Source organism: Flavobacterium galactosi (assembly GCF_048158585.1).
Lineage (GTDB): Bacteria > Bacteroidota > Bacteroidia > Flavobacteriales > Flavobacteriaceae > Flavobacterium > Flavobacterium galactosi.
In genome coordinates this window covers 1-115343 of record NZ_JBLNKV010000003.1, presented here as the reverse complement: position 1 = coordinate 115343, position 115343 = coordinate 1, and the positions used below count along the sequence as shown (strand labels likewise).

Sequence of the window (115343 nt, the reverse complement as noted above, 5' to 3'; positions counted from 1 at the left end):
AACTAATTGCCTCGAATAAACAGTTGTAATCCAAACTGGTTTTTTTTCATCTTTTTCTAAAGGTGCAATAAAACCATCCTGACTTTCGGCCCATTTCAAAATGATGTACGGCCTTTTCTTTTCGTGAAAAGTAAAAAAGCGTTTGTTCAGTTCATGACATTCCGCTTCCAGAATGCCAACGGTAACCTGTATTCCAGCTTCAATAAGTTTTTTGATTCCGTTTCCTGCGACTTTTATATTTGGATCAATAGTACCGATAACCACATTTGGTATTTTATTTTTGATAATCAAATCGCAACATGGCGGCGTTTTTCCAAAATGACTGCACGGTTCTAAACTGACATAAATAGTCGCTTTTTTTAATAACGATTTATCTTTTACTGAATTCACGGCATGTACTTCGGCATGCGGTTCTCCAGCTTTTTTATGCCAGCCTTCGCCAATGATTGTATCGTTATAAACAATTACACTGCCTACCAAAGGATTCGGATACGTTGTTCCTAAACCATTTTTGGCTAACTCGATGCATCGTTTTATATATTTTTCATGTATTTTCACATTACAAAAGTAGTAATTTTTGAGTTTAGCCCTAAACTTCAGGATTAGTTTTGAAACTTTAGAAAATAACAATAAACAATTTCTACTTTTGTAGGTGAAATTAGTTTATGAAATAAAATGGAAGAGTACCGGATTAGAAAAATAAAGAAAGAAGACAATCAGGCAGTTGCACAACTAATACGTGCGGTTTTTGACGAATTGAACATTCCAAAAGTAGGAACGGCCTATGAAGATCCTTATTTGGATTTAATGTTTGAAGCGTATAATAAGCCTAAATCAGTTTATTATGTTGTTGAAAAAGAGGGGAAGATTATCGGTTCTGCTGGAGTAGCGCCACTTGAAAATGAAGTGGAAACTATTTGTGAATTGCAGAAAATGTATTTTCTACCAGAAACTCGAGGTTTGGGAATTGGCAGCAAAATGATGGGAATGTGTTTGCAAAGCGCAAAAGATTTTGGTTTTGAAAAATGTTATCTGGAAACGATGCCCTTTATGCATGATGCCCAGAAATTATATAAAAAGGTAGGTTTCGAATACATTTGTTCCCCAATGGGAAGCACGGGGCATACTAGTTGTCCAGTTTGGATGTTGAAGGATTTATAAAAACTTCAAAATTCGTTGTTCAATCTTTAATTTTTTTTAAAGTTGAATATTCAATTTTGAATAGCGGATAAAAAAATAATGAAAATAAAAGAATATAGAACTCAATTTATTAATGAGCTTACTCCAATTTACGATGCAGGTGAAGCCGAGAGTTTTTTCTATTTGATATTAGAAGAAAAAAAGCAATTGAAAAGAATTGACTTGGCGTTGCATCCTGATTTGGTTTTTTCGGAAGAGGAAATTGCGGTTTGGAATTCTATTTTGGAACCATTAAAAAAAGAAATCCCAATACAGTACTTATTAGGTAAAACCAGTTTTTACGGTTTGGAATTTGAAGTCAATGAAAACGTTTTGATTCCAAGACCAGAAACCGAAGAACTAGTGGATTGGATTAGTAAAAGTAATTCAAAGATTGAAAGATTAAAAAATTTAAAGATTTTAGATATTGGAACAGGAAGTGGCTGCATTGCTATTTCATTGGCAAAAAATATTCCTAATGCCCAAGTTTTTGCCATTGATGTTTCCGAAAAAGCTTTGGCTACTGCCAAAAAAAATGCTAATATTAATACCGTAAATATTACTTTTATAAATCAAAACATTCTTGAAGTTGCCTCCCTGAGCGCAGTTGAAGGGTTAAATCAACAATTTGACATTATTGTTTCGAATCCTCCCTATGTTCGCAATTTAGAAAAAGAGGAAATCAAGAAAAATGTTTTGGAGAATGAACCTCATTTGGCTCTTTTTGTTGAAGATAATGATGCGTTGATTTTTTATAGAAAAATAGCTGAATTGGCTCAAAAAAATTTATCGCCAAACGGACAATTATATTTTGAAATCAATCAATATTTAGGCAAAGAAATGATTGGTTTACTCGAAAAAATGAATTTCAAAAACATCGAATTGCGCAAGGATATTTACGGAAATGACAGGATGATTCGATCTGAGGTTTGATTTTAGATTGAAGATTAGCGATTTTAGATTTTGTTGGAAAGCAAAAAAATAGTTTTTTTTAATTCTGCAACCTGCAAGCTACTCGTATCGCAATGCCTCAATTGGATCCAGTTTTGCAGCTTTTACGGCAGGATATAAACCAGAAACGATTGCTACAATAAAACTGGTTATAAACGCTGCCATAATTGCGCCCCACGGAATGACAAACACAAAACTCATTGCAGTAGCGATTCCAAAACCAATCAGGATTCCAAAAATAATTCCTACCAATCCGCCTAATTGTCCAATAAGTAAAGTTTCTATAAAAAACTGAAAAGCAATAGTAGTTTTTTTGGCTCCCAATGCTTTTCTAACGCCTATTTCTCTTGTACGTTCCGTTACCGAAACAATCATGATATTCATCAAAGCGATGGAGGAACCAAGAACGGTTATTATTCCGATAAGCCATGAGGCAAGGCCAAGATATTTAGTGATGCCAAGGATTCTATTGATGAGATCATCACTACGAACGACACCAAAATTATTGTCTTTTATCGGGCTTAATTTACGGACCCTACGCATCGTGCTGGTAGCATTATCAATGGCTTGGTCCAATAATTCTTTCTTAGAAACCATGATGCTCATAGTGTAATTGATATTTGGTGCGGTAAAAAGAGAACGGGCTACTTGAATTGGGATTAAAATTCGTAAATCTTGGCTGTTTCCAAAGGTGGAACCCTTTTCTTTTAATACTCCTATGACTCTAAATCGGGCGCCACGAATCGAAATTACTTTATCAATAGGATTGACATCTTTCAGTAATCCTTTTTCAAAATCAGAGCCTACAATGCAGACATAAGCATTGTTGTCGATGTCAAAACCGGTAAAATTTCGTCCTGCGCTAGTTTCTAAGCCGGAATTAGTCATAAAATGTTCATCAACACCCACAATAGAATTTTCGGGATCGGTTTTAATGGCTCCGAATTTCACTTCCGCTACTGACGTGGCTTTAAAAGAGAGGGAAGTTTCAGTAAAAGGATAGTTGTATTTGTTTTTGAAAGCGACGGCTTCCGGATAGGAAATAATCGGATTTATAATTTTACGTTCTTGTCCGCCGTTATTTCGGACTTCATTTTCATACTGATTAATATTGAAAGTATTGGCTCCCATCGAAGCAAAATCAGATGAAATTGTGTTTTCTAAAGCCGAAACAACGGTTAATATACTTACCAAAGCCGTAATCCCAATGGCGATAATCAGCACCGTAAGTATGGTTCGTAACAATTGGGTCCTGATAGAACCAAATGCAATCCGAATATTTTCTTTGAATAATTTTAGCATCATACGAGTTTGACACGAAAATACAATTTTTGTTACAAATTTTCTTTTCAAAAATCCTAATTTATTTTTAGAAGCTATTTCCAGCTTTCCGCTACAACCGGTCCGTAAAAATAATTTGTTTTCAATTGCCTGAAAGGAGCTTCCTTTGGTCGCTCTTTCAGGCAAGAAAACAATATTATTTTTCACTTCCCTATTTTCGCTGTAATCTGGGCTAGAGATCGGGCAATAAAATGCGAAAATTTGTAAACAGATTTATTTTAAAAATAAGATATTTGCAAAAGAATTAAAAATCAAAAATTACAAATTAGGTTTGTATAAATTTTTAATTCGTAATTTTTAATTCATAAAAATGGCATCAAAACCAAGCATTCCAAAAGGGACTAGAGATTTCTCACCAACCGAGGTGGCAAAACGGCACTATATCATTCAGATTATAAAAAGTAATTTCGAAAAATTTGGTTTCCAACCTATAGAAACACCTTCATTCGAAAACTCCGAAACCTTAATGGGAAAATACGGAGAAGAAGGCGATCGCTTAATTTTTAAAATATTAAATTCAGGAGATTATTTGGCCAAAGCCAATGCAACTCATTTAGAAAATAAAGACAGTACTAAATTAACGGCAAGTATTTCAGAGAAAGCCTTGCGTTATGATTTAACGGTTCCGTTTGCCCGTTATGTAGTACAACATCAAAACGAAATTGAATTTCCATTCAAAAGATACCAAATTCAACCTGTTTGGCGTGCTGACCGTCCGCAAAAAGGGCGTTTTAGAGAGTTTTTTCAATGTGACGCTGATGTTGTGGGTTCTAAATCGTTATGGCAGGAAGTGGAGTTGGTTCAACTATATGATACTGTTTTTTCTGCTTTGGGGTTAGAAGGGATAACTATCAAAATCAACAACAGAAAAATTTTATCGGGAATTGCAGAAGTAATTGGCGCATCAGATAAATTAATAGATTTCACAGTTGCGTTAGATAAACTCGATAAAATAGGGGAGGACGGCGTGAAAAAAGAAATGATGGAGAAAGGCATTTCGGAAGAAGCTATTGAAAAAGTACAGCCGTTATTTAATTTCATTGGAACCATCTCGGAAAAAATAAACCAACTTTCGGTTTTACTTGCAGAATCCAATGAAGGAATAAAAGGAGTGGAGGAATTGCGTTTTATTTGTGACAATGTGATAAAACTTGGATTGTCAACTGCAATTTTAGATTTAGATGTAACACTGGCAAGAGGCTTGAATTATTATACAGGCGCAATTTTTGAAGTGGCTCCGCCAAAATCAGTTGCCATGGGATCCATCGGCGGCGGTGGACGGTACGATGATTTGACCGGTATTTTCGGACTTAAAAACATGAGTGGAGTTGGGATTTCTTTTGGATTGGACCGAATCTATTTGGTTATCGAAGAGTTGAATTTATTTCCTGAAACCGTAACGGCAACTTCCAAAGCGTTGTTTATTAATTATGGTGATACAGAAGCATTTTATGGATTACAAGCCATACAAAAATTAAGAGCTACTGGAATAAAAGTAGAATTGTATCCTGATAATGCAAAGGTGGCCAAACAGTTTCAACATGCGGATAAACGAGGAATTCCTTTTGCTGTAATTATTGGGGAGGAAGAAATGGAATCTAATTCATTTTCGCTTAAAAATTTAGTGACAGGAGAGCAGGTTTTGCTGGATTTTGAAGGTCTGAAAAAGTCACTGTCGTAAGTGATCTTTAAATATAAAAAAAGCTTCGTTTTGTAAAACGAAGCTTTTTTTAATATAGGGTAATATGAATTAATAATTTTTTGTGGGCAACCTTTTTGTGTTTTCTTCAAAAAAACATTAACAAATTTATGTAATCTTTATCGATATAGTCTTAAAATTATATTAAAATTTCAGTGTGACGGATTAAAATTATTTCACTGAAATTAATTCAAAACAAAAGAGTGTTTCCATATTAATGTGACAATTTGACATTTTATAAGATTTGGCAGTACTTTTGCAATCCAAAGAAAAGAATAAAAAATGAAGTTTAAGAATTTTTTTAAAAACACAAGTAATATGACTACTGAAAATACAGAAATCGATCAAGAAATAGATGACCTAACATTAGAACAAAATGCGAATGGTGAGCAGCTTATTGTTGAGGAATTAGGTGTTGAAGAACAATTAACTCAAGACTTAGCCAAAGAGAAAGATAAGTATTTACGATTATTTGCTGAATTTGAAAATTACAAACGAAGAACTACTAAAGAGCGTATCGAGTTGTTTAAAACAGCAAATCAAGAAGTTTTACTTGCTATGTTGCCTGTTTTAGATGATTTTGACAGAGCGATTGTTGAAATAAGCAAATCTGAAGATGAAATTTTATTGAAAGGGGTGGAGCTTATTCATGAAAAATTAAAAAACACTTTAGTTTCTAAAGGATTAGAACAAGTTGAGGTTAAGGCTGGAGATGCTTTTGATGCAGATTTTGCTGAAGCAATAACTCAAATTCCTGCACCATCAGACAAAATGAAAGGTAAAATTGTCGATGTTCTTGAAAAAGGATATAAATTGGGAGATAAGATCATCCGTTTTCCAAAAGTTGTTATAGGGCAGTAGTAGAGACGCGATAAATCGCATCTGTACGACATAAAAAATCAAAAATGAAAAAAGACTTTTACGAAATATTAGGCATTTCCAAAAATGCTGATGCAGCCGAAATTAAAAAAGGTTACAGAAAACAAGCAATAGCACATCATCCTGACAAGAATCCTGGAGACAAATCGGCAGAAGAAAAATTTAAATTAGCGGCCGAGGCATACGAAATACTAAGTGATCCTCAGAAAAAAGCAAAATACGATCAATACGGGCATCAAGCTTTTGATGGTTCAGGTGGTTTTGGCGGAGGTGGTCACGGTGGAATGAATATGGACGACATTTTCAGTCAGTTTGGCGATATTTTCGGAGGCGGTTTTGGTGGTTTCGGAGGTGGTGGAGGCGGCGGAGTTCGTCGTGCTAAAGGAAGCAACCTTCGTATCAAAGTAAAATTGACATTGGAAGAAGTTGCCAATGGTGTGGAGAAAAAAGTAAAAGTAAAGCGCAAGGTTCAAGCCCCTGGAGTTAGTTATAAAACATGTTCTACCTGTAATGGTCAAGGACAGGTAATGCGAGTTACCAATACAATTTTGGGTAGAATGCAGTCTGCTTCTACGTGTCCTACATGTGGAGGTTCGGGGCAAATTTTAGACAAAAAGCCTGCAGAGGCTGATTCACAAGGAATGATTCTTGAAGACGAAACAGTCTCGATAAAAATACCTGCAGGTGTAGTAGACGGAATGCAATTGAAAGTTTCCAATAAGGGGAATGATGCTCCAGGAAACAGTATTCCGGGAGATTTAATTGTTGCCATTGAAGAATTGGAACACGAGTTTTTGAAGCGTGAAGGCGAAAACTTACATTATGACTTATACATCAGTTTCGCTGAAGCAGTATTGGGAATTTCGAAAGATATTGAAGCCATAAACGGAAAAGTTAGAATTAAACTGGAGGAAGGAATTCAATCGGGTAAAATTTTGAGATTAAAAGGAAAAGGAATTCCGAGTATAAATGGATATGGTAACGGAGATTTACTGGTACATGTAAATGTTTGGACGCCAAAAACGCTTAACAAGGACCAAAAACAATTTTTTGAAAAAAATCTTACAGATGAAAATTTTATTCCAAATCCGGAAAAATCAGACAAATCATTTTTCGAGAAAGTAAAAGATATGTTTTCGTAATAATAAAACGTGTAGAGACGCGATTTATCGCGTCTAATTAAAAAAATACATTCCCCATCCTTGTTAAAATAAGGATGGGTTTTTTATGAAACAATTCTAAGTATTTCGGTACTAATTATTTACTTTTACCACAATTAAAAATTCAGCATGAGTAATATACTTGAAGTTAATAAAGTCGTCAAGCAATATGGTGATTATGTGGCGCTTAACGAAATTTCATTAACTGTTCCAAAAGGAAGTATCTACGGACTTTTAGGTCCAAACGGAGCAGGAAAAACATCTCTTATCCGAATAATAAACCAAATTACATTACCTGATAGCGGCGAAATTATTTTGGATGGTGAAAAACTGCAGCCCAAACACGTTCAATATATAGGCTATTTACCTGAAGAAAGAGGATTGTACAACACGATGAAAGTGGGGGAGCAATGCTTGTATTTGGCTCAAATGAAAGGACTTTCTAAGGCTGAGGCCAAGAAACAACTTGAATATTGGTTTGACAGATTAGAAATTCAAGGGTGGTGGAACAAGAAAATCCAAGAACTTTCTAAGGGAATGGCACAGAAAATTCAGTTTGTAGTTTGTGTGTTACACAAGCCAAAACTGTTGATTTTTGACGAACCTTTTTCTGGTTTTGATCCCGTAAATGCCAATATTATAAAAGATGAAATTCTGGCATTGCGAGAAGAGGGAGCTACTATAATTTTCTCGACACACCGCATGGAAAGTGTAGAAGAATTATGTGACCATATTGCGCTGATTCATAAATCGAATAAACTGATCGAGGGAAAACTGGACGATGTCAAGAGACAATTTAAAACCAATAGTTTTGAAGTGGGCATTGTATCGGATAATGTAGAAGGCTTGATGTATGCTATTACACAAAAATTTACTGTTGGACCGGCTAATTTTAAGTCACTCAACAACGAGTTAAAACTGGAAATTCAAATAGGAAGCGCCACGCCAAATGAATTGTTGAATATCCTTACACAACGGGGACAAGTAACGCACTTTGTAGAAAAAATACCAAGTGTAAATGATATTTTTATACAAACAGTAACTAAATAAATAGTTAGGATTACCTATTCTTGATTTCAAAAAATCGGTAGTCAAAAATCACAAATCTAAATGAGCATCATTTCATTAATCATAAAAAGAGAATTTATTGCCAAAGTGCGTAATAAATCCTTTATTGTTATGACTTTTCTAAGTCCGTTACTATTTGTGGGAATAGCTGCGTTTGTGGGTTATTTAAGTTCCATGAAAGCCGATACCAAACGAATCGCCATTCACGATGAATCAGGTTTGTTTGCTAAGGAATTCACTTCTCAAAACGTTAAGAAAGGGGAATACAAATACCTTGATTTGTCCCTGATAGATTTGAAATTCCTGAAAGACAGCATCACAAACGAAAACTACGAAGGGTTGTTATACATTCCAAATGAAAGCAATTCGAAAGATTTCGAAAATAAAATTCAATTTATTTCGAACGAGAGTCCAAGTATTTCGTTCATTGAAAGTGTCCAGGATGTTATTGCAAAGAAGTTAACCAAAACCAATTTGGAAAAAGCGCATCTCGATACCTTAGCGATAAAAAATGCAGAATCTAAAGTCAATATCAGCTTAACAAAAGCCTCAGGCGAAGAAAGTGTAAAAGGACTTAACGAAATAAAAATCGGTATAGGTGGTGCCTTTGGATACCTTATTATGATGTTCATTATTATCTATGGTAACATGGTAATGCGAAGCGTTATCGAGGAAAAAACGAACAGAATTGTAGAAATCATAATTTCCTCCGTAAAACCATTTCAATTGATGATGGGGAAAATTGTAGGAACGGCATTAGCGGGATTGCTGCAATTCATTATTTGGGCCGCTATCGGACTATCTTTAATGTTTGCTGCTTCTCTGTTTTTTGGCGTAAATCTTGGACCAACCGCTAGAATTTCACCCGAATTGATGCATACTGCCCAACAAGAATTTGCCGGAACCGCCCAAATGTATATCAAGGAATTATGGAATTTACCCATTGCCAGTATTTTGATTGGATTTGTAATTTATTTCATTGGAGGGTATTTTCTGTACAGTTCATTTTACGCAGCAATTGGGGCGGCAGTCGACAATCAAACCGACTCACAACAATTTCTTTTGCCTATCATCATGCCATTAATGTTGAGTGTTTACATCGGTTTTTTTACCGTTATAAATGATCCGCATGGGACAATTGCCGTAGTTTTTTCAATGATTCCGCTTACTTCTCCCATCGTTATGCTCATGCGAATCCCGTTTGGCGTACCTTGGTGGCAAATCGCAATATCAATAACAGTATTATTCGGTACCTTCTTTTCAGTGGTTTGGTTTGCTGCCAAAATATACCGAGTAGGAATACTCATGTACGGCAAAAAACCAACATGGAACGAATTATACCGATGGTTGAAATATTAATAACTTGGTTTGTTTTCGCTTCCGTTAAAATTTAATTAATTTATGGAGCTATTTCCCGCTTTCCGTTGCAATCTTTTTATTTTTAAAGAAAAAATAAAAAGGATTTCCACTTTAATCGGGGCTAAAAAAATAAAAATATGTCAAAAATACTAATCATAGAAGACGAGGCCGCTATTCGAAGAGTGCTTACAAAAATACTCTCCGAAGAAAACGACACCTATCAGGTGGAAGAAGCGGAAGATGGTGCTGCAGGTTTTGAAAAAATAAAAAACAACGATTACGATTTGGTTTTGTGCGATATCAAAATGCCAAAAATGGACGGTGTCGAAGTATTGGAAGCCGTCAAAAAAATCAAGCCCGAAATCCCGATGGTGATGATTTCCGGTCATGGCGATATGGAAACCGCCATCAATACGATGCGTTTGGGAGCATTTGATTACATCTCGAAACCACCAGATTTAAATCGATTATTGAATACGGTTCGCAACGCTTTAGACAAAAAACAACTCGTAGTAGAAAATAAAATTCTGAAGAAAAAAGTCAGTAAAAACTACGAAATGATTGGCGAAAGTGAAGCCATCAATCACATCAAAGTAATGATTGATAAGGTTGCCCAAACCGAAGCGCGAGTTTTAATCACAGGACCAAACGGAACCGGAAAAGAATTGGTTGCACATCAATTACATGAAAAAAGTGAAAGGGCTAATTTCCCTTTAATCGAAGTGAACTGCGCCGCTATACCATCAGAATTAATTGAAAGTGAATTATTCGGTCACGTAAAAGGGGCCTTTACATCGGCGGTGAAAGACCGTGCAGGAAAATTTGAAGCGGCTGATAAAGGAACAATTTTTCTGGATGAAATTGGTGATATGAGCCTTTCGGCGCAAGCCAAAGTATTACGTGCTTTGCAAGAAAGCATGATTACCAGAGTGGGAGCAGATAAAGATATTAAAGTCAACGTTCGGGTGGTTGCGGCGACCAATAAAGACTTGAAAAAAGAAATTGCCGAAGGGCGTTTCCGGGAGGATTTATACCATCGTTTGGCTGTAATCCTGATAAAAGTACCATCGTTGAACGACAGACGCGAGGATATCCCGATGTTGATTTCGCATTTTGCCGATAAAATTGCTTCTGAACAGGGAAATGCCATAAAAAAGTTTTCTGCAGCAGCGATTCATTTATTGCAGGAATACGATTGGACAGGGAACATCCGTGAATTGAGAAATGTGGTGGAGCGATTGATTATCCTTGGCGGAAGCGAAATTTCCGAGAATGATGTGAAGTTATTCGCAAGTAAATAAAATTAATTTAATGATTTAAAGATTTGACATCAGTTTTAATCTTTCAATCTTCAATCATAAGAAATGAAACTAAAAAAAATAAACGAAGAGTTACAGCAAGCCTTAATTGAAAATGGTTTGACCGAGGCCAATGCCATGCAAAAAGAAACATTTTCGACGATGAAGAGTGGTTCGGATTGTATTATTATTGCACCAAAAGGAAGCGGGAAATCGACTACAATTGTGCTGAATGTAATTCAGCGATTGGCAGGCGCAACTGAGGAATCACCAAGGGCTTTGATTATTGTTGAAGATAAAGCCAAAGTATTGGAAATGGAATCGCTTTTTGAAAAATACGGAAAGAATTCTAATTTAGAAGTCTATGGTGTTCATGATAAAGGGGATATTGAATACGATAAAAATTATATTTCAAGCGGAATTGATGTGTTGATTGGGACTCCAAACAAGTTGAGTGAAATGTTCACAACAGCAGGTTTCAATGTAAACCGATTGAAAATGTTTATCCTTGATGATGCCGACCCAATTTTGAAATTGCGTCATGAGACTAAAATCATGCGTATATCGAATAGCATTGTCAGAACCCAACGTATAATTTTTTCGGAGCAATTCACAGAACGAATAGAAGTCCTTGCTGAAAAAATGCTAGTGGAGCCTTTTGAATTCGATTTTGATGGAGATGAAGACGAAGAAGACGATTTTGAGGAGGAAGAGGATTTCGAGCCTGAAGTTGGAGATGACTTCGAGGAGCAAGAAGGTGATGAAGAAAATGGTAATAAATAATTAAATAAAGAATAAGATGGGATTAATGAAAGTGTTTTCGGGAAGTGAGATTTTAGCTTTAGCGTTACAACAGAGAATTGAAGCAATTGGAGTAGATACCGTTTTAAAAAATAACATACAATCAGCTCGATTAGGAGGTTTTGGAAATTCAGATTTAGCAGTGGAATTGTTCGTTCAGGAAACCGAGTTTTCAAAAGTGAATCCCGTTATTGAAGAATTTAGAATGAGTATTTAACCGCATTCATAATAAAAAACAGAATGAAATATAAAATGTTAGTTTTGGACATGGATGACACTTTGTTAACCGATGACCATACCATTTCAAACGAGAATGCAGCAATGTTGGCTAAGGCACAGGAACTCGGCGTTTATGTTATTTTGGCATCTGGCAGGCCAACTCCAGCGATGATTGCTTACGCCAAAGAATTGCAATTGGATAATTCCTATATGATATCGTATAATGGTGCTGTCATTACTGATTTAAAAGAAGATAAAGTCATTTTTGAGCAAACTTTGACTCAGCAACAAATTCATGAATTGTATGATTATAGTTTGAAAAATAAGACCCATATTATTACGTATCTTGATGGGAAAATTGTGAGTGAGACGGATTCTGAATATATTGAAATCGAAAAAAACATCACCGGTTTAGAACACAATAAGGTCCTTAGTTTCAAAGATGAAGTTAAATCGGCAGCCATAAAATGTATTTTATTGGAAGAGCCAGCCTATCTCAAAGAAGTAGAAAAAGACCTGAGACTTGCCATGCCGCATCTTAGCGTATGCATGTCAAAACCATTCTTTTTGGAAGTAGCACAAAACGGGATTGATAAAGGTGCCAGCATCAAATTTTTGGCCGAAAAACTGAACATTCTTCAAAGTGAAATCATAGCCGTTGGAAACGCAGGAAATGATTTAACAATGATCCAATATGCCGGATTAGGGGTTTGGGTAGATAATGTAGATCCTGAATTGAGAGATAAAGGAGATGTTATTGTAGCCTCAAATAATAATCATGGCGTGGCTGAAGTAGTGAGACGATTTATTTTGAATTAGATTTCAAATAAAAAAAATAATAATTTATTATCCGATGCTTGTTCTCTAAAAAGAGTCTGAGTGTCGGATTTAGTTTTTAATAAAATGGTTATTGTCTAAAAATTAATAGATTTTTGTTCGTAAATTTGCGCACTCAATTTTTTGACAACGATTTCATTAATTGAGTTATTTTATGGAAAACAGAAAAAAAGTTGCTTTTTATACGCTGGGTTGCAAATTGAATTTTTCGGAAACATCAACGATTGCCCGTAATCTTCAAGATGAGGGTTTTGATCGTGTAGATTTTGAGGAAGTGGCTGATATGTATGTGATTAATACCTGTTCCGTTACGGAAAATGCAGATAAGCAGTTCAAGCAAGTCGTGCGGAAAGCAATGAAATTGAATGATAAAGCATTTGTCGCGGCGGTGGGTTGTTATGCGCAATTGAAACCGGAGGAATTAGCAGCTGTTGATGGCGTAGATTTAGTTCTTGGTGCAACTGAAAAATTTAAATTGGCCGATTATATCAATGATTTGTCCAAAAATGATTTTGGAGAAGTACATTCTTGTGAAATTGCAGAAGCTGATTTCTATGTGGGAAGTTACTCCATTGGAGATAGAACCCGCGCTTTCTTAAAAGTACAAGATGGTTGCGATTATAAATGTACCTATTGCACGATTCCATTAGCAAGAGGAATTTCGAGAAGTGATGAACTGGAAAATGTATTGAAAAATGCGTCTGAGATTTCGAAACAAAATATCAAGGAAATTGTTCTTACCGGAGTAAATATTGGAGATTACGGAAAAGGAGAATTTGGAAATAAAAAACACGAACATACATTCTTGGAATTAGTTCAGGAATTAGATAAAGTGGAAGGAATCGAAAGATTACGAATTTCATCCATTGAGCCGAATTTATTAAAAAATGAAACGATAGAATTTGTGTCGAAAAGCAGGACTTTTGTACCGCATTTTCATATTCCGTTACAATCCGGTAGCAATGACATTTTGAAATTAATGAAACGTCGTTACCAACGCGAAGTATATACCGAAAGAGTAAATAAGATTCGTGAAGTTATGCCACAGGCTTGTATTGGCGTAGATGTGATTGTTGGTTTTCCTGGTGAAACAGATGAGCACTTCTTAGAAACGTATCATTTCCTAAATGATATGGATATTTCGTATTTGCATGTTTTTACATACTCGGAACGGGATAATACAGAAGCGGCAGAAATGGCAGGTGTTGTTCCTGGAAATGTTCGTGCAAAACGCAGCAAAATGATGCGTGGATTATCGGTAAAAAAACGCCGTGCTTTTTATGAAAGCCAATTGGGAACAAACAGAACTGTTTTGTTTGAAAGCGAAAATAAAGAAGGTTATATTCACGGTTTTACCGAAAATTACGTGAAAGTAAAAACACCTTGGAATCCAGAATTAGTAAATACATTACATGAAATCAATTTAACTAAAATCGATGAAGACGGAAGTGTTCGAATGGACTTTATATTGGCTTTGGTTTAATTATTAAACATATAAGGCATTTAAGTTTTACACTAACCAAGACTTTAATAAACAAAGAGATTAAGAGATTAAGAGTGATTTAAATAAATAACTCGAAAGTTTTTAAACCATTAAGAGATTAAGAAAATTAAGCGCAAAACCTAATGAAACTTAATCTCTTAATGGTTTTTTATTAGATATTGGTCATTCGACTTTAAGACTTTTGACTTTCGACTACTTTTAAGGATTCGTAGACCAAATACTGCTATTTTTTATAAAAACACGTCGGTTTAATTTGAGTTGTGCGATGATTAATTCGGCCATATCTTCCGCTTGCATGACTTTATCAGGATTCCCGTCTGTCAAGTTTAATTCTTTGGCCATATCTGTAGCAACAGTGCTTGGTGTTAATGCCGTCACACGAATATTATGTTTGCGAACTTCTTGCATCAACGATTCAGTCAATCCTAAAACAGCAAATTTTGAAGCACTGTAGGCACTTGTCAAAGCATTTCCGCTTAATCCTGCCGTTGAAGAAATGTTGATGATGTCACCCGTTTGTCTTTCAATCATATTTGGCAAAACGGCGCGTGTCACATAATAGGTTCCCATTAAGTTTACCTGGATAATGCGTTCCCAAGCGGCTGGTTCCAATTCGAGAAATTTACCAAAAGCAGCTATTCCGGCATTGTTGATTAAAATATCAATGGTTCCAAATTCGGCTAATGCCTTTTCAACGGCAGCGTTTACCGAATTGATATCAGCAACATCAGCGGTTATTGCCAGTGCTTTTACTCTTAAAGAACGCACTTTTGCCGCTACACTGTCTATTTCTTCTTGTGTTCTTGCTACCAAAATTATATTTACGCCTTCTTTGGCTAAGGCCAAAGCGATAGCTTTTCCAATTCCTTTTCCAGCTCCTGTGATTAGAGCGTTTTTATTTTTTAAGTCTGTCATTTTATGAATTGTTTTAGGCCAATAAAAGGCTTAGTTTAATGTAAAAGTACCTCGTTTTAAATTTGAAATCTATTTTGGTTTTCTATTTAATCTAAATTTAACGTTATATTATTTTGGCTGAAACGAATACTTTTTTATCTGATTGACTTTTATTTTAAATCTAAAGTCAATTTATAAATATCGGTTTCCAAAGCTTCGGTGTCCTTATCTTCACAGAGCAGGAATTCTATTTTTTCTTTTGAATGCGTATATAAAGTTAATCCTTCGAATTTGTGGGTTTCGGAAATTTTTTGGGTAAATGCAACTTCGAAAGTATCTAATGCCAATGCGCCTATGAAACTTCCAAATACTTCTCCATCCTCATATGTTGAGGTCGTATTTTCTACTGCTGCCAAGAAATAGATTTTATCGTCCACGAGAATGGCATCGGTGAAGGTAGCTTCGATGTTTTGGATTTTTGGCAATGGGATTGGGAAAAAGCGAATGTAATTTCCTTCTTTGTTTAAAATAAAAATACCGTTTTTGGATTGTGCTCCATTTCCTCGTTGAAATAAATGCCATTTTTCGTTATGAAATAGCGCCCCTTCTATGTTCAAATCTGCATCCGAAATAGAAGCAGTTTCTTTTAGTTTTCCATAAATTGCCGATAAATCTTTGTCTTCTATTGCTGTAGAAGTAAAATCGTAACTGATGCGTTTGTTTCTATTAGAAGTGGAACCAGAACCAAAAATATAGAATTTATTCCCTTTTTTGGTTATGGATTCAAAATCGAATTTGTCTTTTTTAGGAATGTTTTCCTGACTGTTTTCGAAGAGCTTTATTTTATGGAGTTCTTTTTCTTTGATGTTGTATTTGTAAAGAAAGGAGCTGTTGTCAGAGATTATAAATAAGGAATTGTCTTGGTGAATGAGACCTGAGGAGGAACCGATTCCGTTGATTTGAAATAGTAATTCGAGTTGAAATTGTAGCATATAGTTTATTTTGGAAATAAGTGCCCTAGCCCTGATGGAAGAGGTATCCTTTCTAGTCCTGAACTTGTTTCAGGATCCTGAAACAAGTTCAGGACTAGAAAGATACAAGTGTATAGCAGGAAATAGTTCCTAAAATTCATCAGGATTAATCCTTAATATTTCTTATATTTGAGAGGCAAAGATAAAATATTTCCTATGAAGTCTATAAATCCCGATGATTTTAAAGTGATTGACAATATTGAATTGTCTAAAATCCCTACGAACTTGTTTAGCAAAGCCGATGACGACGATAAAGAAGAGAAACTGGAGAAGGTGCAAGTGAAATTGAGTGAGCTACAGGATGTGATGTATGCACACAATCGCTATGGCGTTTTGGTGTGTCTGCAAGGCATGGATACATCGGGAAAGGACAGTATGATTCGGGAAGTTTTTAAGGAATTTAACTCGCGCGGTGTGGTGGTGCATAGTTTTAAAACGCCGAATTCAAACGAGTTGGAGCATGATTATTTGTGGAGACATTATTTGGTTTTACCTGAAAAAGGCAAGTTTACGGTTTTTAACAGATCGCATTATGAAAATGTTTTGGTTACCAGAGTGCATCCGGAATATATTATGAATGAAAATTTACCGGGAATCGATAAAGTAGCTGATATTACTCCGCCATTTTGGGAAAATAGAATGGAGCAAATCAATAATTTTGAGAAGCACATTACTCAAAATGGAACGATTATGCTGAAATTCTTTTTGCATATGAGTAAAGAAGAACAAAGACAACGCTTGTTGCGCCGACTGGAAGAACAAAAACACAACTGGAAATTCTCAACAGGTGATTTGAAAGAAAGAGAACGTTGGGATGATTATATGAATTATTACGAAGAGGCAATCAATAAAACATCTACTGATTATGCGCCTTGGTACGTTATTCCAGCCGATGATAAAGAAATGGCCCGTTATATCGTTGCCAAAATTATTTGGGAAGAAATGCAAAAACACACTGATATTAAAGAACCTGAAATGGATGAAAAAATCAGGAAAAATATTGAAATGTATAAAGAAATGCTGAAGAAAGAGAAATAGTTTGAATGATTTTCTCGTGGAAGTTATTTCAAGTTTATCATTGTATTACTTTACCGTTAATATGTAAATTTATTGTTTTTTAGAGTTGGAAAGCCGAGTTAACTCTTGGCTTTTTGTTAATATTCAGTTCATTTGAAGTTAAAATTCAGTGCATTTCTTTGTCTTGAATTTAAAACTAACGACCAAGATGAAAAGAATTATTTTACCAATGTTATTTTTAGCCTCATTAATCTCTTGTGAGAATGATGCTAAATCTTCGAAAGAAACTACTGATGTAGTTTTAGCAAATCAATCTGTAACTCCAGTTTTATTAAAAAAGCAAGCAGGTTTTGAAAGCTTGGAACTTTTTTCACTCATCACTTCAGATGATGTTTTGACAGGTAGTCCAAATTATGTTTTTGGTGGTTCAGCTGATGGATCAGGATTGTTGAAAAATGCTGATGGGACTTTTACCTTTTTAGTTAATCAAGAAGATAATTTTGCGGTTTCCAGAATTACATTAGACAAAACATTCAAACCTACAAAAGGTGAATATTTGTTGAATTCTAATGGAGGAACTTGGAGATTGTGCGGTGCTACTATGGCAACTGTTGCTGAACATGGCTTTGGACCACTTTATTTAACTTCTGGTGAATCAGGTGAAGAATCTCGTACCCATGCTTTAAACCCTTATGGAGATGTTGGGTCAGCAGCTGTTTCTAAAGAATTATCCGGTTTAGGAAGATTAAGCGCAGAGAATGCTTTGCCTTTGAGAAAGACTGCTTTTACAGGAAAAACTGTTGTTGTAATAGGTGATGATGATTCTGGAACTTATGGAGGTCAGGTATTTATGTATGTTTCAAACACTGTTGGTGATTTAGCAAATGGTTCTTTATATATGATGAAAAGAACAGATGACAATCAAAGAGAAAAAGATATGGCTGTAGGTCAAACGTATGCTGTTTCGTTTGTAAAAATCGAGAATCATGCTACAATGACCGGGGCTCAAATTAACGCATCAGTAAATACGTTAAAAGCGATTAAATTTGGTAGAGTAGAAGATCTAGATTACAAAAAAGGAGGGGATGCTGCAGACCGTGAAATCTACTTTAATGTTACAGGACAAGCTACTACAGGAAATAATGCGGATGCTTCTAGAACGAAATATGGTAGAGTTTACAAATTGAATTTAGACGCTGCAAATCCTTTAACGGGAACTTTACAAGTAATCCTTGATGGTGATGATCGTAGTGGAATTGCCGGAAAATTTCAAAATCCAGATAATATTTGCGTGACAAAAAACTATGTATATGTGCAAGAAGACGCTAATGGATATGGAGACGAAACCCATGACGGTTACATTTATCAATATAATATTGCTACCAAGGCATTAAAAGTTGTCGTAGAGTTAGATCAACGTCGTGATGCGACTGATGCTGCAAAATATAATGTAGGAGGAACAAGTAAATTTGGAGATTGGGAATATGGAGCATTAATTGACGTATCGGAACAAGTAGGAATTGACGATACCTTTTTATTAAGTGTTCAACCGCATACTTGGAGAGGAACAAAATATAAAGGAGTTGATGGTGGAACAAATCGTCCAAATGAAGATCAAGCCAGTCAAATTGTAATTATCAAAGGACTTGCCAGATAATTTATCTCTAAATTAAATAGTTGCATAAATCCACGGTTTCTTATTAGGAATCGTGGTTTTTGCTTTTCTCCTCATTTTTAAAATTTCTTATGAAAAATTTCTTTTTTCTTTTACCATTGATGCTCCTTTTCTCTTGTGAAAACCAACCCAAAAGCGAAAAAATAAATGATTTATTTCAATCAGATATTCAGGTCCTGATTCAAGATGTTTCTCGATTGGAACTCTTGGTGAAATCAGATTCGATTTCGGCGCAAATTCAAAAGCAATTTTTGGAAGCGCATAAAAGCTATAAAACAGTAGAAATGATTAGTGAATATTATTTTCCTGTTGTTTCTAAAGCGATTAATGGACCCGCATTAGATGAATTTGAAGAAGATGAAGGAAAAACTCTTCCTCCCGAAGGATTTCAAGTAATTGAAGAATTGCTTTTTCCAAGGTATGACTATCGATTAAAAGAGGAACTGCTAAAAGAAATAGGAATCCTTTCTGCTAATTTAAAACGATTGGATAAAGTTTCGCAAACGAATGAATTAACGGATTCTCATGTTTTTGATGCGATGCGTTTAGAAGTTTTTAGGATAATTACTTTGGGAATTACCGGATTTGATTCTCCAATTGCTCAAAACTCCATTCCAGAAGCAGTATCATCATTAGAATGTATCGAAAAATATTATCAAATTTATGTTGACAATTTAGATGAATCTACTTCTACTTTAGTTTTAAAAACGATTGAAGAAGGGAAAGAATATTTGAAAAAGAATACCAAGTTTAATGAATTTGACCGAGCCGTTTTTATTCGAAATTTTTTAAACCCGTTAAGTAAAGGTTTGTATAAGACTCAAATGGATTTGAAAATTCCTTTGATTAAAGAAACGAGAGGATTAAAAACAACTGCCCAGACACTTTTTGATAAAAATGTTTTTGATGCCGAAGCGTTTTCCGCATTTCCAGATTATGAAACTACTCCGGAAAAAATTGAGTTAGGGAAATTATTGTTCAACGATCCCATTTTGTCCGGAAATAATTCGCGTTCTTGTGCTTCCTGTCATCATGCTGAGAAAGCTTTTACCGATGGATTAGAAAAAGCAGTTTCATTAGATGGACAATCGTTGGTTAAAAGAAATACGCCAACACTGTCTAATATCGCTTTTCAACGTGTTTTCTTTTCAGATTCCAGAGTTACTTATCTGGAAGACCAAGCTGTAGCTGTAATTACGAATGAAAATGAAATGCACGGCTCTTTGAAAAAGTCAGTTTTGGCTTTAAAAAAAGAGGCGAGTTATGTTACTAAATTCAAAAAAGCATTTCCAAAAACCGCAATTGATGAATTTGCGATTAAAAATGCATTAGCCTCTTATATCCGTTCTTTGAGTGATTATGATTCAAAATTTGATGAATACATGCGGGGAAATGAAACGTTTGATTTGGATGAAATTGCAGGATTCAATCTCTTTGCAGGAAAAGCAAAATGTGCCACCTGTCATTTTATTCCATTAACTAACGGAACAGTACCTCCTAGTTTTGTAAAATCCGAAAGTGAAGTATTGGGTGTTCCTGATGAAACTAAAAAAATGGATGCTGATTTAGGAAAATTCGAATTGACGAAAGCTGAAATTAACAGGAATTCTTTCAAGACACCTACTTTGAGGAATGTTGCCTTAACAGCTCCTTATATGCACAATGGTGTTTTTAAAACTTTGGAAGAAGTAATTGATTTTTACAATGAAGGTGGTGGAAATGGATTGGGGTTTAATTTGCCAAATCAAACTTTGCCTGAGGATAAACTGAATTTAACAGACTTGGAAAAACAGCAACTTATTGTCTTTATGAAGACTTTAACGGATAAAAAGTTTTATAAACAAAAAATGCCCTGAAATTTCAGGGCATTTTTTTAAAGAATATATGTTTTATAGCTCAAAACCATAAGCTAAACGAACTCCTACCTGTCCAACACCTTTTCCTATGGAACCGTTGTTGTTTACTTTTGCAAAGTCAGAATAGTGCTCATAATGCAATGATACATCAATGTATTTTGAAGCATAACCAATACTAGGTGATAATAATAGAGACGTTTTGTTGTTACCATTGCTTACTGCAAAAGCTGCCCCTGCTTCTCCCATTACATAAAATTGGTCATTCCATACGAAAGCTTTAAAACCTGCTTTAGCTGGGATAAATCCTAAATCATTACCGTCTGCTTTACTTACAAATAAGTTCGTATAACCAGTTGTCAAAGTTAAAGAGTATCTTTTTGACAAATCGTATTGAACTCTTGCATCAGCTCCTAATGCCAATTTGTATGGATCACTAACGGAGTATCCTGCATTTACACCAAATCCTAAACGGAATCCTTGGTCATAATTTGTCGCTTCTTTAGTTTCTTGTGCTTGTACATTGCTAGCAAACATCATTGCTATTGCGAATACAAATAACATTTTGATTTTTCCTGTGCTTTTCATAATTGTAATTTTTTTATTAATAATTTTCTTTGGTGCTGTCTTGATTTTTATTTGATTCAAAACAACGTTACAAATGTAAAGCGCGTAATTGCTCGGAATGTTATAGAATTAATCGGTTTTGTTATAGAATTCCTTGTTATGTTTAAAAAACAACTAATCAAGAGGCTTTAATTTGCAATAGTATCAATACAATTGAAACCTTCTAATTATCTTTGCCAACAAAAAAACAGAAAGTGAATTTATCTCAATATACCAAAGAGTTTTCTTATAATATAAAATTAGCATATCCTGTAATTTTGGGAATGCTCGGTCATACATTAATAGGAATTGTAGATAATTTCATGGTGGGTAATCTTGGTTCTACTGAGTTAGCTGCTGTTTCCCTTGGTAACAGTTTTATCTTCATTGCATTATCTTTAGGAATAGGTTTTTCTACAGCTATAACCCCATTGACAGCCGAGGCTGATGCCGAAAAAGACGATAAAAAAATCCGAACTACTTTTCACCATGGATTATTGCTGTGTACGGTTTTAGGCGTAGCGTTATTCATTTTGACGGTATTGTCTAAACAAATAATGTACTTGATGCACCAGCCCAAAGTAGTGGCTGATATGGCTGCTCCTTATATTGATTGGGTGGCTTTTTCTTTAATTCCGGTTATAATGTATCAAGGATACAAACAATTTGCCGATGGTTTAGCGAAAACAAAATATTCGATGTATGCTATTTTTATGGCAAATGTGGTGCATGTGTTTTTTAATTATGTGCTGATTTATGGATTTTGGATTTTTCCTAAACTAGGAATTCTAGGTGCAGCCTTAGGAACGGTAATTTCAAGAATTATGATGGTGGTTTTTATGCATTATCTTATGAAGAGAAATGAGGCATTGAAACGTTATTTCAAGAATTTTAGTTTCAAAGAAATACGAAAATCAGTTTTGAAAAAGATCATCAATCTGGGTTTGCCTTCAGCGATGCAAATGCTGTTTGAAGTCACTTTATTTACTGCGGCAATATGGCTTTCAGGTTCTTTGGGAAAAAATAGTCAGGCTGCCAATCAAATAGCACTGACTCTTGCTTCATCAACATTTATGGTAGCCATGGGTTTAAGTGTTACTGCGATGATTAGAGTGAGTCATACCAAAGGAATGAATGATTATAAAAATTTGATAATTGTTGCCCGCTCTATTTTTTTATTAGCAATTATGCTGGAAACACTTTTCGGGATTGTTTTTGTTGTTTTCCATAATTTTTTGCCACACTTATTTTTGAATATGACGGATTCGGCACAGGTATTAGATAATAATGAAATAATTATAATAACAGCTAAACTACTTTTGGTAGCAGCAGTTTTTCAAATTTCAGATGGTATTCAAGTGGTAGTTTTAGGTGCTTTAAGAGGTTTGCAAGATGTAAAAATCCCTATGTATATTACTTTTGTTGCGTATTGGGTTATCGGTTTTCCTATTTCTTATTATCTAGGAAAATATACTTCTTTGCAAGCAGTAGGAATCTGGATTGGACTTTTGGCGGGATTAACAGCTGCCGCTTTATTTTTGTATATTCGCTTTGCGAGATTAACAAGAAAATTAGTTTTAAAGAATCATAAATAATAATGGGCTTACAATGTAACTTCTACTTTCGTTCCTCGTATAACAAGCATACAAACAAAATCTAACCAACCAAATAAAAAAAATGATACTATTTATTATTCTTGGAATAATTTTATTGATTACAAGTTTTTCATTAAAAAATAATGTAAATCCGTTTTCAAAATTCGCAAATGTTCTAAAAATTATTGGCGTTTTAGTAATTGCTTTAGGGCTTTTTTCTTCGATGTTCAAACAAATTGATGCGGGAAAAGTGGGCGTTCAATCGCTGTACGGAAGTGTGCAACCTGATGTTTTGGAAAGTGGTCTCCATTTAATAAATCCATTATTGGATGTAACCGAGTTTGATATTCAGACCCAAAATTACACGATGTCAGCAGTACATGGTGAAGGGGCTCAGGAAGGGGATGATGCGATTCGTGTTTTATCAAATGACGGACTGGAAGTAGTTATTGATTTAACGGTTTTATTCCGTGTTTCACCAGAATCAGCACCCAAAATTTTTAAACAGATTGGCGTCAATTATTCGGATAAAATTGTTCGCCCCGTAACACGAACCCGTATTCGGGATAACGCGGTTTATTATGATGCAGTTGCTTTATATTCTACCAAAAGAAATGAGTTTCAACAACGAATTTTCAAAACTATCGAAGCTGATTTTAAAAGTAGAGGATTAGTTTTAGAACAATTGTTGATTAGAAATATTAATCTTCCCACATCAGTAAAAGCATCTATTGAAAGTAAAATAAATGCCGAACAAGATGCTCAAAAGATGACTTTTGTACTCCAAAAAGAAAAACAGGAAGCCGAGAGAAAAAGGGTGGAAGCACAAGGTATTGCTGATTATCAAAGAATAATTTCAACTGGTTTATCAGATAAACAATTGCAATACGAACAAATAAAAGCACAAAAAGAACTAGCAGCTTCTCCTAATACTAAAATCATCTTTATGAATGGTAGAGGGAATGCTCCAGTGATTCTTTCTGATAAATAGATTTTAAAAAAGTTTATCCGGTTATTTATTTAATCGAATAACCAAAATAACGATTAACCGATTAAACATAAAAAAATGGAATTACCAAAATTTTTACTAGGCGACAACACTGATTTTCCCGAAGATATTTTCATCATACATCTAGATTATCCAAGATTTATCATTAATCTGAAAGATGATGAGGTAGAATTCATGGAAGAAGCCGAAGATCTTGATGAAGGGGAATTAAATGCCGAAATGGAAGGTTTGATTGTTCTTGCAAATGAATTTTATGACAGAGAAATGGAACGTTACGAAAAAGAGTAAGTTTATTTTTTAAAATAAGTTTCCAATAATAGCTGAGCGGCTGCAAAGGGTGAAATCTCATCATTTTGCACCGCTTTTTTGGTTGAATCCAATAATTGTTGAATTTCAGGATGATTGTAAAAATTCAATGTCAACTGCTCGTTGATTGTTTCTAACATCCAATATTGGTTTTGTTCTTTTCGCTTTTCAAAGAAATAATTGTTCTCTTTTGTCAGTTTCAGAAATTGCTCAATAGTTTTCCATACATCATTAATTCCATGCTGTGTTAGCGCACTACAAGTTGAAGTGATAGGAATCCAACCTGATTTTTTAGTGGGAAAAAGATGCAGTGCCCTATTGAATTCTATTTTAGCTAAGTTGGCTTTTCTAATGTTATCGCCATCGGCTTTGTTGATTACAATAGCATCTGCCATTTCCATAATGCCGCGTTTGATGCCTTGCAATTCATCACCGGCACCAGAAATCTTCAGCAGTAAAAAGAAATCCACCATACTGTGAACCGCAGTCTCGCTTTGACCAACTCCCACAGTCTCAATAATAATAGTGTCAAACCCAGAAGCTTCACAAAGCGTAATCGTTTCCCTGGTTTTTCGGGCAACACCACCCAATGTTTCTCCTGATGCAGAAGGACGAATAAAAGCATTTTCATCTTTAACTAATTCTTCCATTCGGGTTTTGTCGCCCAAAATGCTTCCATGCGAAATGGTGCTACTGGGATCAACGGTGAGAACAGCCACTTTTTTCCCTAAACCCGTTAAGTATTTTCCGAAAGCTTCAATAAAGGTGCTTTTACCTACGCCGGGAACTCCAGTTATTCCTATTCTTACGGATTTACCAGCATGAGGTAAACAAGCATTGATTACTTCGTTGGCTTTCGCCAAATGATCGCTATTCGTACTTTCAACTAACGTAATTCCCCGACTCAGCGCCGTTATATTTCCTGCTAAAATCCCTTCGACCAATTCTTTTGGAGAAGGTTGAATTTTTCTAAATTTTTTAATGTGCGCAACAGCGATTGGACTGATAATTTCTGGGGCAGAAATTCCAGGTTTTTCGTGTAAGGCGCTAGGATGCTGTTTTTTATTCGACAAAACGATTTATTTGAAAAGTAAAAGTAGTGAAAACAAAAACAGTTTCAAAAAGCGATTGCCATATGAAACTGTTTTGTTTAAAATTATTGGTACTAATTAATACGCTGCTGTAAAACGTACTTGATGGTGTTTTGGATTTTCCGCTTCATCAGCAATAACAACTGCTAAATAAGCAAGTTTTTTATTTTTTTAACATAATGAGAAACTCATAATGATGATTTCCTTTTTTTCTAAATAAATTTAAATGGTATTTTTGCATTCAATTCTACACTATGAATAACATTCTCTTAATTTTCGTTTGTTTATTTCTTGGAATCGCATTGCAAAAGGTGAAACGTTTCCCAGGCAATACGTACAAGATATTAAATAATGTAGTCATTTACATTTGTCTTCCTGCTTTGGCCCTGTATTATATTCCGAAAATAGAATGGGATAATAAGCTGTTGTTTCCTATTGGGGTAACCTGGATTGGTTTTACAGTTTCATATTTGTTTTTTAGCTTTTTAGGAAATAGATTCGGATGGTCAAAAAAACTTACAGGTTGTTTGATTATAACTGCCGGTTTGGGAAATACTTCTTTTTTAGGTTTTCCAATTATCCAAGCTTTATATGGTGAAGAAGGATTAAAAACCGCGATTCTGGTAGATCAGCCAGGTACCTTCGTCGTGCTTTCAACATTAGGGATTCTTGTGGCTACATTATTCTCCAGTGGAAGTCCCAGCGGATTTCATATCGCAAAAAAAATACTGTTCTTCCCGCCATTTATCACTTTTCTGTTGGCTTGTTTGATGAATGTATTCGATTTTGATTTTCACGAATATATTCAGTTTGGTTTACAAAAAGTGGGAAGTGTAATGACTCCCTTAGCCATGCTTTCTGTAGGATTGCAATTGCGATTTGATAGAAAAAGTAAACATTGGAAATTCCTAGGATTAGGACTTTTGTACAAATTAATAGTGACGCCGGCTTTAATCTATTTATTGTATGTTGTGATTTTGAATCAAAATTCCAAAACGATTCAAGTCTCTATTATGGAAGCTGCGATGGCTCCAATGATTACAGCGAGTATTTTGGCTACAACCCACGGTTTAAAACCCAGATTGAGCAGTATGATGATTGGTTTTGGAATACCATTGTCATTCGTAACTTTAGTATTTTGGTATTTCGTGGCACAGTTTATTTAATTTTCACACCCTTTATTATTAGAATATGAATATTTCTTCAGCAACAGCATCACAGACTCTCAGCACGCCAATTGTTCAAAAAACAGTTTATTCGGTATTATTTTCAATTGCTTTTGCTCATTTGTTAAATGATTTAATGCAATCCGTTATTCCGGCAACTTATCCAATATTAAAAGAAAATTTCAACCTTACTTTTACTCAAATTGGCTTGATAACCTTCGTTTTCCAACTTACAGCTTCTATCCTGCAGCCTTTCATCGGTTTTTATACCGATAAATATCCCAAACCGTATTCTTTAGTAATTGCGATGTTATTTACCATCACCGGACTAGGATTTTTATCGATTTCAACTTCTTTTTGGATGTTGTTGGTCTCCGTTGCATTTGTCGGAATCGGGTCTTCTATCTTTCATCCGGAAGCATCTCGTGTGGCTTATTTAGGCTCGGGAGGAAAGAGAGGTTTGGCACAATCTATTTTCCAATTGGGAGGAAATTCAGGAAGTGCGATAGGACCTTTATTAGTTGCGTTGGTTGTGGCTCCTTTTGGCCAGTCAAATATAATATGGTTCGTGATTGTGGGTATTTTAGGAATCATTATTTTATCTCGAATTGCACTTTGGTATCAAAATCATTTGAATCTTCGCGCTGCAAAAAAAATAGCTCCGGAAGATACTGTTGTATCGCTGTCCAAAAGAAAAATTAATACCGCATTGGCAGTTTTATTGTTGTTGATATTTTCCAAGTTTTTCTACATGGCGAGTATGTCCAGTTATTATACTTTTTATCTAATGGATAAATTTGCATTGACCATACAGGAATCGCAGTTTTATTTATTTATGTTTTTAGCTTCGGTAGCAGCAGGGACTTTGATTGGTGGGCCTTTGGGAGACCGTTTTGGCAGAAAGTATATTATTTGGATTTCGATACTTGGAGCAGCGCCATTCACTTTGTTATTGCCTTATGCTGATCTATTTTGGACAGGAGTATTAGCGGTTATTATCGGAATTGTTATCGCTTCGGCGTTTTCAGCGATTTTAGTTTTTGCACAAGAATTAATGCCGGGGAAAGTTGGAATGATTTCGGGACTGTTTTTCGGTTTTGCCTTTGGAATGGGAGGTTTAGGCTCGGCGATTCTGGGTTATGTCGCAGATCAAACCAGTATTGAATATGTCTATAAAATAAGCTCTTTTCTGCCGCTGATTGGCGTTTTTACTTATTTCTTACCCAATATGAAAAAGAATAATCCTTCTTAAACTGTTTTTTTTTGGAGCTTTTTCCCGCTATCCGTTGCAATCTTTATGGCAGTAAACCTTTCAGGATTTACTGCCATAAAGGATTTCCACTTTTATCGGGGCTAGGGATTTTGGTCGCGAGATTTTTTTTTTGTAACGGAGAATAATCAACAGCTTTATCCTGTTAATTTTTTAGTACAACTTTAAGATTTGTTTTAATTTTTATTACTCTTAATTCAATAACTTAGGCTGTTAATAATCAAAAAAAATAAAAAATTATGGCAACACTACGATTAGGTGATATAGCTCCAGATTTTGAAGCAGAAACTACACAAGGAAAGATAAAATTTCACGAATGGTTAGGCGATTCGTGGGGCGTATTATTTTCGCATCCAGCGGATTTTACACCAGTTTGTACCACTGAATTAGGAACTGTGGCGAATTATTATCCTGAATTTGTAAAGAGAAATGTAAAAGTAATCGCATTGAGCGTGGATGGATTAGATTCTCATAAGGAATGGATTAAAGACATCAATGAAACGCAAAACACGACAGTTAACTTTCCTATTATAGCCGATGAAGACAAGCATATAGCAGAATTGTATGATATGATTCATCCCAATGCGAATGAAAGTTTTACAGTTCGCTCGGTTTTTATAATTGGACCTGACAAAAAAATAAAATTAACCTTGACTTATCCCGCTTCAACCGGTAGAAATTTTGATGAATTACTGCGTGTAATTGATAGTTTGCAGTTGACAGCAAATTACAGCGTGGCAACACCCGCAAACTGGAAAGATGGAGAAAAAGTGGTTATTTCAACAGCGGTTAAAGATGAAGATATTGCCGCTAAATTTCCAAAAGGATATGAAAGAGTGAAACCGTATTTAAGAATGACTCCGCAACCTAATAAGTAATTATTTTTCTCGGATAAGACTTTAGCATAAAAAAAGTGCAATGAAATACGTTCATTGCACTTTTTATTTTTATAAAAGAGACTAAAAAGGTTACTTCCTATTGGTTATCAATAAACCGGTAATAATGATTCCCATGCTTATAATTTGAGTAATTGCAATAGCCTGACCCAGAAAAAAATACGCTAAAATTCCACTGAAGACCGGAATTAAATAGTAAATCAATGCTGTTTTTGACGTGCCAATCAACCGTATCGCTTCGTTCCACAAATAATAGGAAACAAGTGAAGCAAAGATGCCTACATAAGTAGTTGCCAATACTGTTTTAGTATCAAAAATTACTTTTTTATAATATAAATGTTCCCAAATATAAAAAGGCAAAAGGAAAACTGTGCCAATCACAAAGACGCTAAATAAAAATACTTTTGAGGTTAACTCCTCTGGTTTTTGTCGAACTAGTATCGTGTAATAGGCAAAAAAGAAGCAGGCCACTAGCATCAACAAATCCCCAATTGTAAAGTTGATATGCAGCAACGCTTCTAGAGATCCTTTGGTGATAAGAACAAGAACTCCTGTAATTATGGTTATAATTCCAACTATTTTTATGGTGGACACTTTCTCTTTAAAAATAATTCTGGAGAGTACCACAATGAACAACGGAATCGAAATGGCTATTAATGATAAATTGACAGCGCTTGTTGTTTTTCCTGCAAAGTAAATCAGTGTATTAAAAATAGTGATGCCTAAAACCGCTGTACCCATGAGATACCGTATGTGTTTCTTTATAATGCTAAAACTTTCAACGGTACTTTTAATTGCAAATGGAGCCAAAACAATACAAGCGATTGTCCAGCGCCAAAAAGCCAATCCAATAGGAGGAATGTGACCTTTAATACCGCTGGCGATTACCATATTTACGGACCAAAGTAAAGTGGCTAACAAAGCGAAAAACGCTCCTTTAGTTTGATTGTTCATCGTTAATTAAACGAGATTTTTTATTTTTGCGTATTGTAACAACATGATCGTTTTGGCATCTTTTATTTCCCCAGATTCAATCATAGCGTAAGCTTCGTCATAGGTCATTTCTAAGACATCTATATTTTCCTCTTCATGTTCAACTCCGCCACCGTCACTGACTTTCATGGATTCATCGTATTCTCCAACGAATAAATATAAAATTTCAGTTACTGCTCCCGGCGACATATACGTTTCCATTATTTTGTCAACTTTAGTAATGCGGTATCCTGTTTCTTCTTCGGTTTCTCGAATGATACATTGCTCCGGATGGTCTTCGTCCAAAAGTCCTGCGCAAACCTCAATCATCATTCCTGTTTGATTTCCGTTAAGATAAGTAGGCAATCGAAATTGTCGGGTTAGTATAACAGTTTTTTGTTGTGTGTTGTATAGTAAAATGGCAGCACCATTTCCTCGGTCATAAACTTCTCTTTTTTGGGTAATCCAAGAGTCGTCTTTTTTTTGATAATCAAAAGTTACTTTGTTTAAAATATACCAATTATCAGAAAGTAATTCGGTTTTTTGTATTTTAATAGCTGGATTTTTCATTCTTTGGGATTGGTTTGTGAACTAAAAAAAACGCTCTGAATTTTCAGAGCGTTAAGTAATCTTATTTAAGAATAGTTTGCTTTCTATCTGGTCCTACAGAAACAATTTTGATAGGAACTTCAACTTCTTTTTCAATAAATTCAATGTATTCTTTTAATTCGATTGGTAATTCATCATACGTTGTCATACCTGTCAAATCAGCTTGCCATCCTTTGAAATCTTGGTAAACTGGAGTTACATTTTCCGGTTCGATATTATAAGGAAAGTGAGAGATGTTTTTGCCTTTATAGTTGTATTCCGTACATACTTTTAAAGTTTCAAATCCTGAAAGTACATCCCCTTTCATCATCATCAGTTGTGTTACACCATTAATTTGAATAGCGTATTTAAGCGCCACTAAATCTAACCATCCACAACGTCTTTGTCTTCCTGTAACGGATCCAAATTCATTTCCTACACGTGCCATAGTTGCACCATCTTCGTCAAAAAGTTCCGTTGGAAACGGACCACTTCCTACACGTGTTACATACGCTTTGAAAATTCCGTATACTTCTTTTATTTTGTTTGGAGCAATTCCTAAACCAGTACAGGCACCAGCTGCAGTTGTATTTGATGAAGTCACAAATGGATAAGTTCCAAAATCAACATCTAATAAGGAACCTTGAGCTCCTTCACATAATATTGATTTACCCGCTTTTTGAGCTTGGTGTAAATATTCCTCACTATCAATAAAGTCGAGTTTTTTTATTTCTTCGATTGCTTCAAAGAATTCTTTTTCTAATTCTTCTAAGTTGTATTGGATAGCAACATCGTAGAATTCAATCATGGCTTCATGCTTGTCAGCCAAAGCTCTGTAACGATCTGCAAAATCTTCTAATTCAATATCACCTACACGAAGACCGTTTCTTCCGGTTTTGTCCATATAAGTTGGGCCAATTCCTTTCAATGTAGAACCAATTTTTGCTTTCCCTTTAGAAGCTTCAGAAGCTGCGTCTAATAAACGGTGTGTTGGCAAAATTAAATGCGCTTTTCTTGAAATGATTAATTTGCTTTTGATGTCTAAATTAAATTTCTCAAGACCTTCAATTTCTTTTTGAAAAACTACAGGATCTATTACAACTCCATTTCCAATAATGTTTATGGCAGTTTTATGAAAGATACCAGAAGGAATAGTTCTAAGAACATGTTTTATTCCGTCAAATTCCAAAGTGTGTCCTGCATTTGGTCCACCTTGAAAACGAGCAATAATATCATAATTTGAAGTAAGAACATCAACAATTTTTCCTTTTCCTTCATCTCCCCATTGTAATCCTAGTAATAAATCTGCGGTCATTCTATGTGTTTTATTTGTAGTTAGTTTTTATATTCAAAAGACAACTAGATGCTGTCTGTACTATTTTTGTTTTTTTATTCCGTATAAATACAAGGAATGATTGGTAATTTCTATGTCGAATATTTCTTCGATAGTCTTTTTAATACTTTGGATTCTTGGATCACAAAACTCAATTACTTCGCCAGTATCTGTCATAATAATATGATCGTGCTGTTTGTCAAAGTACGATTTTTCGTAATGTGCCTGATTTTGTCCAAATTGATGTTTACGAACCAAAGCACAATCCAATAGCAATTCAATAGTATTGTAAAGGGTTGCTCTACTGACACGATAGTTCTTGTTTTTCATTTTGATATAAAGATTCTCTACATCAAAATGTTCTTCGCTATCGTATATTTCCTGAAGAATAGCATAACGCTCAGGTGTTTTGCGATGTCCTTTTTTTTCAAGATACATTGTAAAAACATTTTTTACAATTTCTTGGTTTTTGGTGTTATCTGTGGAAATGAGTGTCATATGTGGGCAAAGATAAATTTTTTAGTTTAAAGTTTAAAGTTTCAGCTTTGTTTAGTTTCAAGTTTTTTTAGTTTTAAGTGGAAAAACCGCTAACTTGAAATAATTTTTTTTGAAACTTTTCTAAGTTTTATATACTCTTGTTACCTTATCAATTCCGTCAATTTTTTTGATGTTGTTGATCATTTTCTTCAAAATCGTATTATTTTGAACAATTACTGCCACTTGACCATGAAAAATTCCTGCATCTGTACTCAAAGAAATACTCTGAATATTTACATGCATATTGTTTGAAATTACCTTTGTTAACTGGTTCGTCAGTCCTAAGACATCCATCCCGGTTATGTTTATTATGGCTTTAAATTCTTCTTGTGAAGAGTCAATCCATTTGGCTGTCATAATTCGATAAGCGTAATTCGATTGCATCCCAATAGCGTTTGGACAATCTTTTTTGTGTACTTTTATTCCTTCATTGATGGTTACAAAACCAAATACGTCATCACCTGGAATCGGGTTGCAACACGGAGATAATTTGTAATCCAGTTTGTCATGTTCTTTCCCAAAAACAAGCAAATCGTAATTACTGCTTATTATTGGTCTATGAATGTCTTCATCGGCTGTGCTGCTTGTGGAACGTTTTATTTTATTTTTGAAAAAATTAATAAAAGTGTTGCTTTTTTGAGCTGCATAATCCTTGAGTTGCTGATTCTCTATGGCGCCAATTCCAACTCTGTAAAATAAGTCTAAACTTGTTTTTAATTTGAAAAAATTGACTAACTCGTTAACAACGGATTCGTTTAACGTTATTTTTAAATGCTTTAATTTTCGGGTAAGCAGTTCTTTTCCTTCTTCACCAATTTTCTTGGTGTTTTCGTTTAGAACGTTTTTAATTTTCGTTTTTGCTCTCGAAGTCGTAACATAATCAAGCCAGTTAGCTGTTGGTTTCTGATGTTGAGAGGTGATAACTTCAATTTGATCTCCGCTTTTTAATTCGAAGTTCAAAGGAACTAATTTCCCATTGACACGCGTTCCTCGGGTACGAATTCCTATTTCGGAGTGGATACTGAAGGCAAAGTCAAGAGAAGTGGCTCCTTTTGGCAATGATTTTATTTCTCCTTTTGGAGTAAATACAAAGATTTCTTTAGAATATAAATTCATTTTGAAATCTTCCACAAAATCCACCGCGTTGGTTTCTGAACTTTCTAATGCTTCTTTTAATAAATTCAGCCATGCATCGAGTTCATTTTCTTCAGTAGCTCCATTTTTATATTTGTAATGTGCTGCGTAGCCTTTTTCAGCAATTTCATCCATGCGCTCACTACGTACCTGAACTTCTACCCAGCGACCTTTTGGTCCCATAACGGTGATGTGCAGGGCTTCATAACCAGTAGATTTAGGGGAAGAAATCCAATCGCGTAAACGACTGGGGCTCGGTCTGTAGTAATCGGTTACTATGGAATAGATTTTCCAAGCAAGAAATTTTTCTTCGTGCGGAGTTGATTTGTATACAATACGAAGCGCAAACTTATCATAAACTTCATCGAAGCTTACGTTTTGCGCTTTCATTTTCCTGCGAATGGAGTAAATTGATTTTGGGCGACCTTTTATTATATAATCGATTCCTTCAGCATCCAATGCTGTTTTTAGCACATCTGAAATGTCTTTTATGTAGGCATCTTGTTCTTCTTTGGTCTCTTTTATTTTGCTTACAATTTCATTGTAAATAACAGGTTCTGTATATTTTAATCCTAAATCTTCGAGTTTTGTTTTAATATTGTATAAACCCAATCGATGAGCAAGTGGAGCATATATGTATAAAGTTTCTGACGCAATTTTGGTTTGTTTGTCTTCTTGCATCGAATCCATTGTTTGCATATTGTGCAAACGATCGGCTAATTTTATAAGAATTACTCGCACATCATCATTGAGTGTCAAAATCATTTTACGGAAGTTCTCTGCTTGTATTGATGCATTTAGATCCTTTTGTACCATTGAAATTTTTGTCAATCCTTCAACTAGTTGTGCTACTTTAGGATTAAATAATCGTTCAATATCTTGCACGGTCATTAGCGTGTCTTCAACTACATCGTGCAATAATGCAGCAGCAATTGACGTAGCTCCCAAACCTATTTCTGAAGCAACAATTTTTGCAACAGCAATGGGATGGAAAATATAGGCTTCGCCTGATTTTCTTCGTTGATCTTTATGGGCATCTACTGCAACGTCAAAAGCTTTTCGGATCAGTTTTTTATCTTCATCAGTTAAGGTTTGATAACTTATTCGAAGTAGCTCTTTGTATTCTTGAGCAATTGCTTTATTTTCTTTTTCTGTATCTATTTCTATCATAACGGCATGGTTCAATTCTCTAAAAATAGAAATTACTTAGGAGATATGCAAGTAAAAAGGGTTTCTGGGTATAAAAACTGAAATTTAATCAATAAGATTATTCTTGTACCCTTTTGAAATCCAAATCTTGAAAATCATAACTAAAATCAGTCAATTCAGAAATTGGCTTCATTTTTATAATCACTGCTTTTCCAGTTGCGTCACATTCGAAAAACAAATGCGCATCGGCATGAAAATAGGCATTATTCCATTTTACCACAAAATTATTTTCTTTGTAGAAAAAAACTTCTCCTGAAAGTTGTGGAGAACGTTTTGATGCAAAATATAATTTTCCTTTTTTTTGCGAAAGTGTAATATCTCCAAACCATTTGTCATTGTAAATCCCCGTAAAAGTATTGAAGTCTATTTTGATTTTGTCTTTTTTGTTTTTTGCTACAGTTGTCCAAACTTCATCAGTAACTTTGTCGGCAGTTGCTACATTCGATTTTAATCGGTTGCTGTAAATTGTGATATAATCGTCTGATTTTATTCCTAAATAACTGTCTTTTATAGTATTTGTAATAGCGGTAAAAGCTGCTCCTGATTGCTGATTTGTTAAAACAATAATTCCTAAATTTAGTTCCGGAAGTAATGTTACTTGGGTGACAATTCCCTCTAATCCGCCCGTATGACTAGCTTGTTTGTATCCCTTTATGTCACTTAGAAACCAACCCAGCCCATAACCGCTAAAATGAGTATTATATGGAGGTTTTGTAGTTACTGGTATTATGGTTTGTAACTGCCACATTTCATTGTGCTCTTTTTCTGAAAATAACTGCTTGTTCTCCGAGCCATATTTTCCATTATTCATTTGCATAATAACCCATTTGCTCAAATCATTTACACTGGAATAAATTCCGGCAGCCGCATCAAAAAGTTGGTTTTGGTAACGCTTGATTACTTTAAGTTTTCCGTCAATAGGAACATGAGGAACAATTATATTGGTACTGTCTTTCAATCGTAAAAAGGAGGCTGCGCTATGGTACATTTCTAAAGGTTTCATGATGCGTTCTTCTATGAAATCACACCAACTTTGACCACTTACTTTAGCAACAACTTCGCCTGCAACAATGTATAATAAGTTATCATAATCATACTTAGTTCTAAAAGCTGAAACTGGTTTTAAATATTGTAAATTTTGAATGATATCTTGCGCTGTGAAATTACTTCCGTCAGGCCAAATCATTAAATCGCCTGCGCCAAGACCCAATCCACTGCGGTGTGTCAATAAATCCCGAATCGTAAATTCATTGGTTACATAGTCATTATACATTCTGAAATTAGGAAGGTATTTGCTGACTTTATCGTCCCATTTTACTTTCCCTTCATCAACAAGCATTGCCAGAGCAGCGCTTGTAAACGCCTTACTATTGGACGCAATTCCAAAAAGCGTATTTGCATCTACTTTTTCGTTTGTCAAAATTGATTTTACTCCATATCCTTTGGCGTGAATTATTTTACCGTCTTTTACAATGGCGACTGCAATGCCTGGAACGTTGAATGTTTTTAACGAACGTTCCACTAATTCATCGACTTGAGAGGAACTGATTTGTGCGAAAGAAAGTGTAGTTGCGATTAACGTTATTGCAACGAATAATTTATTTTTCATATTATTTATATTTTCTTTTTTTTAAATCTGTAACCTGTAATCTAAATTCTGCAATCTTAAATCTAAAACCCTCTTTGTCTTTTGGCTTCAAAAATTAAAATCGCTGCGGCAACCGAAACATTCATGGAATCTATTTCGCCTTGCATTGGAATTATAATATTTTGGGTCGCTTCTTTTCGCCATTCTTCTGTCAAACCTGTTGCTTCCGTACCCACAACCAAAGCGGTAGGCGTAGTATAATCTTGTGTATGATAGGAAGTCGAATTTTGCAAAGTCGCACAATAAAAATTGATTTTTCTTTCTTTCAAAAAAGCAATAATTTCTGATGTTGTTCCTGTAGCAATTTGGTTGGTAAACAAGCAACCTACGCTGGAACGCACAATATTTGGATTGTATAAATCACTTTTTGGGTTGGCAATAATCACGGCATCCAGATTTGCAGCATCGGCAGTGCGTAATATAGCACCAATATTTCCTGGTTTTTCAGGAGCTTCAGCAACTAAAATCAATGGGTTTTTAGATAATTTTAAATCGGATAATTGTAACGATTTGGTTTTGGCTACAGCCAAAATACCTTCGGTAGTATCACGATACGCCAGTTTTTGATAAACTTCTTTGTTGATTTCTATTAAGTCAGCACTTTTGGATAATTGACGAGCTTCAGTTTCCGAACAAATTTCAGGTAAAAACAATAGTGTTTCCATTTCGTAACCACCTTTTATGGCAATCGAAATTTCACGTTTTCCTTCAATTAAGAATGTTCCGGATTGTTTGCGTGCTTTTGCTTTTTCTTGCAATAACACTAAAGATTTTATAAATGGATTTTGTACGGAAGAAATTTGTTTCAATGGAAAAGTCGCTTGGTTACTAAGGTGCTAAGTTACTACCTTTTTTTAAATTCTAAAATGCAATAACTGCTGTATTAGAAAACACGCTTATTGCAGCTATTAAGGAGTATTTTCTTTAAATTTGTAAAAATCTAAATCCTAAATTATAAGTGTTTCATCTATTAGATATTATCGGTACAATGGCTTTTGCCATGTCTGGCGCATTGACGGCCATGAATAAAAAGCTGGATCCTTTTGGCGTTTTTATCATTGCTTTTGTAACCGCTGTGGGTGGAGGAACGTTGCGGGATATCATGATTGGCAGAACGCCGGTGGGATGGATGCTGGACTTAAAGTATGTTTATGTAATAATCATGGGCTTTGTTTTAGCCATCATTTTTAGAAAAAAATTCGATCGTTTACGTACTTCTTTATTTTTATTTGACACGATTGGATTGGGTGTTTTTACTTTAATTGGACTTGAAAAAGGAATAAATATTGGACTTCATCCCGTTATATGTATTGCATTAGGAACTATGACGGCCTGTTTTGGAGGCGTTATTCGCGATATTTTGTGTACTGAAATTCCTGTTATTTTCAGAAAAGAAATTTATGCCACGATTTGTATTTTAGGTGGAATTGTTTTTTTTCTCCTTCGAAAATTGAATTTGGATAATGATGTTTTATACTTAACCACTTCTTTAGTTATCATTTCAGTTCGCTTGATGGCCGTGAAATACAAATGGTATTTGCCTACTTTAGAACATAAATAAAAAATGCTTAATTTCACGAAGTCTAAAACCAAAGGGTGAAAAATTATTCCGTTAAACAATATCAGGAAAGTGATTATGAAAATTGGAATGCCTTTATCGGTCAAGCCAAAAATGCTACTTTCTTATTTCATCGTGATTTTATGGAATATCATAAGGATCGATTTCAGGATTTCTCGTTGATGATTTTTGAGAACGAAAAACTAGTAGCTGTTCTACCAGCAAATAAAGTTGGAGCAATAGTTTATTCCCATCAAGGATTAACTTATGGTGGATTGGTTTATTCCCCTAAAATAAATGGAGAAAAAGTAGAAAATATTTTGGATTCCCTTTTGTCTTTTTTTAAAGGAAATGGGATACAATCTTTTTATTTTAAACCAATTCCTTTATTCTATTCTTCAAAAGGCAACGCTGAAATGGATTTTTTCATGCTTAAAAAAGGAGCGTTTTTGGATAAAAAAGAGATGAATTTAGCCATCTATTTAGCAATGCCATTGACGATTTCAAAAAGTAAATTAAAGCATTTCAGGAAAATTGAAGAACTCGATTTAGAACTGGTGGAAGAATATCAATTTGAACCATTTTGGGAATTGGTTTTAGCGCCAAGACTATTGGAGAAATATGATGCCAAACCAGTACATACGCTACAAGAAATAACTGAACTAAAAGAAAATTTCCCTAATAATATCAAACAATTTTCAGTGTATTATGAAGGTGTTATTATTGCAGGCATTACACTATTCGAAACTGAAACTGTTGTGAAATCGCAATATGGAGCCACAACTAAAAAAGGGGAGGAGTTGCGCGCATTGGATTTTTTATTTATCAATTTAATACGAAAATACAAGAGAGAAGGGAAGCTTTTTTTTGATATGGGTATCGTTAATGATGACAATGAAAAAGGGTATCACACAGGACTTTTGAAACAAAAAGAAGAATTAGGCTGCTCTGTTTATAGTCAGGATTTTTATAAAATGAATCTTATATGATACCATTTCTCGATTTGAAAAAAATAAACGAGCCTTATGAAACCGCTTTTCAAGAAAAATTGAAAACAGTTTTAGAAGCGGGTTGGTATATTTTAGGGAATGAAGTCAAAGCATTTGAAACCAATTTTGCCAACTATTGCGGGACAGACTATTGTGTTGGAACAGGAAATGGGTTTGATGCTTTAGTTTTGATTTTTAAAGGTTACATTCAGCTTGGGAAATTACAAAAAGGAGATGAAGTTATTGTTCCTGCAAACACGTATATTGCCAGTATTCTAGCTATTTTACAAGCAGATTTAATTCCTGTTTTGGTCGAGCCAAAGCTAGAAACCTACAACATCAATCCCGATTTAATTTCAGAAAAAATCACCTCAAAAACAAAAGCAATTTTAGTAGTTCATCTTTATGGACAATTGGCTGAAATGGACAAGATAAATGAAATTACTGTTGCAAATGATTTACTGGTTATTGAGGATGCGGCTCAGGCTCATGGTGCAATCAAAAATCAATCAAAAATCAAAAATCAAAAATCAAGTGTAGCGTATAGTTTTTATCCCGGGAAAAATTTGGGAGCATTAGGTGATGGTGGTGCAGTAACTACAAATGATTCGGAATTAGCAAAAACCATTCGGTCACTTAGAAATTACGGTTCAGAAACGAAATATTACAATGATTATATTGGGATAAATTCAAGGTTAGACGAATTGCAAGCTGCTTTCCTAAATGTAAAATTACCCAATTTAGACACTGAAAATGAAAAGCGAAGAGTAATTGCCAAACGCTATTTATCTGAAATTAATAATGATAAAATAATTCTTCCAACAGTTTCATTGCGAGGAACGAAGCAATCTAATCATGTCTTTCATTTGTTTGTGATTCGAACACCAAACAGACTTGATTTACAGGAATATTTACATCAAAATGGAATAGAAACGTTTATCCATTATCCAATTCCACCACACAATCAAAAGGCTTTATTATTATGGAACCATTTGTCTTTTCCGATTACCCAAAAAATTCATGACGAAGTATTGAGTTTACCTATAAGTCCCATTTTGACAATGGATGAAGTGGATTTCATTATTTCAATTTTAAACAAGTATCAATAGTGCCTGATAGTAAAGCAGCATATTATCAAATTGTTAAAACTACTTCGCTTTTTGGCGGAGTACAATTTTTTACTGTTTTTATTTCTATAATTCGTGCCAAATTAATTGCTATTTTCATTGGTCCGGCTGGAATGGGAATTGTTACTTTATTGAATTCAGCTATAAATGTTGTAGGTGGGATTACGAGTTTAGGAATTGAATCTAGTGGGATTAAACATGTTTCGAGCAATTATAAAAATGATGATTTAAATAGTATAGCAACTATTGTAGCGATAGTAAAAAGGCTGGCATTCTTAACGGGGATTTTAGGATGTCTTGCTACTGTTTTTCTTTCCAGTTGGTTGAGTCAGTTAACTTTTGGGAATTCAAGCCATGTATTTTCGTTTGTTTTTATTTCAATTACGCTGTTGTTCAGACAATTAATGATCGGGGAATTTGTGGTTTTACAAGGTTTAAGGAGAATGAGACTTTTAGCGAAAGCCAATTTTTACGGAAATTTATTTGGATTGCTATTCTCAATTCCACTGTATTATTATTACCGAATTGACGCTATAGTTCCCACAATCATAGTTGCTTCACTTTCGTCATTATTATTTTCCTTTTTTTATTCGAAAAAGATAAAATTGAAAAAAATTATCATTTCCAACGAGCAGTTGACTACTGAAGGGAAAAGTATAATTAAACTGGGAATTCTTTTGACATTAAGTGGTTTGTTTACTTTACTTTCAACCTATTTAATTCAAATTTATGTTGGGAAACAAGGAGGTTTAGAACAAGTGGGATTTTATAACGCTGGTTTTACGTTGTTGAATTCTTATGTTGGAATAATTTTTACAGCAATGAGTACCGATTATTTTCCAAGATTAGCTTCAATAAGTAATGAAAACGAAAAAGTCAGAATAAGTGTGGTTCAGCAATCTTTCATCTCAATATTGATTATAACACCTATAATAATTCTATTTTTAACGTTGATTCCACTTATTGTAAAAATTATTTACACGCCAAAATTCATTTCGATTATTCCGATGGTTTGTTTTGGGATATTAGGCATGTTATTCAGGGCAGTTTCTTGGTCGATGGGGTATGTTTTGATTGCCAAAGGAGATTCAAAAATGTTTATCAAAACGGCTTTTGGTTTTAACCTTATTTCATTAATTTTAAATGTTTTAGGGTATCATTTTTATGGATTAGAAGGACTTGGAATTAGTTTTTTTGTCTTTTATTTGATTCATTTTTTTGGATTAAAAATAATTACTAAAAAAAGATATGGTTTTTATTTTGACTCCCATTTTTATAATATTTATGGTATTTGCTTTTTGATGTGCATGACTACTTTTTTATTTCGATATATTCCAAATCCGATTATAAAATATAGTTTAATGTCATCAATGGCAGTGCTTTCAATAGTTTTTGTTTTATTTCAAATGAATAAAAAAATAGAACTGAAAGGTTTGTTTAATGCTATAATTAAAAAGCGGAATGATTGAAATTTTAAAAAATAATTATAGAAAAGCAAAATCAGGTTATCAAAAGTTTCAGTTGTATTATGCTGTAAATTGGACTAAAACTATATATTTTAATTTTAAAAAATTTCCTTTCAGTACCGCCAAAAAACTACCTGTATTTTTTTATGGAAATGTAAAATTTGCCTCAATAGCCGGTAAAATAGAAATTGAAGGAAAAATTAAAAAAGGAATGATTGGTTTTGGACAGCCTTATGAACTGAATACGCTCCATAAGGGGATTGCCGAAATTAATATTTTGGGAAAAATAGTATTCAAAGGACATGTTCAATTTGGTAAAGATTATTTTATCTATATCGGTGAGAATGGTTATTGTGAATTTGGTCACATGTCATCTTTGGGGTCTTATGCTAAATTGATCTGCATTGAAAGTATTGTATTAGGTAATTATGCTCGTTTTGGATCTGAATGTCAAATTATTGATACTAATTTTCATCCCATGATGAATACAATTACGGAAGAAAAGTTTAAAATGACAGCTCCAATCGTGATTGGGAATTATAATTATGTAGGCAGTAGAGTTTCTATGATGCAGAATACTAAAACTCCGGATTATTGCACCGTTGCTTCCAATAGTTTGTGTAATACCGATTATATTTCCTTTGGTTCGAATATTTTAATTGGCGGTATTCCGGCAAAATTTATAAAAGATTCTATTTCCCGAGATTGGGAAGGGGAAAAAGATTCGTTAGATGCTTATTTAATCGTCTAGTTTATGAAGTCACTAAATGAATTCTCAACTTAACTTCCAGCAAAAGATACTTTAATATTAAGGTGATATTGGATGTTTTATAAGCCAAAATCATCTCAAAATGAATTCGTTTTAATAGGGCTTTATTTTCTTCTTTTGTTTTATTGAGTGCAATTGCTTTTTTTACTATCAAATACGTAGAATGATTAATTTTTCTGGCTCGCGAATCATTTTTTTTGAAAAAATCGGTTCCTAAAGAAGTAGCGACAATTCTTTTTTGCATTAGGATTTCGTCTATAAAATCAAAATCATAAATTCGGGAAGTACGAATCCAAAAATCCAAATCTTCGTAAACTAACGTTTCATCATAGCCATCTAAATGATCAAAAACAGTTTTTTTTATCATCGCCGAAACGGAACAAATGCTATCTCCACCTGAAAGAACGGATGTATAAATATCACCTGTTGTTCTCGGGGTAATTACTTTTTGAAAACTATCAACAGGAAAATAATAAGATTCAAATTTGCCTTTTTCAGTTATTAATTCAACATTTCCATATACAATTCCCAGATTTTTGTAAGCTGTGTTTTTGAAAGCATTTATTTGAGAAGTAATACAATTGGGTAGTAAAACATCATCTGCAGCCAAGTCAATGATATATTCTCCTTTGGCTTTTTTTAGTGCTTTATTGAAAGATTTTGTACTTCCTAAATTAGTTTTATTTGCAATAAATAGAATTTCGGGATAATTACCAAGCCATTTTTTAATTACTGATCTAGAATTGTCAGTACTGCAATCATCAATAATGATGAGCTCTACAGACGGATAATCTTGATTAATTACAGAAAACAAACTCTCCAAGAGATACTTTTCCTGATTGTAACACAAGCAAATAATGGTAACCAATGGATTGTCTTGCATATTTTTTTAAAAGAGTTATATTTGATACGAAAATAACAAATCGATAATGATTTTGCCTAACAAAAAAATTAAAATTGCTTTAATTGGTTATCGATTAAGTCATGGTGGAGCCGAAAAAGTTATGGCTGTCTTGTCTCAGTTTTTTGAAAAAAAAGGAATAGAAATTCACAATATTATTGTTCTCGATGAGGTTTCCTATTCCTATTCAGGGAAATTAGTCAATTTGGGTAAAATGAAAAATACTTTCAACGGACTTTTTAATAAATGGAATCGGTTGGTGTTTCTTAAAAAATATCTCGACGAAAATAATTTTGATTTTATCATTGACTTCCGTTTTAGAATAAAACCCATTCAGGAATTGATAATAGCAAAATGGCTCTATAAAACGAAATCTATTTTCATGGTTCATAGTTATTTAATCGATCATTATATGCCTAATTGGTCTTTTCTTACCCGCATGATGTATGGAGATTGTTATAAAATGGTGAGCATCACTGATGAATCCAAGGTGTTAATCGAAAGAAAACACCAACTTAAAAACGTTGCCAGAATTTACAATCCAATCGATATTGATGCTATTGTAGAAAAAAGTAAGGAGTTAAATGAACTTCCTTATGATTATATTATTGGCGTAGGCCAAATGGAAACAAACATCAAACAATTCGATAAATTGATAGAAGCGTATTCGAAATCTATCTTGCCAAAAAATAACATTCATTTGGTTTTATTGGGCGAAGGAGAAAGAAAATTGATACTTCAAAAGTTAGCCAAAGAGAAAAATATTGATGATAAAGTACATTTTTTAGGATATCAAAATAACCCGTTTAAGTATTTAAAAAAAGCGAATTTTTTCGTTTTGAGTAGTTTAAATGAAGGTTTGCCCAATGTTATTTTAGAATCACTGGCTTGTGGAACTCCAATTGTTGCGTTCGATTGTTTGTCAGGACCCAGTGAAATGATTCAGCATCAAGAAAATGGATTGCTAGTCGAAAATCAGAATGTTGAAAAACTTACTGAAGCCATGAATTTATTTGTAGAAGATGGGAATTTATATCGATATTGCAAACAAAATGCACCACAAAGCGTGCAGTCTTTTTCCATTTCGACTATTGGAAAACAATGGTTGGATTTGATGAAAATTAGTTTATAACACAATTATGACCACATTAAAAGACATACAATTACTTAAATTACCCGTTGTAGAAGATACACGCGGGAATCTGGCATTTATTCAAAATGATGTTTTGCCATTTGAATTTAAGCGAGTTTATTATCTTTTTGATGTACCCAGCAATTCTTTTCGAGGCAGTCATTCTCATATTAATCAAAGCGAAGTCCTAATTGCTTTGAGTGGAAGTTTCGAGGTTGTTCTAAATGACGGATTCGAAAAAAAATCATTTTTTTTGAATAAACCAAATATTGGATTGTATATACCAACAGGAATGTGGCGCGAGTTAGAAAATTTTTCATCAGGAGCAGTTTGTTTAGTTTTTGCCTCTGATATTTATAATGAAGACGATTATATCAGGGATTTTGATGAATTTTTGATGTCCAAAAAATGAAACTGCTATACATTGTTCCAAACATAAATAACGAAGGTGGTGTAGCCAGAGTCCTTTCGATAAAAGCCAATTATCTAGTTAAAAAATTGGGATATGAAGTGCATATTCTGACTCAAAATGAGGGATTTTCTCCTTTGTTTTATTCTTTCAATTCCAATATTGTTTTTCATGATTTACCATTGAAAGGTAATTTTTTTCAGTTTTTTAAATCCTTTTCAAAAGGGTTAAAAAGTAAAATCAAGACAATTCAACCAGACATTATTATTGTTTGTGATAATGGTTTAAAAGCATATACTATTCCTTTTATTTTAAAAAATAAGCCCCCTCTTATATTGGAAATGCACAGTTCCAAGTTTATTGAGGAAAGAGAAATCAAGAAAACTATTTTTACCAAATTGCTGTCCAATTTTGTTTCCGTTTTGAAAAAAAATGGAATAAAAAAATACGACCGATTTGTTGTTGAAACAAGCGAAAGCATTTCAGAATGGAAAGTGAAAAATGCAATTGTAATTCCGAATCCTTTATGGTTCACAACAGATGAATTCAGCACTTTAGAAAGTGAAAAAGTGATTGCTGTTGGGAGACATACCTATGAAAAAGGATTTGACAGAATGTTGCAAATCTGGGGAAAAGTGATTGTTAAACATCCGGATTGGTTATTGGAAATTTACGGAAAATCAAATAAAAATATCGATTTAAGAGTATTGGCTGAAAATCTGGATATTTCTAAAAATGTGATTTTTTATGAACCGGTTCGCAATATAAAAGAGAAATATTTAGAGGCTTCTTTTTATTTAATGACTTCTCGATTTGAAGGTTTTGGGATGGTGTTAATTGAAGCAATGGCTTCCGGATTGCCTTGTATTGCTTATGATTGTCCCTGCGGACCAAGAGCAATAATTTCTCAAAATGATAACGGTTTTTTGATTGAAAACGGTGACGAATCGGATTATGTTAAAGCAATTGAAACTTTAATCGAAAATGTGCCGTTAAGAAGAGAAATGGGAAAAAAAGCAAAATTGTCTAGCGAAAAATACAACATCGACACAATTATGCAATCTTGGGATCAATTATTTATTGGAATCAAAAAAAGTTAGTTTTTCGGATGTATGGAACACAAATACCCGACTCTAAACAGATTGAAAACCAGTAAATTGGGATTTTTTCCCGTCAAGTTTTTAAAGAATTGCTTTTCAAAAAACGTGTAAATTTTCGAAACTATAAAAGTTGATTTTGTTCTTTTTAAAAAATGATACAATTGAATTAATCGTATAAAATCAACAGCAATTTTCTCTTCTTCATACAACAAAATCAAATTTTCTAACGACTCTTTGGTTTTGTTTAAATAATCAAAATTGGTATCAATAGCTCCGTGTTCAACAGGGTTATCTATATGATTTACTTTAGATTTTAATAAACTCAATTGATAGGAAAGTTGGGTGTCATCATGACCGTATTTTTTAATGTTTTTGTCAAATTTTACTTTGTTAAAACGCTCCTTTTTAATTACGGTATTATTAAAAAGTAACGATTGGTACGGATTTTTATTTCTGTTTGCTGTAGTTTTATCTTCAATGAGTCGTCCGTATTTCCATCGTAGTGTTTGAGTATTGGAAGGGCATTTTTCAGGATGCAAACGACCTCCGTAAATAACATCATAATCATGAAAATTATCGATGTATTTCTGGATGTAATTATTATGAATGATTATGGAGTCGCCATCAATAAAGAGCAAATAATCAAATTTTGCTTTTTCAGCAAGTGAATTTCTGTTTTCGCGATGCGCCAGGTTTTTTTTTAAGGAAACAAAACTACAATTTGATAACGCATTTACATTTTCATTGAATACGTTCAAACCTGATTCCGAGGCATCATCCTGACATAAAATCTCAAAATTTATTCCGCAATCTGTACATTGTTTGTGCAGCTCTAAAACGAGAGGATAAACATTGTAATTGTATATTGGAACAAGAATAGAAAGCATTATGCGGTTCGCTGCTGAACCACTTCAAAAATTCTTTCATCTTCACATTTCAATGTTTTTGAAGGGAACTTCATTAACAAAGCATAATCGTGAGTCGCCATAATAATGGTTTTTCCGTTGGCATTGATGTTTTTTAATACTTCCAATACTTCGACACTGGTTTGAGGATCAAGGTTTCCTGTTGGTTCATCTGCAAGGATAAGTTCAGGATCGTTAAGTAAAGCTCGAGCGATTGCAACACGTTGTTGTTCTCCTCCAGAAAGTTGATGTGGCATTTTATTACCAAATTCTTTCATGCCTACTTTATCTAAAACTTCGTCAATTTTTCGTTGCATTTCGTCATTGTCAATCCAGCCTGTAGCCTTGAGAACAAATAACATATTGTCTTTTACAGTTCTGTCTGGCAGTAATTTGAAATCTTGAAAAACGATTCCAATCTTTCTTCTCAAAAATGGAATATCATCTTCTTTCAAAGTCACTAAATCAAAATCTACGATATGACCTTCTCCTTCAGTCAAAGGTAAATCGGCATACAAAGTCTTCATTAAGCTGCTTTTTCCGGAACCTGTTTTCCCAATGATGTAAAGAAATTCACCATGTTTTACATCTAAGTTTACGTGGGATAAAATAGTTTTTCCTCCTTGATAAATGTTTACATTTTGTAGAGACAGTACGGATTGTGACATAATTAGCGTTTGTTTATGGGGTAAAAGTAATAAGATAACGCTTGTATTCAAAATAAATTCTGTTCAATTAAATAGAATTCCGGTAATTATAAATAATTATTGGAAAGCCAAATAGTTTAAAGCGATGAATGTATTGCATGAAAGTTAAATTTTGCAGTGTTTAAAAGAATGTTCATAATAAAAACGAATTGCGATTCGTTATAGAGTTCAGAATATAATACATTTGAATTATTAAAATAAAATCACAATGCGTAAAATTTCTTGGCTCTTCTACTTACCACTTTTCATTATAACTGCTACTATTTCAGCACAAAAATCAACTATTTATACTAGCGATTCAAAAGATTTCAATAAAGCGGTTTCCTTATTTAATGATGCGCAATACGCATCTGCGCAAATTATTTTTAATAAAGTTGAAGAAACTGCCACTACTGAAGAACTGAAATCGGATTGTGCGTATTATGCCGCTAATTGTGCCATCAGAACCAATCAAGCCAACGCTGATGAATTGATGGAACGATTTGTTTCGGATTATCCAACAAGCGTAAAACAGAATCAGGCGTATATAGAAGTGGCTCATTATCATTTTGATCAAGGGAATTATCCGCAAGCCTTACAATGGTTTGATAAAGTGGATGAAAGCCAATTGAGCACTAGCGACCGAGATAAATTTAACTTCCAGAAAGGCTATAGTTTTTTTAATGCCAAAAAGAAAAAAGAAGCAACAATCTATTTTAATAAAGTGGTTAATTCAGCTGAATATGGTTCTCAAGCCAAATATTACTTGGGATTCATGGCTTATGAAGGAGACGATTACAAACAAGCCACAAAATATTTCGACGAAGTTTCAGGCGAAGAAAAATACAAAGAAAAGCTTTCGTATTACCAAGCCGATATGAATTTTAAGTTGGGAAATTTTCAAAAAGCAATTGATTTAGGCGGAAAAGCCATGGCTAAATCAAATCCTGCTGAAAAATCAGAATTGAATAAAATCATTGGCGAAAGCTATTTTAATTTAAAAAAATACGATACTGCAATCCCCTATTTGGTTGCCTATAAAGGGAAAAAAGGAAAATGGAATAACACGGATTTTTACCAATTGGGCTATGCGTATTACAAACAGAAAGACTACGAAAATGCCATTTCTCAGTTTAATAAAATTATAGGAGGAAAAGATTTTGTGGCGCAAAATGCATATTATCATTTAGGGGAAAGTTACCTGAATACCGATAAGAAACAACAAGCTTTGAATGCGTTTAAAAATGCTTCAGAAATGAATTTTGATGCCGCTATTCAAGAAGATGCTAGTTTAAATTATGTAAAATTGAGTTATGAATTAGGGAATTCCTATCAGAGTGTACCGGCAGTTTTACAAGCTTTCTTGAATAAATACCCTGATAATGCAAGCCGTTCGGAGATTGAGAAATTGTTGATTGATTCTTATATTTCTTCTAAAAACTACAAGGAAGCCTTGGTTTTATTAGAAAAAAATAAATCACCAGAAAATAAATTAGCCTACCAAAAAGTACTTTTTTACAGAGGTTTAGAATTATATACCGATGGGAATTATGAAGAAGCGTTGAAAATGTTTTCGAAATCTGTTAGCGAACAAAGAGATGCAATTTTTACTGCAAGAGCTACTTTCTGGAAAGGAGAAACAGAATATGTTTTGGATGATTTCAAAAGTGCTTTGTTGAGTTTTAAACAATTTGTAGCTTCATCGCAAGCCGCAACTACACCGGAATATAAAAACAGTAATTACAATATTGCTTACACGTATTTCAAATTGAAAGAGTACGACCAGGCGGGGAATTATTTTCAAAGTCAAATAGAAAAAGCACCCGGAGATAAAGTGCGTTTGAATGATTCGTATTTGCGTTTAGCGGATTGTCGTTTTGTGACTTCAAAATACGGTCCAGCCATGGATGCGTATGTTAAAGTGATTGAATCTAAAAGTGTTGATGCGGATTATGCGTATTTCCAAAAAGCAATTTGTTATGGATTTATTGCTAAAAATGAGAAGAAAATAGAAGAACTGAATGCTTTTTTACAATTGTATCCAAAATCAGAATACAGAGATGACGCCCTTTTTGAACTTGGAAATACATACGTAGCTGAAAATAAAACAGATCTTGCTGTAAAAACATACGACCGAATAAATACGGAATTCAAAAGAGGTTCTTTTACTTCCAGAGCAATTTTGCGACAAGGTTTAGTGTATTACAATTCAGATAAAGATGAACAAGCATTGGTTAAATTTAAAAAAGTAGCCGCTGATTTTCCTAGAACTCCGGAGGCATTGGAAGCTGTTGCAACTGCTCGATTGATTTATGTAGATAGCGGAAGAGTGGATGAATATGCGAACTGGGTTCGTACTTTGGATTTTGTCGCTGTTACTGATGCAGAACTTGATAATGATACTTATGAAGCTGCTGAAAAACAATTTCAACAGAATAACACGAAGCATGCGATTGCAGGATTTAGTGGTTATGTTTCTAAATTTCCACGAGGGATTCATGCTTTACAGGCTAATTATTACTTAGCGCAATCTTATTTTTCCGATGGGTCAGAAAGCAAGTCTATTCCTAATTATGAATTTGTAATTGCACAATCCCGAAGTGAATATACGGAACAATCGTTGTTGCGATTGGCTCAAATTTTTCTTAAAAATAAAGACTATGACAAAGCAATACCGGTATTATCTCGTTTAGAAACCGAAGCTGACATTTCTCAGAATAAAACATTCGCACAATCGAATTTGATGAAGTCGTATTACGAGAAGAAAGATTATCCAAATTCAGTTATTTATGCTGAGAAGGTTTTAATGAACCCTAAAACGGATGATAATGTAAAAAGTGATGCACAAATCATCATCGCCCGCGCCGCAATTCAAACGGGTGATGCGGCAAAAGCCCGAACTGCTTACGCAAAACTAATGACGATTGCCAAAGGAGAATTAGCTGCCGAAGCGTTGTATTATGACGCTTATTTTAAAAATAGAGATGGAAAATTTGAAGTGTCAAATGTTGCGGTTCAAAAATTAGCGAAGAATTATTCGAGTTATAAATATTTTGGGGCCAAAGGGTTAGTCTTGATGGCAAAGAATTTCTACGGATTGAAAGACAGTTATCAGGCAACCTACATTTTAGAAAATGTGATTCAAAATTTCACTGATTTTCCAGATGTTATTTCAGAAGCACAAACAGAATTGGACTATATCAAAACGGAAGAATCCAAGACAAATTCATCAATTTCCAAGTAAAGAATTCTGAAGTAAGAGATTGGACCAAGAAAACAAGAAAAATAGGCGTGAAGTTTTTAAAATAATTGAAAGCCAAAAAATAAACGGAATGAATATACCTTTTTACATCGTTGATGTTTTTGCAGAGAAAAAATACGCAGGCAATCAACTGGCTGTTTTTTTAGGTGCTGATACCTTAAGTTCTGAGCAGATGCAAAAAATTGCCCGTGAAATCAACTTTGCGGAAAGTACTTTTATAACTAAGCTTAAGCCGGAAAATAGCGTTGCAGAAATTAGAATTTTTACTCCAGAGCATGAAATGAAGTTTGCGGGACATCCAATTATAGGAACTTCTTGGGTTTTGATGAATAAGATATTTGAAAATCAACCTGAAAAAATTGCTTTGTCAGTTCCAATTGGCGAAATTCCAATTCATCAATCGGGAGATTTAGTATGGTTGCAGGCGGCTCAACCCCAGTTTTTGGATACTTTTTTAGCAGAAGATTTTTTATCCTTCAGCAATTTAAAGAGTGTTGATTTTGATGATGAATTCCCAATTCAGGAAGTTACTACAGGAAGTGCTTTTGTAATTGTTCCTATCAAAAATAAAAAAGCATTAGAGAATTTAATTCTTGACAAGGTTAAAATGAATGAATGGTTGCATGGGCATTGTAAAACAAATCATAGAGCCTTGTATTTTTATTGTTTAGAAGAAACAAAGCTCAGTAGTAGAATGTTGTATATAGAAGATAATCAAATTAAAGAAGATGCAGCCACCGGTAGTGCCAGTACTTGTTTACAAGCTTTTCTTTTAAAATATCATTCCGCGGAAATTCAGATTGTCAATCATCAGGGCGATTTTATTAATAGATCATCTCAAATTTATTTTGACGGAAAATTAACGGAAAATCATTTTGATATAAAGATTGGTGGGAAGACGCAATTTATTGCAAAAGGCGAATGGGAAGTTTAATTACAAGGTTACGAGTTATAAATAAGAAGTAAAAAAGAGTCAAGAGACAAGAAGGAAGGGTAGTGATTAAACAATTTTTAAAAATCTTGTTTCTTTCTTCTTTATCAAAAAAAACAATAATAAAACATGAGAATCAATTTCCAAAATAAAATAATTATCAGTCTGTTGCTTATTGCATTTCAATTTTCGTTTGCACAAAAAAAGGAGCAAATAGGAACAGAAACGGTAAATGTTGTGAAGCCTTATACGCCAACAATTTCGGATGCTTTCAAAGTAAAAGAAACTCCTGCACTTGAAGAGGAAGGAAATGCCAAAAAAGAAACGATAAAATACACCATTTTCTCTTTTCCGGTAGCCTCAACTTTTACTCCGTCTAAAGGGAAAGCAGAAGGAGTGGAGAAAGAAAAACAGGAACATTTGTTTAAAAATTATGCCACTTTTGGCGTGGGGAATTACGGAACCTTCATTGGGGAATTATTTGTAAATCACGATCTAAATAGTACGGATTATGTTGGCGGAATGTTTCGTCATCATTCGTCACAAGGCGGTATTAAAAGTGTGGTATTAGATGATCGTTTTTATGATACTGCGATTGATTTAACGTACGGATCAAATCGAAAAGAGGTTTCATGGAATTTAGATTTGGGTTATCAAAATCAAATTTACAATTGGTACGGATTGCCTGCCGATTTTGGGACTACTTTGACACCTCAGGATAGGAGGACGTTGATTAATGGAATCAATCCACAACAAACGTATAATACAATATCACTTGGAGGTAAAATAGATTTTAACGAGAGTATCTTAAATAAAATGAGTGTTAAATTCAATCATTTTTCGGATCTTTTCGGATCTTCTGAAAATAGATTTTATGTTAAGCCAATAGTGAAATTTGATGTAATGGAAAGCGCTGTAAAAACAGATTTAATTGTTGATTATGTTGGTGGAAGCTTCAAGAAAGATTACTCTAATACGAATACGCAAGCTGTGAAATATGGTTTTACTAATTTTGGAATTGCACCAAGTTTTGTAATGCAAAAAGAGGATTGGACGCTGAATATTGGAGCGGCTGTGTTTTATAGTTTGGACAACCAAAACAGCAATAATAAATTTTTAGTTTATCCAAGATTCAATGCTTCTTACAAAGTCGTTGGCGACTTAATGATTTTCTACGCTGGAGCCGAAGGAAACTTAGAGCAAAACTCTTACATGGATTTTGTTAATAAAAATCCGTTTCTATCGCCAACATTAAATATTGCGCCAACAGATAAGCAATATGATATTTTTGCAGGATTAAAAGGGAAACTGACTAACAACGTGAGTTATAATATTAAAGCTTCGTATGTTAATGAAAGAAATAAAGCGTTGTTTAAAAGCAATGACTATAATGAAAATGCTACAAATCAGGAGTACGCTTTTGGGAATTCCTTTCAAGTGGTTTATGACGATATGAGAACATTGAGTTTTTATGGGGAATTAAAAGCTGATTTTTCTTCAACGGTATCTTTTGGAGTCAACGGGACTTTTAATAGTTATACCAATGATTTTCAAAGTGAAGCTTGGAATTTACCAACCGTAAAAATAAATTCAAACATTAACTTTAATATTACGCCAAAATGGTTCGCTGGTGCAAATGTATTTTACGTAGGCGAGCGTAAAGATCAAAAGTTGAATACTGATGTCGTATATGCAGTTCAGCCGGATCCTTTTACTTTGCCTTCCTATTTTGATGTAAATGCAAATGTTGGATTCAAATATAGCGACCGATTGACAGCCTTTTTAAAAGCCAATAATATTACCAATAAAGCCTATGAAAAATGGTTGAATTATCCGGTTCAAGGTTTTCAAGTGATTGTAGGAGCGAACTATAAATTTGATTTTTAGGTTTTTTTAACCACAAAAGGCACAAAGTTTAACGCAAAAGACGCAAAAGGATAATTCAAAATAACGAAACTATCTTTGTGTCTTTTTTAATTTCTTTGTGCTTTTTGTGGTGATTTTTTTATTTTCCCATTTAACTATGACTTTCAAACAAAAAATACATACTCATTATCTGCAATTAGTTCAGGATCGAATCGATGTTTTCAAAGACATGATAGTTGCACTTACCGAAGATTCTAAAAACGATGCTAAAGGTTCCGCGGGAGACAAACACGAAACAGCCTTGTCCATGATGCATATTGAGCAGGAGAAACTCAATGCCAAACTTAGAGAAGTGTTGACTCAAAAAGCTGTTTTAGATAAAATTGATTCGACTACAATTGCTAAAACTATCATTCTGGGCAGTTTGGTTAAAGCCAATGGAATTTATCTCTATTTAAGTGCGGCACTTCCTAAAATTAGTGTAGAAGGAATCAATATTATCGCTTTATCACCACAATCGCCTTTGGGAAATAAACTAATGGGAAATACAATTGGATTTACCTTCGAAATTAATAATACGAAGTATTTGATTGAAGAGATTCAGTAAATACATTTCATTTAGCTTGTTTTAGATGCGTTAGATTTTAATAAAGAAGTTTTGATTGGAATCAAATTAAAGTTTTTAACTTCAAAAACTGTTTTTTTAAGTATTTTTAGTTACATTTTAAATGTAAAATATAATTTTCACTTTAAATTTGTAACTGAAATAGTCATTAGTGTTTTAGGAATGTAACTGTTGCTGCATCTTTGCCTTATCAAATTGAAAAAACAAATTAAAATATATAGTTATGTGCGGAATAGTATGTGCCTTTGATTTAAAACAAAAAGCGGAAGTTTTAAGACCACAAGTATTGGAAATGTCTAAAATTATCCGTCACCGTGGACCGGACTGGAGTGGGATTTTCAGTAATGAAAAAGCTATTTTGTCTCATGAGCGTTTGGCAATTGTTGATCCAGCTTCAGGGAAACAACCTTTATTTAGTGAAGATAAACAACTTGTTTTAGCAGCTAATGGTGAAATTTACAACCACAGAGAATTGCGTAAACAATTTGAAGGAAAATATAACTTTCAAACGGAAAGTGACTGTGAAGTTATTTTAGCACTTTATAAAGAAAAAGGACCTCATTTTATAGATGAAATGAACGGAATTTTTGGATTTGCTATTTATGATGTAGAAAAAGATGAGTATTTTGTCGCTCGTGACCACATGGGAATTATTCCATTGTACATCGGTTGGGATCAACACGGTACTTTTTATGTAGCTTCAGAATTGAAAGCTTTAGAAGGATATTGTACAAAAATCGAATTGTTTCCTCCTGGACATTATATGTCAAGCAAAGACGGAGAATTTGTACAATGGTACAAAAGAGAATGGGTTGATTATGATGCTGTAAAAGACAACGTAACTAGCATTGACGAAATTAAAGTAGCGCTAGAAGCAGCGGTTCACAGACAATTGATGAGTGATGTGCCTTATGGAGTATTGCTTTCAGGAGGGTTAGATTCTTCTATTACTTCGGCAGTGGCCAAAAAATATGCGCAAAAAAGAATAGAATCTGGTGATGTTGCGGATGCTTGGTATCCTCAATTACATTCATTTTCGGTAGGATTAGATGGTTCTCCAGATTTAGCGGCAGCTCAAATAGTTGCAGATCATATTGGAACCATTCATCACGAAATAAAATTCACTATTCAAGAAGGTTTGGATGCGGTTAAAGATGTAATTTACAACTTGGAAACCTATGATGTCACTACGATTAGAGCCTCAACGCCTATGTGGTTAATGGCGCGAGTTATTAAATCAATGGGTATTAAAATGGTATTGTCAGGTGAAGGAGCGGATGAGTTGTTTGGAGGTTATTTATACTTTCATAAAGCGCCAAATGCAAGAGAATTTCACGAAGAGAACGTACGTAAATTAGGTAAATTACATATGTATGACTGTTTGCGTGCAAACAAGAGTTTAGCGGCATGGGGAATTGAAGGACGTGTGCCATTTTTAGATAAAGAATTTATGGATGTGGCGATGAGAATCAACCCACAAGATAAAATGATAAACAAAGAGCATCCAATGGAAAAATGGGTGGTTCGTAAAGCTTTCGAAGATATGTTGCCACCAAGTGTAGCTTGGAGACAAAAAGAACAATTTAGCGATGGAGTTGGTTACAGTTGGATTGATACTTTGAAAGAAGTAGTGGCCGTGGAAGTTTCAGACGAACAATTAGCAAATGCTAAATACAGGTTTCCTTTGCAAACGCCAACTTCTAAAGAAGAATATTATTATCGTTCTATATTTCATGAGCATTTTCCGAGCGATGCCGCAGCATTGTGTGTACCGCAAGAAGCAAGTGTGGCCTGTAGCACAAAAATTGCATTAGAATGGGATGAAGCATTCAAAAATATGAATGATCCTTCAGGAAGGGCAGTTGCGAGTGTACATGATGATGCCTATGTAAAAGCATAAAAATATTTTTTTGGTCTAAATAACTTTTAGAATTTACAAATAAGAAAACGTTCTCCATTTCGAGAGCGTTTTTTTGTGTTAAAAAATCAACATAATGTTAATAACTTAACTGCTTAAAAAGTGATTTTAACGGTAATATAATTTGCGTTTTTATATATTTGCGTGTTAGACAAAAATTACATTTTTTTAGAATAAAATATATGAGCGAAGAAATCAAGAAGGACAATTATTCAGCAGATAGTATTCAAGCATTAGAGGGAATGGAGCATGTAAGAATGCGTCCATCGATGTATATTGGAGATGTGGGTGTTCGAGGACTGCATCATTTAGTTTATGAAGTAGTAGATAACTCTATCGATGAGGCAATGGGAGGCCATTGTGATACAATAATAGTTGATATAAATGAAGACGGGTCTGTTTCTGTTGAAGATAACGGACGTGGGATTCCAGTAGGGATTCATAAAAAAGAAGGAGTTTCGGCATTAGAGGTTGTAATGACTAAAATTGGTGCCGGAGGAAAATTTGATAAGGATTCCTATAAAGTTTCTGGTGGACTTCACGGTGTTGGGGTTTCGGTGGTAAATGCATTGTCAAACCATTTGAGAGCTACTGTTCATAGTAGTGACGGAAAAGTATACGAACAAGAATATGAAAAAGGAAAAGCGCTATATCCGGTAAAACAAATCGGTGTAACTACAAAAAGAGGGACGATTGTCACTTTTTACCCGGACGAAACCATTTTTACTCAAACTACTGAGTTTTCTTACGATACGTTGTCGGCTCGTATGCGTGAATTGTCATACTTGAACAAAGGAATTACAATCACATTTACAGATAAAAGAGAACTAGATAAAGATGGAAATTTTGTTTCTGAAATTTTCCATTCTACCGAAGGTCTTAAAGAATATATCCGTTATTTAGATGGAAATCGTGAGCCAATAATTGCGCACGTTATTTCTATGGATAATGACAAAGGAGAAATTCCAGTTGAGGTGGCGTTGATTTACAATACAAGCTACACGGAAAATATTTTTTCGTATGTAAATAATATAAATACACACGAAGGAGGAACGCACTTGCAAGGTTTTAGAACTGGTCTTACCAGATCGTTGAAGAAATATGCAGATGCTTCGGGAATGTTGGATAAACTGAAATTTGATATTTCAGGGGATGACTTCCGTGAAGGATTGACTGCTATTATTTCAGTAAAAGTAGCGGAACCACAATTTGAGGGACAAACCAAAACTAAATTAGGAAATAGAGAAGTTGTTTCGCCGGTAAGTCAGGCTGTTGGAGATATGATTGAAGCTTATTTGGAAGAAAATCCAAATGATGCTCGAATCATTGTTCAAAAGGTAATACTTGCAGCCCAAGCGCGTCACGCAGCTAAAAAAGCGCGTGAAATGGTACAGCGTAAAACCGTGATGGGTGGTGGTGGATTACCGGGAAAACTTTCTGATTGTTCGGAGCAGGATCCTGCAAAATGTGAAGTATATCTTGTCGAGGGAGATTCGGCGGGTGGAACTGCAAAGCAAGGTCGTGATCGTGCTTTCCAAGCTATTTTGCCATTACGTGGTAAGATTTTGAATGTGGAAAAAGCGATGGTTCACAAAGTTTTTGAAAATGAAGAGATTCGAAATATTTTTACGGCTCTTGGAGTTACCATTGGAACTGCAGAAGACAGTAAAGCCTTGAATATTGAAAAATTACGGTACCATAAAGTAATTATTATGTGTGATGCCGATGTCGATGGTAGTCATATTTCTACTTTAATTTTGACATTCTTCTTTAGATTTATGAAAGAATTAATCGAAGAAGGGCATGTATATATTGCCGCACCACCTTTATATTTAGTTAAAAAAGGAAATAAGAAAGAATACGCTTGGAATGATGTACAACGTGATCAGGCGAATGAAAGAATGGGCGGAAGCGCAGGAATTCAACGTTATAAAGGTCTTGGAGAGATGAACGCAGAGCAATTATGGGAAACCACAATGGATCCAAGTTTCAGAACGTTGCGTCAGGTAACTATTGATAGTTTGGCGGAAGCCGACAGAGTATTCTCGATGTTAATGGGAGACGAAGTGCCGCCAAGAAGAGAATTTATTGAGAAAAATGCAGTTTACGCTAATATAGATGCTTAATTAAAAAGTTTATTCGTTGATTGGTTATTTGTTTAATCGATTCAACGGTTAAACAAATAACCAAATAAACATAGAAACATGAAAGTTACCATTGTAGGAGCAGGAAATGTAGGTGCAACCTGTGCAGATGTAATTTCTTATAGAGGAATTGCTAGCGAAGTAGTATTATTGGATATTAGAGAAGGTTTTGCTGAAGGTAAAGCTTTGGATATCATGCAGTGCGCTACAAATACTGGTTTTAATACCAAAGTATCAGGTGTTACTAACGATTATTCTAAAACAGCAGGAAGCGATGTAGTAGTAATTACATCCGGAATTCCAAGAAAACCTGGGATGACTCGTGAGGAACTAATAGGCATCAACGCAGGAATTGTGAAAACAGTTGCTGAAAATGTATTGAAGCATTCGCCGGATACTATTATAGTGGTAGTTTCTAATCCTATGGATACAATGACTTATTTGGCTTTAAAATCTACAGGATTGCCAAAAAACAGAATTATAGGTATGGGTGGAGCATTGGATAGCTCGCGTTTTAGAACGTATTTATCTTTGGCTTTAGACAAACCTGCAAATGATATTTCGGCAATGGTTATCGGTGGACATGGTGATACTACTATGATACCTTTGACGCGTTTGGCATCTTATAATGGAATCCCGGTAACTGAATTTCTTTCGGAAGAAGTATTGCAAAAAGTAGCTGCTGATACCATGATAGGTGGAGCGACGCTGACAGGACTTTTAGGTACTTCCGCTTGGTATGCTCCTGGAGCTTCAGTTGCTTATTTGGTAGACAGTATTTTGAATGATCAAAAGAAAATGATTGCTTGTTCTGTTTTTGTCGAAGGAGAATATGGTCAAAATGATATCTGTATTGGTGTACCTTGTATTATTGGTAAAAATGGAGTGGAAGAAATTCTTGACATTACACTAAATGAGCAAGAAAAAGCCTTATTTGCTAAAAGTGCCGACGCAGTTAGACAAATGAATGATGCCTTAAAATCAATTTTAGTATAATATTTTAATTGTAAAAGAGAGAAGACTGCACTTTTGCAGTCTTTTTTTTGAGATTAATCAATAAATAAATTGGTTAATCTTAACGTTAATTATATATTTGCTCGGTTAAAAAAAATGATGTAATACCTGATATTCTTTTTTGATTGTAAAAATAGATAGCAAGGCTTACTCTATAAGGGTTAAAGCAAAAATAAATAAATAAAAAATAATTAATTTTAGTAATAATGCAGAATAAAGGACTTATTAAATTTTTCGCAATTCTATTTGCATTGGTAAGTATTTACCAACTTTCTTTCACTTTTGTCGCAAGCAAAATAAAAAATGATGCAAAATCTTTTGCTGGTGGGAATCCTGAGAAAGAGGTTAAATATTTAGATTCTATCGGTAAAGAAAAAGTATTTAATCTTGGATTTACTAATTTTACTTTTAATGAAGTAAGTGATAAACAAATTAATAAAGGTCTTGACTTAGAAGGAGGTATTAATGTAATACTTCAAATTTCTGTTAAAGATATATTGAAAGGATTATCTAATAATTCTAAAAATCCAGTTTTCAATAAATCTTTGGCTGATGCTACTGCAGATTTACAAGGGAACAAATCGTATCTAGATAAGTTTTTTGATGCTTTTGATGCCAATTCAAAAGGAACTGTAAAATTAGCTTCTCCTGATATTTTTGCAAACAGAAGTTTACAAGGTGAAGGTGGAGTAGATTTTCAGATGACTGATGCACAAGTACAAAAAGTAATCAAAAGAAAAGTTGATGAATCTGTAGAAAGTGCTTTTGGGGTATTAAGAAAACGTATTGATAAATTTGGTGTTACACAACCTAATATTCAAAAATTAGGAGAATCCGGAAGAATCCTTGTGGAACTTCCTGGAGCTAAAGATGTAGACAGAATTAAAAAATTATTGCAAAGTACTGCTCAATTAGAGTTTTGGGAAACCTATAAAATTGAAGAAATTGGTAATTTTTTAATGGCGGCAAATGAGTCATTGAAAAAAACTGAAATTAATAAAGTAGCTGTTAAAACTGTTGCAAAAGATTCTTTGAGCGCTTTGTTAACTGATGGAAAAGATTCAGCAGCTACAACTAAAGGAAATAATCCTTTATTGGATAAAATTATTGGTCAAGGTGGAGGACCGGTTTTAGGTCTTTTCTCTCCAAAAGATACTGCTATTGTAAACGGATATCTAAAAAGAGCTGATATTAGAATTTTATTAGCTGGCGATCAACGTTATGCAAAATTCGTTTGGGGAAAACCAACTACTATTAAAGATGCTAAAGCAAAAGACATTGATGCAGTTGAATTATATGCTTTAAAAGGGAATAGAGACAATGTACCTGCAATGGGTGGTGGCGTTGTGACTGATGCAAAAGATACTTTTGATCAATCAGGAAAACCAGCTGTTTCTATGCAAATGAATAACCAAGGTGCTAAAGCTTGGGAAGAATTAACAGGTAGAGCGTATACACAAAAAAGCAATATTGCGATTGTTCTGGATGATATTGTATATTCAGCTCCTGGTGTTTCCAGTGGTCCAATTTCTGGAGGGAGATCTGAAATTTCAGGTGCTTTTGATGTTACAGAAACTAAAGATTTAGCGAATGTTTTAAGAGCGGGTAAATTACCGGCCGCCGCAGATATCGTACAATCAGAAGTAGTAGGGCCATCCTTAGGTCAAGAAGCAATTGATAATGGAACAACATCTGCACTTGTAGGATTGCTTTTAGTATCACTTTGGATGATTGTTTATTATGGAAAAGCAGGTTGGTATGCTAATATTGCATTAGCAGTTAACTTACTATTCTTATTCGGGATTTTAGCAAGTTTAGGAGCTGTATTAACATTACCTGGTATTGCCGGTATCGTTTTAACGATGGGTACTGCAGTGGATGCGAATATCATTATCTATGAAAGAGCAAAAGAAGAGTTGCGTGCCGGGAAAACATTGGGTGAAGCAGTAATTGCTTCTTACAGTTGGAAAGGTGCAATGCGTTCTATTGTAGATGCAAACGTTACGCATATTTTAATTGGTGCAGTATTATTTATTTTTGGTTCAGGACCAATAAAAGGCTTTGCGACAACATTACTTATCGGTATTGTTACCTCTTTGTTTACTTCTATATTTATCGCAAGAATTTTTATAGATAAGAATATTGCTGGTAAAAATGACTTGTCATTTGTTACTAATTTCTCTAAAAACTTCTTCACTAACTTCCATTTTGATTTCTTAGGTGTAAAAAAATGGACCTATTTGTTCTCAAGTATTGTTGTTGTTGTTAGTTTTGTGTCTTTATTTACAAATGGTTTAGATCAAGGTGTAGATTTCGTTGGAGGTAGAACTTTTCAAGTGCGTTTCGAAAAACCAGTTAGCGCTGAAACAGTAAAAGCTGAATTGACGAAAGTATTTGAAGGAAGTGCTGAAGTAAAAATATTTGGTAATGATAACCAATTAAAAATTACTACTAAATATAAAGTACAAGAACACGGAACTCAAGCTGATGAAGAAGTAAATAAATTATTGTATGATAATTTAAAAGTGCATTTCTCTACAGGTTTAACTTATGATAAATTTGTAAATGCTTATGATGGTAAAAAATTAGGTATTTTACAAGCTTCAAAAGTTGGTCCAACTGTAGCAGAAGATATTAAAGCTAATGCCTATTGGGCGGTTCTTGGAGCCATGTTAATCGTGTTTTTATATTTGTTTATTAGTTTTAGAAAATGGCAATATGGTTTAGGGGCGATTGCTGCTGTAGCGCATGATGTTATTTTCGTATTGGGAATTTACTCCTTGTGTTATAAATTTATGCCTTTTGGTATGGAAATCGACCAACATTTTATTGCTGCGATTCTTACTGTTATTGGGTACTCTATGAATGATACCGTTATTGTATTTGACAGGGTTCGTGAATTTTTAGACGGAAAAACTAAAGGTAACTTTGGAGAAATTGTAAACAAATCAATTAATTCAACAATGTCTAGAACGATTAATACTTCTTTAACAATGATCGGTGTATTATTAATCATGTTTGTTTTTGGTGGAGAATCAATTAGAGGATTCATCTTTGCAATGTTAGTAGGTATTATTGTAGGAACTTATTCATCATTGTTCATCGCTACACCAGTATTGGTAGATACAATTTCAAGAGAAGACAAAAAATTAATCGAAACACAACATTTAGTAGAAGCTTAAGATTTATTTTTTATAATTAACGAAAGATCCAACGTAAGTTGGATCTTTTTTTTTGATAAAATTGGTAGGCAAATTTCAAATGACTAATTTTATCTTATAGTTTAAGAATAGTATATCGATTAAAATTAAAACATCTTTTTATGTATAAAAGAACTCTTTTTATTTTAATTATTATTTTTAGTTGTAACATCTTTTATGCTCAAAATATAAACCATAAAATGAAACTTGGTTTTCATTATGGATTCGGAAATGAAATAAAAAGTAATGATTTTTCACACACAAATAACTATTATAAACTTCAGTTATATTACGCTTTAAAATCTGGAAAGAATTTTAAGTATGAACTATTAATGCAGCCAGAACTCAATCTTGCTACACATCAGCTTTTGAATGTTTATTTCATACAGCCAGATGATCCAAATTATATAGAAAAACGACAAAAATTTTCTAATTTGAGAAATGTAAAGGAATACGTTTTGAATTTAGGTTTTATTATAAGAAAGCCAATTTCAAAATCATTTAGTATATACTTGGTAGGAAGCGTTGGACCTATGATTATCGATAATGAAACGGAGCGACTTTCAAAAGGTTTTGCTTTTTCAGATGTTTTAGCTTTGGGATTTTCTTCAAAAATTGACAAAATAACATTTGATATAAGGCCCAACATTCGTCATGTTTCCAATGGAGGACTTCAAAGCCCAAACCTTGGGTTTAATACTATAAATATTGAATTTGGTTTTTCTTTTTCCATTTAAATCCTTTTTCAAAACGTATTCCTTTACATTTCTCAAATTAGATATTATTTGAAAGTTTATATTATCAAAGTATCAAATTTTATATATTTACTAAATATTTGTTAAATCAAATTACTGTACCATAGATCAAATAAAAACCTGCGAATAATGGAAAAATTAATCAAGTCTTTCGTCTTTATTTTTTTGATTACTATTTTGTCTAATATTAGTCTATATGCTAAGAATAGGGGTATTAGTCATGAAAGAAGAAATGTCGGTATTGATATTAATTATTTGATTCCATCTTTAGAAAACAGTTTTATTGATAAGGATGCTTTAAAAAATGGCATTCTAATAAATATTGATGCAAATAGTGTTGCATCCCCACCAACCGTTAAGACTCCTATTTATTATTGTCAAAATAGTGTTGCAGCACCATTAACCGCAACTCCTTCTGCGGGAGGAGCTTTAAATTGGTATGGAACTAATGCAACAAGTGGAACGGCATCTTCAACAGCTCCAACCCCTTTAACTACTGCTGTAGGAACTACATCATATTATGTGAGCGAAACTGTAGGAGGTATTGAAAGCACCCGTTCTAAAATTGATGTAATTGTGGTTGCCGATAATGGGGCAGTTATTTTACTTTTTAGGTGTGATCCTTCACAAGTTTTGCCAGCTGATAAAAATAGTTCAGTTATGTTTGATTGGGCAAATAATCCTTTAATTAATAATAATTCTTATAATTATTCATACTCAATTCAGGGAGGTCCTATTTTTACTGGAAATACAACATTGTCACATCAACAAGTTTTTGGGATGTTGCCTGGGCAATCTGCAACGTTAACATTATCGGCGGCAACATTTCCATGTGTCCCATCACAAACTATTACTTGTACCGTGCCTTGCGGTGCTTCAACTGTTACACCTGATTTCCCTGCCATAGCTCCTTTTTGTTCGGGAAGTTTAGCACCTATTTTGCCACCAACATCTCCAAATGGAATTACAGGTACTTGGTCTCCAGCAATAATAAATAATACAACCAGCGGAAGTTATGTGTTTACTCCAAATCCAATATTATTTCCTTGTGCTACAACTCAAACGCTACCAGTAACAGTTACTCCATTAGCAACACCAACTTTTACAACTATTCCAACCACTGTTTGTCAAAATGCAACAGCACCAATTTTACCAAATAGTTCTACTAATTCTCCTGCGATTACTGGTACTTGGAGTCCCGCTACTGTTAATACGGCAGTTTTAGGTCCAGTAACTTATACTTTTACTCCCAGTGCAGGCCAATGTGTTTCAGCTACACTAACTACTGCTTCTATAAATATTGTGCCAGTTGTGACACCTAATTTTGCTACTATTCCTCCTTTTTGTAGTGGAACTACTGCTCCTCTTTTGTCTAACACGTCCCCAAATGGAATTGTTGGTACTTGGTCACCTTCAATAATCAGTAATACGACGAGTAGGAATTATTTATTTACGCCAAATGCAAATCAATGTGCAACAACCGAAACCTTGAATGTAGTCGTAACAGCAAAATCAACTCCAAACTTTGCGGCTATACCTGCTTTTTGTACCGGAACTACAGCACCAATACTAGCTTCTACATCTCCAAATGGGATCAGTGGTACTTGGTCTCCTGCGACAATTAATAATACAACAAGTGGAAGTTATACATTTACGCCAAATGCAACGCAATGTGCATTTGCACAAACATTAACTGTAACGGTTAACTCACTCATTCAGCCTAATTTTACTGATTTATCAATTTGTTCCGGGACTACTGCACCTCTTTTGTCTAACACATCTCCGAATGGAATTACTGGAACTTGGTCACCGGCAATTATTAATAATATTACGAGTGGGGCTTATGTATTTACTCCAAATCCCAATCAATGTGCAACGTCAAAAAGCATTAATGTTACAGTTAATCAATCCACTCTTGTTAGTGTAGATTGGACGGTTACGGAGGCATTTTCCAAAAATCAAATTGTGAAGATTAGTGCTACGGCAACAGGTGATTATTTATATCAATTGGATGATGGTCCATTTCAGGAAAGTCCTGTTTTTGAATACGTTTCTTTAGGAACGCATTCTATTACTGTACAAGATAAGAATGGTTGTGGTTTTCCAATTACAAGAAATAATGTTTTGGTAATTGATTATCCTAAATTTTTTACACCTAACAATGATACTTATAATGATACCTGGAATATTTTTAGTTTACAAGATCAGACCAGTTCTAAAATTCTAATATTTGATCGGTATGGTAAACTTTTGAAAGAAATTAGACCAAGTGGTTTAGGCTGGGATGGAACTTATATTGGACAGCCAATGCCAGCGAATGATTATTGGTTCACTGTTGAATACATTGAACAGGATATTCCTAAAAAATTTAAATCTCATTTTTCTTTAAAACGATAAAAACAAAAAAAAGCTCCTAAATATTAGAAGCTTTTTTTGTTTAATATTATTGTTTTGCAGGTTTAATGTTCCACTTTAACAGGCTTTTCGGCTGTAAAAATAAAATATAATCCTATTAGGATAAAAGGAATGCTCAGCCATTGTCCTGTAGAAAGTAAACCCAGTTCATTTTCAAAACCGCCTTGACTCTCTTTTACAGATTCTACAACAATACGTACTGTAAATAGCAGCACTAAAAACATACCAAATAAATAGCCAGATTTTAGTCTTGCTTCAGTTTTCCAATACATGAAAAATAATATGGCAAATACGAAAATATAGCAAAATGCTTCATATAATTGTGTAGGATGTTTAGCAGGAACTTGTTCTAACAATGCTGCAAATTTTGGATCCGCTGCTATAGCATGGTAAGCTGCTTTTGGCTCAGGTATTTGAGTAGCGTTAACAGCATCTGCAGGACTAAATTTATCGCGTAGAAAACGTATTCCAAATGCCGATGTAGTTTCTTTGCCTACAATTTCCGAATTGAAAAAATTTCCTAGTCTTACAAATATTGCTCCACTTGCAACTGGAATAACAACTCTGTCTAAAATCCACAATTGGGGTCTCTTTAATATGTTTTTGCTGTAAAAATACATTGCAATGATTATTGATATTGCAGCTCCGTGACTCGCTAAGCCTTGAAAACCGGTGAATTCAAATTTAGGTGAGAATCGAAACGGTAAGAATATTTCCAGTAAGTGATTGCGAAAATATTCCCAATCATAAAATAAAACATGACCTAGTCGCGCTCCAATCAATGTTGCAAGGACAGTCCATATAAAGAGAGAATCTAATTTTTCTATGGATTCACCTTCCCGTTCAAAAATATTCTTCATGATGTACCACCCTAATCCAAAAGCAATTACAAACATGAGGCTATAGTACCGTATTACAAAAAAACCTAAATCAATACCTTCCGATGGATTCCAAACTATGTTCAAAGCGTGTGTCATTTAATATCGTTTTTTATGAATTGTAAAAATATATATTTAAAGTAAAAATAGTACTTATATAAAGTTAATGTTTATGATTGCATTTTTTTTCCGGAACGGGATCATAACCACTTCTTCCCCAGGGATGGCAGCTTAAAATTCTTTTTATACCCAAAAAACTGCCATAAAATAACCCGTGCGTTTGTAGCGCTATTATCATATAGGAAGAACAGGTAGGTTGAAATCTGCATGCAGATGGTGTAAAGGGTGATATTGCGGTTTGGTAAAACCGAACAAGGAGTACAAATGAAAAAATCAGGATTTTTGATAGCATGATTCTAGTATTCGAAATTAAAATTTCAACATCCAATATTTGTTATTCAACATCCAATTTTTTAATCAGTCCTCGGAACGGCTGTCTAGATGCTAAAAGTAGTGCCTTCTTTTCCGTCTTTTAATTGAATGCCTAAAGCAATCAATTGATCCCGAATCTGATCAGACAATGCGAAATTTTTATTGTCTCTGGCTTGTTTTCGCATGTCAATCAACAGATTTACTGTGCCTTCTAATTTATCATTATTACTGTCGGAAATTTTCTCGTCCTCTAATCCCAGAACATCAAGTACAAAACCATTAATAGCAGCCGTAAATGTTTTTAAGTCTTCCGCGGTTAGGGTTTCTTTTCCTTCTTTTAACAGATTGATAAAACGAACGCCTTCAAATAGTTGTGCAATTAGAATAGGAGTGTTAAAATCATCATTCATTGCATCGTAACACGATTGTTTCCAACTGGAAATATCGATCGTAGAGTTTGGACTGGCGTTTAAATCTTTTAGGGAATCTATCGCCTCCATTAATCTCTTATATCCTTTTTCAGCCGCAACAATGGCATCGTCGGAGAAATCAAGAATACTTCTATAATGTGCTTGTAACATAAAGAAACGCGCTACCGATGCCGAAAAAGCTTTGCTTAAAATGCTGTTTTCTCCGGTCAATATTTCTCTTGGCAAAATATTATTCCCAGTAGATTTAGCCATTTTTTTGCCGTTTAATGTCAGCATATTCGCATGTAGCCAATAATTTACAGGTGTTTGCCCGGTGCAAGCTTCGTTTTGCGCAATTTCACATTCATGATGCGGGAATTTTAAATCCATTCCGCCTCCGTGAATGTCAAAATGATTGCCTAAATATTTAGTGCTCATGGCAGTGCATTCAAGGTGCCATCCAGGGAAACCGTCGCTCCAAGGCGAAGGCCAACGCATAATATGTTGTGGTTCGGCTTTTTTCCAAAGCGCAAAATCTTGTGGATTTCTTTTGTCGCTTTGTCCGTCAAGATCTCTGGTATTAGCAAGCATGTCTTCAATATTTCGACCGCTTAATCTACCATAATGATTGGTTTCATTGAATTTAACCACATCAAAATAAACAGATCCATTGGCTTCATACCCAATTCCTTTGTTGATAATAGTCTTGATAATTTCAATTTGTTCAATGATATGGCCTGTTGCCGTTGGTTCAATACTTGGCGGTAAAAAGTTAAAGGCATTCAAAATATCATGGAAATCCACCGTGTAACGCTGTACAACTTCCATGGGTTCCAATTGCTCCAAACGTGCTTTTTTCGCAATTTTATCCTCTCCTTCATCCACATCATCTACAATATGCCCCACATCAGTAATATTACGAACATAGCGTACCTTATAATCCAAATGCAAAAAATACCTAAATATCACATCAAATGACATGAACGTTCTCACATTGCCAAGATGCACATTGCTGTAAACCGTTGGTCCGCAAACATACACTCCAACACTGCCTTCATGAATAGGTGTAAATGTTTCTTTTTCTCCCGAAAGAGAATTGTATATTTTTAGAGTTTGACTTTTATATAATGGCATTTGTGTTTTTTTTTTTGGAGCTTTTTCCCGCTGTACGCTATATCCTTTCTAGTCCTGAACTTGTTTCATATCCTGAAACAAGTTCAGGACTAGAAAGGATGTCGCTTCCATCAGGGCTAGGGCTTATCGGTTAAATAGATTTTTTTTGTATTTTAGAACTTCGTCTCTAATTTAATATAATCCAAAAATTCTCTACGAGTTTGAACATCTTTAAATTTCCCTCCAAATTCAGAGGTAACCGTGCTACTTTCAATATCGCTAATTCCTCTTGAATTCACGCAAAGATGTTTGGCATCAATCACACAAGCAACATCTTCAGTACCTAATGCCATTTGTAATTCTTGAACGATTTGCATCGTTAAACGCTCTTGAACCTGAGGTCTTTTAGAATAATATTCTACGATTCTATTCATTTTAGAAAGTCCAATTACTCTTCCATTAGAAATATAAGCTACGTGAGCTCTTCCTATAATTGGTAATAAATGATGTTCACAAGTAGAATAAAGAGTAATGTTTTTTTCGACTAACATTTCGCCGTATTTGTAATTGTTGTCAAAAGTAGATGCTTTTGGCTTTTTTGTAGGATTCAATCCTCCGAAAATTTCTTTTACAAACATTTTAGCAACACGATTTGGGGTTCCTTTCATGCTGTCATCTGTCAAATCCATTCCAAGTGTAATCAGAATATTTTCAACGTCTTTTTTAATTTTTTCTATTTTTTCTTCATCTGAAATAGCAAATGCATCTTCTCTTAATGGATTTTTTGCACTTGTACTAATATGATTGTTTCCTATCTCGTCTTGAAATTCTTCGTTATTTATCATCAAAAGGTACTATTATATTGGGTATGTAAATTTAAGGGGTAAAGATAATTAATAAAAACTAAAGAATTTCTATCGTTTATACTATTTAATGATGACTTTATAGCGTTCATCGGCAAAGCAGGATTTTCTAATTGCTTTAAAAAAATTAAGGCAATAACTTTTTGGTTACTGCCTTTTGTAATTTATTTAAAATCTTTGGGTTATCAATAGAATAACAAAAAGTATTTTTTAATTATTCAGCTTCAATTAATTTTTTTAATCGAGTTGAATTATAAACGGGAATTGCTTCTTTTAGAATCCGAACGGCGCTAATTAGATCTTCTTTTTTAAGAACATAAGCAATGCGCACTTGGTTTAATCCCATTCCTGGGGTCGAATAAAAACCGGCAGCAGGAGCAACCATTACGGTTTCACCATTCAAATCATAACTTTCTAAAAGCCATTGTGCAAAATCATCTGTATTGTCAACAGGAAGTTGTGCGATACAATAAAAAGCAGCTTTAGGTTTGGTAACGATTACACCTTCAATTTTATTTAATTCGGAAATTAAGGTATCTCTACGCTCTTTATATTCTGTAATTACTTCGTCAAAATAACTTTGAGGAGTATCGATGGCTGCTTCGCAAGCTATTTGTTCAATTGTTGGAGGACACAAACGGGCTTGGGCAAATTTCATCGCTGCTGAAATTACCTCTTTGTTTTTTGTAACCATACATCCAATTCTCGCCCCACACATGCTGTAACGTTTGGACACAGAATCTATCATGATCACATTTTGTTCCAGTCCTTCTAGATTCATTACAGAATAATGAATGTCTTCATCATATATAAATTCTCTGTATACTTCATCAGCAATCAAGAATAAATCGTATTGTTTAGCAAGTTTACCCAATTGCAAAATTTCTGATTCAGAATACAAATAACCAGTAGGGTTACTTGGATTACAAATTAAAATTGCTTTCGTTTTTTGAGTAATTAGTTTTTCAAAGTCTTCAATTGGAGGTAACGTAAAGCCACTTTCAAAAACAGAATTTACAGGAACCACCGTAGCACCGGATTCTGCTGAAAAAGCACTATAATTAGCGTAAAAGGGTTCCGGGATAATGATTTCATCTCCCTGATCCATAATGCTTCCCAAAGCAAATAAAAGTGCCTCAGACCCTCCTGTTGTAATCATTATGTCTTCAAAAGATACTCTTACATCTTGATTGGTATAAAATTGAGCTAATTTTTTTCTATAACTTTCATAACCAGCTGAAGGGCCATATTCAATAATAGTTAAATCAATATTTTTAATGGCTTTAATGGCTGCTTCTGGGCTTTTTATATCGGGTTGACCTATGTTTAAATGATATACTTTGTGGCCTTTTTTCTTAGCCATGTCAGCAAAAGGAGCCAATTTTCGTATTGGTGATTCGGGCATTTGCTTGCCTCTGTTTGATATTTCTGGCATGATTTAATTATTGAAATGCAAATTTGCAAATTTTTTTCCAAATTTACAGCAATTAGTACGTCTATTTGGTAAGAAAAACACATAATTATGTTGTAATTTTTGTAACTTTATAGAAACAATTTTTAATGAAAAAGGTAATTATATTGTTTTTTCTCTTTATCAGCTCCTTGACTATTTTAGCACAAGATGGCTTTGAGTTTAGTAAAGAGGTTGATAAAGTGACTATTCCCTTCAAATTCATTAATAATTTAATTTTCATTCCTATCAAGGTCAATGGTGTAGAATTAATTTTTTTGTTAGATTCTGGTGTTGAAGAAACTATTCTGTTTAGTTTGGAAGAAAAAAAAGAAATTGAATTTTCTAATGTCGAAAAAATCACTTTGCGGGGGTTAGGGAGTGAAGACGCCATCGAAGGGTTAAAATCTACTAATAATATCCTGGAAATAGGAGGATTAAAGGCCAAGAAATACTTACTATATATAGTTTTGGATGATGAATTCAATTTGTCTTCTCATGTAGGAATTCCAGTGAACGGGATCATTGGATATCAATTTTTTAGAAATAATCTGGTTGAAATCAATTACGATAGAAAAAGAATAATTGTTCATAGGAATATTGAAAAAAACAGAAAAAAAACAGGAAAAAAATTTGAAAAAGTTGCTATTGCAATAGAAAGACTAAAACCTTACATAATAAGTACAGTGACTATAGATTCCGTTGAGCTTCCTGCAAAATTATTAATTGATATTGGCAATAGTGATGCAATTTGGCTTTTTGAAAATCGTTCTACATTAATAAAACTTCCTTCTAAAAGTTTTGAGGATTATTTGGGCAAAGGATTTAGTGGAGATATTGAAGGGAAAAGAGCCCGAATTACAAAATTTAAAGTAGCGGAGTTTGAATTTCATAATCCTATTGTTGCTTTCCCGGATTCCAGTTCCGTTCGGAATGTAAAAATGGTTTCAGGTAGAGTAGGTTCTGTTGGGAGTGAAATTTTAAGAAGATTTTTAGTTGTTTTTGATTACACTAACGGCTTTTTGTATTTAAAGAAAAACAAAGAATATTACTCGCCGTTTAATTATAATAAAAGCGGAGTTGAAATACAGCATAATGGTTTGCAATGGGTGCAAGAAACGGTACCTCTGGAGACGGTTCCTACAGTGGTGTCTACTGATAATCCTTTTACATTAAAGAATAACACTAGCGATTTTAAATATAAATTTAATTTAAAACCTATTTATGAAATTACTAATGTCCGAAAAAATTCATCTGCAGCAAATAGTGGTTTACAAAAAGGGGATATAATTGTCTCAATTAATAAATTTTTTGCATACAAATATTCTTTGCAGGAAATTAATTCTCTATTTAAGTCGGAAGAAGAAAATTGGATTTCTTTAGAAATTCTAAGAAATGGTCAAATTTACAAAATTAGGTTTCAGCTTAAAAATATTCTATAAAAAAAGCGCTTTTTGAATGATTTCAAAAAGCGCTTACTATTTGTAAAAAAGTATTTAATTGCCAATAACTTCTCCTTTTATTTTTAGCGCGACTCTGCCGTCTTCATAATTTACTGCGTTAGATTCTACAGTAATAGTTTTACGAATAGGACCTGGAGTCATGTTGTATTTAACTTCAATTTTTCCAGTTTTCCCAGGCATAATTGGTCCTGCGGGTTTTGTCGGAACGGTACATCCACAGGTAGATAAAACATTGGTAATAATTAAGGGTGCGTCTCCGGTATTTGTAAATTCAAATATTCTTATCCCGTTGTCACTTCCCTTAGAAACCTTCCCATAATCAATGGTATTGTCTTTAGCCGCAAAATCAATTTTAGCTCCAGATTGTGCAAAACCCATGCTGCTTACAAATAGTATTGCGATTAAAGTAATTATTTTTTTCATTTTCATTTTTTTAGATTCGGTAAAGTAAAAGTACTTTGTTTTAATTAATGCACAAATTTTTATTTCTCTTTTTATAGTGTACTTAATTATTTACTTTTGCTCCCAATTAGAATTACAAATATCAGACCAAATTTTAAAAGGTTATTTGTTGCTTTGGTTATTCGTTTAACTAAACAAACAAACAATCGAATTTAACGATTAAACGAATCCACAATAAAATGACAATTCCTGCACAATTTGACGCCAAAACTATTGAGAATAAGTGGTATGACTACTGGATGAAGAATAATTATTTTCATTCGGAACCAGACCATAGAACGCCATATACCATTGTAATTCCACCACCCAATGTTACCGGGGTTTTACACATGGGACACATGTTAAATAACACCATTCAAGATGTATTAATCAGAAGAGCACGTCTAAAAGGGTTCAACGCTTGTTGGGTTCCTGGAACAGACCATGCTTCTATAGCGACTGAAGCTAAAGTTGTAGCGAAATTAAAAGCAGAAGGAATCAATAAAAATGATTTATCTCGTGAAGAATTTTTGGCGCATGCTTGGGAATGGACTGACAAATATGGTGGTGTAATTTTGGACCAATTAAAAAAATTAGGTGCTTCTTGTGATTGGGAACGAACCAAGTTCACCATGGATCCTGATATGTCAGCATCTGTAATTCGTTCTTTCGTAGATTTATATAACAAAGGTTTGATTTATAGAGGATACCGCATGGTAAACTGGGATCCTGAAGCAAAAACTACTTTATCTGACGAGGAAGTAATTTATGAAGAACAACAGGGGAAATTGTATTTCCTAAAATATAAAATCGAAGGAAGTGAAGACTTTCTGACGATTGCTACAACACGTCCGGAAACTATTTTTGGAGATACCGCGATTTGTATTAATCCAAATGACGAACGTTTTACTCATTTGAAAGGCAAAAAAGCGATTGTGCCTATTTGCGGAAGAGTTATTCCTATTATTGAAGATGAATATGTTGATATCGAATTTGGAACAGGTTGTTTGAAAGTAACTCCTGCCCACGATATGAATGACAAAACGCTAGGGGAGAAGCACAATCTTGAAATTATTGATATTTTCAACGAAGATGCGACTTTGAATAGTTTTGGATTGGATTACCGGGGAAAAGATCGTTTTGTGGTTCGTGAGGCAATCGCCAAAGAATTAGAAACTATGGGTGCTTTGGCCAAAACAGAAATTCACCTGAATAAAGTTGGAACTTCTGAAAGAACCAAAGCAGTTATCGAGCCTCGTTTATCAGACCAATGGTTCTTGAAAATGGAAGATTTGGTAAAACCAGCAATCAAATCTGTTTTAGAAGATGGCGAAATCAAATTGCATCCAGCTCGTTTTAATAATACGTATGCACATTGGTTAAATAATATCCGCGATTGGAATATTTCGCGTCAATTATGGTGGGGACAACAAATTCCAGCCTATTTCTACGGGGACGGAAAAGAAGATTTCGTGGTTGCTGAATCTATCGAAGAGGCTTTAGTTTTAGCAAAGGCTAAAACGAAAAACCAAAACCTAACCACCGAAAACCTAAAACAAGATGTTGATGCTTTAGATACTTGGTTTTCTTCTTGGCTGTGGCCAATGTCCGTTTTTGGCGGAATTATGGATCCGGAAAGCGAAGATTTTAAATATTATTATCCAACCAATGATTTAGTAACGGGTCCGGATATTTTGTTTTTCTGGGTTGCGAGAATGATTATTGCGGGTTATGAATATACGGGTAAAAAACCATTTACAAATGTGTATTTGACTGGTTTGGTTCGTGACAAACAAAGACGTAAAATGTCTAAATCATTAGGGAATTCTCCTGATCCTTTGGATTTAATCGAAAAATTTGGCGCTGATGGTGTTCGTGTAGGGTTGCTTTTGAGCGCTTCTGCTGGAAATGACATCATGTTTGACGAAGAATTGTGTAACCAAGGAAAAGCGTTTACCAATAAAATCTGGAATGCCTTCAAACTGATAAAAGGTTGGGAAGTTTCGGATGCTATACCGCAACCGGAATCATCCAAAGTGGCAATTGAATGGTATGAAGCCAAATTGCAACAAACACTTTTGGAAATTGAAGATAATTTTGAAAAATATAGAATTTCCGATGCTTTAATGGGAATTTATAAATTGGTTTGGGACGATTTCTGTTCTTGGTTTCTGGAAATGATAAAACCAGCATACCAACAACCTATTGACAGCGTGACTTTTGCGAAAGCGATAGAAATGCTTGAAAATAACATGAAATTATTGCATCCGTTTATGCCGTTCTTGACAGAGGAAATTTGGCAAATTCTTGCCGAAAGAATAACTGAAGAAGCTTTAATCGTTTCGACTTGGCCAGAATTGAAACCTTTCAATGCCCGTTTAATTGCTGATTTTGAAAGTACAATTGAAGTGATTTCTGGAATTAGAACGATTCGTAAAGACAAGAATATTCCATTCAAAGACACTATTGAATTGAAAGTGGTGAACAATGATAAAGCATCTACTTATTTTGATTCGGTGGTGACTAAATTAGGGAATATCACTTCACTGGAATATGTTTCGGATAAAGTGGATGGCGCGTTATCTTTCCGTGTAAAATCAAATGAGTATTTCATCCCGATTACCGGAAGTATCAATGTGGAGGAAGAAATTGCAAAATTGACTGCCGAGTTGGTGTATACGCAAGGTTTCTTGAAATCCGTTCAAAACAAACTTGCGAACGAGAAATTTGTGGGTGGTGCGCCGGAGAAAGTTTTGGCAAATGAAAGACAAAAAGAAGCAGATGCTTTATCTAAAATTGAAACCATCGAGCACAGTTTGGCTGGATTGAAATAATCTGGAAATCTATCCGTTTTTTGTTTTGCGTGAGTGATGGTAGTGGAGCTCTTTTTATGAGAGGCTTTTTTTGCCTCTAATAAAAAAGCGGGAACGAACAGCACGACCCGAAGTTTTTACGAAGGGACACGCCCAAATTAAAATATTTTTTTAGGATAAAGACATTAAATAAAAAAATCCCATTCGTGCGAATGGGATTTTTCTGTTTTATAGATTTGATTTTATTTTTTCGATTACCTCAGCATATTCCGTATCAGATAGCAGTGTTTTTTGTGGATTCATTTCAAAAACACTTCCAAAACCATATCCATCTTTGTATTTTGGAACAATGTGCATATGTAGATGAGATAATGTATCGCTAAAAGCTCCGTAGTTTATTTTAGTAGGATTAAAGGCTGCGGCAATTGCTTTTCCTACTGTTGCTACATCACGCATATAGGCATTGCGTTGTTCATCGCTCAATTCATAAAATTCAATACCATGATCTTTATAGACTACATTGCAACGGCCTAAGTAGGATTGTTCTTTAAATAAGAATAGTTGAGACACTTCTAAATCGCAAATTTTTATCATTAATTGATTCAAGGTGTCGTTATTTTGACAGTATAAACATTCTGAAATAGGTGTTGGCATAATTTTTTTATGTAAATAATTAAGGTTGCTTCAAAACTAGTGAAATAATCATTAAAATTAAAGGTGTAAGAATGTTTCTTGTGACAAGAAAAGAAATAGAGCCTATTTCATAAAAACTAGTCATGAGATTTTATGGTTGTAGTGTGACGATATTTTATCGATAAACGTTACTGATGTTGCGATTTAAAGAGTATTTCTCCCTTTTAACGATTTTTGCGTATTTACTGACATATTGTTAATATGTTTGATGAATAATTGTCAAATACCACATTAATAAAGAAATGAAAAAAATATTTAGTCCGGCTTATAGACAAGATTATGTTGAAGGATATTCAATGGGTTTGAATCCATTTCAGCAATTTAACGGAGGGAAAAAAAATGATGCTCTTGTCGCTGGATTTAATTCTGGTAGATTGGATTATGAGAGAATGAACGGATATATTAGTGAAGGAATTCCCCAACGTATTGTTACTGACAAAGTCTTGGAAGATTTTCTTATTGCAGGTTTGCTTGGCTTACCTATAGATGATGATGGGTATACTTCGCATCAAATCGATATGATAGAGAAATGGTATGAAAGTGGGATTGAGAAATATGATCCAAATCAAAGTATCAGCCTTTTTGAAATACTTGAAGAGAACGGAATTCTAATCCATTAAGGTTTTTTATGATTTCTTTATATTCTGAATATAAAGTGTACTTGTTTGTAATCTTTACTTGCCTTCTCTTAAAAAAATAGCGGAACTTTATGAAGTTATTTGGTATTGAATTCTCCAAAATGCCACAGAATTCCTGAAGGATCGTGTACGAAACATTCTTTTCCCCATTCTAACTCACGGATTGGCGTTAATCTAATATTGTCATATTTAGAAGCAAGATCTAATTCCAATAATTCATTCCAAAATCGTTTGGCATTATCAACTTCCATAAAAACCATAGTGTTGTCTATCCAATCTTTAACGTAAGCATTTTGCAAATAAAAGCCGAATCCTTGTGTATCGAAATAGGACATATCAGAAGATAAAATGCTTTCTTGGAAACCTAGGTCACGATAAAAATTACGCGATAACTCATAATTTTTAGCTCCTATGAAAGGCCGAATTGATTTTGCTTTGTGTTCCATTGCTAATCTGGTTTAGTGATTATTCTTTTTTATTATTACGATTTAGAAACAAAAAGGCGGGATAGGAAAGTAACGTAATGATTAAAATGATAACAAAATTTTTCCTGTCGCTATAAGCAAACCCTATCAATAGTGCTAATGTAGCTACAATCACAAATAGTGTTGACCAAGGATAACCCCAGGAGCGATAAGGTCTGGGTAAATTAGGCTCTTTATTTCTTAATTTTATAAGCGAGCAATAGGCCAATCCCCAAACAATAACTGACATGAAAGTCCCAAATGAAAATAATACTTCAAATGAGCCTATAACAATCAAGAATAAACTAAATAGAGATGAGACTAAAAGGGATACTATTGGAGTGCCGCCTTTATTTATAGCAGTTCCTTTATTAATAAAAAATCCATCACGGCTCAATCCAAATAGTATTCTTGCCGGTATCATCATATAGGCATTTAGAATACTAATTAAAGAAAAAACAGCAATAACGGTTACTATAATTGCACCATTATTTCCAAAAACTACCTTAGCTACATCGGCGGCAGCCAAAGGTGAATTGGCTAAAGAAGCCACAGGTAACACATGAAAAAATGCCATATTTAGTAATACATAAAGTACTATGACGATTATAGCTCCGGTATATAATGATTTAGGAATGTTTTTACTTGGATTCTTATCTTCTTCTGCAAAAAAGCAAACGGAGTACCAACCGTCATACGTACCAATTATTAATTGAAGTGATTTGAAAAATCCGAAAAGAACTCCCATTTCAAGTAAAGGGGTGTCTTTTTCAAAAGAATTTAATTTTAGACCCGAATACATGAAACAGGCAACAATCAATGCCACAAAGAAAACGACTTTGATAACACTTGTCAGTTGTTGGATAAAACTGCCATTTTTTACACCACTCACATGAAGAAAGGTAAATGCAATTAAAAAGGCAATGGCAATAATGGTATTATAACTTTCCAAAGATGGAAATAAAATAACACTATATTCACTGATGACAATACAGTAAAAAGCAGGTGGAATTGCATTTGTAATATAATCAAACCAACCTGATATAAACCCGGCATAATCTCCAAAAGCTCTTTTTATATAATTGTAAGATCCACCAGCCTTGGGCAGCATTGTGGCTAATTCTGCATAAGAATTTGCACCAATTAAAATATATAATCCTCCAAAAATCCAACAGGTAATTATAAGCCAATAATTATCTAACATACCTGCTATAGCGCCCGGTGTGCGCAGAATTCCAACACCAATTGTACCTCCTATTAATACCGCAATACCAAAACTAAGGCCTAGACTTTTTTTTAATTGGTTGTTTTTTGAATTTTTCATAATGATTTATTTCGGGTCCACTTTTTAGACTAAAACGGTAATGAAAATAAATTGAAATTTAGTATGTTGAATTCGTGAATAAATCAATTAGTCTATCAAATATAGTTAAAATGCGCTATCTTTTTTAAAACAAAAAACCTCGTCTATTTCTAAACGAGGTTTGTTACTTTTTTTAAAGATTTATTTTAACCAAATAAAATCAAAAACAGCAATGGAAATATAACTCCGGCTACTGCCAGTTTCCAGCCTCTGTTTTTCCAACTGAATTTTCCGGCTTTTATCATTATAGTTCCTGTCAAAGCGATGATGATTAAACTTATCGCAAAAATATCAGAATAATAAATCCAAAAATTAGAGTTGTTTTTATGCAAGCTCATGGATTGGCTAATAATAGGGGTTTTTAGAAAAGATATGATTTCACCTTTTCCTGTTTTCATATCAATTTCAACGTCGTGTTTTTCAAAAGAAATTTTAAACGTTCCTTTTTTTACCATGTGACGTCTTATTTTGTCATCGATGCCTAGTTTTTTTCCTAAATCTTCAGCAAATTTTTCGTTGATTTGGCTTTCTTCGGGTAATTGTATTTCAATGGCTTTTGTTTCAGTGGTATATTTATCAGGATGCCAAGATTCTCTGTGGTTCATCATAAGCCCTGAAAAGGCAAAGGAAACAATTAATCCAATATAGAAATAGCCTAAATCACGGTGTAAATTCCTGAAGTTGATTTTTTTCATTTTTCATTTTTTTATAAAAACTATTTTTATTTTGGTAAACCAAAAAACTTTTTCTGCTTTTCAAAAAATTGAAAGAAACAGAAAAAGTTTTAGAAAAATTAAACTAAAAATTTTAAACTATAGCTTGTATTTTAAGCTTACCATTACTTGACGTGGTGCAATTGGGTTCACACTATAATTTTCGTGAACGGTATAGTTCAATTCATCAGTAATGTTAGATACTTTACATAAAATCGATACTTTTTCCCAATCGTAACCTACAGACGCATCAACGGTGGTGTAACCTTGTAGTGGAATATCTCGGTCTTCGATAGTAACAGTATATGTTTTTGGAGTAGTTACTGGTTTGTTTTCTGTCCATACATAACGGTCATTCCAACCTCCTGTACGGTTACCAATATAACTTCCGATAGCTCCAAAAGTTAGTCCCTTCAATACGCCGCTTGGTAATTTGTAGAAAAAACTTAAATTGGCGGTATGTTTTGGAGTTCTAGCTAAAAGATCTCCTACTACAAGGCTTCCGCTTGTTCCTGAAGATTTTGAAATTTTGGTTTCATTAAAGCTATATCCAGCATTGATGTTCAAACCTACAACTGGTCTAGCAGTAATATCTGCTTCAATTCCTTTTCCTTTTGTTCCTCCAACTAATTCTTTTAAATTGGTGTTTACGTTTGGCGAAATACCATCAGTTCCAAACTGAACTGTTTGAGCAAAATTGCTGTTTTGGATTTGATATACCGTTACATTGGTGCTCAATATTCCTTTCCAGAAATCTTTTTTGATACCAGCCTCATATTGGTCTATGATCGAAGGATCTAATGGTTTTAAATCTACTGTTGTTCCTGTATTAGGAGTAAATGAGTTCGAATAACTAGCAAACAAAGATAAATCTTTATTAGGTTGAATTACCAATCCTGCTTTTGGAGAGTAGGCTCTGTTTAAGGTTTTGACTCCTGTTGTAGGGATTGCATTTTCAAGAGTAGTAGTAATTGTGTCAACTCCATTAATTTTCCCTATTACTTCTTTAGAGGTTGTAACATCACTTTCTTGCCATGACCAACGCAGTCCTGCCAGAACCTTGATATAATTGTTAACCGAAATTAAATCTTGCGCATATACACCAAAACGTTCAGTATCTGTGGTAGCTAGTTGTGTTGCTCTAGTAAGATATGGCACATTCAGACTTTGTGTGCTATAATCGTAATTAAAAAGATTTATAGCAGTGTTTTCGGTAGTGATAGCTGTTGTACTTGTTGGGGTAGCATAAAAGCCATAAGTATAACTTGGTGCGGAAGAATTTTCATAATCAACTCCTGTGAATATTTGGTGCTTGATACTTCCTGTCTTAAAAGTTCCTTGCAAACTCAATTGATCTGCAAATATTTTTTCGGCAGCGTCAGATTGTGTTAAACCACGTTTCCAATTTCCATTGACATCAATCGTGTTTAACTGTGCAGTAGATTTTTGAGTTCTGTGGTACGATTGAAAAGAAGAATTGAAACCTAATTTCCAGTTGCTGTTAAAATCGTGATTGAATAGTACCGATGCACTAGATGATTTAGTGTTTCCTGTTGACCAAAGTGCACCAAAATATTTATTGCTTGGAATATCTAAAATGGTTTTTCCAAAGATTCCTGTACCAAAATCAGGAGTCCAATCAGCACTTAAATAATCTCCTTGTGCTGTAATTTGTGTCTTGTCTGAAATTTTAAACAAAACCGAAGGATTAATATAAATACGGTCATTTTTTACAAAATCTCTAAAACTTTCTGAATTTTCGTAGGAAGCATTAAACCTATAGGCTATAAATTTGTTTATTGGTCCGTAAAAATCAATCGCAGGTTTGTAAAAGGCATAGCTTCCCACTTGCATGGATAGTTGCCCGCCTTGGGTAAATTGTGGGGTTTTAGTAACCAAATTCAAGATTCCTCCAGGTGTTACGTTTCCAAATAATAATGCTGAACCTCCTTTTAGAAACTCTACTCTTTCTAAAGAAGATACCTCTGGGATAGAACCTGCATTAAAACGAAACCCATTTTTGAACATGTTGTTGGCAGACATATCATATCCCCTTGACCATAATGATTCCTGTGCACCACCACGTGCGGAACCTACATAAACCCCATTGGCATTTTTTATAACATCGCTTAAACGAATAGCTTGTTGTTGCTCAATAATTTCAGCACCGATAACCTGAACACTTTGTGGGATATCCATTGGTTTTAAACCTGATCTTAATACAGATACTGGCTTTTTCTCTTTATTGGCTGTAACAATAACTTCTTTAAGTGCTCCTCCTTTTTTGTTTTTTATAGTGTCGGTCATTGTACCGAAAATTTCATCATAATTTTTATCATCAGAAGCATTTGCTGATTCTTGTGCTAAACAAGATAAACTAAATAATAAGGTTAATGTTGGGAGTAAAATATATTTCATGATTGTTTATTTGGAATAATTAAAAATAACAATGCAAATGTAAAACCCGCATTTCAATTAACAAAACTTATTTAGATTAAATATTAATAAAGTTTTATGATGTATTTAACTGTTTGTATTTCAATTTTTTATGGTTTTTAAAAATAATTTTTTTTGTATAAAACTTCCTTTTTTTGGTCTTTTTCTAGGGTGAGATTATTTTTTTGCTCCTGTAAGTTCTGAAATTAAGCCTGAGAAAAGAGTTTGAAAATCTTTTTATGTTAATTTTTGTTAAAGCAATAATGTAAACTCTGGCTCTGCGAGCTAACTTTTCGGTACTACTTTTCTTTTATTGTTGAGTAAGTTGAAAAACTGGAGGTTAATAGTATTTCCTATAAAAAAAGCTTAAAAAACCTTAATTTTGCAGTCGAAATAAATTGAACTATTCCCTAAAATGATTGTACCCTATTTTAAAAATGTAATGGATTCCCCCAAAGGATATAGATTAGCAAACACAGTGTTTTTTTTCGTCTCGGGATTTGGATATTCATCTTGGGCATCTCGTATTCCTAGTATCAAAGCGCAATTGCATTTAAGTGAGGCACAATTTGGAGCCGTTTTATTCGCATTTCCAATTGGTTTGATACTAACAATGCCTTTTACAGGAAGATTATTAAATAAGTATAGCAGTCGTTATTGTATGTTATTGGGGGCTATTTTATTTAATTTTTTCTTGGCTTTACCGGGTTTTACCGCTTTTGTTTGGCAATTAGTAATTATTCTTTTATTATTTGGAGCTTCCCGAAATATTCTGAATTTATCAATGAATGCACAAGCCTTAGAAGTTCAAAAATTGTATCCAAAATCGATTATGACTACTTTTCATGCAGTTTGGAGTTTGGCAGGATTTGCAGGCGCAGGTTTAGGATATGTGATGGTAACTCAAAATATAGTACCATCGTATCATTTACTGGGAATAAGTGTTGCTATGATGGCGATTACAGCTTGTTTTTATCCAATGACCATTCAAACAGAACCTTTACAAGAGAAAAGAAAATTCTTTTCGATGCCCGATAAAAATTTGATTAAGTTTGCTCTAATCTGTTTTGTTGCCATGGCTTGCGAAAATACGATGTACGACTGGAGTGGAATCTATTTTCAAAATATATTGCATGCTTCGCCAAAACTAACCACTGCAGCTTTTGTTTTTTTTATGACAGCAGTTACTTTAGGGCGTTTTTTGGGAGATTTTGCGGTAATGAAATTTGGTATCAAACAAATATTATTAATCAGCGGTGTTTTTATCACGGTAGGATTTTTAATTTGTTTTTTATTGCCCTTTATATATCCCACGATAGTAGGTTATTTTTTGATTGGAATAGGTGTTTCTTGCGTGGTTCCATTGATTTTTAGTATCGCTGGAAAATCAAAAGGCTTGAGTAACGGTAATGCACTTACATCCATTTCTACTATTGGATATCTTGGTTTTTTGATTGTACCGCCAATGGTTGGATTTATTTCTGAAATCTTAAGTATGAAATGGGCCTTTTTGATAATGGCTTTTTTAGGAGTCATTATGATTTTGATGGTCAATCAAATTAGAGAGGAAAATTGAATTTACCAAGACCACAAAATAGTAAGCTTGTTTTTGCCACAAAGGCACAAAGACGCAAATTTAAAATCAAAGAAGTGATTTTTAAGGTGTACCATTATGAATTCAAAATAGTTGAATTTAAATGACCTTACCTACCTTATACGGTTAAAAACTATAATGGTTGGACTAATTTATATGTACTAACGGTATTAATTACTTCGTGTCTTTGCAGCAATATTATTTAATTTCTTAGTGTAATAAAGGGTACAGTAATCAAAGCCGCGCCTTAAGTTTTTTGATTGGGAAGTTTTTTGATTTCACTACTTTTCCATCATCTGTAATCATTAAACAACTATAATCAGGGTATTTGTTGAGTAGAAGCAGTCCTGCTGTTTTTCCTAAAACCATTAACGAAGTACTCAAACCGTTTGCCGTTTCTGCATTAGGTCCAAAAACAGTCACACTGCATAATCCTGTCGCGGGATAACCCGTTGCTGGATTGATGATATGCGAATAGCGTTTGCCATTAAAAACAACAAATTTTTCATAGCTGCCCGAAGTAGTAACAGCATCTTGTTTTAATGGGACAACAGCTAAAAGTTTTTCAGGATGAAAAGGATTCGTAATACCGATATTCCAAGCTTTCCCATTAGGCTGTTTTCCCCAAGTACTCATATCTCCTGATCCGTTTATAATCCCGGCTTTAATCCCTTTTGCAAGCATCATATCCCGGCATTTATCGGTGGCATACCCTTCTCCTAATGCGCCAAATCCAATCTTCATCCCTTTTAGTTTCAGAAAAATGGTGGATTGAGCACTATCCAAGATTATATTTTTATACCCCACTTTTTCAACCGATTTCTTAATGGCTTCCGCCGAAGGCATCGCAATCATGGAACCGTCAAACTTCCAGATTTTATCCATTGCCGCAAAGCTGATGTCAAAACCGCCATTGGTCACTTCAGAAAACCGAATCGCTCTTTGCGTTAATTCAAAAACTTCTCTATCTACTTTCACTGGCCGAATACCTGCGTTTTGGTTCACTTTGGATACTTGCGAGTCCGGTTTCCAGTCAGATATCAAATTTTCGATTCGTGTAATTTCTGCAATAACAGCGTCTATGTTTTGTTCTGCCGATAATGAATCCTTTGCTACAATGGTAATGTCAAATCGGCCGCCCATAAGTAGGGTGGTTCTTTTTCGTACGATTTGTGCATAACTTCCTTGACTCACAAAAAGTATCGCAATCAGCAAAAAGAAGTGTTTTCTAGACATAAAATTCAGTGTTAAAATAATTTGGGCGTGACCCTCCGTAAAAACTTCGGGTCGTGCTCTACGTTCCCGCTTTTTTATGTGAGGCAAAAAAAGCCTCTCCTAAAAAGAGCTCCACTGCCATGACTCACGCGGAGCAATAACCAATCCATATATTTATATAAAAACATTATTGGTTATTTATCCAGTTTTGGCTCCTTCTCCTTCGGAGAGGACTTAATAACAATCCGTCAGCACTTGTCCATTAGCTTTATAGTCTGCAATTCCCATAGTTGCTCTTGCAACACATAATTCATTAAGGGCAAATTCCACGTCCTTTTGCATGGCAAGCGAACCGCAAATCATTACAACACCTCCTTGTGTCAGCAAATCCATGAAAAAATCAGCATCTCGTTTGATTAGATCCATTACATAATGATGTTTCGTTTCGCGAGATAACGCCACATGAAAACTTTTAAGCTGCTGTTTTTGAATCATTTCAGCAGCAAATTTCTCATACCCTAAAACAGTTTCAGTTGCTTTTCGAAAACCACAATACAAATGAATGGCTGTTTTTTTCTTATTTTGTTCCATCATTCCCAGGAAGGGCGCAATACCGGTTCCATTTGAAATTAGCGCCACTTTGGATGCCTTTTTCGGGAAGTGAAAAGCAGCGTTCTTGAGGATTCTTGCTTTTATAATCGAACCAGGTTCAACATCATATAAATAGCCTGAACCCAAACCAGAAGGATGCAGTTTTACCACTAATTGTATGTTGCCGTTGTGATTTCCGATAGAGTAGAGGCGTTCACGTGTGTCATTTGCAGGATAAATAGCCAAGAGGTCGCCCGACGTAAATTTAGCGCTCATATTAGCTCGTAATGTGAGTAAAAAAGTATGTTCCGTATCAGAAATGGCAGTTTTATCAAGTACCATCAACTTTTGCAACCCTTTTGGAACATGATTGTATAATGATGGGGTGGAGGAAAGAGGAATTCCTGTTTTGGTACGCCATAATTTTATCCAACCTACAAATTCTTCAGCCGATTTGTCATTTACGGTTTGTAATTCTAAAAAGCGTTCCGCCCAACTCTGTTTTGCAAATACGACATCAATGTCACGTGCAAAACCACAAAAATCAGGATACGCCTTTGAACCAAAACCTACCACCGAAACATTGATTTTTTGCTTTTGTTCGGTTTTGTTTATCAGTGCTATAAATTTACTTCCATTAGAAGGAGGGTCGCCCAGTCCGTGGGTTGAAGTAAATACAATAAGATGTTCTGCTTTTGGAAAAACAGCATAATTATTAAGCTGAGTAATGTAAGCACTTTGTCCGTAAGCAAGCAATTGTTTATGAATGGCATTGGCAAATCGAAGTGAACTGCCATTCTCTGATCCTACTAACAAAATGAATATACTGTCTTCGGGTTTGTATTTGTTTTTAATGCGACTTGATCTTCGCTTTAAAGTCATGGCAAAACCGGAGTAGATAAAAAAGAGGATATTTAAACTCGCTATTGCTAAAATTATCGCCCATAAAATACTTGCTCTCCCAGTATGCAAATCAAGACTCAAATCCGAAACTAAAGTTTGCAGCGGAAAAGGAATTTCACGTACAATTGCGCCAGTAATTTGGTTGACTTCGATTTCTCGGTCCTTTAATGTAATAATATAATATTCCTCGGGATCATCCGAAAAAGGGAATTCAATTTTTTGTACATCAGCCAGAAGTGTATTTTTAAGTATGGACGATTCAGTATCTTTTTTTGAAATAGTCGTAGTTTCTGCCATTTCTGTTTTTTCTTCTGTATCTGTTTTTTCGATAAAAAAGTTAAACTTTTCTAAGGTTAAATACGTTCCAGAAAGGGCAATTATCAGAATGGGAAGTAGCGCCAATCTACCCAATACAACATGGTAATATTGAGCAAAATAGTCTTTGATGACTTTGGAAAAGAAATTGCGGAGGCCTCTTTGCCTGTTAAGAACCAGAGTGAAACCCGAAATGGAAATCAATACCAACAAAAAGGAAATAAAACCAACAAAAAAACGCCCGGTTTCTTTAAGAAATAGAGAACGGTGGAGCGCTGTAGTCCATTGGATAAAGTCACTTTTTTTTAGGGGTGTACCTACTATTTTTCCGGTTTTGGGATTAATATAGGCATTGACATCATTGTTTTCCTGACCAATACCTTGCAGCGTCACAAATTGATTGTGGTCAACACTTAATTCTGTTATTTCAGGATAGGTTTTGCGCAGTATAGGCAAGGTTTCCCCAAGCGTTATTTTTTCAAAATTTTCTACTCGGTAGGGCAGTGTTTTCTCCTGTATTGCATCGACTGCGAGTATGACACCAGTTACCGATGCCAACACTAAAAATGCAGCAGAAAATACAGCCAAAGTTAAGTGTGTGTAACGCCAAAAAGAAAGAGTCATTGATGTAATTGTATTTAGGAATTATTGATTGTTAAAAATAAAATAGATTTGCTTTTCAGATTTTATTTTTAAGCTTTTTTAGAAAATTATATTTTTCTAAGTTTCTATTAAGCGTATTTATTTTAAAAAAAATCTGCGAAAATCTGCGAAATCTGCGTGCTATTATTTTCACGCAGATTTTGCAGATTTTCGCAGATAAAAAAGTTCAATATTTAGATTTTGCTTAATCTTACGTAGCGAATATACCCTTTACCTTCTGTTTTTTCAGCCATCCCTTGGGTGGTAAGAGGGATTTCTAAATCAGCGGTGTAATATTTATGATCTTCTACTGCTGTTTCAAATCGCAATTTATACCCTTTGTTGATTTTAGCATCTTCAATTTCTATGGTGGTTATACTACGGTCACCGCCAGTTACTGAAGCTCCTGTTTTGGCACTGATATCCGAAGGTTTTTTAGAATAGTATTTATGCCATTCTTTAAGAGTTTTGTGCCATTTTTTATCGTCACCCATTACATACAGCGTTTTGTCATATTCGCCTTTGGCGTTTACAAGTGAAACCACAATATAAGCGCCTTCTCCCATATAGTTAGACATTTGGAGCATGCATTTGTATTTAGTGTTTTGTGCAGCAGCTTGGAAAGATAAAAGGCATAGTAACGCACCTGTTAGGCCTATTTTTAGTATTGACGTCATAATATTATTTTAAAAATTCTAGAGATACGTTATTTTTTGTTAAAGACTCATTTTCTTTTGCCAAGGCATATGCGCTTTCGTCAAAATCGGTGTTAATGTCTTTTTTGGCACCGATAGATACCAAGTATTTTAAGATAGTATCGTCTTTAGAAATCATAGCTGCTTTGTGCAACGCTGTTAAACCATTTTTGTTTTTTGCGTTTATGTCTATGTTTAAATCGGCAATTTTTTTCAGTAAAGTTAAATCATTTTTGGCTAGAGCGAAGTGGTATAAGGTACTGCCGTCTTTTTGAGGAGTGGCTAAGTTTAATCCTTTATCCTGAAGCAATTTTATTTTAGTAGTAAAAGGATCTTGTTTTGGTGCATTAGCCGCTTCTGGTCCACGCCCCATTGCCATTTGTGGTCGGTACGATTGTATTAAGTAATATCCTAAGTTGTTTCCATCTTTGTCTTCAACTTTGATAGCAGCACCTTTACTCAAAAGAAGTGTCACAGCTTCAGGAGTACCTGACTTCACTGCCATTGTCAATGCCGACTCTCCTTTGCTATTTTGCAGATTGTTGTTTTTTACTATTGGCAATAACAGTTCTAGTGCAGCAATTTCTCTGGATGCGGCAGCAACCATTAATGGAGTATTCCCTTCGTTATCAGCTTTATTGGCATCTACTCCTTTGGCTAAAAAGTAGTTGATGATTTCAGTTTGTTTTGGTTTACTTACCAGAAAATGAAGTACAGTTTCTCCTGTTTTACTGGTTACTGTCGGTTTTATTTTTAGTTCCTCTACCAAGTATTTATAAGTTTCTAAAGTATTTGCTTCTCTACGAGAACCTTGTGCGGCAATAATTAATGCATTATCATTGTATTTTACTCCTTTTTCTAATAGCGTTTTTAAAAGTGTTACGTTACCAGTTCTTGCTGCATAATTAAAGGCAGTATTGCCATCGGAATCAACAGCTGAAAGAGACAATCCTTTCGAAACGAAATAGTTTGAAAGTGTACCGTCTTTGTCAAAAGGTATCGCCATAAGCAATAGGTTTAATCCGTCTTTGTATTTTTTCTTAGGGTCTATTCCAGCTTTAAAAAAAGCCTCGTAAACAGCGGTATTGTTTTGACCACTATTGGCTGCAAATGTAATTGGGGTTGTGCCTTGGCTGTCTTCTAAGTTAATGTCTGATCCTTTGGCTATAAGGTATTCTACTATTTCTAGATTTCCTTTATTAGCCGCCCAGTGTAAATAAATGCGGTTGTCGTGTGTGGATTTAGTGACTTCATTCCCGGGTTGTTCCAATAAGAATTTTATAGTAGCCGCAGGCGCATCATTATTAATTGCCATAACGGTTACATCAAAAGCATTTGATGTTGATGCTGACGGGCTGTTTCCTTTTGCTATTTCAGCTTTAACTGTGTTTACATCTGGTGCTGTTTTCCAAAAAGACTGCTCCAAAAGTGTGTTTTTTTGCTGTGCACTAACAAATAAAGTAGCGACTAAGGCAAAAGAAATAAAAAGATGCTGTTTCATGAATTTTTTATAAAGGTTCTTATTAATATCAAAAGTGTGTTTGTTTAATCTTGGTTATTTAGAATAAATAAAAATAATGCAAATGTAAAAATAAATAGTATAATATCAATTATTATTTACCCTATTAATAGAAAATTTTATTGTGTTTTTTTTAAACTTGTCTGCCACATTCTAATTCAAAAAAAGCACTTCTGATTTTTCGATTATCTTATTTAGATATAAAAATGACTGAAAGGTTTAAAGGCATTACTTAAATTTTTTAATTATGCTTTTTTATATTGTATTAAACGGTAACAGTTGTGTTTTTCTTTTTTTGTTTCGTCCCCACCAAATGTAGAATCCAGATATTGGTAAGCTTGCAATAAATAAACTAATTAGGAATGCGAATATTTTTCCGGGTAAGCCAAGTAGTGCTCCTGTGTGAATGTCATAATTCATTTTCATCAGGTTATCGGCAATTTTAGCGTCTTTCTGTCTGCCCCATAGATGGGAAACATTCATTTCTTTCAAGCTGTATTGATCAAAATAACGGTAATCTATTTTCCAATAGGTTCCTTTGTCTGAATTAGCATTGGCAGCTATTGGAGAGGCAGCTTTTTCTGGCGGATGTATTTCAATGGATTCCGCTTGAGGATATTCTTTTTGCATTTGATTCCAGATTTTATCCAATGGGTTTGCAATTGTATGAGTTGCAGTCTTTGTATTTATTTTCGAAAGCGGCTCTTCATATAATAATGATTTTTCACCACCGGATACTTTATAATAGGAGTATGCAAACCATTGAAATCCCCATACTAAACCGGTAATGGCGAAAATAATTCCAATGATAAGGACATAGAAACCGGTAATATTATGTAGGTCTTAATTTTTCCGTTTCCACTTTGTGCCTTTTTTCCATTTGAACCAAAAGCGTTGTTTCGCGGCATTCTTGTTTTTTGGATACCAAAGAATTAAACCCGAAACTAGCAGTGCCAGAAATACTAACGTCGCCGATGCCACAACTGTCTGTCCAATTTCATGGGGCAACCAAAGGTAAAAATGACCGTCCAGTATAAAAGGAAAGAATCCTTCCTCGTTGTTTACTGTTTTTAGAACTTTTCCTGTATATGGATTGATGAAAACAGTATAGTAATACGTGGGTTCATAATGGAAAAATTCAGCTTCCGCAGCATTATTTTTTTCGTTGTATTTTATGGCATGCAGTAATTTATCAGGAAGTTCTTTTTTAGCAATTACAGCTAATTTTGAAGGAGGTAAAAAAGTATCCTCCTGTTCTTTTACAAAGCGATATTCTTGTGTGTAATTTTGTATTTCTTCTTGAAAAGCATACAAACAACCCGTTATGGCAATTATAAAAACAATTATGCCCGATGATAAACCCAGCCATAGGTGTATTTTTCCAATCCCTTTTTTTAAATTATTATTTTTCATTAAAAATGGATAAAACTCCCCATCGAAATGAGGAGTTTAGTTAAACAAAACAAACTAACTCTAAAATTTATATCCAACAGATAAGCGGAAGTTAGTTCCTGCTTCTGTTTGCCAGTAATACATATCGCTATAGCTATAATATCCACCAGAATACAAGTATTTATTCAAGATATTATTGACAACAAGATTGACTGATATTTTGTTTTTTTGGTATGTAACACCTCCGTCCAATCGGAAATAGTCTGGAAGCATTCCGCTATTATCAGGCGAAATATACCAGGGTGCTCTTTTTACTTGGTATTGGTACCCTAATGAAAAACCAACACCATTTAGCGTTCCTCTGTCTATTTTATAATTCAACCAAGCATTTTGGATGTGTCTTGTAGTTCCGGCTACTTGAGTGCCTACAAGCGATTGATCAGTGTCTTTGGTTGTTTTTCCTTCCGTAAAGGCATAATTAACAATAAGATCTAAGTTTTTGAAAATTTCGCCTCTAATATCTACCTCAAAACCCTTTGTTTTTTGCTGTCCACTTTCTCTACTGAATTGTTGTGTTCCGGATGAATGTTCAGGATCTAATGTCAGTACATTGTTTTTGGTAATTTGATAAACGGAAACAACTGAATTCCATTTTCCGTTCAACCAGTCTCTTTTTAAGCCAAATTCTATATTTCCTCCAGTTTCAGGTTTAAAAGATTGGCCTTGCCAGTTTGTACCGTAGTTTTCATTAAAAGATTGATCGTTCACGAAATAGGCGGCCGTGTTTTTATCAATAGAATAACTTAAACCTACTCTAGGTGTGAATTTTTCGTTTTTGGTACCTCCGGAATAAACATTATAGGCTTTAAGTATCGTATACCTTCCTGCCAATGTTAATCTAAGTTTGTTGTCAAAGAAACCCAATTCGTCCTGCACATATAGCGCTTTGTAACTGTTTTGGTATTTTACCCCTCTATCTTCCAGACTTTTACTTCTGTCAAAAGTAGGGGAAGCAGCCAGTGTACCATGTACCGGATTGTATATGTTTAAATCAGGCAGCGTGAAATATTGGGACCAGTCATGAAAAAATGTTTTATCACTTAAATCCAATCCCGATAGTATTTTGTGGGTAACGGATCCTGTTGTAGCTTCACCATTTATAAAAGCTTGTCCAACATATATTTTTCCTAAAATATCCCAATTTCCCCCAGCACGTTTAAGAATCGCATCATTGGTTGGATCAAAACCAGCAGGCCATAAAGACATTCCTTCTTGTTGGTAATTAAGGTAGGATGTTTGAGCAGTAAACTTCCATTTTTCATTAATTTTATGATCTAAAATAGCAAGAATGTTTCTTTCTGTCATTTTTGTAGGATCTAAATTAGCTTCTGATGTAGAGAAACTTCTTGGTAAATCAGCATATCCTCTGTGTGAAAAAACATAGTTAGAACCAACTGCATTTACTTTAGAAAATTGCTGCGTGTATTCCAGTGTTATGGCTGTTTTATCGGTTGCCAAATATTTAAGTACTGGAGCAAATGTGTAGCGGTCATTAAAATCAAAATCACGGTAACTGCCTTTCTTTTCACCCATTACATTAATACGGTACAATAATTTTCCGTTTTTGGTCAATTTTCCGTCCAAATCTAGTGTTCCTCTATATCGATCAAAACTTCCTAGCGTTAAACTCGCTTCACCTTTGGTACGTCCGCTTGGTTTTTTAGTAACTACATTATAAAAACCACTTGGGTTACCGTTTGCGAGCATAAATCCTGCAGGGCCTTTGACAAATTCAATGCGTTCTACCATACTCATATCCTCCGTAAGTGGTCCCCAGGTGGAACTGACATTCATACCGTTTCTAAAAGCGGCTACTTGACTGCCTCTCATAGTAATATTGGCGTAATTATCCCAATGTTCCACTCTTGTAGCGCCACTCACATTGCGAGTCACCCCTTCCAGCATATCAAAAATTTGTTGGTCATTTATCAACTTCCCTGTTATAACTTGTATGTTTTGCGGAATTTCAATAATAGGCGATTGCAAACGAAGTGTTGATGAAACACGATTCGTTTTGAAAGCGCTTTTGTTACTCAAAACCACTACTTGGTTCAATTCATTGTTTGATAAGGTAAGTTTTAATGCTACGGCAGTAATTTCCCCAGTAGTAATTTTTACTTCTTGCTCTAAGTCATTATACCCAACTAAAGTAACTTTTAGAATATGTACTCCTTCGGATATGTTTTTTAGTATAAAAGTTCCATTGTTATCTGCAATAGTATTTTTGTTTGCACCTTTTATAGAAACTGAAACTCCTTCGGCGGGTTTGTTGTCGCTAGGTAAAATGGTTCCTTTTATGCTACCGGAGTTTTGGGCAAAAGCGGTGTTTATAGAAAGTAACAATAAACAGGCGATAAAAATAAATGGAGGTATTCGTTGTTTTAAATAGTTCATGGTTAAAAATTAAATGAGTTAATACTTATTTAGAATAAATAAGAATAAAGCAAAAGCAAAATTTAATTTTTATTTAACAAGTATTATTTAGACTAATTAAAAATAATATTTTAACAAGATGATTTCCATAATTTTAGGCATAAAAAAACCTTGCTTTTCTAGAGCAAGGTTTTGATTTTAGTATGAAATGTTGAATTTTTATTTGGTCTTTTTCATCGAAAACTGTTCTGAACTTGGTTTCCCTTGTTGAATTCCTGAAATTTTAGCCACCAAACTATCAGGAGTAATTTGGGTATAACTTATTTTTTGAGGATAGTCGTGTTTTGGATTTTCAAAAACCAATTGTTTCTCGGTTGCAGTTGTTAATTTAAAAGAAACCGGTTTATCATTATTTTGTCCTTTAACGGTTGCAGAATAGGTTAATTGTTCCCCTTTTTGCTGTAAGGTTATGGATTCAAAATGCAAGGTGTCTTTTTCTTTTATAAAGTAAGACTGTGCTTGAAAAGTGCTGTCATTTACTTTTTTCCAAGTTTCGGAAAGATTTCCATCAGCAGCATTGTTTTCCCAGTTTCCCAGTAACCAGCGCGCTGCTTTGATTTTATCTTTTTCATTTGATTCGGAGTTTTTACAGGAAACAAGTGCTAATAACAGCAGTGTGAAAAATATTTTTTGAAACATTTGTGTAAGTATTTGGTGTTATTTTGAACTGCTAAATTATAAAAAAATAGAACAGAAAGATTTTAGATTAACGATTTTAGATATTATAGAACTCTTAAATTGATAATTTACTATTTATTAATCCCAAATCAGAAATGCTTCGCCAGTTCGCTATCTCTCGGGTCAAAAATCGTTAATCTGAAATCAGCAATTATTTTCGCTTTCTTTCAAAATAGTATGCACCAATTCTTTCGTCGGTTTTTGATCTTTTAGTTTCATTCTAACCACATCAAATGTAACTTTGAAATCACATCCCGATTTATAATGGCTGCAACCATAAGCTGTGTTTCCCTTAAGAACGGTTCCTTTTTGACATTTAGGACAGGCTAATTCGTCGGGAATGGCTTTCGCCTCCGTTTTCTTCGGTTCTAATTTGAGTTTAAAATTTTCGTCAAAGCGTAGCAAACCTTCCACAACACCAGTATCGGTTTTGAAATCTTTCAAGTTTACGGTAGAGCCTTTTTGAAGCAATCGCAAGTATTGGTTCTCGGATATTTTTTTCTCCGCAAAAGTGTAGGGCAACAGAAACGTGCAACCTGCTTTATAATCGCCACAACCATAAGCCGATTTTCCTTTTATAAGTGTTGCTTTTTTACATTTCGGACAGGCTTCCGCTAAAATTCCTGCTGCTTTCTTTTTCTCCACTTTAGCCACTTCTTTTTGGACATTCCCGGCATGTGAAATATTGGCGCGTCTGGTTTCACTGCGCACTTCATAAACCAAGACTTCAACCATGCGCTTCATATTGTTGATAAACGCGGCGGCGGTAAAAGTTCCTTTTTCAATATCTTTCAACTGCTTTTCCCAGGAACCGGTAAGTTCAGCCGACTTGACCAAATCATTTTGAATGGTATCAATAAGCTGAATTCCCGTTGGCGTTGGCAAGACCTGTTTTTTGTTTCGAATGATGTATTGGCGTTTAAAAAGGGTTTCGATAATATTGGCTCGTGTGGATGGACGCCCAATACCATTTTCTTTCATCAATTCACGTAAATCTTCATCGTCTACCTGTTTGCCAGCGGTTTCCATAGCACGTAATAAGGTTGCCTCCGTAAACTGATTGGGCGGTTTGGTCTCCTTTTCTAAAAATGAGGGTTCGTGTGGGCCTTTTTCGCCTACAACAAAACTCGGCAAGATGTCGGCTTCTTTCTCTTTGGCGTTCGGATCTTCGAAAACTACACGAAAGCCTTTTTTTAGAATTTCTTTTCCGGTAGTTTTAAAAGCTACATTGGCGGCTTTCCCGATTACTGTCGTATTGGCTACCAAACAATCGTCATAAAAAACGGCAATAAAACGCTTTGTAATACTATCATACACTTGTTGCTGATTGTATTGCAAATTGCTTTGAATTCCCGTTGGTATAATCGCGTGGTGATCGGTAACTTTTTTATCGTTGAAAACTTTGGTCGATTTTTTAATCTTTTTTTCTAAAAGCGGTTGCGTCAACGTTGCATAATTGGTTAAGTTTTGCAGGATACCAGATACTTTTGGATAGATATCATTGGGCAAAAACGTGGTGTCAACTCTCGGGTACGTGACTACTTTTTGTTCGTACAAGGTCTGAACAATTTTAAGCGTTTCATCAGCAGTAAACCCAAACTTGGTATTGCAATACACTTGCAAGCCTGTTAAGTCAAACAGCTTAGGCGCAAACTCATTGCCATTCTTTTTTTCGACAGAAACGATTTCAAACTCACTTTCCTTGACTTTATTGGCTAAAATTTCTCCATCTTCTTTTTTCAAAAAGCGTCCTTCCTCATAGCTGAAAAGGGTCTCTCTGTATAAAGTTTGCAATTCCCAATACGGTTGCGGTTTAAAATTCTCAATTTCTTTGAATCGGTCAACCACCATGGCTAGGGTTGGGGTTTGTACCCTTCCAATGGACAAAACTTGTTTGTACCCGCCATGTTTTACTGTGTACAATCGCGTGGCATTCATACCGAGTAACCAGTCGCCAATGGCTCTGGAAAATCCTGCGTAGTATAGATTATCGTAGTTGGATGATGGTTTAAGGTTCTCAAAACCCTCTTTGATGGCTTCGGTGGTTAGGGACGAAATCCACAAGCGTTGTACCTCGCCTTTGTACTGGGCTTCATTCATTACCCAACGCTGAATGAGTTCTCCTTCTTGCCCGGCATCACCGCAGTTGATGACCAACTCGGCTTTGTCAAAGAGGCTTTTTATGATTTTGAATTGCTTTTGGATTCCCGAATTTTCTACCACTTTGGTTTCAAATTTATCGGGAAGCATGGGCAGGTTGTTCAAATCCCAACTTTTCCAGTGGGGTTTGTAATCGTTCGGTTCTTTCAAGGTACATAAATGACCAAAAGTGTAAGTTACGGCATAACCGTTGCCTTCGTAATACCCATCGTGTTTGGTATTGGCTCCTAAAACGGATGCGATTTCGCGTGCTACACTTGGTTTCTCGGCAATACAGACCTTCATTTTCTCCTACTGATTTTGAGTGTGCAAATTAGGAATTTAGAAATTGGTATTAAAAAGAAATCGGTAGGAGTTATGAACGGGCAGGAATTGTTGTTTATTAGTAGCAGAACGATTAGTTTTTTCAAGGACGAAACTTCCTGCTGTCCGCTGTATCTCGTAGTCCCGATGCTTCGGGACTACAAGGATGCCGCTTCCATCAGGGCTAATGATTTCGTTTCATTTTCATAATAACGAAAGCAAAAGATATTGTAGCTTGTTATTTATTTTCTCTCGGAATGTATTTGTGTGAACCGTCACAGCTAGGCATTTTTTTAGACATCCCACAAATGCAATCGTTGATTCCTTTTCCGTCAAGAATACGCGGAATGTAATTTTCTATTCTCGTTTCCCGAGTTTTAGATTGTTTGGCAGCCGAAAAATACAAATTGTAGGCTCGTTGTCGTCCCGGTGTTAAGGCTTTAAAAGCAGTTTTTAAGTCGGGGTTTTTGGCTAAGGTATTTTGTAATTCTGCCACCAGTTCAAGTTCGGTATTGCTTTTGAAATTTACTTTCAATCCTGCTTTTTCTATCTCAATGGCTTCATAAATATAGGTTTTGACTATAGATTTCTGCTCTATGATTTCTGCCAGATTGGTAAACTTAAAAAAACGCATTGCCTGACTGTTTTCTCCGGGTTTGCTAAGAATTCCATGAGTGTCTTGAAGTAAAGTTCCTTTAAAAAAGCTAAGCGCACAGTATTCTTTAAAACAGCCTATAAGTACAACATTGTGTCCCTGAAAACAATAACAAGGAGTACGCCACTTGAATTCTTCGGTCAGCCCGCAATCGAGCAGTAATAGGCGCAATTGCTCTATTTCGGGCTGCCATTTTTTGGCATTGTTTATAAAGTCATCAACTTTGGGATTCATTGTATTAGATTTTAAATAATAAAGAAGGTTTTGGTTTGATAAAAGTATAAAAAACCGCGTTGTAAACGCTATGATGGTGCTCTAAATTAAAATTCGTACTCGATGCAAACGAGGAAGAGTGACTATGATAGGTGTTGTGCGATTGCGTGCGAAGTCTCCCGACTTCGCACGCATTGTTATATGCCGTTCTAACTTTAGAGACTTTTGTTTTTATGTGTTTGTTGATCATTGGATTGGCTACGAAGTCGTGAGACTTCGCAGAGCCATCACGATTATATTTTGTTGTTACGACTTATTTATACTTCGCAGAGCTGGGTTCTAACTTTAGATACTTTTGTTTTTATGTGTTTGTTGATCATTGGAATTGCTACGAAGTCTGGAGACTTCGCAGAGCCATCACATTATATTTTGTTGTTGCGACTTATTTATACTTCGCAGAGCGGGAGTGGTTAATCATAATTCGGGGAGAAGAGTATCTCTTCTTTATTGTTTGTTTTATTCGAAATTCTAATCTCTTTTAAACAAGCACCTTTTTCATCTTTGGTTTCACAGGATATTAAAACTTCGTCAATAAGTGTATCCTTTTTGTCCTTGGTAACAATTTTAGAAAGTTCTTTGTTCGTATAATAAAAATACTGGGTGTTGAAAGTTGTAAAATTGTCTACTATTTTATCAATAGTCCCATCTGTATTATAATGATAAATGGCTTCGTTTTCTTTGTATTGTTTTTTAGTGTAACAGCTGATACGTTCACGGTGATTCGGTTTCCAACGTGTTTTACAGTAATAAGGTTCTCTATCTGGATACAGTTCCACTTCAAACCATAATTTCTTTTTGGTTTCTTGCAATAGATTGCCTAATGAATCGACAGTTTTGGAGTATTTGATGCGGCCATTTCTACTAAAGACCATTTGCTTTTTGTGCAAAAGCTTTTTCTGATTATTTTCTACTACATATATTTCTTCGGTAGCCGATTTTATTCCTTCAGGCAGCTGTCGTTTCTGAATATACTTTTTTGTTGTACATGATTGTACCGTTAAGAGTAAGATAATAAAAAATAAAACTTTCATAATCGTAAAGTTTAGTAGGCACTAAGTTACGGATTTTTAAAAGATTTAAAATATATAGTTTTCGCGTTGCAAACGCTACGATTGTACTATACGCCAGATGGGAGTAGTACTTTTATAAATTATCTTTTGAAAGATTAATTTCTTTTAGTTTACAATGGAGAATCATAACACATTTACCTGTGGCTTTCTGCTTTGTAGTTTCGTGTTCAAGTAGATCATTCATATAAAAATTCACATAATCAATTTCAAAATGTTGATAAAATTCATTAAATTTTATAACTAATTTCTCTACATTTTGTATTATTTCTTCTTTGATAATATTTTAAGAAATTTAAACATTGATTTTCAGTCATAACAACATCTGGTATAAACGTAACGTTCAATGGGGCATAAACAAATGTTCCATCGAGGTATCCTTTCAAATTGTCTAGATTATTCATATATTCGATATAAATTTTTCCTTCTTTGTATTTTAAAATTTCTATTTCCATATTTTCTTTGTTTTTAAACTCAAGTATTTTTTTGATTATTATTGTGTCCCCCATTTCGTTTTTCGCTTTTAAAGCTGCGTCAAATGTCATGTTTAATTTTTTAAAGATTTAGTTCGGCTAAACTGACCACAGTTATGAGTAGTTTAATTTTCTGAATAATTTCTGTAAAACTTGTAAATTTCTATTATTTCGGTCGTTAAGTTTTCAATTTTCATTACATATTTCATTACTTTTTTTGCATCAAAAATATCTTCTTCTATTATTTGTCTTTCTTTAAGATCTACAAAACGTATTTTATTTTTTCTATTAATTTTACACTATCTTCACTAGTGTCAACTATCCAATGAGCCAAGTGGTTTCTGGTATTTATAATATTATTAAGGTTTCCCCAATTTTTTTCAACATTTATGTTCTTTGAAGTTTGATAATTATCTAAACAAATTTTAAAAAGTTGTTTTTTTTCTCTAATACCAATTTCAGATCTTTGTTTGCCAACTTTTTCTTTTATATCTATTTTGAAATGCAAACAATGAATATCAATTATATCGTCAATGAAACTTTCCAGAAAACAAAATGTATTAAGGAATTTTCCTCTGAATTCTATTGCATAATTATTTATGTTTCTAATAGTTAAAGAATCTCTAATGATTTTAGCATATGATTCGCAACAAATATTATCAACGATTACATTTCCATCTATAATTTTTAAATCAGCTTTTTTATTACATATTCTACAGGAATTTCTGTTTACACCAGCTTTTATGAATTCTAACTTTTCATTTTCTAATTTTCCAAAATTAAGCGGTACATTCATACTTGTCTTTTGTATATGTGATAATAAATTATTAACAACTTGCAAATAGTTAAGTCGATGTCCAACTTATTACTCCTAAATTAGGTCGTTTTGTCAGATAAACATCAGTATTTATTTTCAAATATATAATTTAATACCGAAAATACTGATAAAAATGGTTTTTCAAAACTAACTCCTTTTGGTTCAGCAATTTTACTGAAAATCGTAAACCCTATTTTTTTGCACAAATGACCTAGCCCTGATAGAAGCGGCATCCTTTTTCTTGCTTCTTTAGCAAGGAAAAGATACAAGCGAATAGCAGGAAACAGCTCCTAAAAATAGTATTATTCTACCTAAATAGTTGCTAAAATTATCACTAAAAAACTTGAAACATCAAACTTGAAACTTTAAACAAAAATTTCGTATTTTTGCACTCCAAATAAAGGACTAAGAAAATGTTAGACAGACTTCAAATAGTAAAACAACGTTTCGATGAGATTTCGGATTTAATCATTCAGCCGGATGTGATCTCGGATCAAAAGCGTTATGTGCAATTGAATCAAGAGTATAAAACTTTGAAAGCTTTGGCAGAAAAGCGCGATGAATACGTGCTGATCATGGCAAATATGGAAGAAGCAAATGAAATAATTGCGGATAACAGTGATGCAGATATGACCGAAATGGCCAAAATGCAACTGGAAGAAGCGAAGGAAAGATTACCGGAACTGGAGGAAGAAATCAAATTTATGTTGATTCCTAAAGATCCCGAAGATGCCAAAAATGTCATGGTGGAAATTCGTGCCGGAACGGGTGGGGATGAAGCGAGTATTTTTGCAGGGGATTTATTCCGCATGTATACAAAATATTGTGAGAACAGAGGTTGGAGAACTTCGGTTGTCGATATGAATGAAGGTACTTCGGGTGGATTCAAAGAGGTGATTTTTGAAGTTACCGGAGAAGATGTTTATGGAACGTTGAAGTTTGAAGCGGGTGTTCACCGTGTGCAACGGGTACCACAAACGGAAACGCAAGGACGTGTTCACACCTCGGCAGCGACTGTTATGGTATTGCCAGAAGCAGAAGAGTTTGATGTTCAAATCGATATGAATGATGTACGTGTGGATTTTTTCTGTTCGTCAGGACCAGGTGGACAATCGGTAAATACAACCAAATCAGCGGTTCGTTTGACACACATTCCAACAGGATTGGTGGCGCAATGTCAAGATCAAAAATCACAACATAAAAATAAGGACAAGGCATTTGGCGTATTGCGTTCCCGTTTGTACGAACAAGAATTAGCAAAAAAACAAGCGGAAGATGCAACGAAACGTACGTCTCAGGTAAGTTCTGGTGACCGTTCGGCAAAAATTCGTACGTATAATTATGCACAAGGTCGTGTAACGGATCACCGTGTGGGATTAACATTATACGATTTGGGAAATATCATGAATGGTGACATTCAGAAAATTGTTGATGAGCTAGCGTTAGTCAACAACATGGAAAAATTGAAAGAAGCCAGCGAAGTTTTTTAAGAAAATAGAGGCAAGAATAAAGAGAAAAAATACCATGCTAAATTATTTAGCATGGTATTTTTTTTTTTAAATTTTTTTGTAGGCTTCAATAATTCTATAAGTTACTATGTCATTTGTAGCCATTAATTGGATTGCTTTTTTTGCTTTAGCTTCAGAAAGAGTATAACCACTTGCATAACCAGTTGGGGTATTTATTTCCCAGAAATACACCGTTTTATTTGTTGTTTTGCTAATTTTAATTTTTTGTTGTTGTGAAATTGTTGTTGGGTCCTTTTTTTCTTTTGGGTTTGCAAACAAAATCGTAGTTGCAATTAAAGTTGCTGATAAAATAATTTTTTTCATGGTTTTATTTTGTTAGATTAATACTGCAAAGATGGGATATCTTTTGGTTTTATGTGTTATATAAATTTATTTTTATTATATAATTTACTCTTATTTATTTGAGAATCAAGTTCTTTTGAGGTGAAAATACTATTCCAGTATCTGTTCTGTCTATCTATTGCAGTAACGATTTAAAAAAATGGATAGCAGTAAAATATAGCATATTCACTGATTTTTAAGTTATAAAACCGCCAGTCCTTTTGGGGTTTTTTTCATAAATTTGCAGCTCATACTTTAAATAATGACTACACAACAACTTATTGACCAAATCAAAATCAAGAAATCATTCCTAGCTGTAGGACTCGATGTTGATTTAAATAAAATTCCACAACATTTATTAGAACTGGAAGATCCCATTTTCGAATTCAATAAAGCGATAATTGATGCGACGCATGATTTAGCAGTGGCTTACAAACCGAATACGGCTTTTTATGAAGCCTACGGAATAAAAGGTTGGATGTCGTTGCAAAAAACAATCAATTACATCAACTCAACCTATCCGGAAATCTTCACGATTGCCGATGCAAAACGTGGTGATATTGGAAATACGTCTTCGATGTATGCCAAAGCCTTTTTTGAAGATTTGAATTTTGATAGCGTTACCGTTGCTCCTTATATGGGAAAAGATTCGGTGGAGCCGTTTCTAGCCTTTGAAAATAAACATACGATTATGTTGGCTTTGACTTCCAATGAAGGAGCGTTTAATTTTCAGACTTTAAGTGTTGACGGAAAAGAATTGTACAAACACGTATTAGAAACCTCTAAAACGTGGAAAAATAGCGAAAACCTGATGTATGTTGTCGGTGCTACCAAAGCAGAATATTTCACTGAAATTCGTAAAATTGTCCCTGACAGTTTTTTGCTTGTTCCCGGAGTGGGCGCACAAGGCGGAAGTTTATCCGAAGTTTGTAAATACGGTATGAATGCCAATGTAGGCTTGCTGATTAATTCTTCCAGAGCGGTTATTTATGCTTCAAACGGAACTGATTTTGTTGAAAAAGCAAGAGAAGAAGCGTTGAAGATGCAACAGGAAATGGAAGGAATTATGAGTTTGAAGTTTGAAAAGGTTTAAGGTTTAAAGTGGAAGAATTTTAAACAGGGACTTTTTCTTAAACCATTAAGAAATTAAGTTTCATTAAGCTTGCGTCTAGATTTGAATAGAAAACTTTGTGGGATTCGAGGTTAAACTTTAAAGCCTTAATTTTTCTTAATTTCTTAATGGTTAAAAAGCTGTAAATTTATGGGTTAATAATATCATTTTTAAACTTTAAACTTGAAACCAAAAAAATTAATAGATCAAATCGGAACCACACATTCTTTTGAAAATTCGCCAAAACGCATTATTTCACTGGTTCCTTCTCAAACGGAATTACTGTATGATTTAGGTTTGGAAGCCAGCATTGTTGGGATTACCAAATTCTGCGTGCATCCGTATCATTTTAAATCAACGAAGAAAATTGTTGGCGGAACCAAGAAAGTGCATTTTGAGAAAATCAGATTGTTGCAACCGGATATCATCATTTGTAACAAAGAGGAAAATACACAGGAAATTGTGGAGGAGTTGCGTAAAATTTGTCCGGTTTGGGTGACGAATATCCTCACGATTGAAGACAATTTTAAAATGATTACCGACTTTGGTCAGCTATTCAATTGCAGAACTGAAGCGCAGAAATGGAATGACAAATTGGCTTTTGCCCTGAGCGATTTTAAAAACTTCGTCAAAGATATACCCGTAAAAAAAGCAGCGTATTTCATTTGGAAAAACCCTTTTATGGTCGCTGGGTCGGATAATTTCATCAATGAATTATTAAAACTAAATCATTTTCAAAATATATATGAAAATAAATCGCGTTACCCGGAAATCGAACTCAAAAAAATGCGTTTGGAGGGTGATCCGGATTTGGTTTTTCTATCCTCAGAACCTTTTCCTTTCAAGGAAGAAGATGCTTTTGAAATAGGAAGGCACACGCATCATGCAAAAACGGTGTTTGTAGATGGCGAAATGTTTTCTTGGTATGGAAGCCGCTTGCTAAAAGCGTTTGACTATTTTAAAAAAATACATCAAAAATTATAGTTCACATTCTTCCAGAACTAATTCTTCTGCAGCATCACTAGGATTTACAGTATTTTTTTCTATTTCGAAATTTTGTTCAGCAAGTATTTGATATTCTTTTTTAAGCTTTTCTATTTCACTTTTCTCTTTCAATAATCCAATCATCGGTGTAATTTTTTTGCAAATTTACGTTTTACAATTGTTAAATTAGTATTAATATATGTTAAGATTGAGATTTAAAATTAAAATCCTATTTTTACAAAAAATAAAAACGTGATTAATTACACCATTTACGAAAATAAAAACACCAATCAGTGGGTCACTTTTGTGCATGGTGCGGGCGGAAGTTCGTCTATTTGGTTCAAACAAATACGCGATTTCAAAAAGCAGTATAATGTATTGTTATTGGATTTGCGTGGTCACGGAGAATCAAAACCCACCTTAAAAACGGCTTTCAAGCAACACTATACTTTTTCGGCTTTGGCCAATGATATTCTGGAAGTTTTAGACTTTCTAAAAATTAAAAAATCACATTTTGTAGGTATTTCATTGGGTACCATTTTGATAAGACAATTAGCGGAAATGTATCCGGAAAGGGTGCAAAGCATGATTCTTGGCGGCGCTATCCTGAAAATGAATTTCCGTTCTCAAGTATTGATGCGATTGGGGAATATGTTTAAATATGTATTGCCTTATTTGGTTCTATATAAGTTTTTTGCCTTTGTTATCATGCCTAAAAAAAGTCACAAGCAATCTCGTGTGCTTTTTATAAATGAGGCCAAAAAATTATACCAAAAAGAGTTTATTAAATGGTTTAAACTCACCGCCGAAATAAATCCGGTGCTCAAATGGTTTCGTCAGGTCGAATTGAATATTCCTACGCTTTATGTTATGGGTGAGGAGGATTATATGTTCTTACCATCGGTTCGAAAAGTGGTGGAGAATCATTATAAATCTTCTAAATTATTTGTGATAGAAAAATGTGGGCATGTGGTCAATGTGGAGCAACCTAATGCTTTTAATGATGCAGTTCTTTCTTTTATAAATACCGCTAAATAAAAAAATGCCTGCATTATAAATGCAGGCAATTCTTTAACTAACCAAAACCAAAATAATAAATAACCAGTTTATTACCCTGCAAAGGTCATACATAAGCAAGCGTTTTGCTGTTAAGGTTTTGTTATTACTTTGTTGTATATACGTTAAGTTTTCTTCTTGAATTTTAAGAATAATAAAATAGGATGAAGCACCAATGTTTAATCTATTTTAGGTGTTGATTGTAATTATTTTTTGTCTTGCAAAGCAAAAACCTTTTTCAGTATATCCGAAGTTCTGGCATTTAGATTGGTTCTGATATTTTTTTCTTCAACAGTAATCATTTTGAAAACCCCATCCAGCGCTTTGTTGGTGATATAATCGGTTATATCAGGATTTACTTTTGAAACGAGAGGAATCGTATTGTATTTTTTTATAATGGAATTCCAAATTACATCTGCACCCACTTTATTAATTGACTTTTGTACAACGGGACTGAATTTCGCATACAATGGAACAGTTGTAGAAGATTGTAAATAAGTGGTAGCGGCATTATCATTTCCTAATAAAATGCTTTTGGCATCAGTAATAGTAATGTTTTTAATGGCCGAGACAAAAATTGGAGTTGCTTCTTTTACGGCATCTTCAGCAGCACGATTTAGTGCTTTAATTCCATCATCTGCTAAAGTAGCCATCCCCATTTTTCTAAGCATTTTATCAACTCGTGCTAATTCTTCCGGCATCAAAATTTTCACGGTTTCGTTTTTATAAAACCCATCTACCGTTGTTAATTTCGAAACTTGTTCCGACACTCCTTTATTTAATGCCTCTTTTAAACCGGCTGCAATGTCTATGCTTGTATTTGTTTTTGTAATTGTCGAAGCTTTGTCAGCAGCTTTCTTAATGAAATCTTTAAATTGAGCCGTGCCAACAATTGGAACGAGAAGAAGTAGTAACGCTATTTTTTTCATCTTGTATAATTTGTTCCAAAATTAAACAAAGATTGGCTGGATGCAAAAGATAAAAACAATCAATTTGATTATGATTGCAAGTGTTATCTTTGATAAACTTCTAAATTCTGTTTATAACTTAACTAAAAAGTGATGAATATCCTCGAACTTGAATTATTGACAGCTAATATAAATGAAACGGAGTTGTTTTATAATGAAGTGATTGGATTTAAAACTGTTTCAAAAAATAATTCGAGTATTTCATTTAGAGCAGGTTCTACAAAACTAACGTTCAGGTCTTCTGAAAATTTAAGTCCGGTGTATCATTTTGCTTTTGATATACCCAATAATAAGTTGCTGGAAGCTTTCGCTTTGATAGAAAAGAAGACGGAAATTCTAGAGGTAATTCCACCCGAAAAAATCGCGGATTTTTATAATTGGAATGCCAAGTCTTTTTATTTTTATGATAATAATGGAAATATTTTAGAATTCATTGCCCGTTTTAGTTTAGATAATACTTCAGAAAAACCATTTGATGGTTCGTCAATTCTTTCTGTGAGTGAAATAGGTTTTGTTTCGAAAAATGTTTCACAGCTTAGTGATGAAATGTCTAATAAATATGGTCTTTCTGTATTTCCAAAACAACCCAAACTAAATAAATTCATTGTTTTAGGAACAGATACGGGACTTTTTATTCTGGTGGAAGAAAACCGGGATTGGTATCCAACGCATAAAAAAGCAAAATCATTCTGGACTAAAGTAGTATTTGACAATAATGGGAAAATGAGCGAAATTGAAGTTTCAGGTTAATTAAAAAATGCTCACCAAAAGTGAGCATTTTTTATATGATGGATTCGTTAATTTTATGGGTTTCGGCTCCCTCTCCTTTGGAAAGTCCGTCCCGACCCTTCGGGATCGAGAGGGGGGAGGATTTAAGAAAACACCACCGTTTTGTTATTATAAACCATCGTTTTTCTCTCTGCATGCAATTTTATGGCTCTTGCCAAAACCATGCGTTCCAGATCACGCCCTTTCATAATAAAATCCTCAATAGAATGACTGTGTGAAACTCGGGCAATATCCTGTTCGATAATCGGACCTTCATCTAATCCTTCAGTAACATAATGACTGGTGGCGCCAATGATTTTCACGCCGCGTTTAAAAGCCGAATGATAGGGTTTTGCTCCAGGAAAAGCAGGAAGAAAGGAGTGATGAATATTGATGATTTGATTTTTGTACTGCGTAATTAAATTGGGCGTGATAATCTGCATGTAGCGAGCCAAAACAATAAAGTCAATATTGTACTGCTTCAGTAAATCCATTTGTTTTTGTTCCCCTTCCGCTTTAATGTCTTTGGTGAAAGGAACATAATGAAATGGAATGGAAAAACGTTCCGCCACTGATTTTAAATCCTCATGGTTGCTTATAATCAATGGAATTTCAAGAGGCAGTTCACCAGCGCTGTATCGTCCTAAAATGTCATACAAACAATGGTCATATTTAGAAACAAACAAAGCCATTTTTGGTTTTTCGTCTTGGGTATATATTTCCCAAGACATATTAAAACGATTTGCTAAATTAGTTTGAAAATCGTTCTTGATTGCTTCAATATCCCAATTTTTGGCACTGAACTCACATTCCAAACGCATGAAAAATACATTTTCATCGGCATCAACATGTTGGTCCAGATAGATAATATTACCATCAATTGAGGCAATATAATTGGTAACAGAGGCTATAATTGCTTTTTGGTCTTCGCAATGTATAAGGATTGTAATTTTTTGCATTTTATGTATTTCTTTCGACTTTAGTCTGATAATAAGAATAGTGTTTTTCAAAACTAAACTTATTTCTTTTTATAAAAAAAAATGATTTTCGTGTTTATGTTTTAAAAATAGAGAACCGTTTAGTCTCCAAATTAGTTTTTATCCTGCATCGCAAAAACCTTTTGCAATAAAACAGAAGTTCTAGAACTTAAATTAGTTCTGATATTTTTTTCTTCAACAGCAATCATTTTGAAAACGCCATTCATTGCTTGATTGGTAACGTAATCAGTCAAGTCAGGATTTACTTTATTTACTAATGGAATACTATTGTATTTTGTTATAATGTTAGACCAAACTTTATCGGCTCCCACTTTATTGAAAGAATTTTTTATCACCGGATTAAATTTTCCGTACAAAGCAGTTGAGGTGCTATTTTGTAAATAGGTAGTAGCCGAACTTTCATTTCCCATCAAAATCGATTTGGCATCCATAAAAGTCATGTTTCTTACCGCATCAACAAATATTGGAGTCGCTTCTTTAACCGCATCTTCGGCAGCACGATTCAACACTTTCAAACCTTCGTCAGCCAGTGAACTCAACCCGATTTTTCTTAAACCAGAATCTACTTTTCTCAATTCTTCCGGCAGTAAAATTTTTACGGCTTCATTTCTGTAAAAACCATCTGCAGCAGTCAATTTTGTAACTTGTTTAGAAATTCCATTATTCAACGCTTCCTTCAATCCACCTGCAATATCAACGCCGCCGATGCCTTGTGTTTGTGGCAATTGATTCAGAACCTGTTGCATTTCGGCACAACTGGAAAGGGAGACCGCTACCATTAAAATTAAAATTTTTTTCATCTTAAATTGCTTTTATAATTTTCACTTCATCAATTTGGCCCTTGGCCCGTGTCAAAAGTACTACTTATTCAAAAATAAAGCCTAATTTTATTTAGGAGCACAAACTTTAGGATTTATTTTGAAACATCGGTCCCGCTGTCCGCTGTATCCTCGCTGAAAAAGCGAGGGATGCCGCTTCCATCGGGGCTAAATAACAAAATCCTTGCTTATTTATCAATAACTATGACCGAGATTAAATAATTTTTAAAATAAAGTCGTAAATTGCACTCTTAAATTATCATATTCATAAAATGGAACACATAAAACCTTATATTCCTAATAATAAAGTAAGAATTGTCACAGCAGCAGCTCTTTTTGATGGTCATGATGCAGCCATTAACATCATGCGTAGAATTATTCAATCTACCGGTGTTGAGGTAATTCATTTAGGTCACGATAGAAGTGTGGAAGAAGTGGTAAATACAGCGATTCAAGAAGATGCCAATGCTATTGCTATAACATCGTATCAAGGGGGACACAACGAATATTTCAAATATATGTATGACTTGCTTCAAGAAAAAGGAGCAGGACAAATTAAAATATTTGGCGGTGGAGGCGGAGTGATTCTGCCTACAGAAATAGCCGAATTACAAGCCTATGGTATCACCAGAATTTATTCTCCTGATGATGGACGCGCCATGGGTTTACAAGGAATGATAAATGATTTAGTACAACGCGCTGATTATCCCATTGGAGATAAACTGGATGATGAAATCAATCATTTGGAGGAAAAAAATCCAAAAGCCATTGCCCGTATTATTTCATCAGCAGAAAACTTTCCTGATGTAGCGGCCCAGACATTGGAAGCGATCCAAAAGAAGAATGAAAATTGTACTATTCCGGTTCTTGGAATTACAGGAACGGGTGGAGCAGGAAAATCATCGTTGGTAGATGAATTGGTGCGTCGTTTTCTAATCGATTTTCCGGGAAAAACAATCGGATTAATATCTGTCGATCCATCCAAAAGGAAAACAGGTGGTGCGCTTTTAGGGGACAGAATCAGAATGAATGCCATCAATAGTCCTAGAGTTTATATGCGTTCCTTAGCCACACGCCAATCAAATCTGGCTTTGTCAAAATATGTTGCCGATGCGATTCAAGTGATTAAAGCTGCAAAATATGACATCATAATCTTGGAGACTTCTGGAATCGGGCAATCCGATACGGAGATTATGGATCACTCTGATGTATCCTTATATGTGATGACACCCGAATTTGGTGCTGCCACCCAATTAGAGAAAATCGACATGCTTGATTTTGCCGACTTGGTAGCGATAAATAAATTCGATAAACGCGGTTCTCTTGATGCGTTAAGAGACGTAAAAAAACAATACCAACGCAACCACAATCTTTGGGATGCAAATCTAGATACGCTTCCGGTCTTTGGGACGATTGCTTCGCAGTTTAACGATCCCGGAATGAATACGCTTTATAAAGCGATAATGGATAAAATCCATGAAAAAACGGGTTCTGATTTGAAATCGACGTTCCAAATCACACGTGAAATGAGCGAGAAGATATTCGTTATTCCGCCACACAGAACGCGTTATTTATCTGAAATTGCCGAAAGCAACAGAAAATATGATGTCACAGCGGTAAGTCAAGAACAAGTAGCCCAAAAATTATACGGGATTTTTAAAACACTAGAAAGTGTATCTGGAAAATTTCCTGTCATAAATAAAACCGGAATCGATGATGATTCTGTTTTGCCTACTGCTTTAGAATCTGAAAAACCAGGTGTAGCTGAGAACAAAATATTTTTGAACCTTTTACTGAATCAATTTGATAAGGTAAAAATGGATTTGGATTCCTACAATTGGGAAATCATTTTGACTTGGAATGAAAAAGTAAATAAATATAAAAATCCGGTTTATACCTTTAAAGTTCGTGATAGAGAAATAAAAATGGCAACGCATACAGAGTCGCTTTCACATTCTCAAATTCCAAAAATTGCATTACCAAAGTATCAGGCTTGGGGTGATATTCTGCGTTGGTGTCTGCAGGAAAATGTTCCCGGAGAATTTCCTTTTACAGCAGGTTTGTATCCTTTCAAGCGGGAAGGAGAGGATCCCTCAAGAATGTTTGCAGGAGAAGGCGGACCGGAACGAACCAACAAACGGTTTCATTATGTGAGCGCAGGATTACCGGCAAAACGATTGTCAACGGCTTTTGACAGTGTGACTTTATATGGAAATGATCCCCATGTACGTCCTGATATTTATGGAAAAATAGGGAATGCAGGAGTTTCTATTTGCTGTTTGGATGATGCCAAAAAATTATATTCTGGTTTTGATTTAGTTCACGCGATGACTTCGGTAAGTATGACTATCAATGGTCCGGCACCCATGTTGCTAGGATTTTTTATGAACGCAGCTATTGACCAACAGTGTGAGTTTTACATTAAAGAAAATGGTCTTGAAAAAGAAGTTGAAACAAAAATTAACAAAATATATAAAGATAAAGGAGTTGAAAGACCGCATTATCAAGGGGATTTACCCGAAGGAAATAATGGTTTAGGGCTGATGCTTTTGGGCGTTACAGGAGATCAGGTTTTGCCATTGGAAGTATATAACGACATAAAAGCAAGAACACTGTCTCAAGTTAGAGGAACGGTTCAAGCCGATATTCTTAAAGAAGACCAGGCACAAAACACCTGTATTTTCTCCACAGAATTTGCGTTGCGATTGATGGGTGATGTGCAGGAATATTTCATTACCCAGAATGTCAGGAACTTTTATTCGGTTTCCATATCAGGGTATCATATTGCCGAGGCAGGAGCAAATCCTATCACGCAATTGGCTTTCACGCTTTCTAATGGGTTTACTTATGTAGAATATTATTTGAGTCGTGGCATGAATATCAACGATTTTGGACCCAACTTATCCTTCTTCTTTTCGAATGGAGTAGATCCAGAGTATGCAGTTATTGGTCGTGTGGCACGTAAAATTTGGGCGAAAGCCATGAAAAATAAATACGGCGCTAACGAACGGGCTCAAATGTTGAAATACCACATTCAAACTTCTGGACGTTCCTTGCACGCGCAGGAAATTGACTTCAATGATATTCGTACGACTTTGCAAGCTTTGTATGCCATTTATGACAACTGTAATTCGTTGCATACGAATGCGTATGATGAAGCCATTACAACACCAACAGAAGAATCCGTGCGACGCGCGATGGCGATTCAATTGATTATCAATAAAGAATTAGGATTGGCCAAAAATGAAAACCCAATTCAAGGTGCTTTCATTATTGAAGAACTAACGGATTTAGTGGAAGCCGCGGTTTTAGAAGAATTTGATAGAATTACGGAGCGTGGTGGTGTTCTTGGAGCCATGGAAACCATGTACCAACGCAGTAAAATACAGGAAGAAAGTTTGTATTATGAGACATTGAAGCACACGGGAGAATTTCCAATTATTGGTGTGAATACTTTTTTAAGTTCTAAAGGTTCTCCTACGGTGATTCCAGCCGAAGTAATTCGTGCCACCGAAGAAGAAAAACAATACCAAATTGATATGTTGAGCCATCTACACCAGTCCAATCAGGATTTAGTAAAGGAACACTTGAATACACTTCAAGAGGCAGCCATTAAAAACGAAAATTTATTTGAACACTTAATGGAAGCAACCAAGGTTTGTTCCTTGGGACAAATTACTTCAGCTTTATTTGAAGTTGGGGGACAATACAGGAGGAATATGTAAGCAAAAAGGGTGTGAATCGCTTATCCTGCTTTTTTTGGAATCTTTTTTAATATTTAATAGAGACCTTTCAGTGATGCGGAATCCTTTTTGAATTTCTTATAAATTACATTTGGGGCAATAATTTTAATCATAAAAAGAGGCTGTTCTTGTAAAGACAGCCTCTTAAAAATAATATTCGGGTATTATTCCTTTCAGTAACAAACTAATCAACATTTGCTACATTTTTATTTTTCAATGCCGGTTTGTAAACTTCCGAGATTGCTTTTGTTGTTAAAATTGACTTTTCTTCAGAAATAATAATTTCATGTTTTACTTTTTTTAGATTGTTTTCCACTACCAAATAATAAGTTCCAACTGGAAATTCATCTAAATTATATGTCCTTACGATTCCTTTCTCACCTTTTGCATTTTCGGCGTAGATTAAATTATTTTCATTATCATAAATAGACACATTAACTTTTTTGATTTGATTTAGAGAAAAGCTAATTTCATTTCCTTTACCTTTTTTTACATTTAGTAAAAAATCACCGTCGATTGCATACGAACTCATACTAGTCATTGCCACTACTAACAATAAACTTAATTTCAAAATCTTTTTCATAATACTAATTTTTAAATTACTAATTAAAATTTATAATGCTAAATTACTTCAATGAGCTGTGCTGGAACACAGCTGGTTTTTCTGATTTAGGCACTATTTTATCATTTACGAAAACGATATATGTTGGGAATATTGGTATTGTATGTGTCTGTTTATTATAGATTTATAAATAAAAAAAGATGGGAAACCATTTCAATTGTAGTAACGTTCTAAAAAACAGTGATTAATTAATACTTACTATTTGTAGTAAAGTCAAAGCTATCTCAAGACTATTGGGGTGGCTTTTTTTAGATGGCTTAAGTCTTTTTTTTTTGAATATTAGATTAGATATAAAAGACTTTTCGGCAATGAAGAATCTTTTTTTAATGTCATTTTTGTTCATTCCAACATTTCTGAAGAATGAAAATTAATATTTTAAAATCCTTATTATATTTCTGAAATCTTTTAAAAAAAAGCAACCGATTCTACTATTTTAAGATTATCAATAATTGCTCAAATTTTTCTTCAAAAAATCAATAGAATTGCAATAAAGTGATTAAATCACAAGGACAATTTATAGGTTTTAACATTGTTTTTTAATTAACAAAATTTATGTAATACAATTATTAATTAACTGATAATCAATTAGTTAACAGGTTATTTAGTATTAATATTTTATTGCCGTAAAGCTTTTCTTAGCGAAGTGTGTTCTTTGTCGGGAATAATAGAATGTTGTCTTGTTTAGATCAGTTTCTTTTCCTTTTTTTGGTGTAATACCTAACTTTGGTTTAACAAAAATTTATTTGATTTAGGTTGTTTACCAAGCAACTTTCAGGTTAATAAAAGGATTTTTTTGTTTCCCCTAAATAGAATATCCTTTAGATGATGGACTACTTCATTAAATTGTTTTTTGAAGATGTTTCGTTTTTCTGCAAGTTTTCTCCCCCGAGTCTAAAAACTTCTGTTATAGACCTATTTTATTAATTTCAATGCTAATTGTTTAAGATTAGAGTTTTAAGGTTGCTTTTTTAAGCGACTGTCTGGTTGATAAAGAATTTAGTTATTGTTCCCCACAATAAAAATCCTTTGGACGATGGAGGACTTCATAAATGTGGTTTATGAAGGTGTTTTATTTTTCTATAAGTTTTATTCCCTAAGTCTGTAAACTTCCTTTTTTATCTGAGTTATGATGTAAAAATACTTTTATTATGAAAAAAATTATTTTTTATAAGATAAAAAGTGTGCAAGAATATTGTCTCACTTTTTCTTGGCGTTTCTTCGCGGGCTTCTCGAAATTTAATTTCTCAGTTCCTCTTAATCGACTGTCAAATTTATGTTTCGGTTGTTGGCACAAGTCACTTGCTTTGTCCCTTATGTTTGGGGCAATCCTGATGACAGGTTATACGGCGAATGCGCAGCTTAATATTCAAGGTGTTGCGCCTGTATCATCCCCAAAGAATGGTTCCGGGGTTGACGGCGATCTTAATGCTCATCAGACCGCTCCTGCTGCACCCACTGCAGCTAACCCTTATGGCGACTTGTTTGACTTTCTTCATCCTAGTACGCCTGCTAGCGGTTATCATGGTTTGATTAATGTAACTCCACAGTCTAATCCGCCACTGCCAGGAGAACCTCCTTTAGGGTTAGTTTTTAACAAACCCACCGTTCCGGCATCTGTTCCTTCTACTTACCAGTTGAGTGATTTTTACCAGAATGATGTAACTATATTCCCAGGTAGTAATAAAATAAATGATAATCCAAACACCTATGAATGGGGACCAGGAGTTAATGCCAACAAAGGTGAAATCCAAAATGCCGGTGTCCATTTTTCTTATGGTGATCCAATTACATTCCCCGGACCAGCCACTTCTGGTCATCCCATAGGAAAATCAACGGATTTGTGGTGTCTTTTTGCCGGTGACCGTCAGACTACCAATGGGAGTGCTTTCATTGCTTTCGAGTTTTTACAGAAATCCATGTCAATGACAAACGTCAATTTAGGTGCAGTAGATGCGCTGACTGGTGTTAAACCAATCATCGGTTTATTAGACCCAACAAAACTTGGCGGATTTGTATCCGATGGAACAGACGGTGGCCGCACAGTGGGTGACAAATTGGTCACCATTGAATTTGATGGGGGAGGTAAACTTGCTGTCGTTTTTATCCACACATGGTCAGCAAAAAAAGATAACAAAGGTGTTGTAATTCCAGGTCAATTTGAATATGTACTTGTAGATCTTACAACCCTTAATAATGCCGTCTTTTGTACTAATAACACTGTGCCATCTCCGGTGCCTTTTAATGTATTTGGAACCAATCCCGGGACTTATGCTGTAAATCAATATGCCGAAGGGGCCATCAATCTTACAGAAGTATTTGGTAGTAGATGCGTGGTGATCAGTACGGTATTTATTGTAACGAGATCATCTGGAAGTTCATCAAGTTCTGAATTGTATGACTTCCCGGGGGCTCCAATTCAATTGAATTTGAGCTTGTCGCCAAATTTGGATGATTTAAGTGATGTGACTTTGTGTTCAGATGCCGGTGGATATACTTTACCAGCAATCACTGGAACAAACCTTACCGCAAATGCAGCTTATTGGACAGGAGCTGGAGGTACAGGAAATAAATTGCCAGTAGGAACTGTAATAAACAGTACTCAAACCATTTTTATTTATGATGAAACAAAAACCACTCCAAATTGTACCGATCAGGAAAGTTTTACGGTTACAATAAATCCATTACCAACGGTATCTGCATCCAATACAGGTCCTTATTGTTTGGGCGCTAATATTTCATTGACAGCGACCTTTACAGCAGCAGGAACAAGTACAAGTGCAGCGAGTTGGAGTTGGACTGGACCGGATAGTTTTACATCTACGATGGAAGATCCGACCGCCTTTGCATCAACAGCTGCAAAAGCAGGGGTATATACTGTTGAGGTTACCGATAATAATGGTTGTAAAAAAACAGCCACTACCACAGTAGTTATCAATCCATTGCCAACGGTATCTGCATCCAATACAGGTCCTTATTGTTTGGGCGCTAATATTTCATTGACAGCGACCTTTACAGCAGCAGGAACAAGTACAAGTGCAGCGAGTTGGAGTTGGACCGGACCGGATAGTTTTACATCTACGATGGAAGATCCGACCGCCTTTGCATCAACAGCTGCAAAAGCAGGGGTATATACTGTTGAGGTTACCGATAATAATGGTTGTAAAAAAACAGCC

Annotated in this window: 95 protein-coding genes and 1 pseudogene (1 of these 96 running past the window's edge); 51 read left to right on the top strand and 45 right to left on the bottom strand. The window is 34.4% G+C overall.

Features of this window, described 5'->3' with window-relative positions:
* Nucleotides 1-558, bottom strand: partial view of a bifunctional diaminohydroxyphosphoribosylaminopyrimidine deaminase/5-amino-6-(5-phosphoribosylamino)uracil reductase RibD gene (gene ribD / locus ACM55M_RS07240; protein WP_416856899.1) — the 5' portion only. It extends 486 nt beyond the left edge of the window; 558 of the gene's 1044 nt are visible here — the first part of the coding sequence; the start codon lies at nucleotides 556-558; its stop codon lies beyond the left edge, outside the window.
* Between the two features lie 117 nt (nucleotides 559-675).
* Here ribD and ACM55M_RS07235 point away from each other — a divergent pair, with 117 nt between their 5' ends.
* Nucleotides 676-1161 (top strand): GNAT family N-acetyltransferase, encoded by a 486-nt coding sequence (locus ACM55M_RS07235; protein WP_416856898.1) that lies wholly within the window; start codon nucleotides 676-678, stop codon nucleotides 1159-1161.
* Nucleotides 1162-1239: 78 nt separating this feature from the next.
* Nucleotides 1240-2112, top strand: a complete 873-nt coding sequence (gene prmC / locus ACM55M_RS07230; protein WP_416856897.1) for a peptide chain release factor N(5)-glutamine methyltransferase — start codon at nucleotides 1240-1242, stop codon at nucleotides 2110-2112.
* Between the two features lie 78 nt (nucleotides 2113-2190).
* Here the strand turns inward: prmC and ACM55M_RS07225 are convergent, their stop codons facing one another.
* Nucleotides 2191-3435: an ABC transporter permease gene (locus ACM55M_RS07225; RefSeq protein WP_416857254.1), complete on the bottom strand. Its 1245-nt coding sequence runs from the start codon at nucleotides 3433-3435 to the stop codon at nucleotides 2191-2193.
* A 346-nt stretch (nucleotides 3436-3781) separates the two neighbouring features.
* Between ACM55M_RS07225 and hisS the strand changes: the two genes are divergently transcribed.
* From hisS to mtaB, 10 genes are all read left to right on the top strand, one after another.
* Nucleotides 3782-5152 carry a histidine--tRNA ligase gene (gene hisS, locus ACM55M_RS07220; protein ID WP_416856896.1) on the top strand — a complete coding sequence of 457 codons (1371 nt, stop codon included), beginning with the start codon at nucleotides 3782-3784 and terminating at the stop codon, nucleotides 5150-5152.
* A gap of 300 nt (nucleotides 5153-5452) precedes the next feature.
* Nucleotides 5453-6031 (top strand): nucleotide exchange factor GrpE, encoded by a 579-nt coding sequence (locus ACM55M_RS07215; protein WP_416856895.1) that lies wholly within the window; start codon nucleotides 5453-5455, stop codon nucleotides 6029-6031.
* A gap of 44 nt (nucleotides 6032-6075) precedes the next feature.
* Nucleotides 6076-7191: a molecular chaperone DnaJ gene (gene dnaJ / locus ACM55M_RS07210; RefSeq protein WP_416856894.1), complete on the top strand. Its 1116-nt coding sequence runs from the start codon at nucleotides 6076-6078 to the stop codon at nucleotides 7189-7191.
* A 147-nt stretch (nucleotides 7192-7338) separates the two neighbouring features.
* Nucleotides 7339-8259 (top strand): ABC transporter ATP-binding protein, encoded by a 921-nt coding sequence (locus ACM55M_RS07205; RefSeq protein WP_416856893.1) that lies wholly within the window; start codon nucleotides 7339-7341, stop codon nucleotides 8257-8259.
* Nucleotides 8260-8319: 60 nt separating this feature from the next.
* Complete coding sequence (locus tag ACM55M_RS07200; protein WP_416856892.1) at nucleotides 8320-9636, top strand: ABC transporter permease; 1317 nt, start codon at nucleotides 8320-8322, stop codon at nucleotides 9634-9636.
* A 137-nt stretch (nucleotides 9637-9773) separates the two neighbouring features.
* Nucleotides 9774-10937, top strand: coding sequence for a sigma-54-dependent transcriptional regulator (locus ACM55M_RS07195; RefSeq protein WP_416856891.1), 1164 nt, complete (start codon nucleotides 9774-9776; stop codon nucleotides 10935-10937).
* Nucleotides 10938-11000: 63 nt separating this feature from the next.
* A complete protein-coding gene (locus ACM55M_RS07190) occupies nucleotides 11001-11717 on the top strand; it encodes a DEAD/DEAH box helicase (protein ID WP_416856890.1) in 717 nt (238 codons plus the stop codon).
* Between the two features lie 16 nt (nucleotides 11718-11733).
* On the top strand, nucleotides 11734-11952 hold the full coding sequence (locus ACM55M_RS07185; RefSeq protein ID WP_291249006.1) for a DUF2007 domain-containing protein: 219 nt from the start codon (nucleotides 11734-11736) through the stop codon (nucleotides 11950-11952).
* A 23-nt stretch (nucleotides 11953-11975) separates the two neighbouring features.
* Nucleotides 11976-12773 (top strand): Cof-type HAD-IIB family hydrolase, encoded by a 798-nt coding sequence (locus tag ACM55M_RS07180; protein WP_416856889.1) that lies wholly within the window; start codon nucleotides 11976-11978, stop codon nucleotides 12771-12773.
* Nucleotides 12774-12945: 172 nt separating this feature from the next.
* On the top strand, nucleotides 12946-14274 hold the full coding sequence (mtaB, locus tag ACM55M_RS07175) for a tRNA (N(6)-L-threonylcarbamoyladenosine(37)-C(2))-methylthiotransferase MtaB (RefSeq protein WP_416856888.1): 1329 nt from the start codon (nucleotides 12946-12948) through the stop codon (nucleotides 14272-14274).
* A gap of 219 nt (nucleotides 14275-14493) precedes the next feature.
* On the opposite strand, the gene ACM55M_RS07170 is transcribed toward mtaB, so the two are convergent.
* Together ACM55M_RS07170 and ACM55M_RS07165 are read right to left on the bottom strand one after the other, a co-directional pair.
* Nucleotides 14494-15210: a 3-ketoacyl-ACP reductase gene (locus ACM55M_RS07170; RefSeq protein WP_039110013.1), complete on the bottom strand. Its 717-nt coding sequence runs from the start codon at nucleotides 15208-15210 to the stop codon at nucleotides 14494-14496.
* Between the two features lie 149 nt (nucleotides 15211-15359).
* Entirely contained in the window at nucleotides 15360-16181 is an 822-nt protein-coding gene (locus tag ACM55M_RS07165) for a DUF6929 family protein (RefSeq protein WP_416856887.1), read from the bottom strand.
* A gap of 195 nt (nucleotides 16182-16376) precedes the next feature.
* On the opposite strand from ACM55M_RS07165, the gene ACM55M_RS07160 reads away from it, so the two are divergent.
* From ACM55M_RS07160 to ACM55M_RS07150, 3 genes are all read left to right on the top strand, one after another.
* Nucleotides 16377-17258, top strand: coding sequence for a PPK2 family polyphosphate kinase (locus tag ACM55M_RS07160; RefSeq protein WP_416856886.1), 882 nt, complete (start codon nucleotides 16377-16379; stop codon nucleotides 17256-17258).
* Between the two features lie 187 nt (nucleotides 17259-17445).
* Nucleotides 17446-18894: a PhoX family protein gene (locus tag ACM55M_RS07155; RefSeq protein WP_416856885.1), complete on the top strand. Its 1449-nt coding sequence runs from the start codon at nucleotides 17446-17448 to the stop codon at nucleotides 18892-18894.
* Nucleotides 18895-18983: 89 nt separating this feature from the next.
* Nucleotides 18984-20768, top strand: a complete 1785-nt coding sequence (locus ACM55M_RS07150; protein WP_416856884.1) for a cytochrome-c peroxidase — start codon at nucleotides 18984-18986, stop codon at nucleotides 20766-20768.
* A gap of 33 nt (nucleotides 20769-20801) precedes the next feature.
* Here the strand turns inward: ACM55M_RS07150 and ACM55M_RS07145 are convergent, their stop codons facing one another.
* Nucleotides 20802-21353, bottom strand: a complete 552-nt coding sequence (locus ACM55M_RS07145) for a hypothetical protein (RefSeq protein ID WP_416856883.1) — start codon at nucleotides 21351-21353, stop codon at nucleotides 20802-20804.
* 233 nt (nucleotides 21354-21586) lie between these two features.
* On the opposite strand from ACM55M_RS07145, the gene ACM55M_RS07140 reads away from it, so the two are divergent.
* The 3 genes from ACM55M_RS07140 (at nucleotide 21587) to ACM55M_RS07130 (ending at nucleotide 24263) form a co-directional block, all read left to right on the top strand.
* A complete protein-coding gene (locus ACM55M_RS07140; RefSeq protein WP_416856882.1) occupies nucleotides 21587-22966 on the top strand; it encodes an MATE family efflux transporter in 1380 nt (459 codons plus the stop codon).
* Between the two features lie 82 nt (nucleotides 22967-23048).
* Complete coding sequence (locus tag ACM55M_RS07135; RefSeq protein WP_416856881.1) at nucleotides 23049-23957, top strand: prohibitin family protein; 909 nt, start codon at nucleotides 23049-23051, stop codon at nucleotides 23955-23957.
* Nucleotides 23958-24032: 75 nt separating this feature from the next.
* Nucleotides 24033-24263: a hypothetical protein gene (locus tag ACM55M_RS07130; RefSeq protein ID WP_039110009.1), complete on the top strand. Its 231-nt coding sequence runs from the start codon at nucleotides 24033-24035 to the stop codon at nucleotides 24261-24263.
* A gap of 2 nt (nucleotides 24264-24265) precedes the next feature.
* Here the strand turns inward: ACM55M_RS07130 and meaB are convergent, their stop codons facing one another.
* Nucleotides 24266-25354, bottom strand: coding sequence for a methylmalonyl Co-A mutase-associated GTPase MeaB (gene meaB, locus ACM55M_RS07125; protein WP_416856880.1), 1089 nt, complete (start codon nucleotides 25352-25354; stop codon nucleotides 24266-24268).
* A 272-nt stretch (nucleotides 25355-25626) separates the two neighbouring features.
* On the opposite strand from meaB, the gene ACM55M_RS07120 reads away from it, so the two are divergent.
* From ACM55M_RS07120 to ACM55M_RS07110, 3 genes are all read left to right on the top strand, one after another.
* The gene (locus tag ACM55M_RS07120) at nucleotides 25627-26538 is read left to right on the top strand and encodes an AEC family transporter (RefSeq protein ID WP_416856879.1); all 912 of its coding nucleotides are present in this window, start codon (nucleotides 25627-25629) and stop codon (nucleotides 26536-26538) included.
* A gap of 25 nt (nucleotides 26539-26563) precedes the next feature.
* Nucleotides 26564-27790 carry an MFS transporter gene (locus ACM55M_RS07115; protein WP_416856878.1) on the top strand — a complete coding sequence of 409 codons (1227 nt, stop codon included), beginning with the start codon at nucleotides 26564-26566 and terminating at the stop codon, nucleotides 27788-27790.
* A 257-nt stretch (nucleotides 27791-28047) separates the two neighbouring features.
* Entirely contained in the window at nucleotides 28048-28686 is a 639-nt protein-coding gene (locus tag ACM55M_RS07110) for a peroxiredoxin (protein ID WP_416856877.1), read from the top strand.
* 90 nt (nucleotides 28687-28776) lie between these two features.
* Here ACM55M_RS07110 and ACM55M_RS07105 read toward each other — a convergent pair whose 3' ends face one another.
* The 7 genes from ACM55M_RS07105 to ACM55M_RS07075 form a co-directional block, all read right to left on the bottom strand.
* Complete coding sequence (locus ACM55M_RS07105) at nucleotides 28777-29658, bottom strand: DMT family transporter (protein ID WP_416856876.1); 882 nt, start codon at nucleotides 29656-29658, stop codon at nucleotides 28777-28779.
* A 6-nt stretch (nucleotides 29659-29664) separates the two neighbouring features.
* Complete coding sequence (gene nudK, locus ACM55M_RS07100; RefSeq protein WP_416856875.1) at nucleotides 29665-30246, bottom strand: GDP-mannose pyrophosphatase NudK; 582 nt, start codon at nucleotides 30244-30246, stop codon at nucleotides 29665-29667.
* Between the two features lie 61 nt (nucleotides 30247-30307).
* Nucleotides 30308-31579, bottom strand: coding sequence for an adenylosuccinate synthase (locus ACM55M_RS07095; RefSeq protein WP_416856874.1), 1272 nt, complete (start codon nucleotides 31577-31579; stop codon nucleotides 30308-30310).
* 60 nt (nucleotides 31580-31639) lie between these two features.
* Entirely contained in the window at nucleotides 31640-32095 is a 456-nt protein-coding gene (locus tag ACM55M_RS07090) for a Fur family transcriptional regulator (RefSeq protein ID WP_035670620.1), read from the bottom strand.
* Between the two features lie 120 nt (nucleotides 32096-32215).
* Complete coding sequence (locus ACM55M_RS07085; RefSeq protein ID WP_416856873.1) at nucleotides 32216-34438, bottom strand: RelA/SpoT family protein; 2223 nt, start codon at nucleotides 34436-34438, stop codon at nucleotides 32216-32218.
* A gap of 97 nt (nucleotides 34439-34535) precedes the next feature.
* On the bottom strand, nucleotides 34536-36086 hold the full coding sequence (locus ACM55M_RS07080) for a serine hydrolase (RefSeq protein WP_416856872.1): 1551 nt from the start codon (nucleotides 36084-36086) through the stop codon (nucleotides 34536-34538).
* A gap of 62 nt (nucleotides 36087-36148) precedes the next feature.
* On the bottom strand, nucleotides 36149-36934 hold the full coding sequence (locus ACM55M_RS07075) for a TrmH family RNA methyltransferase (protein WP_416856871.1): 786 nt from the start codon (nucleotides 36932-36934) through the stop codon (nucleotides 36149-36151).
* A gap of 149 nt (nucleotides 36935-37083) precedes the next feature.
* Here ACM55M_RS07075 and ACM55M_RS07070 point away from each other — a divergent pair, with 149 nt between their 5' ends.
* The 5 genes from ACM55M_RS07070 to ACM55M_RS07050 are packed head-to-tail and all read left to right on the top strand — an operon-like array spanning nucleotide 37084 to nucleotide 42016.
* Complete coding sequence (locus tag ACM55M_RS07070; protein ID WP_039109995.1) at nucleotides 37084-37686, top strand: trimeric intracellular cation channel family protein; 603 nt, start codon at nucleotides 37084-37086, stop codon at nucleotides 37684-37686.
* Between the two features lie 35 nt (nucleotides 37687-37721).
* Entirely contained in the window at nucleotides 37722-38672 is a 951-nt protein-coding gene (locus tag ACM55M_RS07065; RefSeq protein WP_416856870.1) for a FemAB family protein, read from the top strand.
* Nucleotides 38669-39781, top strand: coding sequence for a DegT/DnrJ/EryC1/StrS family aminotransferase (locus ACM55M_RS07060; protein ID WP_416856869.1), 1113 nt, complete (start codon nucleotides 38669-38671; stop codon nucleotides 39779-39781). The genes ACM55M_RS07065 and ACM55M_RS07060 overlap by 4 nt, the downstream gene beginning before the upstream one ends.
* The gene (locus ACM55M_RS07055; RefSeq protein ID WP_416856868.1) at nucleotides 39781-41268 is read left to right on the top strand and encodes an oligosaccharide flippase family protein; all 1488 of its coding nucleotides are present in this window, start codon (nucleotides 39781-39783) and stop codon (nucleotides 41266-41268) included. Before ACM55M_RS07060 ends, ACM55M_RS07055 begins: the two co-directional genes overlap by 1 nt.
* A complete protein-coding gene (locus ACM55M_RS07050) occupies nucleotides 41261-42016 on the top strand; it encodes an acyltransferase (RefSeq protein ID WP_416856867.1) in 756 nt (251 codons plus the stop codon). Before ACM55M_RS07055 ends, ACM55M_RS07050 begins: the two co-directional genes overlap by 8 nt.
* A gap of 1 nt (nucleotide 42017) precedes the next feature.
* On the opposite strand, the gene ACM55M_RS07045 is transcribed toward ACM55M_RS07050, so the two are convergent.
* Nucleotides 42018-42917, bottom strand: coding sequence for a glycosyltransferase (locus ACM55M_RS07045; protein ID WP_416856866.1), 900 nt, complete (start codon nucleotides 42915-42917; stop codon nucleotides 42018-42020).
* Between the two features lie 52 nt (nucleotides 42918-42969).
* Here ACM55M_RS07045 and ACM55M_RS07040 point away from each other — a divergent pair, with 52 nt between their 5' ends.
* From ACM55M_RS07040 to ACM55M_RS07030, 3 genes are read left to right on the top strand one after another with little or no spacing between them, the layout of a single operon-like run.
* Nucleotides 42970-44067 carry a glycosyltransferase gene (locus ACM55M_RS07040; RefSeq protein ID WP_416856865.1) on the top strand — a complete coding sequence of 366 codons (1098 nt, stop codon included), beginning with the start codon at nucleotides 42970-42972 and terminating at the stop codon, nucleotides 44065-44067.
* 7 nt (nucleotides 44068-44074) lie between these two features.
* Nucleotides 44075-44479, top strand: coding sequence for a sugar 3,4-ketoisomerase (locus tag ACM55M_RS07035; RefSeq protein WP_416856864.1), 405 nt, complete (start codon nucleotides 44075-44077; stop codon nucleotides 44477-44479).
* Nucleotides 44476-45576: a glycosyltransferase family 4 protein gene (locus tag ACM55M_RS07030; RefSeq protein WP_416856863.1), complete on the top strand. Its 1101-nt coding sequence runs from the start codon at nucleotides 44476-44478 to the stop codon at nucleotides 45574-45576. Before ACM55M_RS07035 ends, ACM55M_RS07030 begins: the two co-directional genes overlap by 4 nt.
* Here the strand turns inward: ACM55M_RS07030 and ACM55M_RS07025 are convergent.
* Together ACM55M_RS07025 and ACM55M_RS07020 are read right to left on the bottom strand one after the other, a co-directional pair.
* Entirely contained in the window at nucleotides 45573-46463 is an 891-nt protein-coding gene (locus ACM55M_RS07025; RefSeq protein WP_416856862.1) for a glycosyltransferase family 2 protein, read from the bottom strand. The two genes, ACM55M_RS07030 and ACM55M_RS07025, sit on opposite strands and share 4 nt — an antisense overlap.
* Complete coding sequence (locus ACM55M_RS07020) at nucleotides 46463-47149, bottom strand: cell division ATP-binding protein FtsE (protein ID WP_416856861.1); 687 nt, start codon at nucleotides 47147-47149, stop codon at nucleotides 46463-46465. The genes ACM55M_RS07025 and ACM55M_RS07020 overlap by 1 nt, the downstream gene beginning before the upstream one ends.
* 247 nt (nucleotides 47150-47396) lie before the next feature.
* Here ACM55M_RS07020 and ACM55M_RS07015 point away from each other — a divergent pair, with 247 nt between their 5' ends.
* From ACM55M_RS07015 to ACM55M_RS06970, 10 genes are all read left to right on the top strand, one after another.
* Nucleotides 47397-50411 (top strand): tetratricopeptide repeat protein, encoded by a 3015-nt coding sequence (locus ACM55M_RS07015; protein WP_416856860.1) that lies wholly within the window; start codon nucleotides 47397-47399, stop codon nucleotides 50409-50411.
* 19 nt (nucleotides 50412-50430) lie between these two features.
* Nucleotides 50431-51363 (top strand): PhzF family phenazine biosynthesis protein, encoded by a 933-nt coding sequence (locus tag ACM55M_RS07010; RefSeq protein WP_416856859.1) that lies wholly within the window; start codon nucleotides 50431-50433, stop codon nucleotides 51361-51363.
* A 126-nt stretch (nucleotides 51364-51489) separates the two neighbouring features.
* Nucleotides 51490-53247, top strand: a complete 1758-nt coding sequence (locus ACM55M_RS07005) for a TonB-dependent receptor (RefSeq protein ID WP_416856858.1) — start codon at nucleotides 51490-51492, stop codon at nucleotides 53245-53247.
* 136 nt (nucleotides 53248-53383) lie between these two features.
* Complete coding sequence (locus ACM55M_RS07000) at nucleotides 53384-53833, top strand: hypothetical protein (RefSeq protein ID WP_416856857.1); 450 nt, start codon at nucleotides 53384-53386, stop codon at nucleotides 53831-53833.
* Nucleotides 53834-54074: 241 nt separating this feature from the next.
* A complete protein-coding gene (gene asnB / locus ACM55M_RS06995; protein ID WP_416856856.1) occupies nucleotides 54075-55751 on the top strand; it encodes an asparagine synthase B in 1677 nt (558 codons plus the stop codon).
* 200 nt (nucleotides 55752-55951) lie between these two features.
* Nucleotides 55952-57895, top strand: a complete 1944-nt coding sequence (gyrB, locus tag ACM55M_RS06990) for a DNA topoisomerase (ATP-hydrolyzing) subunit B (protein ID WP_416856855.1) — start codon at nucleotides 55952-55954, stop codon at nucleotides 57893-57895.
* A gap of 78 nt (nucleotides 57896-57973) precedes the next feature.
* Nucleotides 57974-58909 (top strand): malate dehydrogenase, encoded by a 936-nt coding sequence (gene mdh, locus ACM55M_RS06985; protein WP_416856854.1) that lies wholly within the window; start codon nucleotides 57974-57976, stop codon nucleotides 58907-58909.
* A 224-nt stretch (nucleotides 58910-59133) separates the two neighbouring features.
* Nucleotides 59134-62109 carry a protein translocase subunit SecDF gene (gene secDF, locus ACM55M_RS06980; RefSeq protein ID WP_416856853.1) on the top strand — a complete coding sequence of 992 codons (2976 nt, stop codon included), beginning with the start codon at nucleotides 59134-59136 and terminating at the stop codon, nucleotides 62107-62109.
* A gap of 140 nt (nucleotides 62110-62249) precedes the next feature.
* Entirely contained in the window at nucleotides 62250-62864 is a 615-nt protein-coding gene (locus ACM55M_RS06975; RefSeq protein ID WP_416856852.1) for an acyloxyacyl hydrolase, read from the top strand.
* A 147-nt stretch (nucleotides 62865-63011) separates the two neighbouring features.
* Nucleotides 63012-65279 (top strand): T9SS type B sorting domain-containing protein, encoded by a 2268-nt coding sequence (locus ACM55M_RS06970; protein ID WP_416856851.1) that lies wholly within the window; start codon nucleotides 63012-63014, stop codon nucleotides 65277-65279.
* A gap of 62 nt (nucleotides 65280-65341) precedes the next feature.
* Here ACM55M_RS06970 and lgt read toward each other — a convergent pair whose 3' ends face one another.
* The 5 genes from lgt to ACM55M_RS06945 form a co-directional block, all read right to left on the bottom strand.
* Nucleotides 65342-66274: a prolipoprotein diacylglyceryl transferase gene (gene lgt, locus ACM55M_RS06965; RefSeq protein ID WP_416856850.1), complete on the bottom strand. Its 933-nt coding sequence runs from the start codon at nucleotides 66272-66274 to the stop codon at nucleotides 65342-65344.
* A 64-nt stretch (nucleotides 66275-66338) separates the two neighbouring features.
* Nucleotides 66339-66587 carry a membrane protein insertion efficiency factor YidD gene (gene yidD / locus ACM55M_RS06960; protein WP_416856849.1) on the bottom strand — a complete coding sequence of 83 codons (249 nt, stop codon included), beginning with the start codon at nucleotides 66585-66587 and terminating at the stop codon, nucleotides 66339-66341.
* Nucleotides 66588-66672: 85 nt separating this feature from the next.
* Entirely contained in the window at nucleotides 66673-68151 is a 1479-nt protein-coding gene (gene cysS, locus ACM55M_RS06955) for a cysteine--tRNA ligase (protein ID WP_416856848.1), read from the bottom strand.
* A gap of 152 nt (nucleotides 68152-68303) precedes the next feature.
* Nucleotides 68304-68975, bottom strand: a complete 672-nt coding sequence (folE, locus tag ACM55M_RS06950) for a GTP cyclohydrolase I FolE (protein ID WP_416856847.1) — start codon at nucleotides 68973-68975, stop codon at nucleotides 68304-68306.
* A 232-nt stretch (nucleotides 68976-69207) separates the two neighbouring features.
* Nucleotides 69208-70428, bottom strand: coding sequence for a pyridoxal phosphate-dependent aminotransferase (locus ACM55M_RS06945; protein WP_416856846.1), 1221 nt, complete (start codon nucleotides 70426-70428; stop codon nucleotides 69208-69210).
* Nucleotides 70429-70553: 125 nt separating this feature from the next.
* Here ACM55M_RS06945 and ACM55M_RS06940 point away from each other — a divergent pair, with 125 nt between their 5' ends.
* The gene (locus ACM55M_RS06940) at nucleotides 70554-71885 is read left to right on the top strand and encodes a PDZ domain-containing protein (RefSeq protein ID WP_416856845.1); all 1332 of its coding nucleotides are present in this window, start codon (nucleotides 70554-70556) and stop codon (nucleotides 71883-71885) included.
* Between the two features lie 54 nt (nucleotides 71886-71939).
* On the opposite strand, the gene ACM55M_RS06935 is transcribed toward ACM55M_RS06940, so the two are convergent.
* A complete protein-coding gene (locus ACM55M_RS06935) occupies nucleotides 71940-72329 on the bottom strand; it encodes a DUF1573 domain-containing protein (RefSeq protein WP_416856844.1) in 390 nt (129 codons plus the stop codon).
* A 218-nt stretch (nucleotides 72330-72547) separates the two neighbouring features.
* Here ACM55M_RS06935 and ACM55M_RS06930 point away from each other — a divergent pair, with 218 nt between their 5' ends.
* Nucleotides 72548-75181: a valine--tRNA ligase gene (locus ACM55M_RS06930; protein ID WP_416856843.1), complete on the top strand. Its 2634-nt coding sequence runs from the start codon at nucleotides 72548-72550 to the stop codon at nucleotides 75179-75181.
* Between the two features lie 207 nt (nucleotides 75182-75388).
* Here ACM55M_RS06930 and ACM55M_RS06925 read toward each other — a convergent pair whose 3' ends face one another.
* The gene (locus ACM55M_RS06925; RefSeq protein WP_416856842.1) at nucleotides 75389-75814 is read right to left on the bottom strand and encodes an HIT family protein; all 426 of its coding nucleotides are present in this window, start codon (nucleotides 75812-75814) and stop codon (nucleotides 75389-75391) included.
* Nucleotides 75815-76149: 335 nt separating this feature from the next.
* On the opposite strand from ACM55M_RS06925, the gene ACM55M_RS06920 reads away from it, so the two are divergent.
* On the top strand, nucleotides 76150-76473 hold the full coding sequence (locus tag ACM55M_RS06920; RefSeq protein ID WP_416856841.1) for a hypothetical protein: 324 nt from the start codon (nucleotides 76150-76152) through the stop codon (nucleotides 76471-76473).
* A 95-nt stretch (nucleotides 76474-76568) separates the two neighbouring features.
* On the opposite strand, the gene ACM55M_RS06915 is transcribed toward ACM55M_RS06920, so the two are convergent.
* The 4 genes from ACM55M_RS06915 to ACM55M_RS06900 all read right to left on the bottom strand — a co-directional run bounded on the left by ACM55M_RS06915 (nucleotide 76569) and on the right by ACM55M_RS06900 (nucleotide 81449).
* The gene (locus ACM55M_RS06915; RefSeq protein ID WP_416856840.1) at nucleotides 76569-76937 is read right to left on the bottom strand and encodes a VOC family protein; all 369 of its coding nucleotides are present in this window, start codon (nucleotides 76935-76937) and stop codon (nucleotides 76569-76571) included.
* Nucleotides 76938-76956: 19 nt separating this feature from the next.
* A complete protein-coding gene (locus tag ACM55M_RS06910; protein ID WP_416856839.1) occupies nucleotides 76957-78279 on the bottom strand; it encodes an APC family permease in 1323 nt (440 codons plus the stop codon).
* Nucleotides 78280-78464: 185 nt separating this feature from the next.
* Nucleotides 78465-79013 (bottom strand): PepSY-associated TM helix domain-containing protein, encoded by a 549-nt coding sequence (locus ACM55M_RS06905; RefSeq protein WP_416856838.1) that lies wholly within the window; start codon nucleotides 79011-79013, stop codon nucleotides 78465-78467.
* Nucleotides 79014-79130: 117 nt separating this feature from the next.
* Complete coding sequence (locus ACM55M_RS06900; RefSeq protein ID WP_416856837.1) at nucleotides 79131-81449, bottom strand: TonB-dependent siderophore receptor; 2319 nt, start codon at nucleotides 81447-81449, stop codon at nucleotides 79131-79133.
* Nucleotides 81450-81909: 460 nt separating this feature from the next.
* On the opposite strand from ACM55M_RS06900, the gene ACM55M_RS06895 reads away from it, so the two are divergent.
* Nucleotides 81910-83043: an MFS transporter gene (locus tag ACM55M_RS06895; protein ID WP_416856836.1), complete on the top strand. Its 1134-nt coding sequence runs from the start codon at nucleotides 81910-81912 to the stop codon at nucleotides 83041-83043.
* A 252-nt stretch (nucleotides 83044-83295) separates the two neighbouring features.
* Here the strand turns inward: ACM55M_RS06895 and ACM55M_RS06890 are convergent, their stop codons facing one another.
* The 8 genes and pseudogenes from ACM55M_RS06890 to ACM55M_RS06855 all read right to left on the bottom strand — a co-directional run bounded on the left by ACM55M_RS06890 (nucleotide 83296) and on the right by ACM55M_RS06855 (nucleotide 95949).
* Nucleotides 83296-84297: an FAD:protein FMN transferase gene (locus ACM55M_RS06890; protein WP_416856835.1), complete on the bottom strand. Its 1002-nt coding sequence runs from the start codon at nucleotides 84295-84297 to the stop codon at nucleotides 83296-83298.
* Nucleotides 84298-84510: 213 nt separating this feature from the next.
* Nucleotides 84511-86709, bottom strand: coding sequence for a PepSY domain-containing protein (locus ACM55M_RS06885; protein ID WP_416856834.1), 2199 nt, complete (start codon nucleotides 86707-86709; stop codon nucleotides 84511-84513).
* Between the two features lie 212 nt (nucleotides 86710-86921).
* Nucleotides 86922-87404, bottom strand: a complete 483-nt coding sequence (locus ACM55M_RS06880; RefSeq protein ID WP_416856833.1) for a DUF2271 domain-containing protein — start codon at nucleotides 87402-87404, stop codon at nucleotides 86922-86924.
* A gap of 4 nt (nucleotides 87405-87408) precedes the next feature.
* Complete coding sequence (locus tag ACM55M_RS06875) at nucleotides 87409-88923, bottom strand: ankyrin repeat domain-containing protein (RefSeq protein WP_416856832.1); 1515 nt, start codon at nucleotides 88921-88923, stop codon at nucleotides 87409-87411.
* 273 nt (nucleotides 88924-89196) lie between these two features.
* Nucleotides 89197-90354: pseudogene (locus ACM55M_RS06870) on the bottom strand (PepSY-associated TM helix domain-containing protein).
* A gap of 60 nt (nucleotides 90355-90414) precedes the next feature.
* Nucleotides 90415-92787, bottom strand: a complete 2373-nt coding sequence (locus tag ACM55M_RS06865; RefSeq protein WP_416856831.1) for a TonB-dependent siderophore receptor — start codon at nucleotides 92785-92787, stop codon at nucleotides 90415-90417.
* Between the two features lie 198 nt (nucleotides 92788-92985).
* The gene (locus tag ACM55M_RS06860) at nucleotides 92986-93465 is read right to left on the bottom strand and encodes a DUF6265 family protein (RefSeq protein ID WP_416856830.1); all 480 of its coding nucleotides are present in this window, start codon (nucleotides 93463-93465) and stop codon (nucleotides 92986-92988) included.
* A gap of 183 nt (nucleotides 93466-93648) precedes the next feature.
* Nucleotides 93649-95949, bottom strand: coding sequence for a DNA topoisomerase 3 (locus ACM55M_RS06855; RefSeq protein WP_416856829.1), 2301 nt, complete (start codon nucleotides 95947-95949; stop codon nucleotides 93649-93651).
* A gap of 21 nt (nucleotides 95950-95970) precedes the next feature.
* Here ACM55M_RS06855 and ACM55M_RS06850 point away from each other — a divergent pair, with 21 nt between their 5' ends.
* Nucleotides 95971-96177, top strand: coding sequence for a hypothetical protein (locus ACM55M_RS06850; protein ID WP_416856828.1), 207 nt, complete (start codon nucleotides 95971-95973; stop codon nucleotides 96175-96177).
* Between the two features lie 28 nt (nucleotides 96178-96205).
* Here ACM55M_RS06850 and ACM55M_RS06845 read toward each other — a convergent pair whose 3' ends face one another.
* The 4 genes from ACM55M_RS06845 to ACM55M_RS06830 form a co-directional block, all read right to left on the bottom strand.
* Nucleotides 96206-96856: a DUF1801 domain-containing protein gene (locus ACM55M_RS06845; protein WP_416856827.1), complete on the bottom strand. Its 651-nt coding sequence runs from the start codon at nucleotides 96854-96856 to the stop codon at nucleotides 96206-96208.
* A gap of 449 nt (nucleotides 96857-97305) precedes the next feature.
* Nucleotides 97306-97926 carry a hypothetical protein gene (locus ACM55M_RS06840; protein WP_416856826.1) on the bottom strand — a complete coding sequence of 207 codons (621 nt, stop codon included), beginning with the start codon at nucleotides 97924-97926 and terminating at the stop codon, nucleotides 97306-97308.
* A gap of 266 nt (nucleotides 97927-98192) precedes the next feature.
* Nucleotides 98193-98507 (bottom strand): hypothetical protein, encoded by a 315-nt coding sequence (locus ACM55M_RS06835; protein WP_416856825.1) that lies wholly within the window; start codon nucleotides 98505-98507, stop codon nucleotides 98193-98195.
* A gap of 190 nt (nucleotides 98508-98697) precedes the next feature.
* Nucleotides 98698-99276 carry a hypothetical protein gene (locus ACM55M_RS06830; protein ID WP_416856824.1) on the bottom strand — a complete coding sequence of 193 codons (579 nt, stop codon included), beginning with the start codon at nucleotides 99274-99276 and terminating at the stop codon, nucleotides 98698-98700.
* 389 nt (nucleotides 99277-99665) lie between these two features.
* Between ACM55M_RS06830 and prfA the strand changes: the two genes are divergently transcribed.
* On the top strand, nucleotides 99666-100742 hold the full coding sequence (gene prfA / locus ACM55M_RS06825; protein ID WP_416856823.1) for a peptide chain release factor 1: 1077 nt from the start codon (nucleotides 99666-99668) through the stop codon (nucleotides 100740-100742).
* Nucleotides 100743-100808: 66 nt separating this feature from the next.
* Here prfA and ACM55M_RS06820 read toward each other — a convergent pair whose 3' ends face one another.
* A complete protein-coding gene (locus ACM55M_RS06820; RefSeq protein WP_416856822.1) occupies nucleotides 100809-101084 on the bottom strand; it encodes a hypothetical protein in 276 nt (91 codons plus the stop codon).
* 280 nt (nucleotides 101085-101364) lie between these two features.
* On the opposite strand from ACM55M_RS06820, the gene pyrF reads away from it, so the two are divergent.
* Both pyrF and ACM55M_RS06810 read left to right on the top strand, forming a co-directional pair.
* Nucleotides 101365-102195: an orotidine-5'-phosphate decarboxylase gene (gene pyrF, locus ACM55M_RS06815; protein ID WP_416856821.1), complete on the top strand. Its 831-nt coding sequence runs from the start codon at nucleotides 101365-101367 to the stop codon at nucleotides 102193-102195.
* Between the two features lie 201 nt (nucleotides 102196-102396).
* Nucleotides 102397-103197: an ABC transporter substrate-binding protein gene (locus tag ACM55M_RS06810; RefSeq protein WP_416856820.1), complete on the top strand. Its 801-nt coding sequence runs from the start codon at nucleotides 102397-102399 to the stop codon at nucleotides 103195-103197.
* On the opposite strand, the gene ACM55M_RS06805 is transcribed toward ACM55M_RS06810, so the two are convergent.
* A complete protein-coding gene (locus tag ACM55M_RS06805; RefSeq protein WP_416848991.1) occupies nucleotides 103192-103341 on the bottom strand; it encodes a hypothetical protein in 150 nt (49 codons plus the stop codon). The two genes, ACM55M_RS06810 and ACM55M_RS06805, sit on opposite strands and share 6 nt — an antisense overlap.
* 108 nt (nucleotides 103342-103449) lie before the next feature.
* On the opposite strand from ACM55M_RS06805, the gene ACM55M_RS06800 reads away from it, so the two are divergent.
* Entirely contained in the window at nucleotides 103450-104235 is a 786-nt protein-coding gene (locus ACM55M_RS06800; RefSeq protein ID WP_416844177.1) for an alpha/beta fold hydrolase, read from the top strand.
* A gap of 224 nt (nucleotides 104236-104459) precedes the next feature.
* On the opposite strand, the gene ACM55M_RS06795 is transcribed toward ACM55M_RS06800, so the two are convergent.
* On the bottom strand, nucleotides 104460-105182 hold the full coding sequence (locus ACM55M_RS06795; protein WP_416856819.1) for a DUF4197 domain-containing protein: 723 nt from the start codon (nucleotides 105180-105182) through the stop codon (nucleotides 104460-104462).
* A 132-nt stretch (nucleotides 105183-105314) separates the two neighbouring features.
* On the opposite strand from ACM55M_RS06795, the gene ACM55M_RS06790 reads away from it, so the two are divergent.
* On the top strand, nucleotides 105315-105971 hold the full coding sequence (locus ACM55M_RS06790) for a VOC family protein (protein ID WP_416856818.1): 657 nt from the start codon (nucleotides 105315-105317) through the stop codon (nucleotides 105969-105971).
* Between the two features lie 122 nt (nucleotides 105972-106093).
* Here ACM55M_RS06790 and purU read toward each other — a convergent pair whose 3' ends face one another.
* Nucleotides 106094-106948, bottom strand: coding sequence for a formyltetrahydrofolate deformylase (purU, locus tag ACM55M_RS06785; RefSeq protein WP_416856817.1), 855 nt, complete (start codon nucleotides 106946-106948; stop codon nucleotides 106094-106096).
* Between the two features lie 131 nt (nucleotides 106949-107079).
* Nucleotides 107080-107787 carry a DUF4197 domain-containing protein gene (locus ACM55M_RS06780; protein WP_416856816.1) on the bottom strand — a complete coding sequence of 236 codons (708 nt, stop codon included), beginning with the start codon at nucleotides 107785-107787 and terminating at the stop codon, nucleotides 107080-107082.
* Between the two features lie 290 nt (nucleotides 107788-108077).
* On the opposite strand from ACM55M_RS06780, the gene ACM55M_RS06775 reads away from it, so the two are divergent.
* Nucleotides 108078-111530: a methylmalonyl-CoA mutase family protein gene (locus ACM55M_RS06775; RefSeq protein ID WP_416856815.1), complete on the top strand. Its 3453-nt coding sequence runs from the start codon at nucleotides 108078-108080 to the stop codon at nucleotides 111528-111530.
* A gap of 202 nt (nucleotides 111531-111732) precedes the next feature.
* Here the strand turns inward: ACM55M_RS06775 and ACM55M_RS06770 are convergent, their stop codons facing one another.
* A complete protein-coding gene (locus ACM55M_RS06770) occupies nucleotides 111733-112131 on the bottom strand; it encodes a FimB/Mfa2 family fimbrial subunit (RefSeq protein ID WP_416856814.1) in 399 nt (132 codons plus the stop codon).
* Nucleotides 112132-113318: 1187 nt separating this feature from the next.
* Between ACM55M_RS06770 and ACM55M_RS06765 the strand changes: the two genes are divergently transcribed.
* Nucleotides 113319-115343: hypothetical protein (locus ACM55M_RS06765; protein ID WP_416856813.1), on the top strand; the 2025-nt coding region annotated here is incomplete at its 3' end.

Excerpts from the sequence above, each read along its gene's own strand:
- purU (WP_416856817.1), bottom strand. The coding sequence starts at position 106,948 with ATGCAAAAAATTACAATCCTTATACATTGCGAAGACCAAAAAGCAATT.
- prmC (WP_416856897.1), top strand. The coding sequence starts at position 1,240 with ATGAAAATAAAAGAATATAGAACTCAATTTATTAATGAGCTTACTCCA.
- ACM55M_RS07080 (WP_416856872.1), bottom strand. The coding sequence starts at position 36,086 with ATGAAAAATAAATTATTCGTTGCAATAACGTTAATCGCAACTACACTT.
- ACM55M_RS07120 (WP_416856879.1), top strand. The coding sequence starts at position 25,627 with ATGAATAACATTCTCTTAATTTTCGTTTGTTTATTTCTTGGAATCGCA.
- ACM55M_RS07130 (WP_039110009.1), top strand. The coding sequence starts at position 24,033 with ATGGAATTACCAAAATTTTTACTAGGCGACAACACTGATTTTCCCGAA.
- ACM55M_RS07165 (WP_416856887.1), bottom strand. The coding sequence starts at position 16,181 with ATGCTACAATTTCAACTCGAATTACTATTTCAAATCAACGGAATCGGT.
- folE (WP_416856847.1), bottom strand. The coding sequence starts at position 68,975 with ATGATAAATAACGAAGAATTTCAAGACGAGATAGGAAACAATCATATT.
- ACM55M_RS07060 (WP_416856869.1), top strand. The coding sequence starts at position 38,669 with ATGATACCATTTCTCGATTTGAAAAAAATAAACGAGCCTTATGAAACC.
- dnaJ (WP_416856894.1), top strand. The coding sequence starts at position 6,076 with ATGAAAAAAGACTTTTACGAAATATTAGGCATTTCCAAAAATGCTGAT.
- pyrF (WP_416856821.1), top strand. The coding sequence starts at position 101,365 with ATGACTACACAACAACTTATTGACCAAATCAAAATCAAGAAATCATTC.
- ACM55M_RS07235 (WP_416856898.1), top strand. The coding sequence starts at position 676 with ATGGAAGAGTACCGGATTAGAAAAATAAAGAAAGAAGACAATCAGGCA.
- gyrB (WP_416856855.1), top strand. The coding sequence starts at position 55,952 with ATGAGCGAAGAAATCAAGAAGGACAATTATTCAGCAGATAGTATTCAA.
- ACM55M_RS06920 (WP_416856841.1), top strand. The coding sequence starts at position 76,150 with ATGGGTTTGAATCCATTTCAGCAATTTAACGGAGGGAAAAAAAATGAT.
- ACM55M_RS07110 (WP_416856877.1), top strand. The coding sequence starts at position 28,048 with ATGGCAACACTACGATTAGGTGATATAGCTCCAGATTTTGAAGCAGAA.
- lgt (WP_416856850.1), bottom strand. The coding sequence starts at position 66,274 with ATGACACACGCTTTGAACATAGTTTGGAATCCATCGGAAGGTATTGAT.
- ACM55M_RS06910 (WP_416856839.1), bottom strand. The coding sequence starts at position 78,279 with ATGAAAAATTCAAAAAACAACCAATTAAAAAAAAGTCTAGGCCTTAGT.
- ACM55M_RS07225 (WP_416857254.1), bottom strand. The coding sequence starts at position 3,435 with ATGATGCTAAAATTATTCAAAGAAAATATTCGGATTGCATTTGGTTCT.
- ACM55M_RS06770 (WP_416856814.1), bottom strand. The coding sequence starts at position 112,131 with ATGAAAAAGATTTTGAAATTAAGTTTATTGTTAGTAGTGGCAATGACT.
- ACM55M_RS06895 (WP_416856836.1), top strand. The coding sequence starts at position 81,910 with ATGGATTCCCCCAAAGGATATAGATTAGCAAACACAGTGTTTTTTTTC.
- ACM55M_RS07150 (WP_416856884.1), top strand. The coding sequence starts at position 18,984 with ATGAAAAATTTCTTTTTTCTTTTACCATTGATGCTCCTTTTCTCTTGT.
- ACM55M_RS07025 (WP_416856862.1), bottom strand. The coding sequence starts at position 46,463 with ATGCTTTCTATTCTTGTTCCAATATACAATTACAATGTTTATCCTCTC.
- hisS (WP_416856896.1), top strand. The coding sequence starts at position 3,782 with ATGGCATCAAAACCAAGCATTCCAAAAGGGACTAGAGATTTCTCACCA.
- ACM55M_RS06775 (WP_416856815.1), top strand. The coding sequence starts at position 108,078 with ATGGAACACATAAAACCTTATATTCCTAATAATAAAGTAAGAATTGTC.
- ACM55M_RS07170 (WP_039110013.1), bottom strand. The coding sequence starts at position 15,210 with ATGACAGACTTAAAAAATAAAAACGCTCTAATCACAGGAGCTGGAAAA.
- ACM55M_RS07030 (WP_416856863.1), top strand. The coding sequence starts at position 44,476 with ATGAAACTGCTATACATTGTTCCAAACATAAATAACGAAGGTGGTGTA.
- ACM55M_RS07195 (WP_416856891.1), top strand. The coding sequence starts at position 9,774 with ATGTCAAAAATACTAATCATAGAAGACGAGGCCGCTATTCGAAGAGTG.
- ACM55M_RS07185 (WP_291249006.1), top strand. The coding sequence starts at position 11,734 with ATGGGATTAATGAAAGTGTTTTCGGGAAGTGAGATTTTAGCTTTAGCG.
- ACM55M_RS07115 (WP_416856878.1), top strand. The coding sequence starts at position 26,564 with ATGAATATTTCTTCAGCAACAGCATCACAGACTCTCAGCACGCCAATT.
- ACM55M_RS07090 (WP_035670620.1), bottom strand. The coding sequence starts at position 32,095 with ATGACACTCATTTCCACAGATAACACCAAAAACCAAGAAATTGTAAAA.
- ACM55M_RS06855 (WP_416856829.1), bottom strand. The coding sequence starts at position 95,949 with ATGAAGGTCTGTATTGCCGAGAAACCAAGTGTAGCACGCGAAATCGCA.
- ACM55M_RS06905 (WP_416856838.1), bottom strand. The coding sequence starts at position 79,013 with ATGAAAAAAATCAACTTCAGGAATTTACACCGTGATTTAGGCTATTTC.
- ACM55M_RS06805 (WP_416848991.1), bottom strand. The coding sequence starts at position 103,341 with ATGATTGGATTATTGAAAGAGAAAAGTGAAATAGAAAAGCTTAAAAAA.
- ACM55M_RS06820 (WP_416856822.1), bottom strand. The coding sequence starts at position 101,084 with ATGAAAAAAATTATTTTATCAGCAACTTTAATTGCAACTACGATTTTG.
- ACM55M_RS07205 (WP_416856893.1), top strand. The coding sequence starts at position 7,339 with ATGAGTAATATACTTGAAGTTAATAAAGTCGTCAAGCAATATGGTGAT.
- ACM55M_RS07005 (WP_416856858.1), top strand. The coding sequence starts at position 51,490 with ATGAGAATCAATTTCCAAAATAAAATAATTATCAGTCTGTTGCTTATT.
- ACM55M_RS07020 (WP_416856861.1), bottom strand. The coding sequence starts at position 47,149 with ATGTCACAATCCGTACTGTCTCTACAAAATGTAAACATTTATCAAGGA.
- ACM55M_RS07045 (WP_416856866.1), bottom strand. The coding sequence starts at position 42,917 with ATGCAAGACAATCCATTGGTTACCATTATTTGCTTGTGTTACAATCAG.
- ACM55M_RS06835 (WP_416856825.1), bottom strand. The coding sequence starts at position 98,507 with ATGACATTTGACGCAGCTTTAAAAGCGAAAAACGAAATGGGGGACACA.
- ACM55M_RS06790 (WP_416856818.1), top strand. The coding sequence starts at position 105,315 with ATGAATATCCTCGAACTTGAATTATTGACAGCTAATATAAATGAAACG.
- ACM55M_RS07215 (WP_416856895.1), top strand. The coding sequence starts at position 5,453 with ATGAAGTTTAAGAATTTTTTTAAAAACACAAGTAATATGACTACTGAA.
- ACM55M_RS06940 (WP_416856845.1), top strand. The coding sequence starts at position 70,554 with ATGAAAAAGGTAATTATATTGTTTTTTCTCTTTATCAGCTCCTTGACT.
- ACM55M_RS07200 (WP_416856892.1), top strand. The coding sequence starts at position 8,320 with ATGAGCATCATTTCATTAATCATAAAAAGAGAATTTATTGCCAAAGTG.
- ACM55M_RS07015 (WP_416856860.1), top strand. The coding sequence starts at position 47,397 with ATGCGTAAAATTTCTTGGCTCTTCTACTTACCACTTTTCATTATAACT.
- secDF (WP_416856853.1), top strand. The coding sequence starts at position 59,134 with ATGCAGAATAAAGGACTTATTAAATTTTTCGCAATTCTATTTGCATTG.
- yidD (WP_416856849.1), bottom strand. The coding sequence starts at position 66,587 with ATGCTATCAAAAATCCTGATTTTTTCATTTGTACTCCTTGTTCGGTTT.
- ACM55M_RS06795 (WP_416856819.1), bottom strand. The coding sequence starts at position 105,182 with ATGAAAAAAATAGCGTTACTACTTCTTCTCGTTCCAATTGTTGGCACG.
- mdh (WP_416856854.1), top strand. The coding sequence starts at position 57,974 with ATGAAAGTTACCATTGTAGGAGCAGGAAATGTAGGTGCAACCTGTGCA.
- ACM55M_RS06925 (WP_416856842.1), bottom strand. The coding sequence starts at position 75,814 with ATGCCAACACCTATTTCAGAATGTTTATACTGTCAAAATAACGACACC.
- ACM55M_RS07135 (WP_416856881.1), top strand. The coding sequence starts at position 23,049 with ATGATACTATTTATTATTCTTGGAATAATTTTATTGATTACAAGTTTT.
- asnB (WP_416856856.1), top strand. The coding sequence starts at position 54,075 with ATGTGCGGAATAGTATGTGCCTTTGATTTAAAACAAAAAGCGGAAGTT.
- ACM55M_RS07105 (WP_416856876.1), bottom strand. The coding sequence starts at position 29,658 with ATGAACAATCAAACTAAAGGAGCGTTTTTCGCTTTGTTAGCCACTTTA.
- ACM55M_RS06900 (WP_416856837.1), bottom strand. The coding sequence starts at position 81,449 with ATGAAATATATTTTACTCCCAACATTAACCTTATTATTTAGTTTATCT.
- ACM55M_RS07085 (WP_416856873.1), bottom strand. The coding sequence starts at position 34,438 with ATGATAGAAATAGATACAGAAAAAGAAAATAAAGCAATTGCTCAAGAA.
- ACM55M_RS07035 (WP_416856864.1), top strand. The coding sequence starts at position 44,075 with ATGACCACATTAAAAGACATACAATTACTTAAATTACCCGTTGTAGAA.
- ACM55M_RS06915 (WP_416856840.1), bottom strand. The coding sequence starts at position 76,937 with ATGGAACACAAAGCAAAATCAATTCGGCCTTTCATAGGAGCTAAAAAT.
- ACM55M_RS06890 (WP_416856835.1), bottom strand. The coding sequence starts at position 84,297 with ATGTCTAGAAAACACTTCTTTTTGCTGATTGCGATACTTTTTGTGAGT.
- ACM55M_RS07000 (WP_416856857.1), top strand. The coding sequence starts at position 53,384 with ATGACTTTCAAACAAAAAATACATACTCATTATCTGCAATTAGTTCAG.
- ACM55M_RS06840 (WP_416856826.1), bottom strand. The coding sequence starts at position 97,926 with ATGAAAGTTTTATTTTTTATTATCTTACTCTTAACGGTACAATCATGT.
- ACM55M_RS07095 (WP_416856874.1), bottom strand. The coding sequence starts at position 31,579 with ATGACCGCAGATTTATTACTAGGATTACAATGGGGAGATGAAGGAAAA.
- ACM55M_RS07180 (WP_416856889.1), top strand. The coding sequence starts at position 11,976 with ATGAAATATAAAATGTTAGTTTTGGACATGGATGACACTTTGTTAACC.
- ACM55M_RS07190 (WP_416856890.1), top strand. The coding sequence starts at position 11,001 with ATGAAACTAAAAAAAATAAACGAAGAGTTACAGCAAGCCTTAATTGAA.
- ACM55M_RS06885 (WP_416856834.1), bottom strand. The coding sequence starts at position 86,709 with ATGACTCTTTCTTTTTGGCGTTACACACACTTAACTTTGGCTGTATTT.
- ACM55M_RS06865 (WP_416856831.1), bottom strand. The coding sequence starts at position 92,787 with ATGAACTATTTAAAACAACGAATACCTCCATTTATTTTTATCGCCTGT.
- mtaB (WP_416856888.1), top strand. The coding sequence starts at position 12,946 with ATGGAAAACAGAAAAAAAGTTGCTTTTTATACGCTGGGTTGCAAATTG.
- ACM55M_RS07145 (WP_416856883.1), bottom strand. The coding sequence starts at position 21,353 with ATGAAAAGCACAGGAAAAATCAAAATGTTATTTGTATTCGCAATAGCA.
- ACM55M_RS06975 (WP_416856852.1), top strand. The coding sequence starts at position 62,250 with ATGTATAAAAGAACTCTTTTTATTTTAATTATTATTTTTAGTTGTAAC.
- ACM55M_RS06780 (WP_416856816.1), bottom strand. The coding sequence starts at position 107,787 with ATGAAAAAAATTTTAATTTTAATGGTAGCGGTCTCCCTTTCCAGTTGT.
- prfA (WP_416856823.1), top strand. The coding sequence starts at position 99,666 with ATGTTAGACAGACTTCAAATAGTAAAACAACGTTTCGATGAGATTTCG.
- cysS (WP_416856848.1), bottom strand. The coding sequence starts at position 68,151 with ATGCCATTATATAAAAGTCAAACTCTAAAAATATACAATTCTCTTTCG.
- ACM55M_RS06845 (WP_416856827.1), bottom strand. The coding sequence starts at position 96,856 with ATGAATCCCAAAGTTGATGACTTTATAAACAATGCCAAAAAATGGCAG.
- ACM55M_RS06970 (WP_416856851.1), top strand. The coding sequence starts at position 63,012 with ATGGAAAAATTAATCAAGTCTTTCGTCTTTATTTTTTTGATTACTATT.
- ACM55M_RS07155 (WP_416856885.1), top strand. The coding sequence starts at position 17,446 with ATGAAAAGAATTATTTTACCAATGTTATTTTTAGCCTCATTAATCTCT.
- ACM55M_RS06880 (WP_416856833.1), bottom strand. The coding sequence starts at position 87,404 with ATGACGTCAATACTAAAAATAGGCCTAACAGGTGCGTTACTATGCCTT.
- ACM55M_RS06930 (WP_416856843.1), top strand. The coding sequence starts at position 72,548 with ATGACAATTCCTGCACAATTTGACGCCAAAACTATTGAGAATAAGTGG.
- ACM55M_RS06945 (WP_416856846.1), bottom strand. The coding sequence starts at position 70,428 with ATGCCAGAAATATCAAACAGAGGCAAGCAAATGCCCGAATCACCAATA.
- ACM55M_RS06860 (WP_416856830.1), bottom strand. The coding sequence starts at position 93,465 with ATGTTTCAAAAAATATTTTTCACACTGCTGTTATTAGCACTTGTTTCC.
- ACM55M_RS06875 (WP_416856832.1), bottom strand. The coding sequence starts at position 88,923 with ATGAAACAGCATCTTTTTATTTCTTTTGCCTTAGTCGCTACTTTATTT.
- ACM55M_RS06935 (WP_416856844.1), bottom strand. The coding sequence starts at position 72,329 with ATGAAAAAAATAATTACTTTAATCGCAATACTATTTGTAAGCAGCATG.
- ACM55M_RS07160 (WP_416856886.1), top strand. The coding sequence starts at position 16,377 with ATGAAGTCTATAAATCCCGATGATTTTAAAGTGATTGACAATATTGAA.
- nudK (WP_416856875.1), bottom strand. The coding sequence starts at position 30,246 with ATGAAAAATCCAGCTATTAAAATACAAAAAACCGAATTACTTTCTGAT.
- ACM55M_RS07050 (WP_416856867.1), top strand. The coding sequence starts at position 41,261 with ATGATTGAAATTTTAAAAAATAATTATAGAAAAGCAAAATCAGGTTAT.